Origin of the sequence: Streptomyces asoensis, from assembly GCF_013085465.1 — a bacterium.
Taxonomy (GTDB): Bacteria; Actinomycetota; Actinomycetes; order Streptomycetales; family Streptomycetaceae; genus Streptomyces; species Streptomyces cacaoi_A.
In genome coordinates, this window is the sequence record NZ_CP049838.1 from 57,041 (window position 1) to 170,411 (window position 113,371).

At 71.2% G+C, this 113,371-nt stretch carries 100 protein-coding genes and 4 pseudogenes; 35 read left to right on the plus strand and 69 right to left on the minus strand.

The window, feature by feature from the left end:
• Positions 1–242: 242 nt before the first annotated feature.
• From G9272_RS00280 to G9272_RS00290, 3 genes are all read right to left on the minus strand, one after another.
• Positions 243–1,811 (minus strand): MDR family MFS transporter, encoded by a 1,569-nt coding sequence (locus G9272_RS00280; RefSeq protein WP_437184240.1) that lies wholly within the window; start codon positions 1,809–1,811, stop codon positions 243–245.
• 56 nt (positions 1,812–1,867) lie between these two features.
• A complete protein-coding gene (locus G9272_RS00285) occupies positions 1,868–3,325 on the minus strand; it encodes a multicopper oxidase family protein (protein ID WP_171394620.1) in 1,458 nt (485 codons plus the stop codon).
• Positions 3,326–3,807: 482 nt separating this feature from the next.
• Complete coding sequence (locus G9272_RS00290) at positions 3,808–3,960, minus strand: hypothetical protein (protein WP_171394621.1); 153 nt, start codon at positions 3,958–3,960, stop codon at positions 3,808–3,810.
• Positions 3,961–4,162: 202 nt separating this feature from the next.
• Here G9272_RS00290 and G9272_RS00295 point away from each other — a divergent pair, with 202 nt between their 5' ends.
• On the plus strand, positions 4,163–4,555 hold the full coding sequence (locus tag G9272_RS00295; protein ID WP_171394622.1) for an nSTAND1 domain-containing NTPase: 393 nt from the start codon (positions 4,163–4,165) through the stop codon (positions 4,553–4,555).
• Here the strand turns inward: G9272_RS00295 and G9272_RS00300 are convergent.
• Entirely contained in the window at positions 4,525–4,635 is a 111-nt protein-coding gene (locus G9272_RS00300) for a transposase (RefSeq protein ID WP_437184356.1), read from the minus strand. The two genes, G9272_RS00295 and G9272_RS00300, sit on opposite strands and share 31 nt — an antisense overlap.
• Before the next feature lie 292 nt (positions 4,636–4,927).
• Here G9272_RS00300 and G9272_RS45855 point away from each other — a divergent pair, with 292 nt between their 5' ends.
• Together G9272_RS45855 and G9272_RS00310 are read left to right on the plus strand one after the other, a co-directional pair.
• Positions 4,928–5,539: a nuclear transport factor 2 family protein gene (locus tag G9272_RS45855; RefSeq protein ID WP_171394623.1), complete on the plus strand. Its 612-nt coding sequence runs from the start codon at positions 4,928–4,930 to the stop codon at positions 5,537–5,539.
• Positions 5,540–5,867: 328 nt separating this feature from the next.
• Complete coding sequence (locus G9272_RS00310; protein WP_171394624.1) at positions 5,868–7,091, plus strand: cytochrome P450; 1,224 nt, start codon at positions 5,868–5,870, stop codon at positions 7,089–7,091.
• 15 nt (positions 7,092–7,106) lie between these two features.
• Here the strand turns inward: G9272_RS00310 and G9272_RS00315 are convergent, their stop codons facing one another.
• Complete coding sequence (locus G9272_RS00315) at positions 7,107–8,207, minus strand: ArsR family transcriptional regulator (protein WP_171394625.1); 1,101 nt, start codon at positions 8,205–8,207, stop codon at positions 7,107–7,109.
• A 384-nt stretch (positions 8,208–8,591) separates the two neighbouring features.
• Here G9272_RS00315 and G9272_RS00320 point away from each other — a divergent pair, with 384 nt between their 5' ends.
• The 6 genes from G9272_RS00320 to G9272_RS00345 all read left to right on the plus strand — a co-directional run bounded on the left by G9272_RS00320 (position 8,592) and on the right by G9272_RS00345 (position 13,909).
• Positions 8,592–9,080: a PhzA/PhzB family protein gene (locus G9272_RS00320; protein WP_142270678.1), complete on the plus strand. Its 489-nt coding sequence runs from the start codon at positions 8,592–8,594 to the stop codon at positions 9,078–9,080.
• 19 nt (positions 9,081–9,099) lie between these two features.
• The gene (locus G9272_RS00325; protein WP_171394626.1) at positions 9,100–9,723 is read left to right on the plus strand and encodes an isochorismatase family protein; all 624 of its coding nucleotides are present in this window, start codon (positions 9,100–9,102) and stop codon (positions 9,721–9,723) included.
• Complete coding sequence (locus G9272_RS00330) at positions 9,720–11,714, plus strand: anthranilate synthase family protein (protein WP_171394627.1); 1,995 nt, start codon at positions 9,720–9,722, stop codon at positions 11,712–11,714. Before G9272_RS00325 ends, G9272_RS00330 begins: the two co-directional genes overlap by 4 nt.
• Before the next feature lie 5 nt (positions 11,715–11,719).
• Positions 11,720–12,556 carry a PhzF family phenazine biosynthesis protein gene (locus tag G9272_RS00335; RefSeq protein ID WP_171394628.1) on the plus strand — a complete coding sequence of 279 codons (837 nt, stop codon included), beginning with the start codon at positions 11,720–11,722 and terminating at the stop codon, positions 12,554–12,556.
• Positions 12,557–12,584: 28 nt separating this feature from the next.
• Positions 12,585–13,220 carry a phenazine biosynthesis FMN-dependent oxidase PhzG gene (phzG, locus tag G9272_RS00340; RefSeq protein ID WP_171394629.1) on the plus strand — a complete coding sequence of 212 codons (636 nt, stop codon included), beginning with the start codon at positions 12,585–12,587 and terminating at the stop codon, positions 13,218–13,220.
• Between the two features lie 212 nt (positions 13,221–13,432).
• Entirely contained in the window at positions 13,433–13,909 is a 477-nt protein-coding gene (locus tag G9272_RS00345) for a carboxymuconolactone decarboxylase family protein (RefSeq protein WP_171394630.1), read from the plus strand.
• Positions 13,910–14,110: 201 nt separating this feature from the next.
• On the opposite strand, the gene sigJ is transcribed toward G9272_RS00345, so the two are convergent.
• Entirely contained in the window at positions 14,111–15,040 is a 930-nt protein-coding gene (sigJ, locus tag G9272_RS00350) for an RNA polymerase sigma factor SigJ (protein ID WP_171394631.1), read from the minus strand.
• A 640-nt stretch (positions 15,041–15,680) separates the two neighbouring features.
• Here sigJ and G9272_RS00355 point away from each other — a divergent pair.
• Together G9272_RS00355 and G9272_RS00360 are read left to right on the plus strand one after the other, a co-directional pair.
• A complete protein-coding gene (locus G9272_RS00355) occupies positions 15,681–16,889 on the plus strand; it encodes a cytochrome P450 (protein ID WP_171394632.1) in 1,209 nt (402 codons plus the stop codon).
• Positions 16,890–16,898: 9 nt separating this feature from the next.
• On the plus strand, positions 16,899–17,093 hold the full coding sequence (locus G9272_RS00360) for a ferredoxin (RefSeq protein ID WP_171394633.1): 195 nt from the start codon (positions 16,899–16,901) through the stop codon (positions 17,091–17,093).
• A 249-nt stretch (positions 17,094–17,342) separates the two neighbouring features.
• On the opposite strand, the gene G9272_RS00365 is transcribed toward G9272_RS00360, so the two are convergent.
• Together G9272_RS00365 and G9272_RS00370 are read right to left on the minus strand one after the other, a co-directional pair.
• The gene (locus G9272_RS00365) at positions 17,343–18,497 is read right to left on the minus strand and encodes a ScyD/ScyE family protein (RefSeq protein WP_171394634.1); all 1,155 of its coding nucleotides are present in this window, start codon (positions 18,495–18,497) and stop codon (positions 17,343–17,345) included.
• Positions 18,498–18,793: 296 nt separating this feature from the next.
• Positions 18,794–19,948 (minus strand): ScyD/ScyE family protein, encoded by a 1,155-nt coding sequence (locus G9272_RS00370; protein WP_171394635.1) that lies wholly within the window; start codon positions 19,946–19,948, stop codon positions 18,794–18,796.
• Positions 19,949–20,412: 464 nt separating this feature from the next.
• Between G9272_RS00370 and G9272_RS00375 the strand changes: the two genes are divergently transcribed.
• Entirely contained in the window at positions 20,413–21,594 is a 1,182-nt protein-coding gene (locus G9272_RS00375; RefSeq protein ID WP_171394636.1) for a ScyD/ScyE family protein, read from the plus strand.
• Positions 21,595–21,671: 77 nt separating this feature from the next.
• Here the strand turns inward: G9272_RS00375 and G9272_RS00380 are convergent, their stop codons facing one another.
• From G9272_RS00380 to G9272_RS00405, 6 genes are all read right to left on the minus strand, one after another.
• Positions 21,672–22,538: an RNA polymerase sigma-70 factor gene (locus tag G9272_RS00380; RefSeq protein WP_171394637.1), complete on the minus strand. Its 867-nt coding sequence runs from the start codon at positions 22,536–22,538 to the stop codon at positions 21,672–21,674.
• Between the two features lie 4 nt (positions 22,539–22,542).
• Positions 22,543–23,112, minus strand: a complete 570-nt coding sequence (locus tag G9272_RS00385) for a carboxymuconolactone decarboxylase family protein (protein WP_171394638.1) — start codon at positions 23,110–23,112, stop codon at positions 22,543–22,545.
• A gap of 225 nt (positions 23,113–23,337) precedes the next feature.
• Positions 23,338–24,357, minus strand: coding sequence for a ParB/RepB/Spo0J family partition protein (locus G9272_RS00390; RefSeq protein ID WP_171394639.1), 1,020 nt, complete (start codon positions 24,355–24,357; stop codon positions 23,338–23,340).
• Between the two features lie 379 nt (positions 24,358–24,736).
• Positions 24,737–25,576, minus strand: coding sequence for a nuclear transport factor 2 family protein (locus G9272_RS00395; RefSeq protein WP_171394640.1), 840 nt, complete (start codon positions 25,574–25,576; stop codon positions 24,737–24,739).
• 114 nt (positions 25,577–25,690) lie between these two features.
• Positions 25,691–26,617 carry an aromatic prenyltransferase gene (locus G9272_RS00400; RefSeq protein ID WP_253267629.1) on the minus strand — a complete coding sequence of 309 codons (927 nt, stop codon included), beginning with the start codon at positions 26,615–26,617 and terminating at the stop codon, positions 25,691–25,693.
• A gap of 233 nt (positions 26,618–26,850) precedes the next feature.
• The gene (locus tag G9272_RS00405; RefSeq protein WP_171394641.1) at positions 26,851–27,156 is read right to left on the minus strand and encodes a hypothetical protein; all 306 of its coding nucleotides are present in this window, start codon (positions 27,154–27,156) and stop codon (positions 26,851–26,853) included.
• Positions 27,157–27,894: 738 nt separating this feature from the next.
• Between G9272_RS00405 and G9272_RS00410 the strand changes: the two genes are divergently transcribed.
• Positions 27,895–28,362 carry a hypothetical protein gene (locus tag G9272_RS00410; protein ID WP_253267630.1) on the plus strand — a complete coding sequence of 156 codons (468 nt, stop codon included), beginning with the start codon at positions 27,895–27,897 and terminating at the stop codon, positions 28,360–28,362.
• Entirely contained in the window at positions 28,359–28,541 is a 183-nt protein-coding gene (locus tag G9272_RS00415) for a hypothetical protein (RefSeq protein WP_142270695.1), read from the plus strand. The genes G9272_RS00410 and G9272_RS00415 overlap by 4 nt, the downstream gene beginning before the upstream one ends.
• 72 nt (positions 28,542–28,613) lie before the next feature.
• Here the strand turns inward: G9272_RS00415 and pcaB are convergent, their stop codons facing one another.
• The 3 genes from pcaB to G9272_RS00430 all read right to left on the minus strand — a co-directional run bounded on the left by pcaB (position 28,614) and on the right by G9272_RS00430 (position 33,264).
• The gene (pcaB, locus tag G9272_RS00420) at positions 28,614–30,056 is read right to left on the minus strand and encodes a 3-carboxy-cis,cis-muconate cycloisomerase (RefSeq protein ID WP_171394643.1); all 1,443 of its coding nucleotides are present in this window, start codon (positions 30,054–30,056) and stop codon (positions 28,614–28,616) included.
• Complete coding sequence (locus G9272_RS00425) at positions 30,046–32,004, minus strand: FAD/NAD(P)-binding protein (protein ID WP_171394644.1); 1,959 nt, start codon at positions 32,002–32,004, stop codon at positions 30,046–30,048. The genes pcaB and G9272_RS00425 overlap by 11 nt, the downstream gene beginning before the upstream one ends.
• Before the next feature lie 282 nt (positions 32,005–32,286).
• Complete coding sequence (locus G9272_RS00430; protein WP_171394645.1) at positions 32,287–33,264, minus strand: 3-oxoacyl-ACP synthase III family protein; 978 nt, start codon at positions 33,262–33,264, stop codon at positions 32,287–32,289.
• Positions 33,265–33,777: 513 nt separating this feature from the next.
• On the opposite strand from G9272_RS00430, the pseudogene G9272_RS46325 reads away from it, so the two are divergent.
• Positions 33,778–33,993: pseudogene (locus G9272_RS46325) on the plus strand (integrase core domain-containing protein); the annotation flags it as partial.
• Here G9272_RS46325 and G9272_RS00440 read toward each other — a convergent pair.
• The 31 genes from G9272_RS00440 to G9272_RS00590 form a co-directional block, all read right to left on the minus strand.
• Positions 33,990–35,165, minus strand: coding sequence for a hydroxymethylglutaryl-CoA synthase (locus tag G9272_RS00440; protein ID WP_171394646.1), 1,176 nt, complete (start codon positions 35,163–35,165; stop codon positions 33,990–33,992). The pseudogene G9272_RS46325 and the gene G9272_RS00440 overlap by 4 nt on opposite strands.
• 3 nt (positions 35,166–35,168) lie before the next feature.
• Complete coding sequence (locus G9272_RS00445; protein ID WP_171394647.1) at positions 35,169–36,230, minus strand: hydroxymethylglutaryl-CoA reductase; 1,062 nt, start codon at positions 36,228–36,230, stop codon at positions 35,169–35,171.
• Positions 36,227–37,318, minus strand: a complete 1,092-nt coding sequence (gene fni / locus G9272_RS00450; RefSeq protein WP_171394648.1) for a type 2 isopentenyl-diphosphate Delta-isomerase — start codon at positions 37,316–37,318, stop codon at positions 36,227–36,229. Before fni ends, G9272_RS00445 begins: the two co-directional genes overlap by 4 nt.
• On the minus strand, positions 37,315–38,421 hold the full coding sequence (locus G9272_RS00455) for a phosphomevalonate kinase (protein WP_171394649.1): 1,107 nt from the start codon (positions 38,419–38,421) through the stop codon (positions 37,315–37,317). The genes fni and G9272_RS00455 overlap by 4 nt, the downstream gene beginning before the upstream one ends.
• The gene (mvaD, locus tag G9272_RS00460) at positions 38,418–39,470 is read right to left on the minus strand and encodes a diphosphomevalonate decarboxylase (RefSeq protein ID WP_171394650.1); all 1,053 of its coding nucleotides are present in this window, start codon (positions 39,468–39,470) and stop codon (positions 38,418–38,420) included. The genes G9272_RS00455 and mvaD overlap by 4 nt, the downstream gene beginning before the upstream one ends.
• Positions 39,460–40,440 carry a mevalonate kinase gene (gene mvk, locus G9272_RS00465; protein WP_253267631.1) on the minus strand — a complete coding sequence of 327 codons (981 nt, stop codon included), beginning with the start codon at positions 40,438–40,440 and terminating at the stop codon, positions 39,460–39,462. Before mvk ends, mvaD begins: the two co-directional genes overlap by 11 nt.
• A gap of 327 nt (positions 40,441–40,767) precedes the next feature.
• Complete coding sequence (locus G9272_RS00470) at positions 40,768–41,970, minus strand: acyltransferase family protein (protein WP_171394652.1); 1,203 nt, start codon at positions 41,968–41,970, stop codon at positions 40,768–40,770.
• A gap of 851 nt (positions 41,971–42,821) precedes the next feature.
• Complete coding sequence (locus G9272_RS00475; RefSeq protein ID WP_171394653.1) at positions 42,822–44,351, minus strand: DHA2 family efflux MFS transporter permease subunit; 1,530 nt, start codon at positions 44,349–44,351, stop codon at positions 42,822–42,824.
• A gap of 529 nt (positions 44,352–44,880) precedes the next feature.
• A complete protein-coding gene (locus tag G9272_RS00480) occupies positions 44,881–45,360 on the minus strand; it encodes a hypothetical protein (protein ID WP_171394654.1) in 480 nt (159 codons plus the stop codon).
• Between the two features lie 212 nt (positions 45,361–45,572).
• Complete coding sequence (locus tag G9272_RS00485) at positions 45,573–46,487, minus strand: aromatic prenyltransferase (protein WP_171394655.1); 915 nt, start codon at positions 46,485–46,487, stop codon at positions 45,573–45,575.
• A gap of 85 nt (positions 46,488–46,572) precedes the next feature.
• Positions 46,573–46,911 carry a DUF6059 family protein gene (locus G9272_RS00490; RefSeq protein WP_171394656.1) on the minus strand — a complete coding sequence of 113 codons (339 nt, stop codon included), beginning with the start codon at positions 46,909–46,911 and terminating at the stop codon, positions 46,573–46,575.
• Between the two features lie 73 nt (positions 46,912–46,984).
• Positions 46,985–48,436, minus strand: a complete 1,452-nt coding sequence (gene ahcY, locus G9272_RS00495) for an adenosylhomocysteinase (RefSeq protein WP_171394657.1) — start codon at positions 48,434–48,436, stop codon at positions 46,985–46,987.
• On the minus strand, positions 48,426–49,433 hold the full coding sequence (metF, locus tag G9272_RS00500) for a methylenetetrahydrofolate reductase [NAD(P)H] (protein ID WP_171394658.1): 1,008 nt from the start codon (positions 49,431–49,433) through the stop codon (positions 48,426–48,428). Before metF ends, ahcY begins: the two co-directional genes overlap by 11 nt.
• A complete protein-coding gene (locus G9272_RS00505) occupies positions 49,430–50,410 on the minus strand; it encodes a carbohydrate kinase family protein (RefSeq protein WP_171394659.1) in 981 nt (326 codons plus the stop codon). Before G9272_RS00505 ends, metF begins: the two co-directional genes overlap by 4 nt.
• Before the next feature lie 227 nt (positions 50,411–50,637).
• The gene (gene metK, locus G9272_RS00510) at positions 50,638–51,864 is read right to left on the minus strand and encodes a methionine adenosyltransferase (RefSeq protein ID WP_171394660.1); all 1,227 of its coding nucleotides are present in this window, start codon (positions 51,862–51,864) and stop codon (positions 50,638–50,640) included.
• A 70-nt stretch (positions 51,865–51,934) separates the two neighbouring features.
• Positions 51,935–52,183 carry an acyl carrier protein gene (locus G9272_RS00515; protein WP_171394661.1) on the minus strand — a complete coding sequence of 83 codons (249 nt, stop codon included), beginning with the start codon at positions 52,181–52,183 and terminating at the stop codon, positions 51,935–51,937.
• Positions 52,184–52,214: 31 nt separating this feature from the next.
• Positions 52,215–53,228 (minus strand): beta-ketoacyl-ACP synthase III, encoded by a 1,014-nt coding sequence (locus G9272_RS00520; protein ID WP_171394662.1) that lies wholly within the window; start codon positions 53,226–53,228, stop codon positions 52,215–52,217.
• Positions 53,225–54,232 (minus strand): AvrD family protein, encoded by a 1,008-nt coding sequence (locus G9272_RS00525; protein WP_171394663.1) that lies wholly within the window; start codon positions 54,230–54,232, stop codon positions 53,225–53,227. The genes G9272_RS00520 and G9272_RS00525 overlap by 4 nt, the downstream gene beginning before the upstream one ends.
• Positions 54,233–54,295: 63 nt before the next feature.
• Entirely contained in the window at positions 54,296–54,706 is a 411-nt protein-coding gene (locus G9272_RS00530) for a nuclear transport factor 2 family protein (protein ID WP_171394664.1), read from the minus strand.
• Between the two features lie 23 nt (positions 54,707–54,729).
• Positions 54,730–55,326: a flavodoxin family protein gene (locus G9272_RS00535; RefSeq protein WP_171394665.1), complete on the minus strand. Its 597-nt coding sequence runs from the start codon at positions 55,324–55,326 to the stop codon at positions 54,730–54,732.
• Between the two features lie 26 nt (positions 55,327–55,352).
• Positions 55,353–56,063, minus strand: a complete 711-nt coding sequence (locus G9272_RS00540; protein WP_171394666.1) for an AAA family ATPase — start codon at positions 56,061–56,063, stop codon at positions 55,353–55,355.
• An 88-nt stretch (positions 56,064–56,151) separates the two neighbouring features.
• Positions 56,152–57,225 carry a methyltransferase gene (locus G9272_RS00545; protein ID WP_253267632.1) on the minus strand — a complete coding sequence of 358 codons (1,074 nt, stop codon included), beginning with the start codon at positions 57,223–57,225 and terminating at the stop codon, positions 56,152–56,154.
• A 59-nt stretch (positions 57,226–57,284) separates the two neighbouring features.
• Positions 57,285–58,871 carry a class I adenylate-forming enzyme family protein gene (locus G9272_RS00550; protein ID WP_171394667.1) on the minus strand — a complete coding sequence of 529 codons (1,587 nt, stop codon included), beginning with the start codon at positions 58,869–58,871 and terminating at the stop codon, positions 57,285–57,287.
• Between the two features lie 614 nt (positions 58,872–59,485).
• A complete protein-coding gene (gene wrbA / locus G9272_RS00555; protein WP_216377872.1) occupies positions 59,486–60,100 on the minus strand; it encodes an NAD(P)H:quinone oxidoreductase in 615 nt (204 codons plus the stop codon).
• A 37-nt stretch (positions 60,101–60,137) separates the two neighbouring features.
• Positions 60,138–61,040 carry an aromatic prenyltransferase gene (locus G9272_RS00560; RefSeq protein WP_171394669.1) on the minus strand — a complete coding sequence of 301 codons (903 nt, stop codon included), beginning with the start codon at positions 61,038–61,040 and terminating at the stop codon, positions 60,138–60,140.
• A 120-nt stretch (positions 61,041–61,160) separates the two neighbouring features.
• Positions 61,161–62,156 carry a class I SAM-dependent methyltransferase gene (locus tag G9272_RS00565; protein WP_171394670.1) on the minus strand — a complete coding sequence of 332 codons (996 nt, stop codon included), beginning with the start codon at positions 62,154–62,156 and terminating at the stop codon, positions 61,161–61,163.
• On the minus strand, positions 62,153–63,310 hold the full coding sequence (locus G9272_RS00570; protein ID WP_171394671.1) for a DegT/DnrJ/EryC1/StrS family aminotransferase: 1,158 nt from the start codon (positions 63,308–63,310) through the stop codon (positions 62,153–62,155). The genes G9272_RS00565 and G9272_RS00570 overlap by 4 nt, the downstream gene beginning before the upstream one ends.
• A gap of 16 nt (positions 63,311–63,326) precedes the next feature.
• The gene (locus tag G9272_RS00575; protein ID WP_171394672.1) at positions 63,327–63,884 is read right to left on the minus strand and encodes a cupin domain-containing protein; all 558 of its coding nucleotides are present in this window, start codon (positions 63,882–63,884) and stop codon (positions 63,327–63,329) included.
• 32 nt (positions 63,885–63,916) lie between these two features.
• Positions 63,917–64,984, minus strand: a complete 1,068-nt coding sequence (locus tag G9272_RS00580; protein WP_171394673.1) for a type III polyketide synthase — start codon at positions 64,982–64,984, stop codon at positions 63,917–63,919.
• A gap of 948 nt (positions 64,985–65,932) precedes the next feature.
• Complete coding sequence (locus G9272_RS00585; protein WP_171394674.1) at positions 65,933–67,357, minus strand: condensation domain-containing protein; 1,425 nt, start codon at positions 67,355–67,357, stop codon at positions 65,933–65,935.
• A gap of 992 nt (positions 67,358–68,349) precedes the next feature.
• On the minus strand, positions 68,350–69,375 hold the full coding sequence (locus G9272_RS00590) for a BTAD domain-containing putative transcriptional regulator (RefSeq protein WP_171394675.1): 1,026 nt from the start codon (positions 69,373–69,375) through the stop codon (positions 68,350–68,352).
• A gap of 191 nt (positions 69,376–69,566) precedes the next feature.
• On the opposite strand from G9272_RS00590, the gene G9272_RS00595 reads away from it, so the two are divergent.
• Positions 69,567–70,580, plus strand: coding sequence for an IS200/IS605 family accessory protein TnpB-related protein (locus tag G9272_RS00595; protein WP_367398530.1), 1,014 nt, complete (start codon positions 69,567–69,569; stop codon positions 70,578–70,580).
• Positions 70,581–70,898: 318 nt separating this feature from the next.
• Here the strand turns inward: G9272_RS00595 and G9272_RS00600 are convergent, their stop codons facing one another.
• Complete coding sequence (locus G9272_RS00600) at positions 70,899–71,735, minus strand: AfsR/SARP family transcriptional regulator (RefSeq protein ID WP_171401759.1); 837 nt, start codon at positions 71,733–71,735, stop codon at positions 70,899–70,901.
• Positions 71,736–72,655: 920 nt separating this feature from the next.
• Between G9272_RS00600 and G9272_RS00605 the strand changes: the two genes are divergently transcribed.
• Positions 72,656–74,134, plus strand: coding sequence for an FAD-dependent monooxygenase (locus G9272_RS00605; protein ID WP_171394676.1), 1,479 nt, complete (start codon positions 72,656–72,658; stop codon positions 74,132–74,134).
• Positions 74,135–74,911: 777 nt separating this feature from the next.
• Here the strand turns inward: G9272_RS00605 and G9272_RS46040 are convergent.
• Entirely contained in the window at positions 74,912–75,187 is a 276-nt protein-coding gene (locus G9272_RS46040; RefSeq protein WP_367398531.1) for a carboxymuconolactone decarboxylase family protein, read from the minus strand.
• Between the two features lie 711 nt (positions 75,188–75,898).
• Between G9272_RS46040 and G9272_RS00615 the strand changes: the two genes are divergently transcribed.
• Entirely contained in the window at positions 75,899–76,900 is a 1,002-nt protein-coding gene (locus G9272_RS00615; protein ID WP_171394677.1) for a ScbA/BarX family gamma-butyrolactone biosynthesis protein, read from the plus strand.
• An 88-nt stretch (positions 76,901–76,988) separates the two neighbouring features.
• On the plus strand, positions 76,989–77,603 hold the full coding sequence (locus G9272_RS46045) for a pentapeptide repeat-containing protein (RefSeq protein ID WP_367398532.1): 615 nt from the start codon (positions 76,989–76,991) through the stop codon (positions 77,601–77,603).
• Here the strand turns inward: G9272_RS46045 and G9272_RS00620 are convergent.
• Complete coding sequence (locus G9272_RS00620; RefSeq protein WP_171394678.1) at positions 77,495–78,424, minus strand: NAD(P)H-binding protein; 930 nt, start codon at positions 78,422–78,424, stop codon at positions 77,495–77,497. The genes G9272_RS46045 and G9272_RS00620 overlap by 109 nt on opposite strands.
• Before the next feature lie 251 nt (positions 78,425–78,675).
• Here G9272_RS00620 and G9272_RS00625 point away from each other — a divergent pair, with 251 nt between their 5' ends.
• Positions 78,676–79,344 (plus strand): ScbR family autoregulator-binding transcription factor, encoded by a 669-nt coding sequence (locus G9272_RS00625; protein ID WP_171394679.1) that lies wholly within the window; start codon positions 78,676–78,678, stop codon positions 79,342–79,344.
• On the opposite strand, the gene G9272_RS00630 is transcribed toward G9272_RS00625, so the two are convergent.
• Together G9272_RS00630 and G9272_RS00635 are read right to left on the minus strand one after the other, a co-directional pair.
• The gene (locus tag G9272_RS00630) at positions 79,337–81,088 is read right to left on the minus strand and encodes an FAD-dependent monooxygenase (RefSeq protein WP_171394680.1); all 1,752 of its coding nucleotides are present in this window, start codon (positions 81,086–81,088) and stop codon (positions 79,337–79,339) included. The two genes, G9272_RS00625 and G9272_RS00630, sit on opposite strands and share 8 nt — an antisense overlap.
• A gap of 739 nt (positions 81,089–81,827) precedes the next feature.
• Positions 81,828–81,986 carry a hypothetical protein gene (locus G9272_RS00635; RefSeq protein ID WP_171394681.1) on the minus strand — a complete coding sequence of 53 codons (159 nt, stop codon included), beginning with the start codon at positions 81,984–81,986 and terminating at the stop codon, positions 81,828–81,830.
• Positions 81,987–82,698: 712 nt separating this feature from the next.
• Here G9272_RS00635 and G9272_RS00640 point away from each other — a divergent pair.
• Complete coding sequence (locus G9272_RS00640; RefSeq protein ID WP_171394682.1) at positions 82,699–84,990, plus strand: (Fe-S)-binding protein; 2,292 nt, start codon at positions 82,699–82,701, stop codon at positions 84,988–84,990.
• 687 nt (positions 84,991–85,677) lie between these two features.
• Here the strand turns inward: G9272_RS00640 and G9272_RS00645 are convergent.
• Positions 85,678–86,577, minus strand: coding sequence for an alpha/beta fold hydrolase (locus tag G9272_RS00645; RefSeq protein ID WP_171394683.1), 900 nt, complete (start codon positions 86,575–86,577; stop codon positions 85,678–85,680).
• Positions 86,578–86,634: 57 nt separating this feature from the next.
• On the opposite strand from G9272_RS00645, the gene G9272_RS00650 reads away from it, so the two are divergent.
• On the plus strand, positions 86,635–87,243 hold the full coding sequence (locus G9272_RS00650; RefSeq protein ID WP_171394684.1) for a TetR/AcrR family transcriptional regulator: 609 nt from the start codon (positions 86,635–86,637) through the stop codon (positions 87,241–87,243).
• A 183-nt stretch (positions 87,244–87,426) separates the two neighbouring features.
• Here G9272_RS00650 and G9272_RS00655 read toward each other — a convergent pair whose 3' ends face one another.
• The 3 genes from G9272_RS00655 to G9272_RS00665 all read right to left on the minus strand — a co-directional run bounded on the left by G9272_RS00655 (position 87,427) and on the right by G9272_RS00665 (position 90,074).
• Complete coding sequence (locus tag G9272_RS00655; protein WP_171394685.1) at positions 87,427–87,852, minus strand: transposase; 426 nt, start codon at positions 87,850–87,852, stop codon at positions 87,427–87,429.
• A gap of 189 nt (positions 87,853–88,041) precedes the next feature.
• Complete coding sequence (locus tag G9272_RS00660; protein WP_171394686.1) at positions 88,042–89,550, minus strand: M48 family metallopeptidase; 1,509 nt, start codon at positions 89,548–89,550, stop codon at positions 88,042–88,044.
• The gene (locus tag G9272_RS00665) at positions 89,547–90,074 is read right to left on the minus strand and encodes a hypothetical protein (RefSeq protein ID WP_171394687.1); all 528 of its coding nucleotides are present in this window, start codon (positions 90,072–90,074) and stop codon (positions 89,547–89,549) included. Before G9272_RS00665 ends, G9272_RS00660 begins: the two co-directional genes overlap by 4 nt.
• Positions 90,075–90,734: 660 nt before the next feature.
• Between G9272_RS00665 and G9272_RS00670 the strand changes: the two are divergent.
• A pseudogene (locus tag G9272_RS00670) lies at positions 90,735–90,923 on the plus strand (transposase); the annotation flags it as partial.
• Here G9272_RS00670 and G9272_RS00675 read toward each other — a convergent pair.
• Positions 90,848–91,081: a hypothetical protein gene (locus tag G9272_RS00675; RefSeq protein ID WP_171394688.1), complete on the minus strand. Its 234-nt coding sequence runs from the start codon at positions 91,079–91,081 to the stop codon at positions 90,848–90,850. The pseudogene G9272_RS00670 and the gene G9272_RS00675 sit on opposite strands and share 76 nt — an antisense overlap.
• A 166-nt stretch (positions 91,082–91,247) precedes the next feature.
• Here G9272_RS00675 and G9272_RS00680 point away from each other — a divergent pair, with 166 nt between their 5' ends.
• The gene (locus G9272_RS00680; protein ID WP_171394689.1) at positions 91,248–92,027 is read left to right on the plus strand and encodes a hypothetical protein; all 780 of its coding nucleotides are present in this window, start codon (positions 91,248–91,250) and stop codon (positions 92,025–92,027) included.
• Positions 92,028–92,309: 282 nt separating this feature from the next.
• Complete coding sequence (locus tag G9272_RS00685) at positions 92,310–92,738, plus strand: VOC family protein (RefSeq protein ID WP_171394690.1); 429 nt, start codon at positions 92,310–92,312, stop codon at positions 92,736–92,738.
• Between the two features lie 69 nt (positions 92,739–92,807).
• Here the strand turns inward: G9272_RS00685 and G9272_RS00690 are convergent.
• Positions 92,808–93,524: pseudogene (locus tag G9272_RS00690) on the minus strand (transposase).
• A gap of 90 nt (positions 93,525–93,614) precedes the next feature.
• On the opposite strand from G9272_RS00690, the gene G9272_RS00695 reads away from it, so the two are divergent.
• Both G9272_RS00695 and G9272_RS00700 read left to right on the plus strand, forming a co-directional pair.
• Entirely contained in the window at positions 93,615–94,166 is a 552-nt protein-coding gene (locus G9272_RS00695) for a hypothetical protein (RefSeq protein WP_171394691.1), read from the plus strand.
• 108 nt (positions 94,167–94,274) lie between these two features.
• Entirely contained in the window at positions 94,275–95,102 is an 828-nt protein-coding gene (locus G9272_RS00700; RefSeq protein ID WP_171394692.1) for an IS5 family transposase, read from the plus strand.
• A 95-nt stretch (positions 95,103–95,197) separates the two neighbouring features.
• Here G9272_RS00700 and G9272_RS00705 read toward each other — a convergent pair whose 3' ends face one another.
• Positions 95,198–96,049, minus strand: coding sequence for an SDR family oxidoreductase (locus tag G9272_RS00705; RefSeq protein WP_171394693.1), 852 nt, complete (start codon positions 96,047–96,049; stop codon positions 95,198–95,200).
• Between the two features lie 101 nt (positions 96,050–96,150).
• Here G9272_RS00705 and G9272_RS00710 point away from each other — a divergent pair, with 101 nt between their 5' ends.
• Positions 96,151–96,726, plus strand: coding sequence for a TetR/AcrR family transcriptional regulator (locus G9272_RS00710; RefSeq protein ID WP_171394694.1), 576 nt, complete (start codon positions 96,151–96,153; stop codon positions 96,724–96,726).
• Between the two features lie 365 nt (positions 96,727–97,091).
• Here G9272_RS00710 and G9272_RS00715 read toward each other — a convergent pair.
• The 4 genes and pseudogenes from G9272_RS00715 to G9272_RS44920 form a co-directional block, all read right to left on the minus strand.
• Positions 97,092–97,274 (minus strand): annotated as a pseudogene (locus G9272_RS00715) (IS5-like element IS4811 family transposase); the annotation flags it as partial.
• 170 nt (positions 97,275–97,444) lie between these two features.
• On the minus strand, positions 97,445–97,855 hold the full coding sequence (locus tag G9272_RS00720; protein ID WP_171394696.1) for a RacP protein: 411 nt from the start codon (positions 97,853–97,855) through the stop codon (positions 97,445–97,447).
• Between the two features lie 3 nt (positions 97,856–97,858).
• Positions 97,859–98,503, minus strand: coding sequence for a DUF6192 family protein (locus tag G9272_RS44915; protein WP_253267633.1), 645 nt, complete (start codon positions 98,501–98,503; stop codon positions 97,859–97,861).
• Between the two features lie 64 nt (positions 98,504–98,567).
• The gene (locus G9272_RS44920; protein ID WP_253267634.1) at positions 98,568–98,756 is read right to left on the minus strand and encodes a hypothetical protein; all 189 of its coding nucleotides are present in this window, start codon (positions 98,754–98,756) and stop codon (positions 98,568–98,570) included.
• Positions 98,757–99,452: 696 nt separating this feature from the next.
• On the opposite strand from G9272_RS44920, the gene G9272_RS00730 reads away from it, so the two are divergent.
• A complete protein-coding gene (locus tag G9272_RS00730) occupies positions 99,453–100,571 on the plus strand; it encodes a tetratricopeptide repeat protein (protein ID WP_301272110.1) in 1,119 nt (372 codons plus the stop codon).
• Between the two features lie 32 nt (positions 100,572–100,603).
• On the opposite strand, the gene G9272_RS00735 is transcribed toward G9272_RS00730, so the two are convergent.
• On the minus strand, positions 100,604–101,890 hold the full coding sequence (locus G9272_RS00735; protein ID WP_171394698.1) for a hypothetical protein: 1,287 nt from the start codon (positions 101,888–101,890) through the stop codon (positions 100,604–100,606).
• A 471-nt stretch (positions 101,891–102,361) separates the two neighbouring features.
• Between G9272_RS00735 and G9272_RS00740 the strand changes: the two genes are divergently transcribed.
• Positions 102,362–103,375 carry a tetratricopeptide repeat protein gene (locus tag G9272_RS00740; RefSeq protein ID WP_301272111.1) on the plus strand — a complete coding sequence of 338 codons (1,014 nt, stop codon included), beginning with the start codon at positions 102,362–102,364 and terminating at the stop codon, positions 103,373–103,375.
• Positions 103,376–105,026: 1,651 nt separating this feature from the next.
• Here G9272_RS00740 and G9272_RS00745 read toward each other — a convergent pair.
• Entirely contained in the window at positions 105,027–105,377 is a 351-nt protein-coding gene (locus tag G9272_RS00745; protein ID WP_171394700.1) for a VOC family protein, read from the minus strand.
• A gap of 696 nt (positions 105,378–106,073) precedes the next feature.
• Here G9272_RS00745 and G9272_RS00750 point away from each other — a divergent pair.
• Both G9272_RS00750 and G9272_RS00755 read left to right on the plus strand, forming a co-directional pair.
• Complete coding sequence (locus G9272_RS00750) at positions 106,074–107,147, plus strand: NAD(P)H-dependent amine dehydrogenase family protein (RefSeq protein WP_171394701.1); 1,074 nt, start codon at positions 106,074–106,076, stop codon at positions 107,145–107,147.
• A 91-nt stretch (positions 107,148–107,238) separates the two neighbouring features.
• On the plus strand, positions 107,239–107,718 hold the full coding sequence (locus G9272_RS00755) for a carboxymuconolactone decarboxylase family protein (protein ID WP_171394702.1): 480 nt from the start codon (positions 107,239–107,241) through the stop codon (positions 107,716–107,718).
• Positions 107,719–107,859: 141 nt separating this feature from the next.
• Here G9272_RS00755 and G9272_RS00760 read toward each other — a convergent pair whose 3' ends face one another.
• The 3 genes from G9272_RS00760 to G9272_RS00775 all read right to left on the minus strand — a co-directional run bounded on the left by G9272_RS00760 (position 107,860) and on the right by G9272_RS00775 (position 110,941).
• The gene (locus tag G9272_RS00760) at positions 107,860–109,503 is read right to left on the minus strand and encodes a GMC oxidoreductase (RefSeq protein ID WP_171394703.1); all 1,644 of its coding nucleotides are present in this window, start codon (positions 109,501–109,503) and stop codon (positions 107,860–107,862) included.
• Positions 109,504–109,607: 104 nt separating this feature from the next.
• The gene (locus G9272_RS44635) at positions 109,608–109,913 is read right to left on the minus strand and encodes a hypothetical protein (RefSeq protein ID WP_216377789.1); all 306 of its coding nucleotides are present in this window, start codon (positions 109,911–109,913) and stop codon (positions 109,608–109,610) included.
• A gap of 344 nt (positions 109,914–110,257) precedes the next feature.
• Complete coding sequence (locus G9272_RS00775; RefSeq protein WP_171394705.1) at positions 110,258–110,941, minus strand: S1 family peptidase; 684 nt, start codon at positions 110,939–110,941, stop codon at positions 110,258–110,260.
• On the opposite strand from G9272_RS00775, the gene G9272_RS00780 reads away from it, so the two are divergent.
• The 3 genes from G9272_RS00780 (at position 110,927) to G9272_RS00790 (ending at position 113,296) form a co-directional block, all read left to right on the plus strand.
• Positions 110,927–111,391: a hypothetical protein gene (locus G9272_RS00780; RefSeq protein WP_171394706.1), complete on the plus strand. Its 465-nt coding sequence runs from the start codon at positions 110,927–110,929 to the stop codon at positions 111,389–111,391. The two genes, G9272_RS00775 and G9272_RS00780, sit on opposite strands and share 15 nt — an antisense overlap.
• Positions 111,392–111,695: 304 nt before the next feature.
• Positions 111,696–112,547 (plus strand): putative RNA methyltransferase, encoded by an 852-nt coding sequence (locus G9272_RS00785; RefSeq protein WP_171394707.1) that lies wholly within the window; start codon positions 111,696–111,698, stop codon positions 112,545–112,547.
• A 305-nt stretch (positions 112,548–112,852) separates the two neighbouring features.
• A complete protein-coding gene (locus tag G9272_RS00790) occupies positions 112,853–113,296 on the plus strand; it encodes a VOC family protein (protein WP_253267636.1) in 444 nt (147 codons plus the stop codon).
• The last annotated feature ends 75 nt before the right edge of the window (positions 113,297–113,371 follow it).

A 113,371-nucleotide genomic window follows, 5' to 3' on the forward strand; every position in this document is an offset into this window, starting at 1 on the left:
GAGCGTCCGGCCGGCCGGTGGGCCGGCTGCCTGGGCGCGTTCCGGCCGGGTCGGGCAGGGCGGCTGGTGCGGCGTCGGTACGGCGTCGGTACGTGCGCCCGCCGGCGGGGCCCGGGGCGGGGCGGCCGGGGCGGGGCGCAGTGGCGCGGCGGTGCCCCGAAGGCCGGTTGCGGGCGGGGCGGGAACCGGCGGGCGGGCCGGGCCCGGCCCCGCGTCGCAGGGGCACTCCCCGCGTACCGTGCTCACCCGCCATCGGGTGGGGCGGCCGCGGGGGTCGGTCTGTCGGAGGGGGACACGGTCTGGCGCAGCGCGGTCTCCTTGATGAAAAGCCCCGCGACGAGGACGGCCGCGCCGGCGCCGGCGGCGGCGAGGAACGCGGCGTGGGTGCCGGCGGCGGTGGCGTGCCGGTAGGCCTCGCGCACCGGTGCCTGCAGCGCGGACAGGCTCGCCGCGTCCAGCCGGGCGTGGTCGAGCGCGGGGCGGCCGGGGGCGCGCTCGGCCATCGCGTCCAGGACACGGCTGTTGAACAGGGCGCCCATGAGGGCGACGCCGATCGAGCTGCCGAGCATGCGGAAGAGGGTGACCGCGGCCGAGGCGGCCCCGATGTCGTTCCTGTCGACGCTGTTCTGCGCGATCAGCGTCACGATCTGGACCAGGCAGCCGAGGCCGGCGCCGAGGACCGTCATGCACAGCGCGGACTGCGGCCGGGAGGTGGTGGTGTCCATCTGTGACAGCAGTACCGTCCCGGCGAGCAGCAGCCCGCCGCCCGCGACGGGAAAGATTCTGTAGCGTCCGCTGCCGGTGACGACCCGGCCCGCGAACGCGCCGACCGCGGTCATCGAGACCAGCATCGGCAGCAGCAGCAGCCCGGAGCCGGTCGCGGAGGCGCCCTGTACGGCCTGCTGGTACAGGGGCAGGAAGAGCACGGCGCCGAACAGCACGAAGCCGGTCAGGAACGCGATCACCGACATCAGCGCGTAGTTGCGGCTGCGGAAGATGTGCAGCGGCACGACCGGCACGGCGGTCCTGCTCTGGCGGACGGCGAAGGCGGCCAGGCACAGGGCGCCGCCCGCGGCCGGCGCCACGAGGGTGCCCGGGTTCCCGGCGTACGGGGCGCCGGCCCGGGTGGTGAGCAGGACGATCGCGGTGATGCCGGCCATCAGGAGCACCGCGCTCAGGTAGTCGATGCGCGCCGGGGAGCGCCGGTGGGGCAGCCGCAGCACCGACGTGGTCAGGACGAGGGCGAGCGCGCCGATCGGCAGGTTGATACAGAACGCCCAGCGCCAGCCGAGGTGGTCGGTGATCGTGCCGCCGACGAGCGGGCCGCCGATCATGGCGGCCCCCATGGTGGCGGCGAGCAGGCCCTGGTAGCGGCCCTGTTCGCGCGGGGGTACGAGCTCGCCCACGATCGCGACGGCCCCGGCCATCAGGCCGCCCGCGCCGATGCCCTGGAGGGCCCGGAACGCGATCAGCTGGCCCATGTCCTGGGCCAGGCCGCACAGCGCGGAGCCGGTGAGGAAGACGGCGGTTGCGCCGAGGAAGGCGCCTTTGCGTCCGTGCAGGTCGCCGAGTTTGCCCCAGACCGGCGTGACGGCGGCCGTGGCGAGGGTGTAGGCGGTGACCACCCAGGTCTGGTGCCGCACGCCGCCGAGGTCGCCGGCGACGGTGGGCATCGCGGTGCCCACGATCATGTTGTCGAGCTGGGAGAGGAGCATCGCGAGCAGCAGCGGGATCAGGGCGCGGCGCCTGTCACGGCGCTGTGCGCGCTGCTGGTGCGCGCTGCCCGTCGCCTCACCGGCTGTGGTGGCCACCCTCGCTCTCCCTGCTCGACTCGCCTTGTTCCATGGGCAGTTGTGTGCGCTCGTGGTCAGCAGATCTTCATCGTCGCCATCATGCCCATGGCCGAGTGGTCGAGCATGTGGCAGTGGTACACGTAGGTGCCCCGGTAGCTGTCGAAGGTCATCTGCAGCTTGACCGTCTCCCCCGGCTTGAGCACGACGGTGTCCTTCAGGCCCGACTCGGCGGGCCCGGGTGCCGCCCCGGCCCGTTCGAGGACCCGGAACTGCACCAGGTGCAGATGGAAATTGTGCGAGGCCTTGGCGTTGGCGTTGGTGACCGTCCAGATCTCACTGGCGCCGAAGCGGATGCGGGCGTCGACGCGCTCGGGGTCGTAGAGCTTCTCGTCGATGTAGGCCTTCGGGTCGACGCGTCCGTCCTCGTCCATCCTGAGCACCACCGTGCGCTCGGCGGTGGGCTGGGGCAGCGGCGGCAGGGTGCGCAGCGTGGAGGGTACGGAGCTGGGGTCGTCCGCCGTGCGCACCACGTCGAAGCGCATCACCTGGCCGACTTCCTCGACCGGGCCGAAGCCCGCGGTGTTCTTCAGGACGATCTTCGTGCCGACCGGGTAGCGCGAGAAGTCGATGACGACGTCGGCGCGTTCGCCCGAGGACAGGTAGACGGTCTTGGTGGTGTACGGCTCGGGCAGCAGTCCCCCGTCCGAGGCGATCTGGATCATGTCGCTGCCGTCTTCCAGGCCCAGCTCGACGAAGCGCTGGTTGGAGGTGTTGGCGAAGCGCAGCCGGTATTTACGGGCGGCGACCTCGAAATACGGGTAGGGCGCGCCGTTGACCAGGATGGTGCTGCGGGCCCGGTCGCTCATGGTGTAGATGAGCTGGCCGGTCGTGGTGTCGAAGTGCGCGTCGCGGATGCCGATCAGCACGTCGTAGGCGTCCTTGGGCAGCGGCAGCGCCGCCTCGTCGGCGTCGCTGAGCAGGTAGCTGCCGTGCAGGCCGCGGTAGACGTTCTCGGACTCCACGTGGTGGGCGTGGTCGTGATACCAGAGCGAGGCGGGCCGCTGCCTGTTGGGGTAGGTGTAGACGCGTTCGGCGCCCGGCGCGATGACGTCCATGGGGCTGCCGTCGCTGTTCTGCGGCACCGAGGCGCCGTGCAGGTGGACGGAGGTGTCCACAGCGGTCTCGTTGCGCTGGCGGATGACGACGGGGCGGCCCCGGCGCGCCTTGATGGTGGGGCCGGGGAAGTGGCCGTCGAACGTCAGCAGGTCGGTCGTGAGACCGGGGAGTATCTCCTTGCTCGTCGCGCGCATGGTGACCTCGTAGCGGTCCACGCCGCCGCTGGTGGACACGGGTGAGAGCACGGGGACCAGGGGCATGGGGACGCTGAACGGCGTCACTACGGGGGCCGCGGCCTGCTGCGGCGCCGCCGCGGAGGCGTCGCGCGCGTTGAGTACCGGGAGAAGGGAGACCCCGGTGAACCCCGTGCCGCCGATGGCGAGTCCTGCGCCGAGCACACGGCGTCGGGCGACCATGATGTGTCCTCCTGTGGTGCGTGCCGGAAAAAAGGTGAAGTGGCGGGCTCAAGTCCAGCACCAGGAACTCGTGTCCCGCTCGCGCCGTGAGCGCGGTTCGACCCGCTGCCGAGCAGGGTTGCGGCGGGATTCGAGTGCGCCGCGCTCCTGGTACTGCAACCGTGCTCGTTCTGGGCGCCGGGCCGTTGTCGTGGGCTGTGTCCGCGTCGTGGGCAGTGACGGACGCGGGCTTGGTGTTGTCGTCCGCGGCGCCATGTCGACCAGTGCGGGAGGTGGCCGACGGGCGGGGCCGGCGGTGGGTGGGCCGGGCGCCCGGCGGCGGGCGCAACGTCCCACGCCCCGCCGGCTGTCGGGCTCTGGAGCGGGGCGGCGGACCTGCTCGGTTCCGGGCCGCCGGGGCTACGGCCTCTCGGCCCGTATGACGGCGAAGAGGTCCCCCGCCCTGCCGCCGTCGTCCTGATCCTGGTCTTCTGCCCTTTCCGTCAACCGCAGTTCGCGGGCGGCCGGATGTGCGGTGCGTAGCGGCCCCAGTCGGCATGTCCGGGCTCGAGGTCGCGGGTGCACAGCGCACGGCGTACCCGTTGCTCGTCGAGGTCCCAGAGGCGGATCGTGCCGTCGTTGGAGACGCTGGCCAACCGCTCCCCGCGCCCGCGGGGATGGCTGGGAGGACTGCGGCGGGGCGTGTGATGCCGACGGTCATCGGGACCTGATCGCCGTGGGCAGTCGCTTGCCGTGGTGCTCGGCTTCGATTCCGATGATCGGACCGTCCGGGATCGGCAAGTCCTCGCTCCTGCGCGCCGGCGTAGCCGCGGCAGTGGCCCGCGGGGCCCTGCCGGAGTGGCAGCCGGGCGCCTGCGAAGTGCTGTATCTGCGCCCACCGGGCGTCCGCTGGACGAGCTGCGCGGCCAGGCCGTGCGACGGCCGCTGGAGTCCTACGCGCTGGTGATCGTGGACCGGTTCGAGGAGCTGTTCACGCTGTGCCAGGAGCAGTCCGAACGGGAGGCGTTCATCGAGGGCCTGTGCCGCAGCGCCGCAGACGGCCTACCGGTGGTGCTCGGAGTGCGCGCGGACTTCTACGGACACTGCGTTGCCCATCCCCTGTTCTTCGCAGGGAATCCCGGCCTTCAGGCCGGGCGGGAATGCGATCCTCGGCCCGCAGGCGCGAAGCGCCGGAGTTCTCTGCGTCTTTGGGGTGACGGTCAGGTCGGCCGCTTCTGGTTGTCGATGTAGTCCTTGACGATGCTCAGTGGTGCGCTGCCGCAGGATTTCGCAAAATACGACGGGGGCCAGAAGACGGATCCCGTGCCGATCCGGTTGACAGCGTCGGAGCACCCTGGACAGCTACGTACTCCGCGCCGAGCACGCGCTGCTTGCGCAAGCTGATCACTGCGTTACGCCGCGAGGGCGCGGGCCCGGTGCGCGAAGGCCGACGCCGGAGCCTGCCCCTGGAGGACCAGGTGCTGCTGGTGACCGCTTCCGCCCGCACTCCACGGGCTCTCGATCAAGTCACAGGTGCGCTGTGGAAGCGTTGCCGCGCTCCCCCTGTACGGGCCCGGCAACGACAGCGGCACGGCAAGCCGCGCGCAGTGAACGGAGATCCCCATGACCTGGCCGACCGGACCCGACGCCGCGCCCGCACCGAGCGCGGCGCTGTACCCGGAGGTGTCGGGGTTCTACGCCCGTCAGATGCAACGCCTGGACAGCGGCGACGCACAGGGGTGGGCGGCCACCTTCACCGAGGACGCCCTCTTCCACCTGCCGACACGCCCGGAGCCGATGCGCGGCCGCGCGGCCCTGGAGAGCGGCGCCCGTACGGCGGCGGCCGCGATCGCGGCCGCCGGGGAGCGCCGCCGCCACGTCACCGGCATGTTCGTCATCGACGAACGCCCGGACGGGGCGCTGGACGTGCGCGCGTACACCGTCATCTACGCCACCCGGATCGGGGGCGCCTCCCGGGTGCACCAGGTCTGTGTCTGCGAGGACGTCCTGGTGCGCGCGCAGGGCGGGCTGCGGGTCCGCAGCCGCCGGGTCAGCCTGGACGACCAGGCCACCGGCCAGACCACCGGCCAGACCGCCGGCCAGGCGGGCGGCCAGGCGGGCGGGGCGGGCCATGCGGGGCGGGCGGGCCAGGCTGCCGAGGCCGGTCCGGGCAGGTCGGGTCCGGGCGGGTCCGGTCCGGGCGGGTCCGGGCGGCCCGGACCGGTGCGTCCCTGAGACGCCCGGCGGCCCGGGAAAACAGCCGCAGGCGCCGCGGTCCGCCCGGGAGTACGGCGCTCCGCCGGCGAAGGCCGGTCCGGGCGGGCCACGCCGGCCCGGGAGGGTGCGTCCCTGAGGCGCCCGGCGGCGCCGGAAGGCAGCCGCAGGCGCCGCGGTCCGCCGGGAGTGCGGTGTCTCCCGGGTGAAGGCCGGTCCCCGCGGGTCCGTGCCGCACACGGCGTGGGGCACCGGCCGCGGGACACGTCCTTCTCACCCTTCTCACCCTTCTCACCCTTCTCCTCTCGCTCCTCCGGCTCATCCGGCTCCTCTCGTCTGCGAGGTCTTCATGACGGAACTGACCGGCATCACCCGAGCGGCCGCGCCTGTCGCCTTCCCCCAGGACCGCGGCTGCCCCTACGAACCGCCCGCCGCCTACGCCGCCTTGCGTGACGGGCCGGCCCTGTCCCGCGTCGCCCTCTACGACGGCCGCGAGGTCTGGCTGGTCACCGGCCACGGCGCAGCCCGTGCGCTGCTGGCCGACCAGCGGCTGTCCTCGGACCGCTGCCGCCCCGGCTTCCCCCAGCTGTCGGCCCGCCTCGCGGCCATCCAGAGCGACCGCAGCCCCGCCCTGTTCGGCACCGACGACCCCGAACACCAGGTGCAGCGGCGGATGATGATCCCGTCGTTCTCCCTCAGGAGCGTGAACGCACAGCGGCCCCGCATCCAGCGGACCGTGGACACGCTGCTGGAGGCGATGATCGCGCAGGGCCCGCCCGCCGAGCTGGTCTCCGCCTTCGCGCTGCCCGTGTCGCTGACGATGATCTGCGGCCTGCTCGGCGTGCCCTACGCCGACCACGCGTTCTTCACGGCCCAGTGCCACAGGATGCTGAGCGGCCCCACGGGCGCCGACGCGCGGGACGCCCGCGGCCGGCTGGACGAGTACCTCGGTGACCTCATCGACCGCAAGGAGCGGCAGAGCGCGCCCGGCGAGGGCCTGCTGGACGACCTCGTCCGCGACCAGCTGCGCGCGGGCACCCTGGAGCGGGCCGAACTCGTCTCGCTGGCCCTGCTCATGCTCGTCGCGGGCCACGAGACGACCGCCGGAATGATCTCCCTGGGCACGCTCACCCTGCTCGCCCACCCCGAGCGGCTGGCCGAGCTGCGCGCCGATGCGGCGCTGTGGCCGGCGGCCGTCGAGGAGCTGATGCGGATGCTGTCGATCTCGGACGGACTGGCACGCCTGGCGCTGGAGGACATCGAGGTCGCCGGTGTCACGATCCGGGCCGGTGAGGGCGTCCTCTTCGCGCTGTCGGTGATCAACCGCGACGCGTCGGTGTACGACGCGCCCGACGCCCCCGACTGGCACCGCCCCGCCCGCCATCATCTGGGGTTCGGCTTCGGCATCCACCAGTGCCTGGGCCAGAATCTGGCCCGCGCGGAACTGGAGATCGCCCTGAGCAGCCTGTTCGCGCGGCTGCCCGCGCTGCGGCCGGCCGTCCCCGTGCAGGAGATCCCCTTCAAACCGGGCGACACCACGCAGGGGCTGCTGGAACTCCCCGTCACCTGGTGAGGGGCCCGGCCGGCGTCAATGCCGCACGGCTGCCTCGACGACCGAGGCGTGCGGTGAGGCCTCCACCACGCTCACCACGGCGAACCCGGCCTCGGCGAGCAGCGCTTCGTACTGCGCGCGCGTGCGGCTCTTGCCGTTGAGCACCGTCATCATGACCATGTCGATGGTCTTGCCGGGGTGCGGCTCGTTGCCCGGCGGCACCAGCGCGTTGATGACGAGCAGCCGGCCGTGCCCGGGCATCGCCCGGCGGCAGCTGCGCAGGATGCGTACGCACTCCTCGTCCGGCCAGCTGGCCAGCACGTGCTTGAGGAGGTAGACGTCGGCCCCCGGGGGGACCGATGTGAAGAAGTCCCCCGCCTCGGCGCGCCAGCGGCCCGTCAGCTCCGGGGTGTCGAGCACATGGGCGCTGACCACGGACTCCAGGTCGAACAGCGTGCCCGTCAGCTGCGGATGGCGCCGCAGGAGGGCGCGCAGCAGGCCGCCGCGGCCGCCGCCCACGTCGACGGCGCTCTTGGCGCCGTCGAGGTCGCAGGCCGCCGCGACGTCGTTGGTGAGTGTCTCCGAGAAGGCCGCCATGCTGGCGTTGAACGCCGCCCCCAGTTCGGGGTCGGCCGCCACGTAGTCGTAGAAGGGGACGCCGTACAGGCCCTCGAAGGCGGTCCGTCCGGTGCGTACCGCCTCGTGCAGCCGGGCCGCGGAGTGCCAGAAGACCTCCTCGCCGCGTACCAGGACGTAGTCGCGCAGTGAGCGCTTCGCGTCCGTGCGCAGCGGCTGGGCGAGCGGTGTGAGGTGGAAGCGGCCGGCCTCGTCCTCGCTGAAGACGCCCTTGGTGGCGAGGAAGCGCAGTACCCGGTACAGCTGCGGCCCGTCGACGCCGGCCGCGCGGGCCAGCTCCGCGGGGGTGCGCGGGCCGTCGGCCAGCAGGTCGGCGATGTCGTAGCGGGCCGCGGTGTGCAGCGCCGCCGAGTACAGGTAGCCCAGGGACAGTTCGAGCAGCTGCTCGGTCGGCTCCCCGAGGGCGCCGGCCGCGTCGGCGGGGGCGCCCGGGGAGCCGGCCGCTTCCGCGCCGGCCGGGCTGGGGAAGGTTTCCGCGGCGTCGGGGTCAACAGCTGTCATCGGGCGCTTCGCCTCTCTCCTGCCTCTCACGAGGCACATCAACCGGATCCGTTCGTGCCCCAGCCTGCGCCGCGCGCATCGCGGTCCGGTCGAAAAGCGCCTGAGCCGCAGGCGGACGCCGCCCCCGCTGCGGCGCCGGTGCGCCGGGCGGGCGGCGGCTGTCGAGCCGTCCTCGACCGGCCGCCGAGCCCTGGCCGAGTCGGGGAGGACATGCTTGCCCGCGACCCTTTGACCTTTTCGACCCCCGTCTTCCGCCTTCCGTCTTTTCGTCTTTTCGCCTTCTGGCTTTTCGTCTTCTGGCTTTTCGTCTTTTCGTCTTTTCGTCCTTCGGCCGCGGTGCCGTCCTCCGGCGCCGCGCGCACACCTACGCCGCGAGGGGATCCCATGGCCGACGCCGCACCGCACGGCTTCACCGACGCCGCCGCACTGCGCCGCAAGAACCGTGCCACCGTCGAGAAGTACCTGGCGGACACCAAGGGCGAGAGCCGCCTGCGCCGGCACGAACTGTTCGTCGAGGACGGCAGCGGCGGCCTGTGGACCAACGACACCGGCGCGCCCATCGTCATCCGGGGCCGCGACCGCCTGGCCGAGCACGGCGTCTGGTCGCTGAAGTGCTTCCCGGACTGGGAGTGGTACAACATCCAGGTTTTCGAGACGCAGGACCCCGGCTTCTTCTGGGTGGAGTGCGACGGCCACGGCAAGATCTGCTTCCCGGGCTACCCGGAGGGCTACTACGAGAACCACTTCCTGCACTCCTTCGCCCTCGACGACGGGAAGATCGTGCAGAACCGCGAGTTCATGAACCCCTTCGAGCAGCTGCGCTCGCTGGGCATCCCCGTACCGGAGATCAGGCGCGCCGGAATTCCCACCTGAGGAACTGGAGAGCCCGTCCATGACCGGCATCCCGGCCATCTCCGCCTATCCGCTTCCGACCACGGGCCAGCTGCCCGCGGGCCCCGCCCCCTGGGAATTCGACCCCGGACGCGCGGTGCTCCTCGTGCACGACATGCAGCGCTACTTCCTTGCCGCGCTGCCCGCCCCGCTGCGCCGTGAGCTGCTGGACAACGCCGTCCGGCTGCGCGAGCACTGCGCGCTGCTCGGCGTGCCCGTCGCCTACACCGCCCAGTCCGGCGGCATGAGCGCGAAGGACCGCGGCCTGCTCAAGGACTTCTGGGGTCCGGGCATGCGCACCTCCGCCGAGGACCGCGCGATCGTCGCCGGACTGGAACCGGGCCCCGCCGACCCGGTGTTCGCCAAATGGCGCTACAGCGCCTTCCACCGCTCCCGGCTGTCGGCCTGGCTGCGTGAACAGGGCCGCGACCAGCTGGTGCTGTGCGGCGTGTACGCCCACATCGGGGTCCTGGCCACCGCGGTCGACGCGTTCAGCCACGACATCGAGACGTTCCTCGTCGCCGACGCCGTGGCCGACTTCTCCGAGCGGCAGCACCGTCAGGCGCTCGAGTACGCCGCGGCGCTGTGCGCCAGGGTCGTGACGACCAAGGAGGTGGTGAGGTGAGCGCGCTGCTGGAGCGGATCCTGACGGCGCCGCCCGCCGCGTACGCTCTGCTGTACCGGCCCGAGGCCACCGGGCCCGACCGCCTCGACGTCCTGACGGGCGAGGTGTCGCGGCCCGCGACGCTGGCGGAGATCCCGCTGGCCGAGCCGCCCTTGGCCGGTTCCGGCGCCCGGCACGAGCAGCTGGTGGTCGTGCCCTACCGGCAGATCGCCGAACTGGGCTACGCCTGCCCCGACGACGGGGCGCCGCTGCTGTCGATGACGGTCACCGGGCAGGAGACGGTGTCCCTGTACGAGGCGCTGAGCCGGCTGCCGCGGGTGGCGACCCCCCTGTCGGCGGGGTCCTTCGACCAGGACGACGACGCTTACGCGCAGACGGTGCGCGACGTCGTGCGGGAGGCGATCGGCACGGGCGCCGGCGCGAACTTCGTCATCAGGCGGTCCTTCGTCGCGGACATCACCGGCTACGGGCCGCACAGTGCCCTGGCCGTCTTCCGCCGCCTCCTGGAGAGCGAGTCGGGCGCGTACTGGACCTTCGTCATCCACACCGGCGAGCGCACCTTCGTGGGGGCGTCGCCGGAGCGGCACATCAGCGTCGAGGACGGGCTGGCGGTGATGAACCCGATCAGCGGGACCTACCGCTATCCGCCGACCGGGCCCACCCTGCCCGGCGTCATGGACTTCCTGGACGATGCCAAGGAGACCGACGAGCTGTGCATGGTGGTCGACGAGGAGCTGAAGATGATGGCCCGGATCTGCGTGTCCGGCGGCCAGGTCAGGGGCCCGTACCTCAAGGAGATGGCCCGCCTGGCGCACACCGAGTACTTCATCGAGGGCCGCACCGGCCGTGACCCGCGCGAGATCCTGCGCGAGACGATGTTCGCGCCGACCGTGACCGGAAGCCCGCTGGAGAGCGCCTGCCGGATCATCGCCCGGTACGAACAGGGGGGCCGCGGCTACTACAGCGGGGTCGCCGCGCTCATCGGCCACGACGGGCGGGGCGCGCGGACGCTGGACTCGGCCATCCTCATCCGTACCGCGGAGATCGACGGCGGCGGCCGGCTGCGGATCGGCGTCGGCTCCACGCTGGTGCGCCACTCCTGGCCGCAGGCCGAGGCGGCCGAGACCCGGGCCAAGGCGGCCGGGCTGATCGCCGCTCTGGAGGCGGGCGGCGACAGCATCTCGTTCGCGCAGCATCCCGACGTGCGTGCCGCTCTGGAGCGGCGCAACGACCGGCTGGCGCCGTTCTGGCTGCACGCGGGCGGCACGGCGGTCGTCTCGCCGCCGGAACTGGCCGGGCGTACCGTCCTCGTGGTCGACATGGAGGACACCTTCACCGCGATGATCGCCCATCAGCTGCGGGCGCTGGGTCTGGTCGTGACGGTGCGGCGGTTCGACGAGGCGTACACCTTCGACGGATACGACCTGGTGGTGCTCGGTCCGGGCCCGGGTGACCCCGCCGAGCCGGGGGACCCCCGTATGGAGAGCCTGCGCGGCGCGGTGCACACCCTGCTTCAGGGGCGGCGGCCGTTCGTGGCGGTGTGTCTCAGCCATCAGATGCTCGCCCTGCGCCTGGGGTTCGCGCTGATCCGCCGGGAGCTGCCCAACCAGGGTGTGCAGAAGGAGATCGACCTCTTCGGGGAGCGGGTGCGGGTGGGCTTCTACAACACGTACGCGGCACACGGAGCAAGCGACAGCGTGCTCGTCGACGGTATCGGGCTGGTCGAGGCGGCCAGGGACCCGGCCACCGGCGAGGTGCACGCGCTGCGCGGCCCGCACTTCGCGTCGATGCAGTTCCACGCGGAGTCCGTGCTCACCCCGGACGGCCCCGGGCTGCTGGCGCAGGCCGTGCGCACGGCGCTGGGAGTCGACGCGGCCCGCCCGGTCGCCGGCTTGGCCGGTGCGAGGACGGGCCTGCACCACCGCGCGGGGGTGGCCGCGATGACCCGGCCGCAGGGACAGCACCGCGAATCCGGCACCGGGACCCGGTGAGCGGCATGCACTCGTATCTCGTCGTGGACGCTTTCACCCGTGTGCGCCTTCAGGGCAACCCCGTGGCGGTCTTCTTCGACGGCGACGACCTGTCCGCGTCGGTGATGCAGCGCATCGCGCGGGAGATGAACCTTTCGGAGACCACGTTCGTGCTGCGCCCGCGGCACGGCGGCGACGCCCGGATCCGTATCTTCACCCCGGTCAACGAGCTGCCGTTCGCCGGCCATCCGCTGCTGGGGACGGCCGCCGCGCTCGGTGAACGCACCGACGGCGACACGCTGCGCCTGGAGACGGCCATGGGCACGATCCCCTTCGAACTGCACCGCCGGGACGGCCGGGTGACCGGTGCCCGGATGCGGCAGCCGATACCGACCTGGGAGCCGTTCGAGCGGGCCGGTGAACTCCTCGGCGCGCTGGGCGTGGACAAGTCGACGCTCCCGGTGGACATCTACCGCAACGGGCCCAGGCATGTGTTCGTCGGCCTGGAGAGCACGGCCGCGCTGTCCGCGCTGCGCCCCGACCACCGCGCCCTGTCGCGCTTCGAGGACCTGGCGGCCAACTGCTTCGCCGGCTCGGGGGCCCACTGGCGCACCCGGATGTTCTCGCCCGCCTACGGGGTGGTCGAGGACGCGGCCACCGGGTCGGCCGCCGGCCCGCTGGTCATCCATCTGCTGCGGCACGGGGCCCTCACCCAGGGCCGGAGCGCCGAGATCACGCAGGGCGTCGACATGGGCCGCCCTTCCCGCATGCTCGCCCGGATCGGCGGCAGCGGCGAGGACTTCACGAGCGTCGAGGTCGGCGGTGACTGCGTGATCGTGGCCCGCGGGACCCTTCTCGTCTGAGCGGCCCGCGTGGCCGGAAAGGAAGGACATGACAGCGAGCAGGTCGGAGAGCCTCACCGGCACCCTCCAGGTGCCGTTCCCGGAGTACGAGGACCCGGTCGCGGACCCGGTCGTACTGCTGCGCGGGTGGCTGCGGGAGGCGCGGGAACTGAACGTACGGGAGCCGGCCGCGATGGCGCTCGCCACGGCCGACGCACGCGGCCGCGCGTCGGTGCGCACGGTCGTGCTGGCGCGGGTGACCGACCGCGGTCTGCTCTTCGCCAGCCACCGGGGCAGCCGCAAGGGCCGGGAGATGCGCGAGAACCCGTGGGCGTCGGGTCTTCTGTACTGGCGTGAGACCAGCCGTCAGGTCAGCGTCAGCGGGCCGGTACGGCGGGTGTCCGACGCGGCGTCGGACGCCCTGTGGGCGGCCCGGCCGGTGTTCACCCACGCCATGACGGTGGCGTCCCGGCAGAGCGAGCCGCTGGCGGACGCGGCGGAGCTGCGCGAGCGCGCGGCCCGGCTCGCCGGCTCGGCTCCGCACCCGCGTCCCGACACCTTCGTCGGTTTCGAACTGGACGCCCAGTGCCTGGAGTTCTGGTCCGACGGCACCGACCGGCTGCACGAGCGGCTCCGCTACGAACGCACGGACCAGGGGTGGTCCGTCACCCGTCTACAGCCCTGACACCGGACCCCGCCGGGAGCGGCAGGCCCCGCTCCCGGCGCCCGGGCGCCCGTCGGCCCGGCGCAGGACCGGGGGGCGAGGCGGTGGCGCGGCGGCGGCCGTGCACACCCGCGGCACCGCGGGGAGACGCGCGTCACATTCGCCGGCCTCACATTTTGCGGGGCTGTCTCGTCGTAGAGGTGTACCTGCCGACAAACATTTAGGGATGCGTCATGGAAGCCCGCTTGAACCTCTCCGCCAGCCCGCTCGCAGGCAAGGCCTTGAAGTACATCGCCTCGGCGAGCAAGGCGATCTTCGACGGCACGACGGTGCCGAAGGCAACTCAGGACCTGGTCATGCTCCGCGCCAGCCAGATCAACGGCTGCGGCTTCTGCACCGACATCCACACCAAGGACGCCGCGCACGCCGGGGAGACCACGGTGCGGGTCAACCTGGTCGCGGCCTGGCGCGAGTCCACGGTGTTCACCGACGCCGAGCGCGCCGCCCTGGAGCTGACGGAGCAGGGCACCCGCATCGCCGACGCGGCCGGCGGTGTGACGGACGAGGCCTGGTCCGATGCCTCCAAGCACTACAACGAGGAGGAGCTCGTCGCCCTGTCGACGCTCATCGCCCTCATCAACGCCACCAACCGTCTGGGCGTCATCACCCGGCAGCAGGGCGGCAGCTACCAGCCCGGCCAGCTCGGTTAACCAGCAGGAGACGGACGCCGCGTCATGCGGCGGCAAGGACGCCCCGGGCGCCGCACACCGCGGCCCGGGGCGTTTCCCGTCCCACCCGGCGATCCGCCGTGCCCCGTGCGCAGCGGACGCCGTGAGCGCACCGGGCGGCGGGCGCGGGCCGTCTCGCAGTGCGTACGGCCCGCGCCGGCTCGAGGGCACGCAGATGCTCCGTCAGAGCGTCCAGGACCGGAGCTTGTCGGGGTTGAGCACCGCCCAGATGTGCTTGATCCGGTCGCCTGCCACGTCGAACGCCAGCACCGACAGGGCGACACCGTCGCGTTGCAGCACCAGACCGGGCTGGCCGTTGACCTTGCACTCCAGGATCGTCAGGTCGGGTGCGGTGCCCGCGGAATCGATGAAGAAGCGGGCGACCTGCTCGCCGCCCTCGACGGGGTGGAGCTGAGCCCCGACCAGGCCGCCGCCGTCGGTGATCGTCGTGGCATCGGGATCGAGCAGGCCGATGAGGGCTTCGATGTCCTGGGACTCCCATGCCTGCTTGAAGTCCCTGACGATGCCCGCGCGTTGGGCTGCCGCGGTCTCGGGAGCCTGCTGCCCGCGCATACGGCGGCGGGCCGACGAGGCCAGCTTGCGGCATGCCGCCGGCGTCCGGCCGACGATCTCCGCCACTTCCGCGAACGAATAGTGGAAGACGTCGTGCAGGATGAAGGCGACGCGCTCGGCCGGGGTCATCGACTCGAGCACGATGAGGAAGGCCATGTTGACCGACTCGTCGAGGGTGACCCGGTCGGCCGGGTCGACGGCGCCGCCGGACCGCCCGCTGAACCACTCCATACGGTCGGGCAGCGGCTCCGGCACCCATTCGCCCACGTACATTTCGCGCTTGGCCCGCGCCGAGCCGAGCAGGTCGAGGCAGATGCGGCCGGCGACCCTGGTCAGCCAGCCGCCGGGAGACGCGATGTCCTCCCGCTGCCGTGGGGACATGGCGTACCAGCGGACGTACGTCTCCTGGACGACGTCCTCGGCGTCGGCCACGGAGCCGAGCAACCGGTACGCGAGATTGATCAGCTGACGCCGCTCGCTCAGGACCGCGCTCAGAGCCGGATCGAGCCGGCCGTCTCCTAAATCGGACTGCACGCTCATGGTGTCGCCGCCCCCCTCGGCCGCGCCTTTCCCCACCGGTGTGACGAGGCGTCATACCCGGGCGGCGCGTCGCCTCAGTTTACCTGGGGGGACTTGGAGATCACCTGAGGAGACAGCCCCGATTGACAGCGACCGCCGGCCGCCGTTCGAGGCACCGTCTCGCGCCGGTGGAAACGCGGTGGAGAGCCGCTGCCCGAAGCCCCTGACGGGTTCGGTTCGCGTGGACCTGCCCTCACCTGCGCACGGTGCCGCGACGGCGCCGGTTCCCGGCCGTGCGGCCGGTGTCCGAGCGCGGAGGTTCCGATGTTGCACACCGCGTCGCGGCCGACTCGCGCGTCTATGGTGGCGCCGGTTGGATTCGCCCCCGGCGGCGGAGGGCACGCCGAGTCGAGGAGCGCCATGTCGAGAGCAAACATGCCTTGGGCGGGGTCCTCCCGGCAGCGGCAGCCGTGCCCGGCGCCCTGACCCGGACCGGCCGCACGGCGGGCGCCCGCACCCCGGTCGGCACAGCGGCCGCCCGGCCGTCGGCCCGCGCGGCGCCGTCCACGTCAGCGGCGACCCGCCGAACGCCGGCGGGGGTGCCGCTGAAGTTCCGGCCGCCTGCCCCCGGTTCACCTGCTTCTACAGTTGCGAGGCATCCATGACGCAAGAAGCCGTGACGGAACCACTCGTCGCCTTCCCCCAGGACCGTACGTGTCCCTACCACCCGCCGGCCGGGTACGACCCGCTGCGTGCGGCCCGTCCGCTGTCCCGGGTCAGGCTCTACGACGGGCGCTCGGTGTGGCTCGTCACCGGGTTCGCCGCGGCCCGGGAGCTGCTCAGCGACCCGCGGCTGTCCGCCGACCAGGACAACGAGGCGTTCCCCTCGCCGACCGAGGGCTTCAAGAACCGCGTCCGCGGGCGCCGTCTCTCCCTCCTGGGCATGGACGACCCCGAGCACAAGGCGCTGCGGCGGACGGTGATTCCCAGTTTCACGGCCAAACGCATCTCCGCTCTGCGCCCGCGCGTCCAGGAGATCGTCGACCGGCTCATCGACGACATCATCGCCCAGGGGCCGCAGGCCGAGCTGGTGAGCGCCTTCGCGCTGCCGGTGTCGTCCCAGGTGATGTGCCTCCTGCTCGGTGTGCCGTACGCCGATCACGAGTTCTTCGAGGAGCAGTCGCGGCGGTTGCTGGCCGGCCCGACGGTCGCGGACACGCAGCAGGCCGGGGAGCGGCTCGACGCCTACCTGGGCGCGTTGATCGAGCACAAGCAGCGCGAGCCCGGTGACGGACTGCTCGACGAGCTGATCCACGAGCAGCTCGCCGAAGGGGTCATCAAGCGCGACGAGTTGATGGCGCTGGCGGCCCTGCTGGTCGTCGCGGGGCACGAGACCACCACGAACATGATCTCTCTTGGGACGTTCACGCTGCTGGAACATCCCGACCGGCTCGCCGAGCTTCGCGCGGACCCGGAGCTGATGCCCGCGGCCGTCGAGGAGCTGCTGCGTTTCCTGTCCGTCGCCGAGGGCGGGATGCGGGTGGCGACGCAGGACATCGACTTCGGCGGGCAGACGATCCGCGCCAACGACGGCGTCATGATGTCGACGTCCCTGATCAACCGTGACACCGCGGTCCACAGCGAGCCCGACGAGCTGGACTGGCACCGCCCGGACCGCCACCACCTCGCGTTCGGTTTCGGCATGCACCAGTGCCTGGGGCAGAACCTGGCCCGGGCCGAGATCGAGATCGCGCTGCGCACCCTGTTCGAGCGGCTGCCCGGTCTGAAGCTCGCGGTGCCCGCGCGGGAGATCCCCTTCAAACCGGGGACCACTCTGCAGGGCATGATCGAACTCCCGGCCACCTGGTAGGTGATGAGCGTGCGGATCCACATCGACAAGGACCGGTGCATGGGCGCGGGCATGTGCGCGCTCACCGTCCCGGGCGTCTTCACGCAGGACGACGACGGTCTCAGCGAGATCCTGCCCGGGCGTGAGGACGGCGCGGGTGAGCCGCTGGTGCGCGAGGCCGTACGGGCCTGTCCGGTGCAGGCCATCGCCGTCGAGGGAGAGTGAGGCAGCGGCCGCCGGGCCGGACGGGTTGCTGATGTCCGGCCGGGGCGGGTGAGAGGCCGCGGGCGAGGTGCGCCCGCGGCCTTCCGGGCGTACAGGGCGCTGCGCTGCGCGCTCGGCGGCCGGCCGTTCGGTGTGCTTCTTCCCCGTCACGGGGCGCCCGACCGGCGGTGTGGTGTGCCGGTACGGGCGCCGCAGGAGGCTGCACCGCGGTGCAGCCTCCTGCGGCGATTCCCGGGTGGGTGAACCGGGTCAGCGGGCCGGGAACTTCAGGAGTTCGCCGCTGGTGCCGAGTGCGTTGTTGGTGACGTAGATGTCACCGCGCGGGCCGACAGCCACGCCCAGCGGCACGGTCAGGCGGTTGCCGGTGTCGATCGGGGTGAGGGCGCCCGTCCTCTTGTTGATCCGGGTCAGCGCGCCGGGCAGCGGGGCGGTCGAGGTTCCGGTGTTGTAGGACAGGGCGATCAGGTCGCCGTCGGGGGCCAGGGCGAGGTCGATGACGTCGGTCAGGCCGGTGGCGAAGACGGTCGGCGTACTGCCGGGGACATAGCGCCAGACACGGCCGAGGCCCTGCCGCAGGGCGCTCATGTCGGAAATGTAGAAGGCGCCGTCGCGGCCGCGCACGATGCCGGTCGGCACCGCCTGGGCCTGTCCGGCCGGGGTCAGCGGCTGGACGGCCGGGGAGGCGGCGGGCAGCACGTTGTTGGGGAAGACGAACTCGGTCGTGGTGGTGCCGTCGGGGTGGACCCGGATCAGGTCGTTGGCGCCGGCGTCGGTGACCAGGAAGTCGCGGCCGTCCCTGGCGAAGTCGGCCGGGTTGGAGAAGACCTCGTTGTTGCCGGTCACGGAGTCCGGGTCGTGCCGGGCCTCGTGCCCGGCCAGGTCCCCCAGCACCTTGCCCCGGGCCGTGCTCAGCGTGCCCAGCGGCCCGCTGCCCGCGCCGAGCGCCGCACGGTCCGCGGGCAGGCCGCTGAGGCCGTAGACCACCCGGTAGGCGCCGTTGCGGCCGGCTTCGGACCGGAGTGCTCCGGTGACCAGGCTGGAGCCGTCGGTGCGGTAGATCAGCTGGGAGGGCAGGCCGGTGACGACACGGCTCTGCCGGGAGCCCTTGACCCGGTAGAGGGAGCCGGTGAAGCCCAGGCACCGGGTGATGGCGCCGGGCGACGCCGTGCAGGGGGTGGCCGGGCCGCTGCCGGCCTCCGCGACCAGGACCGAGCCGTCGGGCTGCACCGTGACGCCCCGCGGGTTGTGCAGGCCGCTCGCCACCACCACGGGCGCGGCCTTGGGCGGGTGGGCGGCGGACGCGGCCCGGGTCCCGGCCTGGGCCGGGATCACCGTCGCCGTGAGGCTGCCCACGACCGCCGCCGCCAGGAAGGCCCCCGCCCAGGACTTGCTTGCTTTCGACATGTCACTCCTCAACTCGGCACGCCCCCACAAGAAGTGGGTGAATTCAACCGGCGGTCACCATAGGCGCAGGAGTTGACCGGAACGCACTGTGCAACATCGGAAAGGGGGGTGTGGGCGCACCGGCCGCACGGGCAGGAATCGGTAACCGTCCGGCGCCGTGCGCCGGGTGAGGGCGGAGTGCGGACGAACGGATTCCGTGCGTGGTCCGGGGAGCGGCTCCCCCGCCTTGCGCGGCGTGGCCGCCGGTGTATTGCGCGGTGGGTGCCGTGGTGGCGGGGAAAGGGCAGCTGTACCGGTCAGCGGGCCGGGAATTTCAGGAGCTGGCCGCTGGTGCCGAGTGCGTTGTTGGTGACGTAGATGTCACCGTTGCGGCTGACGGTCACGCCCGCGGGCATGTTCAGGCGGTTGCCGGTGTCGATCGGGGTGAGGGCGCCCGTCCTCTTGTTGATCCGGGTCAGCGCGCCGGGGCCCGGGTCGGCCGGCGGGAGCGAGGTCCTGGTGCCGTAGGACAGGGCGATCAGGTCGCCGTCGGGGGCCAGGGCGAGGTCGGTGACGTCGGTCAGGCCGGTGGCGAAGACGGTCGGCCGGCTGCCGGGAACGTAGCGCCAGACACGGCTGAGGCCCTCGTGCATGCCGCCCATGGTGGCGAGGTAGAAGGCGCCGTCGCGGCCGCGCACGATGCCGGTCGGCACCGCCTCGGTCTGGCCGGCCGGTGCCAGCGGCTGACCGGCCGGGGAGGCGGCGGGCAGGATGCTGTTGGGGAAGACGAACTCGGTCGTGGTGGTGCCGTCGGGGTGGACCCGGATCAGGGTGTTGGCGGCGGCGTCGGTGACCAGGAAGTCGCGGCCGTCCCTGGCGAAGTTGTGCGGGTTGGAGAAGACCTCGTTGTTGCCGAGCACGGAGTCGGGGTCGAGCCGGCCCTCGTGGTCGGCGAGGTCCCCCAGGGCCCTGCCGCCCGCGATGCTCAGTGTGCCCAGCGGCGCCGCGTCCGGGCCGAGGGCCGCACGGATGGCGGGGGTGCCGTTCAGGCCGTAGACCACACGGTAGGTGCCCTTCGCGGTGGCCTCGGCCTGGATCGCCCCGTTGACCGCGGTGCTGCCGTCGGCCCGGACGCCCATCTCGGAGGGCAGGCCGGTGACGACACGGCCCTGCCGGGAGCCCTTCACCCGGTAGAGGGAGCCGGTGAGGCCCAGGCACCGGGTGCCCGGCGTCGTGCAGGGGCCTCCCGAGCCGTTGCCGGCCTCCGTCACCAGGACCGAGCCGTCGGCCTGGACCCGGACCGCGCGCGGGTTGTGCAGGCCGCTCGCCACCACCACGGGCGCGGCCTTGGGCGGGTGGGCGGCGGGCGCGGCCCGGGTCCCGGCCTGGGCCGGGATCGCCGTCGCCGTGAGGCCGGCCGCAACGGCCGCCGCGAGGAAGGCCCCCGCCCAGGACTTGGATGCTTTCGACATGTCACTCCTCAACTTGGCACGCCCTCCGCGAGTCAGGGGCGAATCCAACCGGCGGTCACCATAGACGCAGGAGTTCACCGGAACGCAGTGTGCGACACCGGACATTCCGCGGTTGAACACTGGCCACCGAGGCTGAAATCAGCAACCCTTCAACTCCGAGCAGCAACTCGCCTCCTTTCACGCGAAAGGCGGCGCCCCGTGCGGCAACGTGCGCGGTAATCCGCCGGCTTGTGTGTCTGTGCAAGGCGGAGAGTTGTTCACCCGAGCCGCTCCGGAATCCTGTCGTCCGCGCTGTGTCCTTGTCTGCGCACGGCGCAGAAGGGCCACTGGTTCTTCATCTCCGTGGCCGCAGGTAATCGCGGAATCCGCGATGTTGCACACCGCGTTCCGGCAGAACTCTCGTATTTGTGGTGTCGCCGGTTGGATTCGTCCCTGACTGCGGGGGCGTCAAGTTGAGGAGTGTCATGTCGAAAGCATCCAAGTCCTGGGCGGGGGCCTTCCTGGCGGCGACGGTCGTGGCCGGCCTCACGGCGACGGTGGTCCCGGCCCAGGCCGCGGCCGGCTCGCAGGCGCCCAGGGCCGCGGCCGCCCCCGTGGTCCTGGCGAGCGGTCTGCACAACCCGCGGGGCGTGCGGGTCCAGGCCGACGGCTCGGTCGTGGTGACCGAGGTCGGCAGCGGCTCGGGGGCCCCCTGCGCGGCACCGCCGGTCGGTGCCCCCCTGGCCCGGTGCCTGGGCTTCACCGGCTCCCTCTACCAGGTGAAGGGCTCCACGCAGAGCCGTATCGTCACCGGTCTGCCCTCCGAGCAGATCGTCCGCAGCGACGGCCTCACCCGCGTCAACGGGGCGATCCAGAGCGAGGCGACCGCGAAGGGCGCCTACCGTGTGGTCTACGGCCTCAGCGGCGTCCCCGCGGACCGTGCGGCGCTCGGCGCGGACGCGGCGCCGCTGGGCACGCTGAGCATCGCGGGCGGCAGGGTGCTGGGGGACCTGGCCGACCACGAGGGCCGGCTCGACCCGGACTCCGTGCTCGGCAACAACGACGTCTTCTCCAACCCGCACGACTTCGCCCGGGACGGCAAGGACTTCCTGGTCACCGACGCCGCCGGCAACACCCTGATCCGGGTCCACCCCGACGGCACCACCACGACCGAGTTCGTCTTCCCCAACAACGTGCTGCCGGCCGCCGCTTCGGCCTCCGGTGCGCAGTCGTCCGCCGACGCCACGGTGCTGGCGGCGCCGGCCGGCCAGACCGAGGCGGTGCCGACCGGCATCGTGCGCGGCCGCGACGGGGCGTTCTACATCTCCACCATGAGCGGCATGAACAAGGACCTCACCCGTATCTGGCGCTATGTGCCCGGCAGTGCGCCGACCGTCTTCGTCACCGGCCTGACCGACGTCATCGACCTCGCCCTGGCCCCCAACGGCGACCTGATCGCCCTGTCCTACGGCACCGGCCCGGCGTCCGCCCTGGGTCCCGGTGCGCTGACCCGGATCAACAAGAAGACGGGCGCCCTCACCCCGATCGACACCGGCAGCCGGCTGAAGGTGCCCTTCGGGCTGGACGTCAGCGCGAACGGTGACGTCTACGTCACCAACGACATCGACACCACCGGCGAGCTGCTGAAGTTCCCGGCCGCCGTCTGACCCGGCCGCCGGTGGACCGCCCGCTGCTCTTGCGGCGGGCGGTCCGCTGCCGTGGGCCGGCCGGGTACGGGCGGCGGCTACCGGGCGAGTTCGGCCAGTTCGTCGATCCGCGTCAGCTTCCGCGGGTTGCGCACCACGTAGACCCGGGTGACCCGCCCGTTCTCCACCTCGAGGCTCACCGCGGCCGGCTCGCCGTCGAACTCGATGCGGCCCGCCGGCGCGCCGTTGAGCCATACGGCCGTCGTCTCGAACGCGGCCACCACCCGGTTCGCGCGTGCGAGGAGTTCCGCCACCGGCTGGGCGCCGTGGACCGGGGCCAGAACGGCGGCGACCAGCCCGCCGCCATCGGCGACCAGGACCACGTCCGGCGCCATGACCTCCAGCAGTTCCTGTAGTTTCCCGGTGCGCAGCGCGGCCAGGAACCGCTCGACCACGGCCTGCCGCTCGGACTGGCTCACCTGCACCCGTGGCCGCTTGGCCGCCACGTGTTCGCGTGCCCGCCGGGCGATCTGCCGTACCGTGGCCGCGGATTTCCCGATGGCCTCGGCGATCTCGCCGTAGGGCATGTCGAAGACCTCGCGGAGTACGAACACCGCCCGCTCCGTCGGCCCGAGCGTCTCGAGCACGGTCAGCATGGCGATGGAGACGCTCTCCGCGAGTTCGACGTCCTCGGCGACGTCGGGGCTGGTCAGCAGCGGTTCCGGCAGCCACTCGCCCACGTATTCCTCACGGCTGCGTGACAGTGTCCGCAGCCGGTTGAGCGCTTGCCGCGTGACGACGCGGACGAGGTACGCCCGCGGGTCACGCACCTGTAAGGGGTCGACGTCGGCCCATCGCAGCCAGGATTCCTGGAGCACGTCCTCCGCGTCGGCCGCCGACCCGAGCATCTCGTAGGCGACGGTGAACAGCAGGCTGCGATGGACGACGAACGGATCATCGGTCATGGCGTCATGCTACGGCGGGGCTCTGCGCACGCTGGGCCAGCGGAATCTCGCACACCTCGGAGTAGCCCTGCGAGGTGATCCCGTGCGCCGTGTTGATCCTGGTGGCCAGGTTGGCGTAGCCGATGAACACGGTGAGCTCGACCAGCGCCGCCGCGCCGAGCCGCTCCAGCAGGCTCGCCGACAGCTCGTCGGTGACGGTCGGCGGCGTGTTCGTCATGGCCTCGGCGTATTCCATCACGTCCCGCTCGAGCGGCGTGAACACGTCCGAGTCCCGCCAGCGCGGGACCTGGCTCGCCTTGGTCATGTCGAGGCTCTGGTGCAGTGCCGCGAAGTAGTTGATGTCGAGGCACCAGCTGCAGCCGACCTGCGCCGCGACGGCCATGTGGGCGAATGTCTTCAGGCCCGCGTCGGCGTAGTCCCACTGGGCCACCTTGGCCGAGAACTCCTGGTTGGACGTGGCGACGTCGGGGGCGTTGTACACCACCTCGACGGGCTCGGGCACGGCGCCGAGCTGCTTGAGCAGGCTTTCCCTCAGCTCGGTGGGGAGCTCTACCTTGGGGATACGCAGTGTCATGGTGTTCTCCTTAATCGGTGGCCTGTCGGCCTGTGCAACATGAAGACACCGCCGGGCCCGCGAATGTGACATCCGCGGCCGGTCAGCCGATCCCCGCCGGCCGCAGCAGCGGCTTCACCCGGGGCGTGAGCACAGCGGGACGGGGCGGGTGCGGCGGACGCGGCGGCGGTGTGTCCGCTGCCCGGCCGGTGCGTGTGCGGTGTGCCGGTGCGGTGTGCGCGGGGGCTATTCGGCGCGCTGCTGGAGCTGTGCCGCCAGTTCGCTCCAGGCGGCCGCGCAGCTGCGGGCCAGGTCGGCGACCTCGGGAGCCCAGTGGCAGGGCAGTCCCTGCTCGAGGGTCTCGATGCTGTCGCCGTCGACGGAGTAGTGGTGCAGCCAGCGCAGCGCGCGCCGGCCGGCTTCGTTGAGCCGCAGCGAGGGGTCCTCGCTGAGCTTGGCGAGCAGCTTCTGCCGGTCCACCGGGGCGACTTCGCGGTCGGCGGGGGCGGCGGGCGGGCGCGGGCGGTTCGTGGCGGGCCGGGTGTCGCGGACGCTGCGGTAGCGGCCCGGGACGGGGTCTTCGCCGCGGTCGATGCGCTGGCGCACGTCGCGCACGGTGGCCGGGGAGAGCCCGGTGGCGCGGGCGACCTCGCGCAGACCGGCGTCGGGCCGGTCGAGGAAGATCGCTGCGGCTCGGCGGCGGCCCTGGCCGCTGTCGACGGGGCGCATCCGGCCGTCCCGGCCGAGTCTGGTGCCGGACTGCCCGCTCTGTTCTGCGGAGGACTGCGAACGGATGCGGGAGACGGTCTTGTCGGAGATCCCGGTGGCGGCGGCGACCGCGCGGTCCGACCACCGCGGGTGGGTCAGGATGATGCGTGCCGCCGCGGCCGCCCGGTCGGCCCGCGACAGCGGCAGACCGTGGGTGACGTTGGCCTTCACGGACAGGACGAAGGCGGCGGCCTCGTCGCAGTCCAGCAGCCGGGCGGCGATCCCGCCCCGGCCGTTGAGCAGGGCCGCGCGCACCCGGTGGGCGCCGTCGATGACGCGCAGGGTGGGGCGGTGCACGGTGATGGGGGGCAGGGCGTCCCCGGCCTCGGCGAGCATCCGTACGTGGTCCTGGTCCTCTCCGTCCAGACGGGGAGAGTCCTCGAAGACGAGCGAGCCGATCCGTACGCGGGTGATCGGGTGCGATTCGATCCAGATCGCCGACGACTCGATCTCGTCGAGATCGGCAGTCGGATATGTCAACTGCTCGGTCAGAGACAACTTGCACCTCCTGACAGCAATGCGGAAGCGGAGCCCATTTCCGGTGGCTAGGTTATTCGGATCCATGCTGGAGGGTGCAGGCCCTGACATGTTCAGTGAATACGGCTGTCATGCGTGTTCCGTTCCCCCGTTGTTGCGCAGATCCCCCGTTGTGTGCCCATACGTGACTCGGGGCACTGGGAGATTTCCACGGGCGATCGGGGGTGTCAACGTTCTTTCTACCGGAGCGAGAGCAATCGTCTAGCAGTGTGTGAGTTTCTCTTTCACCGTCAGAAACCGCTGAAGGGGAGCTTGAGATTCCGTCAAGGATCCGGCTTGCGGCGGCTGAGAGGTGTCCCTCGCGTAAACAGGCGGGAACGGTGCCGCCGCAGAGCCGGTTTCACCCGAGGGCGTCGAGGACGTCCTGGAAGCGGCGCGGGTCGAAGTAGTCGTGGCAGGCGCTGATCAGCCCGTCCTGGAACCGGAAGACCGCGATGCTGTCGTTGGTGTACACCGCTCCGCCGGCGAGTGTCGCGCGGACCCTGTACTGCACGCAGATCGCGTCGGAGCCCACGGCGGGGTGGACACCGGTCAGTTCGGTGCCGAACGTCTCGTACACCGCGAACAGTTCCTGGTACGCCGCGACGATCTTGTCCTTGCCCTCGGTCGGGGACGGGCTCCCCTGGGGGGAGTACGGCACGGTGAGCACACCTTGGTCGTGCCACAGCTCGCCCCACGCGTCGAGGTCCTTGGCGTTCAGCAGCTCGAAGAACCGGTGCGCCGTGCCGACCTTGGCGGCGAAGACGCCCAGGAACGCGGCGGTGTCGACGTACTCGGTGAACTCGGCGATCCGGTTGTGCTCCAGCCGGAAGATCGACGCCCCCCGGTTGCGGTAGGTGCCTCCGCCGAGCAGTTCGATCTCCAGCGTCCAGGTGGCCAGCACCCGCCGGGGATCGGCCATCGGTTCGGCGTCCCAGGTGAACCGTGTCGTGCCGAAGAGGGCGAAGAACTGGCGGAGCCCGGCCACGATGGCGTCCCGCCCGGCGAACTCCCCGGGAACGCCGTACGGGGTGACGGGAACCCGGTACACGGCGTCCGCCGTCCACAGTTCCGCGAACGCGTCGAGGTCCTTGGCCTCCAGGGCGCCGTAGAAGGCGTGCACGACGCGAACGGCATGCCGGCGCTGCTCGTCCGGGTCCGCCGCCTGCGGCAGGTCTGTGTCATCACTCTGATCAGTCATGGGCCCGATGATTTCCTTGCTGTGGGAAGGGTCTGACGGTCCGAGGGCCTCGCGCCCCTCGGTTTCCGCGGCGTCCGGGCGGCCCGGCGCCGCCATGGGAGTGCGCGCCGGCTGTCACCTGAGGATTTTCCGCAGAACCTCCCACTGCAACGGACCGAATTGATAGTACGATCCGACGTTGAACCATTCACCGTCAGGCGACCACTTGACGATCGAAATGCTGAAACGCTCCCCCTCGTACGTGTACGGGGTGCCTGTCACGAACCGCTTGATCTCCGGCTCGACCCGGGCCTGGATCACCGGCAGGTCCAGGCTTCGGGCAAAGCTGATCCGCTCGATCTTCGAAGAATCCCAGCCGAGGGTGACGTAGACCCTGAACGTTTTGCCGGCGGACTCCAGCAGCTCCTGCTCCGGTTCCGGCAGACCCAGCTCCTGGAGCATCGAAAGAATGACCTTCGGTTCGATGCCGGGGACCTGGAAGTACAGATTCGTCGTCCTGTTCCGGTAGTCGATCGCGATCATCGCGACGTCGTCCAGGCCGTGCCGGGCGAAAAACCCGGCGTTCTCGGCCAGAGCGGGCGGAATGGACGGGACGGCGGCGAGCTGTGACACCGACTGCACGTCACGGGGGAAGTGCACATAGACCTTGTTGAACCCGCCGACGACTCCGAAGTCGATGAGGTACTCGTCGATGGAGCACCGCTCATGGAGGTCCGAGAGCAGGGAGCCGACGGGATGGTCGGTCTTCTCGAGAAAGCCGTTCGCCAGAGCATGGGCGTAGGGATCAGCGATCCGTCGGGGCACCTGGATGGTGAGGTCGAGGTCTCCCGCGTGGCGCTCGCCCGCCGATGCGCTGAAGATGACCCCGCCCTCGAACGGCGCGAACGCGGTCAGGATCGGCCCGACCGTGTCACGTGAGCAGGGCACGTTCAGCAGTGCGGCCGCTTCCTCGATGGCCGCGTAGACCTCTTCCACCCCGGCAGTTCCGGGCATTTGTCCTCCAGGTGTCGGCATGAACGCTTGCTTGAACAGGGATTTCACGATCCGTCCTCCCGGGAGAGGGGACGGGTGACGAGGACCCGGGGGCCGGGGACCCGGGGAGGGATGCCGCGGCCGCCCCCGGGGGGCGCGCACGTCGGTACGCCCGCCCGCCCTCGGGGGATGGAGGCGGGCGGGCGCGCTGGGGGGTTTGCAGGCTTCACCCTAGGGACGGCTGATCCACAAGCCCCTTACGCGCTGCGGAACTTCGAGCTCACCTGCAGCGATGCTCCGGCTCACGCCGCCGCACCGAGGCCCTGGACGCCCTGCCGCTCCTGCCGCTCCTGCCGCTCCTGCTCGGCTGCGTACACCGCGAGGAAGGCGGCGAGCCCTCGCACCCCGTCGCCGCCCGCCGCGAACACGGTGACCGGGACGCTCCGCCCGGTCCCCGCCGACAGCGTGCTGTGCGCCCGCAGCGCAGCGGCCGCCAGTGCGCCCGGCAGGTGGTGGACGTCCGGGCCGGCGCCGGCCATGGCGAGGGCCTCGGCCCGGGCCCGGGAGGCGAACTCGGCCTTGCGCGCGGGCGGCTGCGGGATCGGCATGGCGGCGCTCCTCGGCGTGTTCGGGGGCGGGTGCGGCGTTCTCCCGGTGCGGGTGCGGGTGCGGGTGCGGGTGCGGGTGCGGGGGTGACGTCGCCGGCGTCGCGGTGGTGACGGCCCGACCAGGGCATTCCACAAGATCGCGGCACGGGCTCCGGGCGGCGATCAGTGACGAAAAGGGAAATTTACAACTGCTAGATTATCGCTCTCGTCCTGGTGGGGTGAACGTTGACACCCCTGAGCGCCCATGGAACTCTCCCAGTAATCCCAGAGATTCGCATGGACAAGCATCGGAGGGGGCTGCGCAGTATCGGGGGAACGGAACGCGCAGAGCAGTCCTGCCCGCGGAACGCGTCTGGGCCTGCGCCCGCCAGGAATGATCAGGACCCTTTCCGGGATTCTCTGGACGGGCCCGTTTCATTTACATCCGCGATGTCTTCCAGCGACCTCGGCGTGCGGATCAAGAAATACCGCCCACTCCCCCGGGGCTCCGATAATGCATTGATTGCGCAGCAATCCGTATGGGATACGTGCGATCCATGACGATTGCGGGGCGAGCCATCTCATGAAGGAGATTCAATGGAGTTTCACTCATGCCCCAGGGGCCATGCCCAGGAAATCCGTGCCGCCGCCGGATCCTTCCTCTGCGCCCCTTGCATCAGGCAGGTGGAACGTAACCTGCGCGCACTTCCCGGGCTCCATCAGGAATGTCTGCACCACATAGCATCGACATCCAGGCGGATGAACAATCCGACGAAAGTGTCGGGGAGCCGCAGGCGAGATCATCTGAATGTTTCCGCACTCGACACCCGGCACAACATTCTCGCCATCCTGGAGTCATGGTCGGAAATCATCGTGGAGGAGCTCGAAACCGTTTTTCCGACTCGCTCCGTTCCGCATCTCGCGCGCTTTCTGATACTCAACCTTGAATGGCTTGCCGCCCAGCCTCCGGCGGCAGACTTCGCGGACGAGGTCGAGAGTCTCCACGTTGAGCTGCTGCGCACCATCGACCCTGAGCCGGGCAACCTCCGTGCCCTGATCAGGGAGTGCGTCATGGACAACTGCCCGGGGATCATCAACGCCTCACCGCAGAGCGGCGGGAGTGCGGGAAAGAGCAGCATCAGCTGTTCTTCGGGACATTCATGGGAGATGCACGAGTGGCTTGCCCTGCGTCATCTCATGAATCGGCAGCGAAAGGATGCCGCATGAACAGACCGCCACGCCACAGGCTCGTGCCGACGAATGTGGCCGCCCTCGCCGCGGGCGTGTCCGAGGCGACCATCCGGAAGTGGGTGAGCCGGGGGAAGATCACCCGCTACGGCACGCCGGGGCGCTCGGAGTTCGACATAGAGGAGCTCACGGAGATCGCGCTGCAGCGTCGGCACTGACCCGGCCGGGTTCCCGGCCGGGCTCTCCGTTTCCGTGCGCCGGCCGGCGGGGCCGACCCGGCCCGGTCTGGTCTATTTCGTGCTTTGCGGGGGCAGTGACCGGGACAGCGCGCGCTCCGTCAGCGGGCCGGCGGCCCCGGTGTACGCCTGCGCCGCGAACAGGTCGGTGAGCGAGGCGCCCGACAGGACGGCCGACGCCCGGTCGTCCTGGCCGAGGATCTCGGCCAGCGGCTCGCCGGTGCGCGCCGAGCGGGCGGATGCCTCGTTCAGCAGTTCCCGCGCCCGCGCCTTTCCGAGCAGCGGCGCGAGGACGGCGGCGATCCTCTCGGAGACGATCTGTCCCCCGGTGATCTGGGTGTTGGCACGCATGCGTGCCGTGTCCACCGACAGCTGGGAGACGAGGTCCGCCGCCTGGTGCGCCGCTCCTCCGGTCAGCCGCAGAAGGGCGCGCAGCGGCTCCCATTCGGCGTGCCAGGCGCCGGCGGAGCGCTCGTCCTCGCTCAGCAGGCAGCCCAGTACGGTCGCCGCGAGCTGCGGTGTCTGTAGCGCGGCGGATCTGATCGCCGTCGCCAGGACGGGGTTGCGCTTGTGCGGCATGGCCGAGGACGCGCCGCGGCCCGGGGGCGCCGGCTCGTGCACCTCGGCGACCTCGGTGCGGGTCAGTGACAGCACATCGACGGCGATCTTGCCCAGGGCGCCGCAGGTGAACGCCGCGGCGGTGGCCACGTCCACCACGGGTGTGCGCAGGGTGTGCCACGGGATGAGGGGGGCGGACAGCCCCAGTTCGGCCGCGAACGCCTCGGTGAGGTCCTGGACGTAGGCGGCGGGTTCGGCGCCCTGGGCGTGCTGGAGGTATCCGGCCAGGGTTCCGGCGGCTCCGCCGAGCTGGACGGGGAGGTCCCGGCCGGTGAGGCGGTCCAGTTTCTGTGCCGCGTCCAGGACGAGGTGGCGCCAGCCTGCGGCCTTGCAGCCGAAGGTCGTCGGCACCGCGTGCAGGGCCAGGGTGCGGCCTGCCATGAGGGTGTCGCGGTGTTCGCGGGCGAGTGCGGCCAGCGCCTGCTCGATGCGTTCCAGGTCGGTGCGGATCAGCCGCAGGGCCCGGCGGGCCACCAGGACGGTCGCCGTGTCGAGGATGTCCTGGCTGGTGGACCCGCGGTGCACGTACGCGGCCGCGTCGGCGTCCCGGGCCGCCACCAGCGCGGTGAACTCCCGTACCAGCGCCACCACGGGGTTGGCGGACTGGCGTGCCTGCCGGGCCAGGGACATCAGGTCCAGGCGGTCGGCCCGTGCCGACTGTGTGATCACCCGTGCGGCTGTCTCGGGCACCGTGCCCAGGCGGGCCTGCGCCCGGCTCAGTGCCGCCTCGGCGTCCAGCATGGCCTGCAACCAGGCGCTGTCGGACACCGCGGCCGCGATGGGTGCGTCCGCCCAGACCGGCGAGAGCAGGCCGCAGTCCGGCTGCGCCGCGGCCGGGCCGGCGGCCGGGTCCGCGGTGAGGGTGGTGTCACTGGGCATGTGCGAGTCCTTGTCCGGTGGGAGCGTCCTGTCCGTGTGCGGTGTCGCAGCCGAGTGCCGCGCGGGCGATGGCATCGGCGTCGGTGAGTGTCACCGAGTTGACGCCGGGCCGGATGCCGGCGGCCGTCACCCAGTGCACCGACTCGGTGGGCACCCCGAAGGCGAAGCGGCGCGGATGTGCGCGTCCGCTCGCGTCGATCAGGCGGAACGGCCGCTCGGTGACGGCCATGCCCTCGGTCTGGTAGGTGTCTCCGGAGCGGGTGCGGATGCGGTAGGCGGTGCACTGTCCGGTGTCCAGCAGATGGCGCAGGAGTGTGTCATCGGTGCGGTTCAGCGTGATCACGGGCAGGCGTGCCTCGACGAGGGCGTCGACCCGGACCGCCGAATGGGGCACGAGCGGTGAACTGGCGGTGTATCCGGTGCGGTCGACGGCCACCTGGATGTCCGGCCCGACGATCCGCAGCGTGTCGGCCTCGATGAGCGCCGCCATCTCCTCGATGCGCCGGGCCGGCGGGCCGATCGACAGGTGTGCGTTGAGCGGGGTGTACCAGCCGTCCAGGTCGGTGCGGTAGGAGTCGCCGTGCAGGCCGCCGTGGTCGACCGCCAGGCGGATCTCGTTGCGCAGGTCCCGCAGGACGTCGAGGGCCGCCTTGAGCGGGCCGCTGACGTTGCCGGACTTCGCTTCCGCGGCGTCCTGGCGCAGGTAGTCCAGGAGCCAGCCGGTGAAGTCCTGCGGGCCGGTGAACTCCCGGTTGCGGTAGGGCTTGGCGAGCAGTTCCCAGTCCCAGCGGTCCTTGTCGCCGATGCCGTACGCGTCGAGGACGGCGTCGGTGTGCCGCTGTCCCCAGCCGGCTCCCAGGTAGTCGGCCTGGAACCGCTGTGCGTGGAGGGTGTCTCCGCGTGACCTGAGCAGCGTCGCGTAGTAGACGGCTTCGACCTCGCGGGAGATCAGCGGCCACAGGTCGTCCTTGAAGTCGGCTCCGGAGCCGTCGTGGGTACGGCGCAGCTGTGCGATGCGATCGAGGGTGAGCAGGAGCGGCTCGTGGCGGCCGTGGGGGCCCTTCTCGTTCTCGCCCCGGGCCTGGTAGGGGATGCCGCGCCGGGAGCCCGCGTGGATCAGCGGCTCCTGTCCGGAGGCGTGGTAGGTGAGCCGGCCGCTGACCTGGGTGAAGGAGCCGCCGCGGCCGACGGTGAGCTGGGCGAGGTAGTCGAAGAAGTTCAGTCCGAGTCCGCGCAGCAGCACCTTCGTGCCGGGGGCCAGGACGTCCAGGTCGACGTCGGCGGGGTTGGCCGGAGGGATGTGGCACAGCCCCCGCCGGCGTACCTGGGAGAGCAGTTCCTGTTCGGCGGTGTCCGGGCGGGCCGGCAGGTGTCCCTGGCACAGGATCACGGCGTCGAGATCCTCCAGCAGGGTTCCGTCGGCGAGCGTCACCCGCTGGCGGGGGCCGTGCGGGCCGTCGGGGGCGTCGTCCAGGGCCACGGCGCGGCAGCGGTGGGAGGTGACGGTGAGGCCGGCGGGCGCGCCGTCGACGATGCGCCGGTAGGCCCATCGCAGGTAGCGGCCGTAGAACGCGCGGGTGGGGTAGGTGTCGGGGCCCAGGGCGCGGGCCTCTTCGAGGACGTGTGCCGGGTGGTCGTCGCCGCTCTCGCCCGCGGTGAGCGCCACGGCCCACTCGTGCAGGCTCGGTCCGGGTTCCAGGGGGCCGCGCATGTCGACGCTGGCGTCGGTGAACACCGATATCTGTCCGGCGACGGTGTTCATGAGCAGGTGAGGGGACTGGTCGGTGCGCCATACCCTGCCGGGTCCCGGCGGGTAGGGGTCGACCACATGGACGTGGACGGTGCTGCCCTGGGGTATCGAGCGGGCGTTGGCGGACAGCCGCTCGAGCACGCAGAGCCCGCGCGGTCCGGCACCTATCACGCACACCGTGCGATGTCTCGCTGTCATGTCTACCGTTTCTGCCGATGTCGGGCAACAGAGCGAGGGCCGCGCCCGGCGGGCCGCCGCTTGCGCGCCGCTGCCGCGGTGCGGGGCGGCGGTGCCGCCCCATCTGCCCGGGTCACGGGGGGCGGTGTGGAGAGGAGCTGCGGACGGTGCTGCTCGTCTCTCCCGCCCCGGTGGTCCTGAAAGGCCCTCAACCGGGCGGATGCCCAGGCCCGTTCTGTCACGGCGCGCGCGGTTGCGTCTCCGCGAACAGTGCGGGGGGCGCGGCGGGAGGCAGGGCTCTTCTCACCACTCGACCAGTGCGAATCCCGCTGCCATGCCGCCGCCGAAGCCGGCCAGGAGGATCAGGTCGCCCTGGTGGAAGGCGCCCGTGCGGGCGGCCTCGTCCAGGGTGATCGGGACGGAGGCGGCTCCGGTGTTGCCGTAGCGCGTCAGTGTCAGGTGCATGGTGGCGTGGGGAAGGGCCAGGTCGGCGAAGACCGTGCCGAGCATGACGCCGTTGGCCTGGTGCGGGATGAAGTGGCTGATGTCGTCGGGTACGACACCGGCCTCGTGCAGGAACTGCTTGGTCAGCTGCGGCACGCGGTCCTCGACGAAGCGGCGCACTGCGCGCCCGTCCATCGTGAAGTAGTGCAGGCCCGCTTCGATGGCGGCGGGGTCGCAGGGCAGCCGGCTGCCGCCTGCGGGCACCTGGATCAGGTCCGCCAGTTCGCCGTAGGTGTGCAGCTGGAGGTGGCGGATGCGGGCGCCCCGGCCGTCCGCGCCCAGGACCATGGCGCCGGCGCCGTCGCCGAACAGCACGACCGTCCTGCGGTCGAGCGGGTTCAGGATGCGCGAGTACAGGTCCGCGCCGATGACCAGTGCGTAGCCGCCCCGGCGGGCGAGCACGCTCTCGGCCGCGGACAGCGCGAACACCTCGCCGGAGCACACGGCGTTGATGTCGAATGCTGCCGCGCCGGCCGCGCCGAGGTTGTGCTGCACGTAGGCGGCTGTGGGCGGCTGCGGCCGGTCCGGCGTGGAGGTGGCGACCACGATCGCCGACAGCTGGTCGGCGGTGATGCCGGCCGATGCCAGCGCGGCGCGTCCGGCGGCCGTGGCCAGATCCGAGGTGGCCTGGTCGGGGGCGGCCCAGCGGCGTTGGCGGATGTCGGTCTTGCGGATGATCCAGGTGTCGTCGACCCCTGCTGCCGCGCTGACTTCGTCGTTGGAGACGACTCGGTCCGGCACATAGGCGCCCGTTCCCAGGATCCCGATGTCGGTCATGCGCCTGTCCTCTTTTCCAGGGGACTTCAGTTGGCTGGGGGAAAGGCCGTCAGGTGGGCGGCCACGGCTCGTCCGCGGTGGGCGGCCGTGGCCGGCTGCCCGGGTGCGGGCGGGTGACGGCGGCGCTAGCTGTATTGATCACGAGCGTTGTTGACACTCGCCGGTGCTTGATCATGGCGAAGACCTCCGGTGTGGTGGAGCTGTCTGGGACTGCACCGCACGGAGGTCTTCGTGTCCCACCGTGATGCCCGGCTGACCGTTCACGGCAGGCGGCGGCCACATGGTCCTGGGCCGACAGGCCGGCGGCGCCGCCCGCAGCAGCGTGGGCTTCGGCTACGTCCGCTCCGCCGCCGACGACCACAGCCGCCTCGCCTACAGCGAGATCCACGGTGACGAGAAGGTTGCAACCTGCGCGGGCTTCCTCACCCGCACGGCATCAACGCCTGGGCCTACCGCAAGGGCCTGGCCTGGAAACAGGCCCTCGCCGAGATGGGTGCGACAGGAAGACCGGCCCGCGCCTACCGACCCCAGACGAACGGCAAGGTCGAACGCTTCAACCGCACCCTGCCCGACGAATGGGCCTACCAGCGGCCCTACACCAGCAACGACGAACGCACCGCCGCCCTGGGCGACTTCCTTCTCGCCTGCAACTGCCATCGCTGCCACACCGCACACGCAGGCCGGCCACCGATCAGCCGCGTGAACAACCCTGCGGGTCAATACAGTTAGCGCCTTTCGTAGATGCGCTTGTGGCCGCGCAGCGCCGCGAGCCGGAAGGGGCCGGTGGTCTGCGCCGGGGTGGGGTGGTCGCCGCCGTCGGTGGGGAAGGACCACTCGTGCAGCTCGCGGTAGGCGGCGTAGTCGAGCAGCCGGCGTCCCTCGATCGCCTCGCGGTGCGCCTCGGTGCGCAGGTGTGCGCGGTAGCCGGGCACGACGGTGCCGGCGAAGAACTCGGCGACGCTGCCGGAGCCGTAGCTGAGGAAGCCGACGGGCCGGCCGCTCAGGTCGTCCGCGTGGTCGAGCAGCGCGGCGAGTGCGAGGTAGACGGATGCGGTGTAGCTGTTGCCGACGACCGTGTTGCAGGCTGTGGTCTGGCCGATGGCGCGCTTGATGTCGCTCTCGTCGGTGTCGTAGCCGCAGGTGTTCAGCAGGTGGCGGTGTGCCTTGTGGGCCATCTTCGTGAACGGCTGGTGGTAGCAGAACGCGCTGAACTCCTCGAGTGAGCGGCCGCCCTGTTCCTGGTAGTCCTTCCAGGTGCCCTCGACCGCTTGCAGATAGGCGGTGATGGACTCCTGTCCGTCGACGAGTGCGGCGTCGCGGTAGTTGGGCCGCCAGAAGTCCATGACGTCGGCGGTGAACAGGCCCGAGGGTTCCTCGATGCGTACCAGCGCGGGGTCGGCGGTGACCAGCATGGCTACGGCGGCCGCGCCCTGGGTGGCCTCGCCGGGGCTGTCGAGTTCGTACTTGGAGATGTCGCTCGCGATCACCAGGACCCGTTGCGCGGGGTCGCGGTGGACGAGGCCGATGGCGAACTGCAGGGCCGCCGTCGCTCCGTAGCAGGCCTGCTTCAGTTCGACGACCCTGGTGGCCGACGGCAGCCCGAGCAGGGAGTGCACGTACACGCCGGCCGACTTCGCCTGGTCGATCGACGACTCCGTCGCGAAGACGAGTGTGCGGATCTGGTCGGCGCCGTGCCGGGAGATGATGGGCGCGGCGGCGGCGGCGCCCATGGTCACGATGTCCTCGTCGGCGCCGGCCACGCTCATCGAGTGCTGGCCGATGCCCACATGGTATTTGCCGATGTCGGTGCCGTTGTGTTCGGCGAGCGCGGTGTGCGGCAGGACGAACCCGGTGGTCGCGAACGACAGATCGTGAATGCCTATGGCGGAATCGCTGGCCATGCCCTAAACACCAACCTTTGCGGTCTTGTTGTCGCGTTCCAGCTGGACGTGTGCGCGCATGAGTTCGCCCGGGTTGGTCTGGGCCGCGAGGAGGGAGAGTTCGCCGCACAGCACGGTCGCCGCGGCGATGACGGCGAGGCGGCGGGCGTTCTCCCCGGGGGCGCGTTCGGCCCGGCAGCCGAGCCGGGCCAGGTTGGTGTCCACGAAGCCGAGCCCCTTGCCGTTGCCCACCGTGCCGACGATCAGGTTGGGCAGGGTGCAGGCGAAGTAGAGGTCGCCGTCGCGGTCCTCGGCCAGGACGACGCCCTGCGATCCTTCGACGATGTTGGCGGCGTCCTGGCCGGTCGCCAGGTAGAACCCGAGGAGCATGTTCGCGAAGTGGGCGTTGGCCGAGCGGATTCCGCCGGCGAGCAGGGTGCCGAGCAGGTTCTTGCGGATGTTCAGCTCGGTGATCCTGGCGGCCGTGGTGTGCAGGACGCGTTCGACCACGTCACGCGGCACGAGCAGTTCGGTGACCACGTTCTTGCCGCGGCCGAGGATGCCGTTGATCGCGGTCGCTTTCTTGTCCGTGCAGTAGTTCCCGGAGATCGATCCGTAGGAGATGCCCGGGATCGTCTTCAGCAGATGTCCCAGGAGCACGTCGGAGGCGAGGGTGGCCATGTTGTGGCCGGAGGCGTCGCCGGTGGAGAACTCGAAGCGGATGAACAGCAGGTTGGCGTTGATCTCGTGGCGGATGCCGATCAGTTCGGCGAACCTGCTGGAGGTGCGTACCAGTTCGCTCAGTTCGCCGATGCGGGCGTCGATGGTCCGTGCGGCGGTGAGTGCGGTCTGTGCGTCGGCTGCCTCGACGAGCACCGAGCGGGTCATCCGCTCGTCGACGAGGGTGGCGACGATGCCCTGTTCGGCCAGCATGGAGACTTTCGCGCCGCGGCCCACGGAGGGCCACAGCGGCGACTCGTAGGTGGCCAGGGGGACCTGGGTCTCGGTGGTGGCGACGTTCCCCGAGATGCGTACGGGTCCCACCCAGCGCATGGGGACCCCGGCGATCGCGTGCGCCTCAGTCATCGTGTGCTTCCCGTCATCTCGTGGAGGGCGGCCGGGCTGCCGGAGCGCCGGGCCAGCGGCCGGGTGTCGATGCCCCGGTCGGCGCAGAAGGACCGCAGGTCGCCGTGGAGGAGCACGTCGCAGCGCGTCAGGTCGGCCGGGGTGCGCGCGCCGAGCATCGTCTGCAGCGCCGCCAGCTGGTCGAGCCAGGTGGCGAGCTGCGCGATCAGCGCGGACACGCCGCCGTCGAGGAGGGTGCGCAGGAATCCCCCGGACGCGCCGACGCCGGCGGCGCCGAGCGCCAGGGCGCGGGCGACGTCGAGCGGGTTGCGCACGCCGCCGGAGGCGAGGACGGGCAGGAGGCAGCCCTGGGCGTCCAGGAGGCAGGCGGCGGTGGACTGTCCCCAGCCGTGGAGGTAGGCGTAGTCGGCGAGTTGGCGCCGGCCGTTCTCGATGCGGGCGAAGTCCGTGCCGCCGCGGCCGCCGAGGTCGGCGACCCGCACGCCCAGGTTCTTCAGCGTCGCGACGGTCTCCCGGCTCAGCCCGAATCCGACCTCCTTGACGATCACGGGAACCTCGACGGCGGCGGCGATCTTCTCGATCTGTCCGGCCCAGGAGGCGAAGGAGCGGTCTCCTTCGGGCATCACCGTTTCCTGCACGGTGTTGACGTGGATCTGCAGGGCGTCGGCCCGCAGCAGGCCGACGGCGCGCTGTGCGTTGTCGGCGGAGGCCGTGGCGTTGATGTTGGCCATGACGAACCCGTCGGGGTTCTCCTCGCGCAGCACGCTGAAGGTGCCGGCGCAGGAGGGGTCCTTGAAGTAGGCGCTCATGGATCCCGACGCGATGGGCACGCCGGTCTCGCGGGCGGCGATGGCCAGGTCCCGGTTGATGAGGCCGGTGTTCTCGCTGCCGCCGGTCATCGCGTTGATGTAGAGCGGTACCGGCCAGGAGATGCCGGCGAAGGTCGTGGCCAGGGAGACGTCCGGCCGGTCGATGCCGGCCAGGGCGTGGTGGACGAACGACACTTCGTCGAACTGGTTGTGTCCGCTGTGCTCGCGCTGCTGGTCGGCGGCGAGCCGGACGTGGTCGTCCTTGCGTTGTGCGATCATTCCTCGTTCCCTTCCGCGGCGGGACGGACCGGCAGGGGCAGCACCCCGGCCGTGGCCCACCGTTCCCGCACTTGATCGATGTCCCGCGGGGCTTCGGCGTCCAGCAGGGCGATGCCGCAGTCGCCGCCGCCGGCCCCGGAGGGCTTGGCCGCGCCGCCGGCGGCTTCGGCGGCGTCGCACAGCGCTGTCAGGGGGGGCGTGAAGATGCCCAGGCCGACCTCGTCGTCCAGTCGGGCCAGCTCGCGGCGGGCCCGCCGGATCTGTTCCAGCAGGCTTCGGCGGTCTCCTTGTTCGAGTGCGGCGGCGCAGGCGTGCACGCAGTCGGTGGTGGTCTCGACGAACGTGCGGTGGGAGGCGCTGCCGCGCCAGGTCCGCCGGTCCAGGTCGGAGACGAGGGCGGCGGTGGAGGCGGGTGTCCCGGTCCAGCCGACCTGCAACGACAGTCCTGCGGGCGCCGGCAGCCGGCGCGCCGCGAAGTGCGGCCAGGGTGCGCGCAGGGCCTCCTGGACGCCGTGGCGGCGGGCCAGGTCGCGCACGGCGGCCCGGTCGGGTGCCTGGTAGGCGATCCAGCCGCCCCATGTGCTGGCGGCGAGGTCGCCTCCGGAGGCGCGGGGGTCGATCTCGGCGGTGGCGAGCAGGGCCAGCCGGAAGCGGTCCTCGGGCGGGAGCTGTAGGCCGCAGAAGGCGGCGACGGCGGCGACGGCGGCGACGGTCACCGCGCCGCTGGAGCCCAGCCCGTACTTGGTGCCGTTGTCGTGCAGGCCGCTTTCGACGCGGAGGCCGAATCCCGGTACGGGCAGGCCGCGTTCGGTCAGCAGCCGGGCCACCGTCTCGGTCGCCGAGACCACGTGGGCCAGGCCGGCGGGCGCGCCGGGCCCGTCGTGCGTGCCGAGCCGGGCGCCGTGCCATCGCAGGCGTACCGCTCGCGGGCCGAGGTCGGAGGTGAACTCGATGCCGGTGCCGGGCAGGCCGGTGACGGTGACGGTGACGTAGCGGTCGACCGCAACCAGGATCGCCGGGTTGCCGGGGTCGACGACCGCGTACTCGCCCGCGACGAACAGCTTGCCCGGCGCGCGCCGGACGACCGTTCCCCCAGGGGTCATTGTGTGTCCTCGGGCAGCAGGCGGGCGCCCCGGCCCGGCCCGGCGACGAGGACCGGGCCGCCCGGGGCGGCGCCGCGCAGCGTGTGGGCCACCCGGTCGGCGTCCGCGCGGTGGCAGAGCACCTTGACGTTCGGCCCGGCGTCCATGGTCGCGTAGGCGCTGACGCCGTCGCGGCGCAGCTGGAGCACGCTGTCGAGGACGGTGAGCGTGGCCGGTGCCAGGTAGCGCACCGCCGGGCGGGCGGCCAGCATCGTCGCGTGCATGCCGAGCGCGTTGCGTTCCGCGATCTCCCCCACCGCGTCGAGGTCGGCCCGCGCCAGCGCCGCGCGCATCTCGCTCAGGTCGTCCCTGCTGGAGAGCGCCCACGGTTCGTACAGCGGGGAGGTGTCGACGGTGCGCCGCATGGCTTCACGGCTGGAGACGGCCTTGGGGCCCGCGTTGACGACGGCGATGACCAGGGCGGGGTCGAGGCCGGGGGCGGGCACCGGTTCCGCGTAGGAGCCGAGGTCGGCCTGTGCCGGGGTGGCGGTGGGTGGGCCGGCGTGCCACAGCGCGAAGCCTGCGAAGATCGACCGGGATGCCGAGCCGGATCCGCGCCGGGCCAGGCGCGAGTGCGCGGTGGCGTCCAGGTCGAGGCCGTACGCGGCGGCGGCGGCGACGGCCAGGGCGGCGAAGCCGCTCGCGGAGGACGCCAGGCCCGCCCCGGTGGGGACGGTGTTGTGGCTGTCCACGACGGCGCGCAGCGGCCGGCCGGCCCGGGCCCGTACCAGGTCGAGGAAGGAGACGACGCGGCGCAGCGCCTCGCCTTCGGCGGGTACGCCGCCGAGTGTGACGTGGTCGTGGTCCGCGTCGGGGGCGAGGCGGACGCGGGTGGTCGTGGGGTAGATGTCCAGGGTCATCGACAGGCTGTCGACCCGTGGCAGGACCAGCTGCTCGTCGCGTTTGCCCCAGTACTTGACGAGGGCGATGTTGGGATGCGCGACGGCGGTGGCGTCTCCCGGGCCGCTCTGCGGCGGCGGGGCGGTCGTGGTGCGGTGTTCAGCGCGCATGGTCGGCAAGCCCTCTCAGCGGTACGACCCAGGTCTGTACGGCGCCGGCTTCGTGCAGCTGCCGGGTGACCTCTCTTGCCTGTACCGGCTGGGTCAGGGCGATCACGCAGCCGCCCAGGCCGCCTCCGGTGATCTTGGCGCCGAGGCTGCCCGCGGTGAGCGCGGCCTCGACCAGGGCGTCGATCCTCTTGGTGCTGAGGCCGGCCGCGCGCAGCAGGTCGTGGTAGTCGGTCAGCCGTGCGCCCAGCCGTTCCGGCCGGCCGCCGGCGAGGGCGTGTCTGGCCTCGTCGGTCAGCCGCGAGGCGCGGCGCACGAAACGCTCCTGGGCTCCGGCGTGCTGCTGGAATCCCTCGCGCAGCAGCTCGACGGCGTCCTTGGTCCTGCCCACGACGCCGCTGTCGGCGATGATGAACAAGCCGTCGCAGCCGATGCTGAGTTCCTCGCTGCGGCCCGCCTGGAACAGCAGCGGGGCCAGCGCGCCGACGGCCCGCGCGTCGACGCCGCTGGAGCGGCCGTGGGCCACGTTCTCGGCCGTCTGCACCAGGTCGTAGGCGGCGGCCTCGGTCAGGTCGCGGCCGAAGAGGTCGGCGAGGGCGAAGACGACCGCGCGGGCGCAGGCCGCGCTGGAGCCCAGGCCCCGGCCGTGCGGGATCGCGCCGTCGATGATCACGTCGAGGTGCGGGCTGCCGGCCACGTCCATGGCCGCCTTGAACTCGGTGGTCAGCCGGCGCAGGCTGTCGGAGGCCTGGGTCATCATCGGCCGCGACGGGGAGCCGGTCATCGTGAAGGAGACATCGCCCGGATCGTCGCCGGCGTGGGAGGACCAGCCGGCGCTCGCCGTGACCGTCAGCTGCGGTACCGGCAGCGCGAGCGCCGGCGCCCCGTACACGACCGCGTGCTCTCCCAGCAGAATGGCCTTGGCGTGGGCGCGGCCGATGCCGACCGAGCGAGCCCGGTGGTTTTCTGACACCCCCTCCGCTGAGGTCGGTAGGGTCAACGCGCTCAGCTCCCCTGGTCGGTTCTGCATGGAGATCGCGGTATCCAGTTCTGGAAAGGAATGAAGCACGACGTCAGGTCCGGGAGTGCCGGGCGCAGGCCGTCCGCGCCGGGTCCCGCGTCGCTGCGCGCGCCGCGGAGCAGGAGGGCGTGGCCCCTCGTGCGGCGGTGGGGGGCGCGGCGGGAGCGTTCAGCGGTGGCCGGCGCCGCGCGGGAGGCGGCAGCGGCAGCGGCCGTGCGTCGTGCCCGCGGGCGCCGCGGCGTGCCGGTGCCCGAGGTGTGCCGGCACGCCGGGCGCGGTTCAGACGGATCCGCCGGCCGGCACGGATTCGGTGCTGCGGGGTGCGACCGGCGCGGGCCGCTTCCTGCTGCGGCTCCAGCGGCGCATCACCGGCTGTTCCACCAGGCTGAACAGCAGCCATGCGGCCAGCAGGTTCGCCGCGAACAGCACGCTCAGCATGCCGAGGGCCGGCAGGGTGTCGTAGGTACGCGCTCCGAACACCTCGGGCCGGCCGTAGAAGATCACCAGTCCCTGGACGAGGTAGAAGGCGAAGGAGACGCTTCCCAGCCAGACCATGGTCCGGCTGCTGAGCCAGCCGTTCCTGCCCCGCAGGTCCGATGTGGCCGCGGCGCAGATGATCATGCCGACCGGGACGATCGTGGCGAGGCTGAAGTTGTAGGGGCTCGGGACGACGAGCGCGACCCAGTATCCGCCGGCGAAGAGGGCCGCCGAGGGCAGCAGGCCGATCCGCGGCCACAGGTCCGCGGCGACGATGCGCGCCAGGATCATCCCCAGCACGAACTCGAACAGGCGCGGCGGCGGGAACCCGTAGCTGAACCACAGCTGGTTGGTCGTCAGGCCGTATCCCGGCACCGGGACACCGCCGGGGATGAACCGCGTCACCAGCGTCACGCCGGCCACGCCGGCGACCATCGCGGCGGCCCACAGCCACAGCCTGCGCTGCGCGATCCGCCGCACCAGGATGATGAACAGCGGGAACAGGGCGTAGAAGAGCACTTCCGAACACAGTGACCAGGCCGGGAGGTTGACGCTGGACACGGTCTCGGGCCGGTTGCTGAAGTTGTGCACCAGCAGGAGGTTCGGCAGCCAGGCGTGCACCGGGCTGGAGGAGGCGAACAGCCACATCGCCAGCGCCCAGGTGACGATGTGGTTGGGGTAGATCTTCAGTACCCTGCGCCGCCAGAACCCCGTGACCGGGTCCCCCTGGGTCGCCGACCAGGTGAGGACGAAGCCGCTGAGGACGAAGAAGAAGGACACGCCGATGGGGCCGGCGAACTGGAAGAAGTCGGCCAGCGGCTTGGCGATGTCCTGGTCGTTGAAGAAGCTGATCGGGGCGGTCGGCCGCAGGGGGCCTGCGAGCAGCGTGGCGTGGGTGAGGAACACGAGCATGGCGGCCAGGAACCTGAGGCCGGTGAGCGAGGGGAGCGATTCCCTGCGCTGTGGTGGGCCGCTGACGGTCGATGCGGCGGTTCGGTCTGCCATCGGCGTACTGCCTTTCGGTCAAAGAGGCGCCTGCTGAGCGGTCGGCGTGCGGCGCGTTCGCGCAGAAGGCGCGCCGCGCGGTCGGTCGTGTCGGGGTGGCTGCCGGGCAGGCGCCGGTCGGGGACGTGTGCTGCGTGGCCAGGGCACTGTTGCGGGCCCGCCGCGGTGAACTCCGTGTCCGCGCAGGCCTGTTGCACGGGCGCCGGGCGGTGGGGGCGTGGCGGGCGGGGCGGCGCCCGGGGGGACCTGGTGGGCGGTCCCGCGGTGCCGGGGCACCGAAGGCGGGTGGCCCGGACGGGTGACCGGATACGGGTGACCGGATACGGGTGACCGGATACGGGTGACCGGATACGGGTGACCGGATACGGGTGCGGGTGCGGGTGCGGGTGCGGGTGCGGAAGGCCGCGGGGTCGCACGGCAGGGCCAGGGCGTGCCCGGCCCCCGCACGGCCGCTCAGGGCATCAGGGCACGCCCCCGCTCCCGGGGACGGCGGCACAGAGAGCACCACGGCATGCGGGGAGGAAAGGGGAGGAAATCCGGTGCCGTACGGGCATGGACTCGGTCTCGCCTACAGCGACCGGCCGGTACGGTGCTCAGCCCGCCGGCTTGGAGCGGTCTCCAGGCAGGGCTGACGTACGGGAATAGTGACACGGGTGGCGGCCCCGCGCCAAGGGCCCCTGAAAGTGACGCGGGTCACTCCCCCGCGGTGCCGCGGCGGGCGGGCGCAGCGCGGACGCGGCGCACGCCGCCTGGCGTGCGCCGCGTCCGGCTCCGGCTGTGCGTGGGGTGCTATGCGCACCGCTGCGGCGGCCGGGCGGGGGCGGGGCGCCGTGCCCCGGCCCGCGTGCGGCTCACCTGGCGGCGCCGGTGGCGGTGGGCTCGGCCGCCGCCTGGCCGGTGGCCGCTTCGGCGGCTTCGGCGATCGGGTCGCGCATCTCGGCGTCCACCTTCTCCAGCAGCGCCAGGATGAACAGCGCTCCGGCGGCCAGTACGCCGGCGCCGATGCGGAACGCCAGCGCGTATCCGTCGGTCTGCGCGACCTGCGGGAGTGTTCCGTCCTCGATGTGGTCGCCGGCGTAGCGGAAGGCGAAGGGGACCAGGGTGGCCAGGCCGAGCGCCGCTCCGACCTGCTGCATGGCGGTCTGGACGCCGGAGGCCAGACCGGAGTCCTGGCCGGTGACCTCGTGCAGCGCTCCGTTGATCAGGGCCGGGTAGGCGAGGCCGTTGCAGAAGCCGAACAGGAGCAGCCCGGGCATGAACCCGCTGACGAAGGAGGCGTCGGGGGCGAAGCCGGCGGCGGCGACGAACAGGGCCACGGCGCCGCCGAGGAACGCGGTGGCCATCACCGCCTTCACGCCGACGCGGGGCATCAGCACGGTGGACACGCCCGCGCCGACGAGCGCCGTGACGGTCAGCGGGATGTAGGCCAGCCCGGTCTTCATCGGGGAATAGTCGTGCACCTGCTGGACGTACAGGGTGAACAGGAACATGTAGGTGAAGAACGCGGCGAAAATGGCCACGGTCACGACGTTGGTCGTCACCCGGGTGCGGTTGCCGAAGAACCGCAGGGGGATCATCGGGTCCTCGGTACGGGCCTCCCACACGACCATGAAGACCAGCAGGGCGATCCCGCCCAGCAGCGGCAGCAGCACGCGCCCGGAGCCCCACGGATGGTCGGCGGCCTGCAGCAGGCCGTACACCACCGCGGCCAGGCCGGTGGTGGCGGTGACCGCTCCGACCGCGTCGAGCCGGCGGCCGTCGCGGGCCACCGCCTTCTCCGACATCACGCGGCCCACCATGATCAGCGCGGCCACCGCGATGGGGACGTTGATGAAGAAGATCCACCGCCAGCTCACCAGGTCGGTCACGGCTCCGCCGACGACCGAGCCGACCGACCCGGCCACCGCCGACAGGCCGCCCCAGATGCCCAGGGCCCGCATCCGCTCCTTGCGGTCGGAGAACAGCACGGGGATCAGGCCGAGCGCCGCCGGGCCGGCCAGCGCCTCGCCCAGGCCCTGGACGAAGCGGCTGGCGACCAGCATCCAGGACTCGGTGGCGGCGCCGCAGACGGCCGACGACACGCCGAACACCAGCACGCCGACCATGAACATCCGCCGGCGGCCGAACATGTCGGCCAGCCGCCCGCCCAGCAGCAGGAACCCGCCGGCCACCAGCACATAAGCATTGACCACCCAGGCGAGTCCCCCGTGGGAGAAGCCCAGGTCGCTCTGGATGTCGGGGAGGGCGACGTTCACCACGGTGATGTCCATGACGAGCATGAACTGCATGGCCGCCAGTACGGTCAGCGCCAGCCAACGCCGGGGGTCGGCACCGGCGGGGCTGCCGGCCCCGCCTTGTGATTCTTTGCCCACGGTAGTCACTGCCTTGCGTCTCCTCGAATGATCAGCGGCCGAAAGGGGGGCCGCCGGGTGGACGTTGCCGACCGCCGTGCCGGTGCGCGCGCCGGCAGGGGTCTGTACTACGACGACGCTGCGCCCCGGAATGTGAGGCCCCGCGCCGATCCGGTGGCCGGTGCGCCGCCCGGGACGGCCGCAGAAGGCCCCTGGCACGGGCCCTCTTCCCGCTCTGCGCGGGCGGCGCGCACCAGGTCCGGGGCCGGAAGGCCGGGCCGGCGGTCCACCCCGCCGGCCCGGCGCCTGAGACATGCTGCGAAAGGCCGCGCCGGGAGCATCCGCGGTGCACGGCCGAGGTGTTGCGGGTCGGGCGGGTAAGGGGGAAGGGCGTTCACCGGGCTGCGGGCCGGGCCGTCCGGGCGGCTGCCGCGGACAGGCGGGCGGACAGGCGGGCAGGCAGGCAGGCGGGCGGGCGGTGAACGCGGGGGCGAGGAGGGGCGGGCGGGGGCGCCGGGGGCCGTTTCCGGCTCCGCGGCGCCGGGCCCGGCGCCGCCTCCTAGCCGACCAGGTAGCGCTGGATCGTGGGGGCGAAGACGTCGACGATGTCGTCCGCCGTCGCCGACGCGACCGGCTCGAGTTCCACGATGTAGCGCAGGACGACCAGGCCCCACACCTGTGCCTGTGCCGCGTTGATGTTCAGCGCCGGCACCTCGAGGAGTTCCGCGACCTGGTTGATGTCCATCGCCTGGGACACCCCGAGCGCCTTGCCCAGCTGGGTGAAGATCTGGGAGGACTGGGAGGACATGAAGTCGCGCATCTGGGCCGCGCCCGCCTCGCTGGTCAGCGCGGCGAGCAGGCCCTCGAGCAGCCGCGGCCTGATCTGCGGGTCCTCCCACTGCTTCAGGGAGGCCCGCAGGAGTCCCTCGGCCATCCGCTCGCGCTGCCCGGTGAGTGACGCCGCCCCGGCCTGCGCGAGTGCGCCCCCCAGCGCGGTCAGGGCGGCCGACCCCGCGTCGATCTCAGTGGTTTCGGACACAGTTCCCTCCAGTGTCATGTCGACAGGAGCCTCGTACACAAAAGGACTTCCGCAACGCCGCCGATCGTGGGGGCGTGGAACACCATCGTCACGCATGCCCGCTTGCCGTCTGCTTGACCTGCGCTTGACTTGCGCTTGGGGTTCCTGCGGTGGTGGCGCCGGGGCGGTGCGGCGGGCGGGACGGGCTGCGGGAACTCACCGGCGGGCGGTGCTCACACGGGCTGCCCGGTGAGCTGCTGCAGCAGCTTGCGCATCAGGGGCGAGAGCCGGCAGTACGGCCCGAGGTTCAGGTACTGCCCGTCGGCGGTCCATTTGACGGCCGCGATGACGATGGGCGGGCCCGCGTACGTGCGCCGGGAACCGTTCACGAACTTCTCGACCTCCGGCTCGACGGGGACCGGCAGGTGCGAGGGGTCCCAGCCGCGCACCGGTGAAGGGGCGTAGCAGATCCGCTCGATCCGGGAGGAGTCCCAGCCGAGGGTGACGTAGACGCGGAAGGACTTTTGGGCGAACTCCAGCATCTTCCCGCTCGGTTCCGGCAGGCCGAGCTCGCGGTGCAGTTCCAAGATGTTCTGCGCGGTGCGGAATTCCTCGGGAAGGTGGGCGAAGTAGAGGTTGACCGTCTTGCGCTGGTAGTCGATCCCGATCATCGCCACGTCGGTGAGGTGGTGGCGGGCGAAGAGGTCTGTGTTGTCGGCCAGCGCCGGCGGCATGGAGGGGATGTCCGCGAGCTGCGACAGCCCCAGCAGGTCGAAGGGGAAGTGCGCGTAGATCTTGCTGAAGCCGCTGACGACTCCGCAGTCGATGAGGTGCTCGGTGACGGGGACCCGGGCCTGGATGTCCGCGAGCAGGGTGCCGGCGGGGTGGTCGGTGTCCGTGACGAAGCCGTTCGCCACGGCGACGGCGTAGGGGTCGACGGTCCCGGAAGGCACCGTGATGGTGTAGTCGAGATCTGCGGGAGGGTGCTCGACGGTCGACACGCTGAGCACGATCCCGGCCTGCGGGAGAGCCTTCTCGTACGCGCTCAGGACCGGCCAGACCGTCTCTCGTGAGCAGGGCGTTCCCGCCAGCCGAGCCGATTCCTCGATGGCCGCGTACACGTCTTCGGCCACAGTGGCTTTGGACATTCATCCTCCAAGTGCCCATGGGTTGCTGTTTGCAGCAGGGGTCCCGCGGGGGGCGGGGTCTGTGAGGGGGCGGGTGCCCGGTCGCTCATCCCCGCCGGCCGTCCGTTCGACGCCTGCCGGCGCCGGGGCTGCGCCAGGCCGCGAGGCGCGCCCGCGCCGAGGAGCGTGCCGGCCACACTTCCCGGGCGTGCCGGCGTTCCTCCTCGGACAGCGGGATGTCCGCGCGCAGGCGTTCGGGGTGGGCGGGCGGCGGCCCGGCGCGTGTCCCGGCCGCGCGTGCGGGAAGGCGCTGCGCGGGTGCGGGAGTCGCGTACTGGTGGGCGAGGGGGCCGACGTAGAGGGCCCCGAAGACCGTCAGGCAGTGCAGGAGCGTGCGCAGGCAGTGGGCCGGTGTCCACCGGACTCCGTGCCGCCGCGGTGTCATGTCCGCCCTCCTCGTCGGGTGGGGCGAGCCGTGGCGGCGGGACGCGGGGCGGCGCGTCCCGCCGGCGGTCGGCTCAGTAGCGGTAGTGGTCCGGCTTGTAGGGGCCTTCGGCGTCGATGCCGAGGTAGGCGGCCTGCTCGGGACGGAGGGTGGTCAGCTTGACGCCGAGTGCGTCCAGGTGGAGGCGGGCGACCTTCTCGTCGAGGTGCTTGGGCAGCACGTAGACGTCGGTCGGGTACTCCTCGGGCTTGGTGAACAGCTCGATCTGGGCCAGCGTCTGGTCGGCGAAGGAGTTGGACATCACGAACGACGGGTGGCCGGTGGCGTTGCCCAGGTTCAGCAGGCGGCCCTCGGACAGCACGATGAGGACCTTGCCGTCGGGGAACTTCCAGGTGTGGACCTGCGGCTTGACCTCGTCCTTGACGATGCCGTCGATCTTCGCCAGGCCGGCCATGTCGATCTCGTTGTCGAAGTGGCCGATGTTCCCCACGATCGCCTGGTGCTTCATCCTGGCCATGTCGGCGGCCATGATGATGTCCTTGTTGCCGGTCGTGGTGACGAAGATGTCGGCCGTCTCGACGACCTCGTCGAGCGTGGTCACCTGGTAGCCGTCCATCGCCGCCTGGAGCGCGCAGATCGGGTCGATCTCCGTGACGATCACCCGGGCGCCCTGGCCGCGCAGCGACTCCGCACAGCCCTTGCCCACATCGCCGTAACCGAAGACGACCGCGGTCTTGCCGCCGATCAGGACATCGGTGGCACGGTTGATGCCGTCGATCAGGGAATGCCGACAGCCGTACTTGTTGTCGAACTTCGACTTGGTGACCGCGTCGTTGACGTTGATCGCCGGGAACAGCAGGCTCCCGTCACGGTGCATCTCGTACAGCCGGTGCACACCCGTCGTGGTCTCCTCGGTCACGCCGCGGATCTCCGAGGCCAGCTGCGTCCACTTCTGCGAGCCGTCACTGATGGTGCGGTGCAGGAGCTCGAGGACGACCCGGTGCTCGTCGTTGTCCGCCGTGTCGACGGCCGGGACCTTGCCGTCCTTCTCGTACTCGACGCCCTTGTGGACCAGGAGGGTGGCGTCACCGCCGTCGTCCAGGATCATGTTCGGGCCGCCGGTAGGGCTGTTCGGCCAGGTCAGGGCCTGCTCCGTGCACCACCAGTACTCCTCCAGCGTCTCGCCCTTCCAGGCGAAGACCGGGACGCCCTGCGGGTTCTCGGGCGTGCCGTTCGGGCCCACCGCGATCGCGGCGGCCGCGTGGTCCTGGGTGGAGAAGATGTTGCAGGACACCCAGCGGACCTCGGCGCCCAGGGCGACCAGGGTCTCGATCAGGACGGCGGTCTGCACGGTCATGTGCAGCGAGCCCATGATCCGGGCGCCGGCCAGCGGCTGGGTGGCGGCGTACTCCTTGCGGATCGACATCAGGCCGGGCATCTCGTGCTCGGCCAGGGTGATCTCCTTGCGGCCGAACGCGGCCAGGGAGAGGTCGGCGACCTTGAAGTCGGTGGGCTCAGCAGGCATGGAGGATCCTTGCGCTCGGCGAACTCAGGACGTTGCGGTGGATGTCCAGTGCCGCCGTGGACTTGTTGAGGGTGATGTAGTGCAGGCCGGGTGCGCCCTCGGCGAGAAGGCGTTCGGCCATGGCGGTGGCGTACTCGACGCCGATGCGGTGCGCGTCTCGCGGGTCGTCGCGGGCCGCGTGCAGGCGGGCGGCGAGGTCCTCGGGGAAGGCCGCGTCGCAGAGTTCGGCGAAGCGGGCGATCTGCCGGTGGTCGGTGGCCGGCATGATCTCCGGGATGATCGGGATGTCGCAGCCGGCGGCCGCGACCCGGTCGCGCAGCCGCAGGTAGTCCTCCACGTGGAAGAACATCTGCGTGATCGCGTAGTCGGCGCCCGCCCGGCACTTGGCGACGAAGTGCCGGATGTCGGACTCCCAGTCGCGCGAGCGGGGGTGGCGCTCGGGGAACGCGGCCACCCCGATCCTGAAGTCGCCCAGCGAGCGGACCAGTTCGACCAGTTGACTGGCGTAGGCGAAGCCCTGCGGGTGCGCCGTCCAGGCGCCCTTGGGGTCGCCCGGCGGGTCGCCGCGCAGCACCAGGACGTCGCGGATGCCGGCGTCCGCGTAGCGGCCGATGATGTGGCGCAGTTCGGCGACCGGGTGGCCGACGGCGGTCAGGTGGGCGACGGGGCGCAGGGTCGTCTCGGCGGCGATGCGCCGGGTGACGGCCACCGTGCGGTCCCGGGAGGAGCCGCCGGCGCCGTAGGTCACGGACACGAAGTCCGGGCGCAGCGGCTCGATCCGGCGGATCGCCTTCCACAGGGTCTGCTCCCCGGCGGCCGTCTTCGGCGGGAAGAACTCGAAGGAGAACGTCGTCGCGGGCGGCCTTGCGCCGCCGGGGCGGTCCGGCTGCGGGGCGGCCGGCTGCGGCAGGTGCCGTGGCGCGGGGGCCTGTTCCCGGACGCCCGTGCCCCTCGCGCCTCTCGCGCCTGCGGCGGGGCGGGGCCGGCCGGGGGTCATGACACGCCTGCCAGGCGGGGTTCGGCGGCGCGGGCGGCGTCGTCTCCGTAGGTGCGGCCGATGCGGTCGATCAGGTCGGCGGCGAGGAGTTTGTACTCCTGGGTGCCGACCGATTCCAGCACGGTGGTGGCCAGGGCGCAGCCGAGCCGGGCGGCCTGCTCGGGCGGCCACTGCCAGGCCAGTCCGGCCAGGAATCCGGCCCGGAAGGCGTCGCCGGCGCCGGTGGGGTCGGCGATCTTCTCGGCGGGCACGGCCGGTATGTGCAGGCGGGGGGTGCCGGAGCGGGCCAGGGTCACCCCGTCGGCGCCCAGGGTGGTGATCCAGGTGCCGGCCCGCTCGAGGAGGTCCTCCTCGCTCCAGCCGGTGCGTTCCCTCAGCAGGGCGGCCTCGTAGGCGTTGGTGAACAGCCAGGTCGCTCCCTCGACCAGCCGGCGGGCCTGTTCGCGGTCGAGGCGGGCCAGTTGCTGGGAGGGGTCGGCGGCGACGGGGATGCCCAGGCGGTGGGCGGTGGCGGTGTGCCGCAGCATGGCCGCGGGGTCGTCGGCGCCGACGAGGACGAGTGCCAGGCCGGTGCGGCGGGCGGTGTCGGCCAGGTCGATGTCCGCGGCCTCGGCCATGGCGCCGGCGTAGAAGGTGGCGATCTGGTTCTGGTCGGCGTCGGTGGTGCACACGAAACGCGCGGTGTGCAGGGTGTCGCTGACCCGCACCGCGGAGGTGTCGACTCCGGCGGCCCGCAGCCAGGCGCCGTACTCGGCGAAGTCCGTGCCCGCCGCGCCGACCAGGAGCGGGTCGCAGCCCAGCAGGCCGAGGCCGAAGGCGATGTTGGCGGCGACGCCGCCGCGGTGCACCTCCAGCCGGTCGGCGAGGAAGGACAGGGAGACCCGCTCCAGTTGATCCTTGATCAGCTGTTCGGTGAAGCGTCCGGGAAACACCATCAGGTGGTCGGTCGCGATCGATCCGGTCACGGCGATACGCACGGCACGTGCTCCTTGGGCTCCTGGCGGGGCGGTCCGGCCGGTGTCCGGGGCGGCGAGTGGGCCGGCGGGCAGAGAAAGCGGGAGCGGAGAAAAACGGGAACGGAGAAACGGGAAGGGGAAAGCGGGAGTGGAGGAAGCGGGAGTGGAGGAAGCGGGGAGCGGTGGGACGGGGGGTGCCACCGCTCCCCGCCGGTCTGGGCGCCGCGGTGTTCCGCGGGGCTGTCCGGTCAGCCGGCGGCGACCGCCGCGCGCAGGGCGTCGGCTCGGTCGGTGCGCTCCCAGGTGAAATCCGCCAGCTCGCGGCCGAAGTGGCCGTAGGCGGCGGTCTGGGCGTAGATCGGGCGCAGCAGGTCGAGGTCGCGGATGATCGCGGCGGGGCGCAGGTCGAAGACGGCCGTGATGGCGTCCTCGATCTTCCGGGCGGCGACCGTGCTGGTGTTGAAGGTCTCCACGAACAGGCCGACCGGTTCGGCCTTGCCGATCGCGTACGCCACCTGTACCTCGCAGCGCGTGGCGAGGCCGGCGGCGACGACGTTCTTGGCGACCCAGCGCATCGCGTAGGCGGCGCTGCGGTCGACCTTGGAGGGGTCCTTGCCGGAGAAGGCGCCGCCGCCGTGGCGGGCCATGCCGCCGTAGGTGTCGATGATGATCTTGCGGCCGGTGAGGCCGGCGTCGCCCATCGGGCCGCCGATCTCGAAGCGGCCGGTGGGGTTGACCAGGAGGCGGTAGTCGTCGGTCTCGAGTTTGATGCCGTCGTCGGCGAGGCGGGCCAGGACGGGTTCGACGACGTGGGTGCGGATGTCGGGGGTGAGCAGGGCGTCGAGGTCGATGTCGCTCGCGTGCTGGGAGGAGACCACGACGGTGTCCAGGCGGACCGGGCGGGCGCCCTCGTACTCGACGGTGACCTGGGTCTTGCCGTCCGGGCGCAGGTAGGGGACGGTGCCGTCCTTGCGGACCTCGGTCAGGCGGCGGGCCAGGCGGTGGGCCAGCTCGATCGGCAGCGGCATCAGGGTGGGGGTCTCGTCGCTGGCGTAGCCGAACATCAGGCCCTGGTCGCCGGCGCCCTGGCGGTCCAGGTCGTCCTCGTCGTGCTCGGTGCGGCCGGTGTCGACGCGGACCTCGTAGGCGGTGTCGACGCCCTGGGCGATGTCGGCCGACTGGGCGCCGATGGAGACCGAGACGCCGCAGGAGGCGCCGTCGAATCCCTTGGCCGAGGAGTCGTAGCCGATGTCGAGGATCTTCTGGCGGACCAGGGTGGCGATGTCGGCGTAGGCGGAGGTCGTCACCTCGCCGGCGATGTGCACCTGGCCGGTGGTGATCAGGGTTTCGACCGCGACGCGGGAGGCGGGGTCCTGGCGCAGCAGTGCGTCCAGGACGGTGTCGCTGATCTGGTCGGCGATCTTGTCGGGGTGTCCCTCGGTCACGGATTCCGAGGTGAACAGGCGGCGGGACATGACAGCTCCAAGAGACTGGGGTGGTGGACACACGCCGGTGACGGGCACGCGCAGCCGTCGGGGTGCCGGATCAGGTGTGTGCGCCCTTGGCCGACAGCAGTCCGGCGACCTCGGCCGCCGTGCCGGCGGCGGCCAGTTCGTCCGCGGCCACGTCGATGTCGTACTGCTTCGCCAGGATGACCGCGAACTCGATGAGGACCAGGGAATCCAGGTCGAGACTCTCGAAATCGGTGTCGGCCGTCGTTTCGGGGGGGACGTCGAAGTGCGTCTTCAGAACGTCGAGTACGGGCTCGGGCTGTATGCCGGTCCGTATCGTCATGGGATTTCCTTTCCAGGCGTCGTCGGTGCTGTCAGGCGGGGGTGATCGGCGGCCAGGTCAGGGCGATGGAGCCCCATGCCAGGCCGGCGCCGAAGGCGGTCAGCAGCAGCCGGTCGTGGGGCCGGAACCGGTTGCGGGCGGCGGCGTCGGCCAGGGCGAGCGGGATGGAGGCGGCCGCGGTGTTGCCCGCTTCTTCGATGTGGGAGACCACGCGCTGTCTGTCCACGCCCAGTTGCTGCGCCAGGCTGTGCAGGATGCGCAGGTTCGCCTGGTGGCCGACCACATGGTCGATCTGGCCGACGTTCCAGCCCGCTTTGTCCAGGGCCGCGGCCGAGGACCGTTCCATCCCGTGGACGGCCTGGACGAAGATCTCCTTGCCGCGCATGTGGATGTAGTGGCCGTCCGGGTGCGGTTCGCGGCCGGTGGCGCGCTGGCGGGAGCCGCCGTCCGGGATGGTGGCCAGGTCCCTGCCGGTGCCGTCGGCGCCCAGGTCGACGGCCAGGACGGCGCCGGGCTCGTCGGTGGTTCCGGCGCGCAGGACGACGGCGCCGGCGCCGTCGCCGAAGATGACGGCGGTGCCGCGGTCGGCGGGGTTGAGGACGGTGGAGAAGACCTCGGCGCCGATGACGAGGACGCGTTCGGCGTGCCCGGCGACGAGCGCGGCGGTCGCGGTGGCGAGCGCGTAGACGAATCCCGAGCATCCGGCTGCCATGTCGAAGGCGGCGGCCGGGCCGAGGCCGAGGCGGGCCGCGACGTCCGGCGCGGTGGCGGGCAGCGGGTGGTCGGGGGTCGAGGTGGCCATGATCACCATGTCGACGGTGTCCGCCGTGCCGAGGCCGGCCGACTTCAGTGCCCGGTGGCCCGCTTCGACGGCGAGGTCGCCGGTGCTCACTCCGGGGTCGGCTACGTGCCGCCGGCGGATACCGGTCCGCCGGCGGATCCATTCGTCGCTGGTGTCGATCCGGGCGGACAGTTCTTCGTTGGTGACCGTGCGGGGCGGCAGATAGCCGCCCAGTCCGCTCAGGACGGCGGCGCGTGCGGTCATCGGCTGCTCCTTCCCGAGGGGGCGCTGGTCAGGGAGGGTTCCGGCAGCAGGTGGCCGACGCCGGCCCGGGCCTGGACGCCGTGCAGGCTGCCGACCACCTCGGCCGTCCGCCAGGTGCCGGCCGGGGAGGGCAGGAGCCTGGTCCGCTCCAGTGCGGCGCTCACCTCGTCGGCGGGCCGCGGGGACGGGGTGCCGGCCGTGACGCGGGTGCGCCGCATCCACAGGTTGTTGCTGTGTGCGCGGTCGATGTCGTCCAGCGCGTACAGCAGGACCTGGCCGAGCTGCAGGGCGGCGACGAAGGCGTCGATCATGGTGGCCGGGGCGTCCGGCGGGACGGCATGTGCGGGGTCGGAGGCCAGCGTGACGCGGGCGCGGGCCCGCAGGTCGTCCGGGCCGTCCGCGGTGACGCGCACTCCGGTGAGCAGTTGCCGGCGGGCGCGGTGCGAGATGCCGTACGGCGTGTTGTTCCAGGGGCCGGCCAGTTCCTGCTCGCAGGCGTAGACGCGGTCGGCGCCGGACGGGGTGCGGCCCGGGCTGTGCCGGGCGTGCACCCTGGCCGTCAGTGAGCCGATCCGGCAGTCGAGTGTGGTGGACCACTCCTCGCCGTTGCGCTGCGCGGCCACGAGCCGGCCGCTCACCGGCAGCGCCGCCAGGTCGTCCTCGTCGGGGCGCGAGCCGGCTTTCAGGTCGACGCGCTGCACGGTGAAGCGGGAGTCGGGGGTGAGCCCGAGGGTGTGGGCCGCGTACAGGCCGGTGAGCTGGGCGCCGAAGAGCATGGCGTCGATGGTGCTCAGATGGGGTTTGGGGCTCTGTTCTCCTTTGCGCGACCAAAGGCCCGGTATGGCGATACGGGCGGTGGCTCGGATCCCTCCGACGCCTTCGTCTCCCGGCGATACGGTGAGATCGCTCAGGGAGTGCTCGACACGCTTGAAACCCTCGCCGAGGAACCGGCTGTCTCGCGGGCCGAGGAAGTCGTCTATGGAGGCAAGTTCCAGGGATGGCACAGGCGCTCCTTGTCTCGCCGAAGAGCCGCTGTCCGCCCCGTGCCGCTCAGCGCACGGTGCGGGTCATTCGGTGAAGGCTTCGGCGATGGCGTAGCTGTCTTCGTACATGTGGTAGCGGGTGATCCGTGCGTTCTCGACGCGCACGTGCAGGGCGTAGCTGTTGGTGAAGCTCTTTGCGGTGGCCAGGACACCGAAGACGGAGTCGGCCGTCACCACCGCGTCCTGCCCGTCGACGATGCGCGCGGTGAGGGTGAAGCTCTGCGGGCCCGTCAGCACCTTGGGGAAGATCTGGAAGAATTCGGAGATCTCCGCCTTGGTGGTGCGGGTGCCCGTCCACGGCACGCGGGGGCTTCCCTGGACGCGGAAGTCCACGTGGTCGGCGAACAGTTCCAGCAGGCCCGGCAGGTCGCCGGCCCCGAACTTCTCGAAGAACGAGTCCAGGACCGCCTGGGTGGACCGCTGCTGTGTCGTCATGTCGCTGTCTCTCTGCTCGTGCGCTACCGGTGGGTCAGTGCCGCGCGTCCGGTGAGGAATGCCGCCGTCTGCTCGGCGACGCGCCGGCCCAGGTGCTCGGCCGTGGCGATGTCCGCCTTGTGCACGGCGTCGGGGGGCAGGTCTCCGGGCAGGGTTGCGGCGGCGCCGTTGAAGTACCCGAGCCGGTTCAGGTCGTTCTCGCTCTCGTGGCTGAGGTGCCAGCCCGGGAGCAGGCCGAGGCTGACCCAGATCATTCCGTGCTGGGCGCCCAGGGTCGCGAAGTAGCCGAGGCTGGAGTCCTTGTCGCCCGCCTTGCAGGCGCTGATGGTGAACCCCGAGCCGAGTTTGTCCTTCCAGGCCTGGCGTGCCCAGCGCTTGTTGGTCGATTCGGCGAAGGCGTGGAACTTCCCCGACGCCGACCCCATGTAGGTGGGCGCCCCGAACACGATCGCGTCGGCCGTGTCGAGGATCTCCCACTTGGCGTCGTCCATGGCGTCGACGATCACCATGGTCGTCTCGGCGCCCGCGGCCTGCGCGCCGGTCCGGACGGCCTGCGCCAGTACCTCGGTGTGGCCTCTGCCGGAGTGGTAGGCAACGGCGATTCTGGGCGGCTTGTGCATCGGTGTTCTCCTCGATGGCAGGGGGCTCACGCCCGGGCGGAAATCCGCTCGGTCTCCATGCGGAAGTCCTGCCGGCCGTACTCCTGGCGGGCCAGTTCGATGGCTTCCGCCGTGCTCATGACCGGCTTCAGGTCGAAGATCCCCGCGATGGTCTCCAGGCGCTGCGCCATCGCGCCGCCGACCACGTGGTAGGGGATCTCCAGTTCGTCGAGCGTGGCCAGCAGCATCGTGTCGATGGTCGCGCGGAACTCGTTGTTCATCGGCCGGTGGCCGTCCGCCGCGATCGGCAGTTCGTGGCGCAGGTGGACGTAGGCGTCGTAGGTGCTTTTGACGTGCTGTTTGAACGCCTGTCCGTACTGTTCGACGACCTGCGCGAAGAAGGCCATCTCCTCGGAGTCGTGTGCCGTTCGGCGGTCCTGGCCGTCCGCGGTGGCGTTCGGGTTCATGCCGTACCTGACCCGGGCCGCCCCGTACAGCCATTCCTGCAGGGAGGAGCCGTCGGAGATGAAGTTGTCCCCCAGCAGCGCTTCCTGCACGGCGCGGCCGGTGTGCCGGCGGAGGGTGAGCTGAAGGAACTGGGGCGGCGTCACGTCCGCGAGTTTCAGGCCGGGGAGGGCCTCGGGCATGATCCCGCGGATCGTCCGGGCCAGGCTGCGCGGAACGCCGGTGTAGTGCGACAAGGCCATCACCGTGGAGGTCTTGCCCGAAGAGTAGGTGCCGGATACGGATATCTTCACGAGTGCTCCCAGTGGTGACGGGTCCTCAAGCGGCGGCCCGGACCGGTCCGGGCCGCCGTCTTCGCCAGGGGGCCGGCGGTTCGGCCGGTCAGGCGACCTTCGTCGCGGACAGGATGGCCTGGACCGGGATGACGTCCGGCGGGATCTCGGAGGGGGCCTTGGTGACGGCCTTCGTCACCTTGAACCCGCACTCCTCCAGCCAGCTCTGGTAGACCGACAGCTGCTGCGGGCCGCCCTGGCCCATGGCGCAGCCGATGAAGAAGGCCGGGAAGAAGTCGACGTTGTAGTTGTCGGTGTCGGTGATGTCCTCCGGGTACACCGGCACCATGATGTTGACCTGGCCGCCGACCTCCAGGGACGCGTTGACCCCCTTGAGGATCCTGAAGACGTCGTCCTTGTCGAACATGTCCAGGAAGTGCTTGATCAGGACGATGTCGAAGCCCTCGGGGACGCCGTCGAAGACGTCGCCGCCGATGAACGAGCAGTGCTCCGCCACCCCGTGGGTCCTGAAGTTCTCCAGGGCCTCGTTCTCCTTCTCCGGCAGGTCGAAGGTGGTGACGTGAAGACCGGGCGAGGCCTTGTGCCGGTAGGTGTGGATCGCGCCGAGCCCGGTGTTGCCGGCAAGGTCGAGCACCTTCGCCCCGGCCGGGATGTCGACGTTGGCGAAGAACCAGGGGTCGATGTTGGCGGTGACCGTGTTCATCAGGTTCGCCCAGGCGTCCCGCAGGTCCGCGTGGTCGGCGACCGCACCGTACAGGGTGCCCTCGTCCACCCCGTACAGCTCCTTGAGTCCGACGATGGTGCCGGTGCGGGTGCTCTCGGTGAGGTAGAAGAGCTGGCGCAGCGCCACCACTTTGATCATGTTCATGTAGGCGAGGGCGCGCCGCAGGTCGCTCTCGGCGACGCCGGCGAGGGCGTCGAGGCGGTAGGTGCCCAGTTCCTCGTCCCGGGCGACGAAGCCCTCCTTGACCAGGAGGTGCAGAAGCTGCTGCACGGCGTCCGGCTTGGCGCCGACGGTGTCGCCGAGCTCGGTGGCCGTCAGGCCGGGCCTGTCCCGCAGCGCGTCGACGATCCCCAGCTCGAAGCAGGACAGCACGGTCATGAACCGCGAGGGGCCCACCATGTATTCACGCAGTCGTGCGAGTGTGGCTTCCGGTGTCATTGCACTCGTCTCTTTCGCGTTGGTTGTCTGCACCGCAGGGGCGGTCTGCCGGCCGCGGGTCACGTCCGGTCCTCGAGCTGGTCCTGGAGCCGGCTGGCCAGTGCGAGCCGCTGCACCTTCAGCGTGGCGGTGCGCGGCAGTTCGGCCTGCGGGATCTGGATCGGGTCGGCCAGCTGGGGGAAGGCGGCGACGGCCGCGCGCCAGCGGTCGCGGTCCAGGGGCCGGTCGTCGTGGGTGCAGATCACCGGGACCGGCTCGGCGTTGGGGCCCTGGATCACGACGAGTTCGCTCAGCTCGTCGAGCCGGCCGAGCACGAGGTCCTCGACTTCGAGGGAGCTGCGCACCCCGGCGATCATGTCGACCTCGCGGTCGAGCATGTGCAGGCAGCCGAACCTGGTGCGGTAGCCGACGTCGCCGGTCCGCCACCAGTCGCCGTCGCGGTTGCTGTCGTAGCGCTCCTGCTCGGCGAAGTAGGTCTTGGCCAGGCCGGGCCAGGCAACCTCGATGAAGCCGGGGTTCTTCTCGGACGGTGGTCTGCCGTCCCGGCCGACCACCCGCACCTTCGCCGCGCCCCGGGGCATCTGCCAGCCGACGCAGCGCCCGTCGACCTTGTGGGCGGAGCCGCGGAAGTAGGCGCGGCCGACGGCGGGGCCGACCTCGCTCTGCCCGTAGATCTGGAAGAACAGGGCCCCGCGCCGCTCGGAGGACTTCAGCAGCCGGCTCATCGTGCGGGGGTGGATGGCGTCGAAGGTGCTGCTGAAGTACTTCACCGAGGCGAACGGCCTGCGGGCGTCCTCGGTCAGGCCCTCCCAGTCCATCAGCGAGTTGGGCAGTGCCTCGATGAGCCCGGGCCGGTGGGTGAGGAACAGCTCGGCGACCGTGGCGGGGTCCGACTCGTTCATGAGCAGCACCGGCATCTCCCGCAGGAGTGCCAGGGCCATCGCCGCGACCATCCGGGAGTGCACGAAGGAGATGTGGATCGCGGCCGTCTCCTTCTTGCGCATCAGGGACAGCAGCCGCCACTGCGGTTTGAGGCGGATGCCCTGGGTGCGGGGCGTGTGCACGACCAGCTTGGGCAGTCCGGTGGTGCCGGAGGTGTGGGTGATCACGGCGGCCTCGTCGATCGGCCGCACCACCGGCTTCACCCGCGGCGCCCCGGCGAACTCGCCGAGCGAGTGCGCCCCGGGCCGCGCACCGCCGACGGTGAGCACCCGCCGGGTCAGCTCTGCCAGCGGCACCTCGGCCAGCGCGTCCAGCTTGTGCCCGTCGGTGAGCAGGCTGGGCCGCTCGACCCGCTCGAGCAGGGCGGCGACGGTCGCCGGGTCCAGGCCGGGCGACAGCATCACGGGCACCGCGCCGATCCGGGACGCGGCGCAGGCCAGCACCCACACATCGGCGTTGGCCCGCTTGTGGACCACGATGTGCTCGTCGGGGCGCACCCCGGCCGCCCACAGACGGGCCGCCAGGTCGTCCACCAGGTCGGCGAGCCGGGAGACCGTCAGGTGGCGGCCCGCCTCGGGCAGGACGTCGAGATCATGGTCGAGGGTGATCGGCGTCGACCCGTTGACGGCCGCGGCCAACGCCGGCAGCAGGCCGATGTGAAGGCCGCGCTTCTGTATCGATTGATAGGCCACAGAGCCCTTCATCGGGACTGTCTCCTTTGCGGTGGGCGATGGACATGCGGGCTGTCGCGGCCCGGTGCGGGATGCACGGACCCGTACGGCGGGGCCGTACCGGGCGCGGCACGGCGGGTGTCCGGCACGGCGGGTGTCCGGCACGGCGGGTGTCCGGCACGGCGGGTGTCCGGCGCGCCGCGGGCCGCCGGGTCCGCGGCGCGCCGGCGGTGACGCGGGACCGGGAGCCGGGGGCGAAGCGGGGCCGGGGGCGAAGCGGGGCCGGGGGGCGGCGACGGCGGGCGGGCCCGCGGCCGCCGCGTTCGCCGGCTCTCGTGACGGCACCCGGGGGTGGTCCCTGCACCGGTGGCCGGCGGCGCCGTTGCCGGCACGGGTGCGGGTGGGGTGCCGGGTGCTTGAGCGCCGCGGGCAGGGCCGGCCTCTGACCGGGCAGGGATCCCGGGGGCGTCGGCGGCCCTTGCCGGTGCCGGCGCGGACGTCCTGCGCCCCTGGCTCCGGCCGCGGGCGGCCCGTTCGTGCCGGGGCCGCGGCCTGCGGCGGGCGGTGTTCCTGAGGGCCGCCCTGGAGTGCCCGGCCGCGGGCGCGGGCGCCGAGACCGCCGCCGCCGCTGCTGTTGTGGCGGCGGGTCAGGAGGCTGCGCGGCCGGCCTTGAGCGCCGCCGCGGTGTCCACGACGCGCCGGGCCTGGTGGCGGGCGGCCTGGAGCACCTCGTCGCCGGGCGCGCCGGCCCCGGCCACATGGGAGGTGCCGTAGGGGTTGCCCGTCCGGAACTGGATCGGGTCGGTGTAGCCGGGCGGCACGATGATGCCTCCCCAGTGGTAGAAGGTGTTGCTCAGCGCCAGCAGGGTGGACTCCTGGCCGCCGTGGGCGGTGCCGCTGGAGGTGAAGGCCGAGCACACCTTGCCGGCGAGCCTGCCCTGCTGCCACAGGGGGCCGGCGGTGTCGATGAACGCTTTGAGCTGGCTGGCCGCGTTGCCGAAGCGGGTGGGGGTGCCGAACAGCACCGCGTCCGCCCAGCCCAGGTCGTCGAGGGTGGCCTCGGCGACGCCGGCGCTGTCTTTCAGGTGCTGGGCCCAGGCCGGGTTGGCCTCGACCGCCTCCGGCGGAGCCAGTTCGCGGACCTTGCGCAGGCGCACGCCGGCGCCGGCCTTCTGCGCGCCCTCGACGATGGCCTGCGCCAGGGCGTGCACGGTTCCGGTGGAGCTGTAGTAGATGACGGCGACGTTGACGGGTTCCACAATCGGTTCCTTCTCTCGGCTGTCCGCCGGGTGGGGGCCGCTACTGGTGGTCGGAGACCAGCAGGATGTTCTCGACCCGGGGCTGCCACCGGTAGTACGACTGGAGCTTGTGGTACTCGCCCTTGGGTGACGACGTGATCGCGTAGACGAACTGGCGGTCGTCGGTGCTGTAGGGCGCGTTCTTCACGAAGTGCTCGATCTTCGGTTCGATGCGCACCGGAAGTGTCGTGGGGTCCGGTGTCATGGCGGCGATGGTGATCCGCTCGACCTTCGCCGATTCCCAGCTCAGGGTGGCGTAGATGCCGAAGGCCTGCGCGCCGAGCCGCAGGAGCCGCTCGCTGGGCTCGCCCAGTTGGGCGTCGCGCAGGATGGAGGTGATTCCCTCGGGCCGGAAGACGTCGGCGGGCGCCGCGCCGAAGTACAGGTTCAGCGACCGGTTGGGGTAGTCGATCCCGACCAGGCTCACCCGGTCGGCCAGTGCGTACCGGGTGAAGAAGTCGAGGTTGGCGGCCACGCTGTCCGGCAGCGAGGGCAGTTCGGCCAGCCTGGACAGTGACTGCAGGTCGTCGGTCGGGAAGAACGACCAGGTCTTCTTGAAGCCGCCGACGACGCCGAAGTCGATGCCGCTGCTCTGGACGGGGAATTCCCGGTGCAGTTCTTGCAGCAGGCTCCCGACGGGGTGTGCCGTCTTGGGGGTCAGGCCGTTCGACAGGGCGACCGCGTAGGGGTCGAGGTCCTTGGGGAGCATGGTGAAGCGGCAGTCGAAGTCTCCTGCGTTGCGCTCCCCCGTCGCCACCCTGAAGGCCACGACGGCCTGGGCGAGGGTGTCTGCGTACGCGGTCAGGATCGGCCAGACCGTGTCACGCGAGCAGGTGACGCCCGCCAGCCGGGACGATTCTTCGATGACTGCGTAGAGACCTGCCAGCTCGGTGTTTTCCGACATACATCCCCACATTCGGTTACGGGCACGGTGTGCATCGGGGCGCGCGGCGAGGCGTTCAGGCTGAGCGCGCCGGTTGCGCGCGCCGTGGCGGTCCCGGCGGGTGCCGGAGCCGGATTGCTGTTACCGGGCGACGACCAGGGTGGCGGGCGGCGCGGAGTGGAACGAGACGTCCGTGAAGCCGGCCTTGATGAGCCAGTCGCGGTAGTCGGCCTGGCGCCAGGTGCCTCCCTGCTTGCTCTTGAGGAGCATCTCCGAGGCGAAGATCAGCGGGAAGGCGGGGCCGCTGCGGTCGTCGTCGACGACGTAGTCGCAGACCACCAGGGCGCCGCCGGGCCTGAGGGCCTGCCGCAGCCGGGCGAAGACCGCGACGTTGTCCTCGGGGCCCTCCTGGTGGGCGATGTGGGAGTACAGCGCGATGTCGTAGGCGGCGGTGCCGAAGTCGGTGGTGTGGAAGTCGCCGTCGATGCAGGTGAACCGGTCGGCCACGCCGCGTTCGGCCAGCAGCCGGCGGGCGATGGCGTTGATCGGCTCCCAGTCGAGCTGGGTCGAGCGGGCGGCCGGGTTGGCCTGGAGCCAGACGCCGGAGTAGATGCCCGAGCCTCCGCCCACGTCGAGGATGGAGATCTCGCCGGCCCCGGCCAGCCCGAGCACCTCGGCGGCGACCGTGGCGGCGGGCACCGACTGTGCGGCGATGGCGGGGACGACCTCCTCCCAGTGCGGGTTGTCGGCCACCTCGGTGGCCGGGTCGCTGACCGGTCCCCCGGCGCGGACCACGTCGGCCAGGTGGCGCAGGCTGCCCATGTGCTTCAGCTTGAGCTGGGCGAAGCTGCTCAGCGAGGCGGGTTTGCCCTCGACCAGGTAGGCGGACGCCTCGGGGGTGTTGCGGTAGCGGCCCGCGTGCAGCTCGACGAGGCCCATGCCGACGAGCCCGTCGAGGAGGGTCTGCGCGCCCCGTTCGGAGATCTCGGCGCGGGCGGCGAGCAGGGCGGCCGTGTCCGCGCCGGTCTCGAGGTGGGTGAAGAGCAAGTGGGAGGCCGCGGCGCCCAGGACGCCGGTGGCCCAGTATCCGTTGATGAGCCGCAGGACGTTGTCCGGTGACGGTGCGCTGTCGGTCATGCTGCCCCTCCTAGGGCCTTGGAGGAGGCCGAGTGGGTGCGGACCGCGCTGCGCAGGGCGGTCACGACCCGTTCGACCTGGTCCGCGGAGAGTTCCGCGTGCATGGGGATGGCGAGATTGCGGCGGAAGAGGTCCGCCGAGACCGGGCAGGTCTGCTTCGACTCGAACACGGGCTGTACGTGGGTGGCCCAGGTGCCGTGTCCGCAGCCGATGCCCTGGGCGCGCAGTTCGGCGGCGACCGCGGCGCGGTCCACGCCCGCGTCCAGCGTGACCATGTAGGACTGCCAGGCGTGGGTGCGGTCCTCGGGCACGTGCGGGACCGTCAGGAGGTCCTCACCGGCGAGGAGTTCGCCGTAGCGGGCGGCGACGGCGGTGCGGCGGGCCAGGAGTTCACCGATGCGGCCCAGCTGGACCTGGAGGATCGCGGCGGCGATGTCGGACAGTTTGAAGTTGTAGCCGATCTCGGTGAATTCGGGGATGGGCAGGCCGACGACCTCGCTGATGTCGAAGATGCTGCCGATGCCGAAGGAGGAGCGCAGCCGCGCGTCCGCCCCGATCTTCGCGTCGGCGGCGAGCAGGGCGCCGCCCTCGCCGCTGGTGGCGCCCTTGCGGCCGTGGAAGGACAGGCAGCCCACCTCGGCGAGGGCGCCCGCCTCGCGGCCCTGGTAGGTCGCGCCGACCGCGCAGGCGGCGTCCTCGACGACGAACAGGCCGTGGCGGTCGGCGATCTGCTGGAGCTGCGTGTAGTCGGCGGGGAGGCCGACGGTGTCGACGGCGATCATGCCGACGGTGCGGGCGGTGACCAGGTCGGCGACCGCCTGCGGGTCGATGGTGCCGGTGTCGGGGCGTACGTCGGCGAAGACCGGGACCGCGTCGAGGTAGCGCACGGCCTGTGCGGGTGCGGGGAAGGTGTAGTCGGCGACGATCACCTCGTCGCCGGGTTTGACGCCGAGGGCGAGCAGGGCCAGGTGCAGTGCGGCGCCGCAGTTGCTCACCGCGACGGCGTCGCCGACGCCGTACTTCTGCGTGAGCTGGGCTTCCAGGGCTTTGCCGCGGGGGCCCTGGCCGGCCGGCCAGCCGGAGGCGAACACCTCCGCGACGGCGGCCAGTTCCTGTTCTCCCAGACTCGCGTGGACCAGGGGAATCGATTCCATCGTCGGTCGTCTCCCGTCAGGCGCCGGGCTCTGCGGCCGGTTCGGCGGCCAGGAGCGTGGGGGGTGTGTAGCGAAGCGGTGTGATCTGGCTGACGTCGTAGCGCTTGCGCATCTCTTCCACGGCCGCGGGGTCCACCGAGGTGCCGCGCGACCAGATCTGCGCGATCTCCTCGAAGTACAGCTCGTGGTCGGGCGAGGGGTAGCTCTGGAAGAGCATCCGGGCCGGTCTGTCGGTGGCGTTGCGGAAGGCGTGCGGGGTGCCGGGGGGCACGAACATGCAGGCGCCCTCGCCCGCGCGGACGACGCGGTCGCCGCCGGGGGACTCCCAGTCGTGCCAGCTGTCCCCGGTGCGCCGGGCCGGTTCGAAGGCCAGCAGGTCCAGCTCTCCCTCCAGGACGTAGAAGAACTCCTGGGAGTGGCTGTGCACGTGCGCCCCGACGTCGAATCCGGGCGGCACGACCACCTCGAAGATCGATATGGAGGAGCCCTTGGCCTCGGTGGCCTTGAAGGTGACTTCCTGCGCCGGGGTGATCAGCTTGCGCCCCGCACCCGGGGGAACGATGAGGTCGGTCATACGGTTCGCTTCCTTGGGTCCGTGCCGGGGGGTCAGTCGGCGCTCTGCGGGCTGTCGTCGGCCCAGGTGCCCAGCGCCATCTCGGCGGTGATACCGGGACCGAAACCCGCGATCAGACCGGTCGCGCCGGGCAGCGGGGTGTCCTCCTCGAACAGCCGGCGGGCGGCGTCGAGCACGACGGCGCTGGCGATGTTGCCGTATTCGGTCAGGGTCGCCCAGCTGTGCCGGAACACCTTGCGGTCGACTTCGAGGAACTTGGCGAGGTCGTCGAGGATGCGCGGGCCGCCGGCGTGGACGATGTAGAAGTCGAGGCTGCCGGCCTCCCAGCTGTGGTCCTTGGCCAGTTCGCGCAGGACCGGGGCGAGGGGTTCCATCGTCCCGGGCACCCGGCGGTCCAGCTGGAAGTGGAAGCCGGTGTCGCGTACGGCGTAGGAGATCCAGTCCTCGGTGTTGGGGATGAGGTAGGAGGCGTTGCGTTCCAGCTCGATGCCGGTGCCGCCCAGGCCCCGCACGACGGCGGCGGCGACCGCGTCGCCGAACAGGCCGTCGGACAGCAGCGATCCGATGTCGTCCGCGCTGGGCTGGTAGCACAGTGAGCACAGTTCGCAGGAGACGATCAGTACGTTGCTGCCGGGGTGGGCCAGGCAGAAGTCGTGGGCCCGGTTGATCGCCGCTCCGCCCGCCGCGCAGCCCAGCTGCGCGATGGGGATCTGCCGGGTGTCGAAGCGCAGGCCCATCTTGTTGATCAGCCATGCCGTCAGGGACGGCATCAGGAACCCGGTGCACGACACGTAGATGATCGCGTCGATGTCACGGGCCGTCAGCTCGGCGTTGGCCAGGGCCTGCTCGATGACCTCGGGGCAGCGCTTCTTCGACTCGATCTCGTAGATCCGGTTGCGCTCTTCGAAGCCCGGGTGGTGGAGCGTCTTCTCGATGGGCTGGACGATGTGCCGCTTCCTCACACCCGTGTTGCGGATCAGGCGCAGTGCCAAGGGAAGCTGCGGCTTGCCGGCATGCGCCTTTTCGGCAAATTCCAGAGTCTCTTCCACTGTGATGACATGTTCCGGCGCGCTCATCGCCGGTTTGCATAGCCTCGCCATATCTGGAATCCACTTCTTTCGGAGTCTCGGCAGCAGGGGCAGGAGGACGGTGAGCTGGCCCCGGTCCGTCAGCGAGGCTTGTGGCCGCTGACGGGCTCGGGCGGTGCGCCCGCGGTGTCCCCTCCGGTCGGGGGGCGGGCCGTCGCGTCACGCCGCGGGTGCGCCGGGCCCACGGGCCCAGAAACGGGGGGATGCTCCTTTCCGGGGCCTCGTCAGGGCGGGCGCAGGCGGCAGGCGTGTACCGGCCGCGTGCCGGCCGGTACGCGGCAGCGGCGGCGGGCGTGGTGAGCGGGCAGCGGCGGACCGGCGTCCGGTGCGCGGGTGTGCGGGTGTGCGGTGCGCCGGCGGGGCCGTCCGGGCATGCGGGATGAGCAGCCGGCTGCCGGACAGGTGCCCGGCGGGTGGTGCCCGGCGCTCTTCGGCAGCGCCGGGTGGCGGGTGGTGGGTGCGTTCACGCCCCTGCCGGGCGGCGTCCACCGCCGGCGGACGGTGTCCGCACGGTGTCCGCACGGGGGGGGCGGGCGGCGGGCGGGCGGTCGCGGGAGGGCAGCCGGTCTGTCCGCCTCGATCGTGCGGGAGGGGGCGCCGGCCGCCGGGGATGCCGCCGGCGGCGTGGGTCGGAAAAAAAAAGGGGGGGCTCGCTCCGCCCGTACGGGCGGGGCGGGCACGGCGCCCAATTCCCTGCCGTGCGACTGTTTTTGGGCAGGAAAGGCGTGCGGAAATCGTGACACGGGTGAAGCCCCCACGCCAGGAACATCGCTAGTGACGCGGGTCACATATCAGGTGGACTTTCCGTCGTCAAACACGGCGAAGCGCCCCGGGGTGCCCGGGGACGGGCGCCGCCGGGCACCCCGGGGCGCTGCCGGGCAGGGGGCGCCCCGCCCGGGAGTGCGGCGTCCCCTGCCCGGGCGGGGCGGGTGTGCGGGCGGCGGTCCGCGCGCGGGTCCGTCAGTGCCCGGCGGCGCGGCGGGCCGGGGCGGCCCGGGGCAGTTCGTCCTCGCCGAGCAGCTCCAGCACCTCGGCGACGGTCTCGGCGCCGTCGAGGGTGGGCAGATGGCGCAGCAGCCGGGCGCACTGGCCGGCCAGCAGGGCCGCGTCGGCGTCGCAGACGCGGGCCCGGTCGTGGACGACGGTGAGAAGCCGTGAGCCGTCGGCGCCCTCCCGCACGAGCAGGGCGAGGGGCAGCAGGGAGTGCGAGCCGCGGGCGTGGCGGTGCCCGAAGCGGATGCCGGCGTCGGCGAGCCGGGCCTGCAGGGCGGGCAGCGGGCGGGGGGCGGGCTCCAGGCAGACCAGGCTCTCCAGCTGGCGGGCCGGGCGGCCGGTCCACTCCTGGATCTGCCCGGCGCACACCCATTCGTAGGCGGCCATGTCCAGCGCCCGGTCGCGCAGGGCCGCCAGCAGCCGGCCGATCGGCCGGCCGGCCTCGACCGGGACGGTCATCGGCAGGCAGCCGCGCATCGGTCCCACCAGCCGCTCGGCGCAGTCCAGGGGGATGCCGCGCCCGGAGACGGTGATGCCGAAGCCCACCGGGACGGGTCCGCTCTCCTGCGCCGCGCGGTACAGCAGCAGTGCCCACGCGGCGTGCAGCACGCTGGAGTCCGGCAGGCCCCGGCCGGCCGCCCACCGGTGCAGCCGGGCGGCCTCGGCGGCGGCCAGCCGGGCCTCGGCGCGGCCGTGGCCGTGCTGGCGGGTGGGCGGGCCGGGCAGCGCGGGCAGCACGGCGGGGGGGTCCGCGGGCAGGGCCCGGCGGAAGAAGTCCTGTGCCGCGGTGGCGTCCTGGCACTCCAGCCAGTGCATCCAGTCGCGCACGTCCGGCCGGCGTTCACCGCCGGGCAGCACGCCGCCCCCGAGGTAGGCGCGGCTGAACTCGTTCTGCAGGACGGACACGCTCAGGGCGTCCAGCAGCCCGTGGTGGAAGGTGAGCAGGACCCGGGTGATGCCGGGGGTGCCGGTGTCGACGAGGGTGACGCGCAGCGGGCCGGGCCGGCTCAGGTCGAAGCCGTGCAGCCGGTCCTGCTCCAGCAGTTCGTCCCAGTCGACGGTGCCCGCGCGGTGCCGTACGACCTCGGCGCGTGCGTGCAGGTGGAAGACGACGCGTGGCTTCGGGGCGTATTCGAAGGCGGCACGGAGAATCGTTTCTCTGTCCATGACGGACTGCCAGGCGGCGGTGAACCGCTCGGTGTCCAGCGGCCCGTACCAGCGCCACCAGGCCTGCTCCACGTGGCGTCCGGTGGACCGGTTCACGACGGAGTCCAGCAGCGCGTCGCACTGGTGCCGGGCCGCCGGCGCGGGCGGCCGTGCCGTGCGGGCGAGCGCTGTGGGGCGGCGGTCGGTACGGATCCATGCACGGCGCCGGCGGCTCGACCTCGCCATGTCTCGTCCTCCTCGCAGTCACTGCCGCACCCGGGCCAGGACCGCAGGTCACAGGGTTCCCGGAAAGCGGCATACCCGGGTGTGGCACTCCCGGGCGCATCATGCAGGACTCCCCCGTCAGCGCCCTGACGGCACGGCGACACGGCTCGAGGACCACTCGTGAACGCCTTGCGGACGGCTGGAGCCGGACGGCGAGGGCGTCCCGGCGGGCCCTGCCGCGCCCGCGCCGCCCGGGGCGGCGGCCTCCCCGCCGCCCCGCCGCGCCCGCCGCGCCCGCCGGGCTGGTGGGCTGGTGGGCTGGTGGGCTGGTGGGCTGGTGGGCTGGTGGGCTGGTGTACCCGGGTTGGTGTGTCGCGCAGGTGCCGGGCGCCGGTTCCAGGCCGCCGCTGCGGGCCGGGCGCGGGTGAGGCGCTGTGCCCGCGCCCGGAGCGGCGGGCGCGTGGCCGGCCGGCGGCGAACCGGCCGGCCCGAGCAGCCCATCTGCTCCTGGCCCCGGGGCCAGGAGCCGGGGCCGGGGCGAGGGCCCGGAGGCCGGGAGCCAGGGGCCAGGGGGCCGGAGGGGGCAGGGGCCGGAGGGGGCGGAGGCCGGGAGCCAGGGGCCGGAGGGGGCGGAGGCCGGGAGCCAGGGGCCAGGGCCCGGAGGGGGCGGAGGCCGGAGGGGGCGGAGGCCGGGAGCCGGGGGCCAGGGGCCGGAGGGGCCAGGGGCCGGAGGGGCCAGGGGCCGGAGGGGCCAGGGGCCGGAGGGGGCGGAGGCCGGAGGGGGCGGAGGCCGGGAGCCGGGGGCCAGGGACCGGAGGGGCCAGGGGCCGGAGGGGCCAGGGGCCGGAGGGGCCAGGGGCCGGAGGGGCCAGGGGCCGGAGGGGGCGGAGGCCGGGAGCCAGGGGCCAGGGCCCGGAGGGGGCGGAGGCCGGAGGGGGCGGAGGCCGGGAGCCGGGGGCGGGTCTTGTGCCGGAGCGTCACGCGTCCGCCGGGCCGGTGCAGGTGGCGGAGGGTCAGGTCAGGCCGGACGCCTCGCGCAGCATGAGGCGGTCGAGGCGGCCGAGCAGGTCCTGCTGCTCCTGGGCGAGCCGCTCGACGCGCCGGCGCAGCCAGGCGATCTCCTCCCGCAGCAGCGTCACGTCACTGTCGTCGCCCGGGGCGCGGCCCGGCACGCCGCCGGCAGGGCCGGTTGCCGGCTCCGGCCGCACCGGCAGGCCGAGGCTGCCGCCGGGGCCGGGGTGGGGGCCGGGGCCGTCAAGGTCGAGGCTGCCGTCGGGGTCGTGGTGGTGCAGGATGGCCTGCATCCGGTGGCGCAGCGTGGGTCCCGGCTGGATGCCCAGGTCGTGGACGAGCGTGCGGCGCGCCCGTTCGTAGGTGAGCAGGGCCTCCGCCTGCCGGCCGCACCGTTGCAGCGCGGTCATCAGCAGCTCGTAGAACCGTTCGCGCAGCGGGTGGGCGATCGTCAGTTCCTCCAGCTCGCCGGTGATCTCGCGTCCGTGCCCCGCGCGCAGGCACGCGTCGTACAGGGCTTCCAGGGCGACGAGTCTGCTCTCCTCCAGCAGGGCGGCTTCCGCCGAGCAGATGGCGCCGCGGCCGCTGCCCTGAAGGGCCGCGCCCCGCCACAGGGCGAGGGCCTCGCGCAGCAGGCGGGCCGAGCGGGCGGGGTCGGCGGCGAGCAGCGCCCGGCCCTCGGCGGCCAGGCGGGTGAAGCGGCGTGCGTCGGTGTCGGTGCCGCCCAGCCGCAGGACGTATCCGGTGGGGCGGGTCACCAGCCCCTCGTGGCGCCGTGTGCCCGGGCCGGGCGCGGGGACCGGCAGCAGCCGGCGCAGCCGGGCCACATGGGCGTGCAGGGCGTTGGCCGCGTTCGCCGGCGGGTGCTCGCCCCACAGCTCGTCGACGAGGCGCTCGCAGGGCACGACCTGGCCGGCCTTCGCCACCAGGGCGCCGAGCAGGGCGCGTTGCTTGGCGCCCACGGGCACGATCCGCTGGCCGGTGCGGGCGTCGCAGACCTGCACGGAACCCAGAATCCCAAACTCCATGCCGTCCTCGCACCGCAACGTCCGACGAGATTCCCGGCAGGGTAGTCGGCGCGCCGGGCGAATACAGGAGCGGGCGGCGGGCCGCGGGCCCGCGTGGACCGATTCTCCAGCAGATCTCGACTCCGGCTGCCCGGCGGCCGGTTGGGGCGGACCCGCCTGCCGGACCGGGCGAGGCCTCATTCCCGTAACCCGTGGCGCGTGGCAAGCACTACGGCAACGAGACGATCCGTATCAGCCCCGACGGCGAGGTGAGCATCAGACTGCCCGCGCCGCTGGCGTATCTGGCGAACGCTCCGCACGGCCGTTACGTCCTGGCGTGCCGGGTCGTGTTCGCGCACCGGGGCGTGGAGTGGGCGGACCGCGTCGCGGCCGGCCGGGCGGTCGCCTACCGCATTCACTTGGATACGGGCCGGGAGCGCTGGTATCTGACCGCGTCCTGGCAGATCCCGCCCACCCCGGCCATCCCGATCGAGGCCGCCCTCGCCCATGGCGTGATCGGTGTCGACATGAACGCCGATCACCTGGCCGCCTGGCGCCTGGACGTGCACGGCAACCCGACCGGCAGCCCGCGCCGCTTCTTCTACGACCTGACCGGCACCGCCCACCACCGTGACGCCCAGATCCGCCACGCCCTGACCCGCCTGCTGCACTGGAGCAGAGTCTGTGGTGTGAAGGCGGTCGCGGTGGAGGACCTGGACTTCACCACCGAGAAGACCCGGGAGAAACACGGCCGCAGGAAACGCTTCCGCCGGCTGATCTCCGGTATGCCCACCGCCAAGCTTCGTGCCCGGCTGGCCTCGATGGCGGATCAGACGGGGATCGCGGTCATCGCCGTGGACCCGGCCTACACCAGCCGGTGGGGCGCCCAGCACTGGCAGAAACCCCTCACCAGCACCACCCGCACAACCACCCGCCACGATGCTGCCGCCGTGGCGATCGGAAGGCGCGCCCAGGGACACCCGATCCGGCGACGGACGACACCGCCCCCACAGCACCGGAGTGATGCGGTGGGGCATCGGACCGTCCGGGCCGGACCAGGATTCCTTGGGCGTGAGGGAACCCGCCCCCGCATCCCCGGACCACGGACACGATCCGTCGGCGCCGGACGCGGAACGAACGCGGGCAACCAGAACGCCCAACACCGTCCGGGGCGTTCGGCTGAACATGAATCCTGGAAACAGGACTCACTCCCGCTCAGTCCCTAGGAACGGTTGCCGGTCCTGCCGCGGCGGGCGGCCGGATTCCCGCGGGCCTCGCGCTCTTGCGGAGGCCTTTCCCGGGACGGCACCGGGGCGCCGTCCGCTGCGCTGCGGACCGGACCGGGCTGGACCGGTTCCACGCGGGCGGCCGCGCGAACGCCCGGCGCTCCGGGCCCGGCAGGCCGGCAGCCGCACAGCGCGGTGCGCGGGAGGCGTGAGCGGAAAGGCGGCGGGCTGCGCGCGGCGCCGGGGTGTCGCGGGGCGCTCCGGGGTGTCGCGGGGGTACGGCCGGGCCGGGGTGTCCCGGTCCGGCCGTAGCGCGGGTCAGTGGGGGCGGGCGACCAGCCGGCGGTCCGCGGCCTCCGCCGCCGCCCCCGTCGGTGCGGGGGTCTCGGCGCGTGCCATGAGGATCGAACGCTGAAGCCGGCTCAGTGCCGCCGACGGCTCCAGACCCAGTTCGGACACCAGCGTCGCCCGCAGCCGCTGATAGACGTCCAGTGCCTCGCTGCGCCGCCCCGAGCGGTGCAGCGCCAGCATGAACTGGCCGTGCACGCTCTCATGCATCCGGTACTGATTGACCATCACCGTCAGTTCCGGCAGCAGTTCACGATGGCGGCCCAGCCGCAGATCCGCCTCGATCCGCTGGTCCAGCGCGCACAGCCGCGCCTCCTCCAGCCGCCGCCCCTCCATCTCGGTGCGCGCGCCCGCCTGCACATCCGCCAGCGCGGGCCCCCGGAACAGCGACAGCGCCTCGGCCAGCAACCGCGCCCCGGCCCGGTAGTCCTCACCGTCCATCGCCCGGTACCCCGCACCCGCACGCCGTTCGAACTCCCGGAAGTCCACCCTGCCCGACCGGGTCACCAGCCGGTACCCGCCGGGAACCGTCACCAGCACGTCCTTGGCCGAACACCGTTCGTCCCCGCCGCGTGCCAGCGCCACCCCGATCAGCTCCCGCAGTTGCAGCACATACGTCTGCAACGTCGTGCGCGCACTGCGCGGCGGGAGCACCCCCCACAACTCCTCCACCAGGGCCGACACCGGAACCACCTGATCGGCGTTCAGGGCCAGCAGCGCCAGAACCTGTCTCGGTTTGGGTGCCGTCGGCACGACCGACACCCCGTTCTCCTGTACCGACAATGCACCCAGTACTTCGATGTCCACGGTCTCCCCCATGAGTCCAGGCCCGACACCTCCATCTCCGGCCGGCTCACAACCCGCCACCCGAAGACCCGGTGCTCTGCATGCCACTCGAACCCCCAGATAAAAAAACAGCACAGTCGGTTTGTCAATGCGATACGACTGTCGCCCCCCTGTGGCGACGCTATCCAGCCAGCCGCATATCAAACTGACGTTCACCTCACCTTGCCCCCGCCAGGAGAAACCGCAGGGTGAGGCTCTAGTTCCGCTTGTGCGGTGCACCCAGCAGCGAAAACAAGGAGCCACCGGAAGTCCAAAACGGTGCGGCTGGAAACATGCGCCTTCTTTTCCCGCCGCAGGCCCGCCGCAGACCGTGCCGTCCGCGCCGGCACGTCCGGATCCGGCCAGGACGCGGCCCCGCCGGCCCGGGGCAATATACGTGGCCGTCCGCGGCGCGAGAGCGCCGGGAGGTGTCCGCGCGCCCGCTCCCGCCGGCCTCGTGCGGCCGCCCCTGCTGCGCCTGTTGCACCTGGTGGGCCTGCTGCGCCCGCCCCCGCCCCGCCCCCGCCCCGCCCGCCGCCGCCCGGGCGGGGCGGGGTGTCCCGGCGCAAGCCCCGTCCCTCCCGCGCCGGGAAGGGGGCACGGGCGGCGCGGGGCGCAACTGCGGCCCCTCCAGGCGGACCTGAGCCCTTTTCGAGCCCCGGGGCGGATCATGGGGCAGGGTGTGGCGGGACCGCGGACGCCGAAGGCCTCCTCCCCCACCCCGGCTCACCCCGGCCCGGCCCCCGCGGCACCGGGCCGGGCGCCCGTATCCGCCGCACCGGGACCGCCCGCGGCCCGCCCCGCCTCCCGTGAGGTCACCGGCCCCTCTGCGACCGTCCGAAGACGACACCGACCAACCGACGTGACAACGCCGTGCCGCAGCGCACGAGGAGAGGACTCACATGGACACCACGCTTGACGCGGACGTCATCGTCGTCGGAGGCGGTCCCACCGGCCTGATGCTGGCCGGGGAACTGCGCCTGGGCGGGGCGGGCGTCATCGTCGCCGAGGCCCTGGAGCAGCCCACCGGCCAGTCGCGGGCCCTGGGCTTCACCACCCGGGCGCTGGAGTCGTTCGACCAGCGCGGTCTCGTGCCGCGCTTCGGCGGCCTGGAGACCAGCCCGATGGGGCACTTCGGCGGGATCCCCTTCGACTACACCGTCCTCGAGGACGCCGACTTCGGGGCCCGCGGCATCCCGCAGTCCCAGACCGAGGCGGTGTTGCAGGAGTGGGCCCGCGAGCTGGGCGCCGACATCCGCCGCGGCCTGGAGTTCCTCGCCCTGGAACAGGACGCGGACGGCGTCACCGTCACCGTGGCCACCCCCTCCGGCGAGCAGCGCCGGCTGCGCGGGGCGTTCCTGGTGGGCGCCGACGGCGCACGCAGCACGGTGCGCAGGGCCGCGGGGATCGACTTCCCCGGCGCCGCGGGCAGCCAGCTCATGCACCTCGCCGACGTGGCCGGCTCCGGGGTGCGTCCGCGTCCCTTCGGCGAGCGGCTGCCGGGCGGCCTGGTGCAGGTCTTCCCGATGGCCGAGGGGGTGGCCCGCATCATCCTGTCCGAGTACGGCGCGTCGCCGGACGCCCACGGCGGGGCCCCCGGATTCGCCGAGGTCGCCGCGGCGTGGCAGCGGGTGACCGGCGAGGACATCTCAGCCGGCGAAGCCCTGTGGGTCAGCTCCTTCACCGACGCCACCCGCCAGGCCGCCCACTACCGGCAGGGCCGGGTCCTGCTCGCCGGGGACGCCGCGCACATCCACCTGCCGGTGGGCGGCCAGGGCATGAGCACCGGCGTGCAGGACGCGGTCAACCTGGGCTGGAAACTCGCCGCCACCGTCCGCGGCACCGCGCCCGGGGACCTGCTGGACACCTACCACGGCGAACGCCACCCGGTCGGCGCCCGCCTGCTGGCCAACACCCGCGCCCAGGGAATGGCCATCTTCGGCGGCGAGGAGTCCCAGGCACTGCGCGACCTGTATGCCGAACTCCTCACCCTCGACGAGGTCCAGCGGCATCTGGCGGGCGCGGTCAGCCACATCGACATCCGCTACGACCTCGGCGAGGACGCCCACCCGCTCGCCGGCCGCCGGCTGCCGCCGCGCACACTGACCACCGGGGGCGGCCCGGTGCGCACCCCCGAACTGCTGCACCCGGCACTCGGAGTCCTGCTCGACCTGGACGGCACGCCCGCCCTGCGGACGGCCGCGGCCGGCTGGAAGGACCGGGTCACCTCCGTCACCGCCACCCCCGAATCCCCCGAGACCTTCGGCAAGGCCGCGGCACTGCTGGTACGCCCCGACGGCTACATCGCCTGGGCCGGCGACGACCCGGACACCCTCACCGCCGCCCTGCACCGCTGGTTCGGCTCCCCCGACCGCCCCTAGGCACCCAGCACGGTTGAGTCCTGCCGCCAGGACTCAACCGCTCAGCCCGACAGCCCGAACGCCCCGAACGCCCCGAACGCCCCGAACGGCAGCGGGCGTTCTGGCGGCACGCGCCCGCTCCGCGGCCCGGCGGCCCGCAGCGTGCGCGGGGTCCGCACAGGCGGGGCCGGGGCCCCCGCACACCCGGGGGCGCCCGGCCCGGCCCGAAACGCTCCGATGCCCCTGCACATCGCTCCGGCAGGCAAGGGGCGGTGCCGTCCGCCGCCGACACCGGGCGCCCCCGGGCGCGCCGCCCGATCACCGCAGCACCAGCGTTTCGTGGCAGGCCGCGGCCGGATACGCGCCCCGCACGGCCGGTACGTGCCTGCCTGCCTGCCGGGCGCGGTTCTCCCACCGGGGGCCAGGAGCGGGCGCACCGGGCAAAGACGGACCGGGCCGTCGCCCGCCGCATCACGCGACGGGCGAACTCCCCTGCCCGTCCCGGAGGAACAGCACCCGGCCCCCGCCCGCCCGGCGTGCACTCACCACCTGCACGCCGCCACCCGCCCGCCCCCGGGCCGGACCCCGCCCCGCCCCCGGCCCCGCACGAACCGGGCCCCCACGTGCCGGGCCCCCACGTGCCGGGAACGGCCTGCGGGCCCCACCCGGGGCGCGGGCGGCAGGCGGCGGGTGCGACGGGCGCGGGGAGCTCCGGCCCGGGGGCGGCGGGCCGGGGGCGGCGGGGGGCCGGGGGCAGCGGTTCGGGGCCCGGGCAGGGGTTCGGGGCCCGGGCGGGGGTCAGGGCCACTGACCGGCCGCTCCCGCGCCGGGTACCGGCTTGCCGATGAGGGCGAACGCCCCCCAGAAACCGGCCTGTCCGATGACGAGGGCCAGCGTGGCGATCGCCTTGTCGCCGTAGTGCCGGGCGACTTCCGTGTACAGCTCGTCGGAGACCCGCTCGCCCCAGGTGCTCGGCTGGAGCACCGCCTCCGCCAGCTCCAGTGCAACCCGCTCGGCATCGGTGAAGTACGGCGCGTCCCACCAGGTGGCCACGGCCGCGATCCGCTCCGGCAACTCCCCCGCGCAGGGCGGCCGCGTCGCGCAGCGCCGCGTAGGTGCTGCCCAGGAGCCGGCCGGTGCGCAGGCGGATCAGGCCGATCGTGGCCTGCGGCACCGAACCGTTCGCACCGGCCCGGCACAACGCGCCCGCCACCTCTGCCAGTTCGGGGACGAGGGTAACGGGGTCGGGCATGCGTGATCCCACGGGTTCCTCCTCGGCACGGAGCGTGATCCGCTCTTCGGTGTGTCCTCATGCGTCCTCACCTCCCTGACGGATCACGGCCCCCGTGGTGACCGCCCGGGGCGAAATGCCTCATCCCCGGGCCCGCGCCCGAAGTGCCCGCCCGGGGACGAGGAGTCCGGGCCCGGCCGGTGTTTGACGCGATCTTCCCTTTCCTTTCTCCCGCCCCCGGGGGCGGGCGCACCGCCCCGCTCAAGAACGGCTCCGGGATCGCTCGAGATTGCGGCACCCGGCGGGACCCCTCATCCGGCGGCCGGCCACGGGCGGGCCTCGGGCCATGGAGAACACGGCCGCCGAGACCCGCAGCTCCCGGACCCTCACGGCCTGGCAGATGATCACTTGAAAATCCGGGAATACATCACTCCATTTATCGTGCGGGCGGAGCCGCGCCTTCCCGGTGGAAAGTAAACCGGCTGGTATGTATCTTCGTTTTTCCGAGGGGGCTGCCCCTCGGAATTCAAGGCCGAGGCGGCTCAGGGGGAGCTATGTCTGCGAGCGCGTTCCGCATACACCGCGCGATATCCGGCGCAGCACACACACAGGCCGGCGCGGCCGTGCCCATGGGGGCCGGTGACACCCTCCCGCCGTCCCTGACCACCACCGTGCCCAAGGAGTTCGTCCACCGCGCCAGCGTCGCCGAGGTCCTGCTCACCGACTGGGCGCGGGTGGACGAGTCCCGCTTCACCGTCGCCGCCCAGTGGCCCCGCGGGCACAGCTTCTTCGCCGCCGTGGACGGCTGCCACGATCCGCTGATCGCCGCCGAGACGATCCGGCAGACCGGAATCCTGCTCGCGCACGCCGAGTTCGGTGTGCCGCTGGGCCATCACCTCCTGGTGGAGGACCTGGACGTGCAGGTGCGGCCCCCGCACGTGCGGGTCGGCCTGGCGCCGGCCTCGCTGGACGTCGACGTGACGTGCTCGCAGGTGAAACGGCGCCGCGGCGGCGCCCTGACCGGCTGCCGCATCACGGTGGAGATCTACCGTGAGGGCCACCTCGCCGCGACCGGGGGCGGCTCGTTCACCTGTGTCGCGCCGGCCGTCTACCGGCGGCTGCGCGCCGCCCGGCTCGCGGCGGGCGGGCGGCCCCGGGTGCTGGCCCTGACCGCGCCGGAACCCCCGCAGAGCGTCGGCCGGATGTCACCGGTGGACGTCGTCCTGTCCCCCGCCGGCCGGCCCGGGAGCTGGCAGCTGCGGGTGGACACCCGCCATCCCGTGCTTTTCGACCACCCCGTCGACCACGTGCCCGGCATGGTGCTGCTCGAAGCCGCCCGCCAGGCCACGGCCGCGACACTGGGCCGCGCCTGCCTGCCGCTCGGCATCACCAGCGAGTTCCTGCGCTACGTCGAGCTGGACACGCCCTGCACCGTCGAGGCCCACCGCACCGCGCCGCCGCGCCCCGAACACGAGGAGAGCGTCCTGGTGACCGCCCAGCAGGACGGCACCCCGGTGTTCCGGTCCACCGTGACCATGGCGCCGCCCGCCGAATGACCCCCCGCGGCCCGCGCCCCGCACAGCACCACCCCGGCACACCGCACCCCGCCGGACGGCGCCCGGCCGGACGGCGCTCCGGCAGACGGTGTTCCGCAGGGCGGCGCTCCGCAGGGCGGCGCTCCGGCAGACAGTGTTCCGGCAGACGGTGTTCCGCAGGGCGGTGTTCCGGGGAGCACCCCCCCCGGCAGACGGCGCTCCAACAGGCCGTGCCCCGGGGGACCGTGCCCCGGCGGGCCGCTCCGGCGGGCAGCACCCCGCGGGGTGCTGCTGCGGCGGACGGCGTCACGGCGGGCGGTGTTCCGCGGGACGGTGTTCCGGCGGACGGTGCCCCCGCAGAGGGTGCTCCAACAGGCCGTGCTCCGGCAGGCCGTGCTCCGGCGGGCAGCACCCCGCGGGGTGCTGCTGCGGCGGACGGCGTCACGGCGGGCGGTGTTCCGCGGGACGGTGTTCCGGCGGACGGTGCCCCCGCAGAGGGTGCTCCAACAGGCCGTGCCCCGGCGGGCCGTGCCCCGGCGGGCCGTGCCCCGGCAGACGCTGCCCCGGGAGAGGGGATCCGGTGTGCCGGGCGTGTCCTGCGGGGCCGGTGCCGTGTCACGCCGTGCCGGGGCTGCCGGGGCGTACCGGGCGTGCGAGGCGGTCCCCGGCGGGCGCGGCGGGCGCCGCGGGCTGCTGCCCGGCCGGGGCGAAGGCCTCCAGATGATCTTCGGCCCACTGTGCGAAGGTGCGGGGCGGACGGCCCGTCACCGCGCGGACGGTGTCCTCCACCTGGGCCTTGGCGCCCGCCCGCTGCCGTTCGGCGCTGTGCAGGAGCGCGTCGGCGACCGGCTCCGGATAGCGTGCGGCCCAGGCGGCGCGGGCCTGGGCGGGGCTCAGTTCCACCAGCCGCAGGGGGACCCCGAGGAGACGGCCGAGCTGCTCGCACTGCCCGGCCGCGGTGAGCGTCTGAGGCCCGGTCAGGGTGTAGGCGCGTCCGGCGTGTCCCTCCTCGGTCAGGGCCCGCACGGCGACCTCCGCGACGTCACGGGGATCCACACAGGCGTTGGGCGAGGCCGGGTAGAGGGCGCGCACGGTGCGCTCGCCGCGCACGGAGGCCGCCCAGCCCAGGGCGTTGGACATGAACGCGCGCGGACGCAGCAGGGTCCACTCCAGGCCGCAGCCGCGCAGCTGTTCCTCGCCCGCACGCTGCCAGCGGGTGATGAAATCGTCGGCCCCCGGGTCCAGGACCGCCGCCGCGGAGAGCTTCACCAGCCGCCGCACACCGGCCCGCCGCGCGGCGGCCGCGAACGCCGCGTCGTCGCCGCCGCCGGCGCGGGTGGTCACCAGGAACGCGGCGTGCACCCCCGTCAGGGCCCGGGCCAGCGAGAGCGGGTCCCCGTAATCGCCGGCGACGATCTCGGCCGCAGCCGGCGCGCCCGTGACCTTCGCGGGGTCCCGGGCCATCAGACGCAGACGCACCCCGGCGGGAAACCGGCGCACCACCTGCCCTCCCACCGTCCCGGTGGCACCCGTCACCAGGATCATCCCGCCCACCCCGCCCCCGCCGCCCACAGCACCCGCAGCCCCTGCCGCGCCCCCGCCGCCCGCAGCGCCTGCGGCGCCTGTGCCCCGTCGTCCCGCACGCCCGGTCCTCCCCGCTCCCGCCGCGATCTCTGCGCGGTTCCATTGAATCCAGTACATCCGGGGGTGCTGTTCGAAACACACCCCCTGTAATGTACGAACTGGACGGTTTTTTATTGGGTCTCCGGGCTCATCGACGAGAAGGAGGCCGGGAATTGGTGAAGCAGGACCGGGCGATCCGCACCCGGCAGACGATCCTGACGGCGGCGGCCAAGGTCTTCGAGGAGCGCGGCTACCAGGCCGCGACGATCAGCGAGATCCTCCTCACCGCCGGGGTGACCAAGGGCGCCCTGTACTTCCACTTCCCCTCCAAGGAGGACCTGGCCGAAGGGGTGATCCACGAGCAGGACCACGACCTGCCCATCCCGCTGCGCGCCTGCAAGGTCCAGCAGCTGGTGGACACGGTGGTCCTGCACGCCTACCGCCTGCGCACCGACCCCCTGGTGCGGGCCGGTGTCCGCCTCGCGCTCGACCAGCAGACCCAGGGACTGGACCGCAGCGGCCCGTTCCTGCGCTGGAGCGATGTCGGTATCGCCCTGCTGGAGCAGGCGCAGGCGCAGGGCGAGCTGATGCCGCACATCGTGCCCGCCGAGACCGCCGACGTCCTGGTGGGGGCGTTCGCCGGCGTGCAGGCCATGTCCCAGGCCATGTCCAACTACCAGGACCTGCCGCACCGGGTCACCGCCCTGCTGCGGCACGTGCTGCCCAGCGTCGTGGTGCCCTCGGTACTCGCCGCGGTGGACATCACCGAGGGCAGAGGAGCCTTCGTCCACGCCGAACTCGACAGCCTGCGCACCCCGCAGCACCCGGCGCCCGTCAGCTGACCGCGCCCGCCGCCGCATCCCCCACCTGCCCGCCGCCCGCCGCGCCTGCCACCTGCCCGCCGGCCGCCGGATCACCCCCGGCCTGCCCGCAGTCCGCAGCACCCCCGGACGCCGCACCCCCGGACGCCGCGTCCCCGGGTGCCGTGTCCCCGGACGCCGTGTCCCCGGGGGGCGGGGTGCCCGGGCCGCAGTACGCCCGCAGGGCGGGGGCCAGCGCGCCGCCCCCCGCCGCCCAGCCGGCATACCCGTCGGGGCGCACCAGCAGCGCCTCGCAGTCCAGCGCGGGCACCGGGGCGGCCCGCACCACCCGCACCAGCTGTGCCCACGGCCGCGCCTGGCGCGCATAGCGGCCGGCCCGCTCGCCGAAGAGCAGCAGCAGCGGCAGGCCCGCGGCCAGCAGGCCCGTCACATCGGTGCGGCCCTGCGGCGTGCTCAGCGCGGCGTTGGGCACGAAACGCCCCTCCCAGGGCGAGGAGCCGGCGCCGCGCGCGGGCAGCACCGTGTCCTGGGCGCTGACCATGGACGCCAGGACCGTGCCCTCCGCGCCGCCGCGGGCCATCAGCTCGCCGAACAGCGCGCGCAGCGGGTCGAGTCCGGGATCCGGCCGCATCAGGGCCAGCTGGGCGCGCGTGTGGTCGATGACCCGCTGCGCGGCGGGCCGGCGCTCCGCGCCATAGGTGTCCAGCAGGTCCTCGCCCGCCCTGCCGCGCACCGTGAACGCCAGCTTCCAGCCCAGGCCCAGCGCGTCCAGCAGACCCGTGCTCAAGCCCTGGCCGCCGATGGGGAAATGCACGTGCGCCGCGTCCCCCGCCAGCAGGATCCGCCCCCTGCGGTAGGAGGAGACCAGCCGGGAGAAGTCACTGAACCGGCTCAGCCACCGCGGGCCGTCCATCGCGATGTCACGCCCCGCGATGAAGGACACCTCCCGGCGCAGCTCCTCCAGATCCAGCGGCGCATGCCGGGCCGGGTGCGCGCCCGAGCAGTTCAGCGTGCGCAGGCGCATCACACCGCCGCCCGCGTCCTTGGCCAGGATCCAGCCGCGCCCGCTGCGGTGCCAGCCCGGCCGCAGCGCGTCCGCCTGCCCCAGCCGGACATCCCCCGCCATCGCCGACACCGTCGCCGGATACGTCCGCGCGCCGAAACCCGCCAGCTCACGCACCACACTGCGCGCACCGTCCGCCCCCACCGCATACCCGGCAACGAAACACACCGGCCCGTGCGGCCCCTGCGCCTCGACCCGCACCCCCTGCGGCCCCTGCCACACCCCGCTCACCCGGTACCCACGCCGCACCTCCGCACCCGCAGCCCTGGCCCGCTCCTCCAAAGACCGCTCCAGATCCTCCTGCGCACACTTCACCACCGCCCGCGGCTCCCCCGCCGGCGCCCCGATCACCAGCCCCCCGATCCCCGCAAAATGAAAAGAACTCCCCCCCGACACCCCACCCGCACCCGCACCCGCACCCGCACCTACAGTCACGCCCGCGGCCTCCCCCGGCCCCGGCCCCTCCCCCGCCTCCGCGCCCACATCCGCGCCCGCATCCGCGAGCACACCGAGATGACCGCGCCGGGCAAGACACTGCACGGTCCGCGCATGCAGCGTGGTCGCCTTCGGCTGCCCGCTCACCGCCCCCCGCGCCTCGACCACCACCGTCCGCACCCCGTACCCGGCCAGCTCACACGCCAGGAGCAGCCCGACCGGCCCCCCACCCACCACCACCACCTGCGCCCGCACATCCCCCGCCATACCCCGGACCCCCTCCTTCGTCCCCGGCCCACGCCGGGAGCCAGTATCACCGACCGGACAGCAGCCGGAGAGCAGAAAAACACCACCCACCACCAGGGACTGCCCGGCCGTGGAGGCAGGACGCACCGGATGATCCGGACGGGGCCGGATACCCCGCCACCACCACACCCGGCACACCCCCACGCCACCGCCAGGCCGCCAGGCCGCCAGGCCGGCAGGCCCTGGACCGGCGGACCGGCGGACCGGCGGCGGAGCAAAGCGCCTGCCCAGGCCGCCAGCCCCCCAGCCGCGGGCCAGGCCGGCGCTCCCGCAGCCGCGGGCCAGGCCGGCGGACCCGCAGCCGCTCCCAGGCCGCCCGGGCCCCCGCCCGGCCCGCACGAGCTTCCCGCCCCACCGACCGGGCCGCCCACGGCACACGAACAGGACAGAAAATATACGGGACGGACGGTTCACTACCACCCCTGCCCCACAGCCGCCCGGAGCACATCAGGGACCCCACCGGCCATCCCGCCCGCGCCTCCCACCGCCGGTCCCGGCCGCCTCGGCCCGGACCGGCAACAGCCCCGGCAAGCGGGCACCGCCGGCACCCACACCGTCGCCTCCGGCCTTGACCTGCACACCTCCTGCGGCCCGGCGGACCGCGTCGCGGGCGGCACCACCCGCGCCCGCCGACGGCTTCGTTTCAACAGCTCAGACGGTCCGGCACGAGGTCCGCACAGCACGCACGATGATGATTCCGTCATGCACGGTGGCAGGCATGACGGAACAGGACATCTACCACCACCTGCGTGAGTTCCGTGAGCCCTTCGACAAGCCCGCCCCCCTGGCCTGGCCCGAAATCAGCCGAGGCCAGCTGCTTGGTGATGAGCCGGAAAAGCAGCACCAGCCCGTCGCGCACCGGCTGCGCACCCGGCTGGAGCCTCAGCTGGCGGCGGATCTGGTCCTCATGCTGGAGACCGACGCGGAGGACGCCGCACTGGGAGTCCTCAGGGTCCCGGACCTCATCGTGACCGACGAGGAGGAAGCAGCAGCCGCCGGTGACGCGATCGACCCCCGCCGTTCCCCTCTCGTGATCGAGATCGTCTCGCGGCCCAACCCCAGCAGGGCCGGGACGGCATGCCGGGCGGGCCGGAGGCACGGGGCCGGAGGCACAGACACAGGCACGGGGCCGGAGGCACGGGCAGGCGCAGACCGGCAGGACACAGGCGGAGCCGGAAGGGCGGGCGTAGGCACCGGCCGGGCCGAAGGCACGTACAGCCGTACAGGCATGCGGGCATGCGGGCATGCGGGCATGCGGGCACGGATACAGGGCCGGCGAGGCGGACAGGGGGCGGGGCCCGGCGCGCGCTTCAAATCTGCTCCACAGCCGCTCGAGCCACCCCGGCGCACGGACCCCGCCGCATACCGGCGCCCGCCCGGCCACGATCCGCCAACTCCCCAGCCGCACAAGCCCCGTTACCGGGCCGCGACGGCGGGCGGGACAAGCCGTTCAGCGACGCAGATCACCCTGCCCCCCGGCTACAGCACGGCCCGGGAAATGGGTAGTCTCGGACCGACCACATATGTTACCGCTCGGTAGTCCCGTTTTCGCAGGTTCGAGGAGTCCGCCCATGCAACTCGCCGCGATCATCGTGTCGCTGGTCCTCATCGTGGTCGGTGTCGCACTGTTCGGCCGGGCCGTCCTGGCGATCTACCGCTTCATCACGCTCGGCCAGCCGGCCGCCGCCCGGACCCGCACCGACCGCCCCCTCACACGCACCCTCACCGTCGTCCGCGAGTTCGCCGGCCACAGCCGCATGAACCGCTGGGGCGTCATCGCGGTGGCGCACTGGTTCGTGGCGGTCGGCTTCTACACACTGCTGCTGACCATCGTCAACGCCGCCGGCCAGCTCTTCCGGCCCGACTGGCTCCTGCCCGTCATCGGCGACTGGACCCCCTACAACGTCTTCGTCGAGTTCCTCGGCACGATGACGGCACTGGGCATCATCACCCTGATCACCGTCCGCCAGCTGAACCGGGCCGGCCGCCCGGACGGCAAGTCACGCTTCGCCGGCTCCAAGACCGGCCAGGCCTACTTCGTCGAAGCCGTCATCCTCACCGTCGGCATCTGCATCGTGGTCCTGCACGCCCTCGAAGGCGCCCAGCACCACATCCCCCGCTACCAGGCCTCGTTCTTCATCTCCTACCCCCTGCTCACCCGCCTCGAAGAGCTCGACACCTCCACCCTGCACACCCTCACCTACTTCTTCGCCGGCCTGAAGATCGCCGCCTCGTTCATCTGGATGATCGTCGTCGCCCTCAACACCAACATGGGCGTCGCCTGGCACCGGTTCCTGGCCTTCCCCAACATCTGGTTCAAACGCAACCCGGACGGCGCCACCGCCCTGGGCGCCCTGCTGCCGATGACATCGGGCGGCACACGAATCGACTTCACCGACCCCCGCGACGACGACGTCTTCGGCGTCTCCCAGGTCGAGCAGTTCTCCTGGAAAGGCCTGCTGGACTTCTCCACCTGCACCGAGTGCGGCCGCTGCCAGTCCCAGTGCCCCGCCTGGAACACCGGCAAGCCCCTCTCCCCCAAGCTGCTGATCATGTCGCTGCGCGACCACGCGCACGCCAAAGCCCCCTACCTCCTCGCCGGCGGCGGCAAGAACATGGAGGGCGAGGAGAAGGCGACCGCCGAGCAGCTCGCGGACGTGCCCGCCGCGGCACTGGCCGAGGCCGAACGCCCGCTGATCGGCACCGCCGAGGAGAACGGCGTCATCGACCCGGACGTGCTGTGGTCCTGCACCACCTGCGGCGCCTGCGTCGAGCAGTGCCCCGTCGACATCGAACACATCGACCACATCGTCGACATGCGCCGCTACCAGGTCATGATCGAGTCCGCGTTCCCGTCCGAGGCGGGCACCATGCTCAAGAACCTGGAGAAGAAGGGCAACCCCTGGGGGCTGGCGAAGAAACAGCGCCTGGAGTGGCTCAAGGAGGTCGACTTCGACATCCCCGTCGTCGGCCGCGACATCGAAGACCTCACCGACGTCGACTACCTGTACTGGGTCGGCTGCGCCGGCGCCCTCGAAGACCGCGCCAAGAAAACCACCAAAGCCTTCGCCGAACTCCTCCACATCGCCGGCGTCACGTTCGCGATCATGGGCGGCGACGAGAAGTGCACCGGCGACTCCGCCCGCCGCCTCGGCAACGAGCCCCTCTTCCAGGAACTCGGCATGGAGAACGTCATGGCGCTGAACACGGCGTTCGGCGAGGAGACCGGCGACGACGGCAAGGTGACCGAGGCCTCGCGCAAGCCGAAATCGGCGAAAAGAATCGTCGCGACCTGCCCGCACTGCCTCAACACCATCGGCAACGAATACCCCCAACTCGGCGGCGACTACGAGGTCATCCACCACACCCAGCTGCTCCAGCACCTCATCGACGACGGCAAACTCACCCCCGTCACCCCGGTCGAGGGCCTCATCACCTACCACGACCCCTGCTACCTCGGCCGCCACAACAAGATCTACACGCCTCCGCGCGAGATCATCGCCAATGTCCCGGGTCTGCGGAACGAGGAGATGCACCGCCACAAAGAACGCGGCTTCTGCTGCGGCGCCGGCGGCGCACGCATGTGGATGGAAGAACGCATCGGCAAACGCATCAACAACGAACGCACCGACGAAGCCCTCTCCCTCAACCCCGACATCATCTCCACCGCCTGCCCCTTCTGCCTCGTCATGCTCACCGACTCGGTCAACGGCAAGAAGAACGAGGGCAAGGCCAAGGAGTCCATCCAGGTCGTGGACGTCTCCCAGCTGCTGCTGGAGTCGGTCAAGACCCCGGTCGACGACGAGCCCCCGGCGGGCGAGGCGCAGACCGAGAACACACCCCAACCACAACCCACCACATAAACGGCAGACCACCAACACACCACCCACCACACACCACCCACCACACACCAACCACCCGACGCGATAAAAAAGGCCCAGAACCTCCCCGAACCGACCACCACAACCACTTCACTCAGACCGTTACTCAGCTGGTGATCGCGGACGGGAAAGGCGAAGCAGGCCAGGACACCGGGACACTTCAGCAACTCGCCGCTGGAAACCGGGGTGTTGCTGACAACGTGAAAGTCACCCTTCGCGCCGACCACCACACCCCTCAGCGTGTGCACACCGGCAGCGGGCCGGGCCATCGCCACAGCCTGTCTGCACCTGGCCCGCGGCAACACCCGGGCCGCCCTCGGACGACCCGGCGCGACCTTGCCAAGTCATGTCCTCGCTCTTGGCCCTGTATGAGAGGGGTTCTCGGCGCCCATGGTCAGGGCCGAGAACCGCCGTAGGTCAAACCGTCACCAGAGGCCCCGTAAGCCCTAAGAGCTCGTAACAGGATCATGGGTGGGCGTTTTTGAGGCGTCGCCAGCAGATGAGGCTGAATGCCAGGGAGACGAAGGCCTCGTGGAGTTCGAGGCGTCGTTCCCATCGGATGGCGTGGCGTTTGAACTGGTGGAGGAGGGCGAAGGCCTGCTCGGCGACGTAGCGGAGTTTGTGAAGCTCCGCCTGTCGTTCGCGAAGTTCAGCCGTGTGGCGTGCCTGCTACCGGTTGGCCGCGAGGAAGTCCTCCAGGATCTCGACAAACCGCGCCGGCTGCTCCTCGGCCGGGTAGTGGCCGCAGTCGTCGAGGACGACCCCCGTGACGTCGTCGGCCGCCAGCCGCATCGTCTGGGCGGCATTCGCGCCGCTCCACAGCGCGCCGCCGACGGCGAGCACCGGCAGCGTCAGCCGGGTTTTGCTGCGCTGCTCGTTCTGCGCGATCGTCTCGTCCAGCGCCCGGTAGTACGCGAAGCTCGCCCGCAGCGCGCGAGGATCCGCGGCGATCGCATCGACGTAGACGTCGACGGCGTACGCGGGGATCGCGTCCGGGGTGGCTGCCTTCTTGGCGAACTGCCAGCCGAAGAAGAGCCGCTCCCGTCCCCGGACCAGTTCCTCGTTGAGGTCGGTGAGCCGGTTGAAGCCGAACTGCCAGAGCTTCAGGTTGACCGCGGCCGGGCCGAAGAACGGCGGGGACGGCGTGAGACCGGGGATCACTGCTTCGAGGATGGCGAGCCGGCCCACCCGCTCGGGGTGATCGGCGGCGAGGGCGTATCCGGTCCACGTACCGATGTCGTGGCCGACCACGTCGAACCGGTCGTGCCCGAGCGCGGCCATCAACGCGACCAGATCGGCGGCCAGCGTGCCGGCGTCGTACCCGTCGTCGGGCTTGTCGGAGAGCCCGGCGCCGCGCGAGTCGACGGCGACGACGGTGTGCTGGCGGGCGAGCGCGGGCATCACCTCCCGCCAGGCGTACCAGGTCTGGGGCCACCCGCCGATCAGCAGCAGCGCCGGGCCGTTTCCACCGGTGACCGCGTGCAGCCGCAGCCCGTTCACCTCCACGAGCCGGCTGGTGAATAAGTCGAGGAATCCGTCAGGCAGTTGCAGCGAACGCAAGCTTGTCATGCCGGCGACCATACCCATCTTTGAATGATCGGTACAAGATGTGTAGGCTGACGGACCATGGCAGGCCGCAAGCAATTCGACGTGGACGAGGCGCTACGACGTGCGATGCACGTCTTCTGGCGCTGGGGCTATTCGGAGGCCTCGATCGATCGCCTGACCGAGGGCACGGGCCTGGGCCGGGGCTCGCTCTACGGCACCTTCGGCGACAAGAGCGCCCTCTTCCGGAAAAGCCTCCAGCGGTACGCGCAGACCTACCACCCGCTGTACGAGCAGGCGCTGTCCGGGCCCCACCCGAGCCCGAGCGCCGTTGTGGCCGCCTTCCTACAGGTCGCCCTGAACCGTATCGCCGACCCGACGGTCCCGGACGGCTGTCTGCTCACGGTGTCGGCAACGCAGTTCCCGGCCCTTGACGCGGAGGGCCGGGCGATGGTCCGCGCCATGATCGACGGTTTGCGGGCGAGGCTGGAGCAGGCGTTGCTGGCGACGGGGGCTGGTGAGCAGGAGGCGGCAGAGCTGGCGTTGTGCACGCTGGCGACGAACAAATCTCTGGCGGTGCTGAGCCGCGCCGGCTTCTCGGGCGAAGACCTGGCAACCGTCGCGGCAGCCGCCGCCAAGAATGCCAAGGCTCTGCCGAATCGACCGGCCGAACCGTCGGGGCCGCGATAGGCGGGAACGACTCCGTCGCCAATGGAGCTACAGAGACCTTGGGGCAGCCGGCGGCTCGGCAGGAAGTGACTCGGCACAGCCCTACTGGGGGCTGAGCCGACCCGGGCGACTCGATCGCCCCACCGGGGGAAGGAGCTGACCTGAGCCGCCTCGGTCTTCGGGCTCTTGGAGCTCGTAAAAGGGTCATGGTGGGCCTTCTTGAGGCGTCGCCAGCAGATGAAGCTGCAAGCCAGGGAGACGAAGGCGTCGTGGAGTTCGAGGCGTCGTTCCCATCGCCGGTCGCGTCTCCCCTTCCTTGGCGCGGCCGTGGGTGCCGTCCACGCACGCGCGGGTCCAGTCGAGTTCGCCGGCCGCGTTCAGTTCCGCGAGCAGGATGCGGTCCAACCTGTCGAAGACGCCTGCCTGCTGCCAGCGGTCCAGGCGCCGCCGGCAGGTCTGCCCCGAGCCGAACCCCGGCTCCAGGGGCAGGAGCTGCCAAGCGACGTCCTGGTGCAGGACATACAGAATGCCCTCCAGACACAGCCGGTCCGCCACCGGCTTCGGCCCCGGAGACCGCTCGGGCCAAGGCGGCAGCAACGGCTCGATCAGCGCCCACAAGTCGTCGTCCACGATCCACGGCCGAGTCGTCACACCCACCCGAACGATCAGACCGTCACAACAGTCACGCCCGACCAGGACCGTTCAACAAGATCGGGTTACGAGCTCTAAGGATTGCCGAGGGGGTTCGACAGCACGTGTGGGGCCGATCTCGGTGCACTGTACGCAGAACAGCTGACCGGCTGACGACAGCCGGGTCGGTCAGGGGAACAACCCCTCGGTGACGGCCGGCACGGCGGGGAATGTCATCTCGAGCAACGGCAGGAAGTAGAACACGGCGAAACCCGCCGTAGCGGCCGTCAGCGTCAGCGGCCACCAGAACAGCCATCCGGCCGGACCCGCTTGGGGACGGATGAGGCGCAAAACCCGTGCGGCCAGATGCGGCCAGCCCACGAGTGTGATGCAGCCACACAACAGTGCTCCCAACGACCAGGGCAGAACGGGCTCCAGAGTAAGAGTCGCCTCGTTGTACACCCTGCCGTAGGGAGTCAGTGGCGTCAGCCGGCTGCCGACAATGACGCCTAGGGCCAAGAGCATCACCCTTGCGGCCGCGTCGGCCAATGAGCGCGCAAACGAACTGTTACCGTGCCGCTCCTGCCGCCAGACGCCGACCGCCATGAAGCTTCCAAGCGGGGCTCCGACCAGTAGATTCATGAAAAAGAAGGTCGGCTTCTCGGACGGGTCGATGTGCAGCCTGTTACTCATCGAAGCCGCGACGGTGACACACGAGACCCCTGCCAAGACACCTCCGAGGAGGACGTAGAGCCAGGGAAGACGCAATAACCCACCCGGCTCGGCCAGCAGACGCAGCCGGGCCCGAACGGGGGGATGACACTTCCACCAAGCGGTCAAAACCACCCGACCCAGGCGTCGGGGCGCGACGTGGCTCCGTTTCCGCTCGGCGAGTCGAAGCGCCAGTTCGAGCTCTTGCGGTCGCGTCCGGGCAGCACGCAGATCGGCGTAGTTCTCCCGGCAGCGCAGCATCTCCCTGATGATGAGCTCGATGAGGAGTGCGAACAGCGTCAGCGTCAGCGCACCGAACAGCAGGCCAGTGTGGCCTTGGCCGGCCGTGTCGAGCGCCAGCAGACAGGTGAAGAGAAGGGCGCTCACCAGATTGCCGCATCTGAGTCCCGCCAACAGGTGGAGCAGCATGACATCTCGATTGCGCAGGTGGGCGAGTTCGTGGCTGACGACCGCCGTAAAGATCTGGCACGCGGTGTCATCCCTTCTGTCGCCCAGAGCGAGCAGGCCCGGCCCCACGACGAGGTAGGGCCGCCAGACGGGCATCCAGGTGCTGCCGCCTACGAAGGCCTGGTCACCGATCCTCGGCACCAAGAACACTCTCGGGCGCCGTTTGAGTCCCACCTCCGACGCCAACGCGTCGATGCGCTGGGCGGCCAGAGGGTGCCGGACCAGGTCGAGCGGCCGGCGCCCCCTGTTACGCACCACTCTCCAGCTCATCTCCGTACCGAAGAGCACCAGCCACCAGACCCCATACGCGACGGCATAGGGAATGTGGGTATTCGGGATGACACGCTCGTCGCTCCCTCCCGGGAACTGCTGCTCGGCGTAACCGACGGCGGTCTCCATATACACGCAGACCGCGATAAAGAGAAGGAGGAAGAGCAGGAGGGTGTTGCGCGGGTGGGCAAACACATCAGTCCGGCGGTCCCGAACTACGCGCGCAGCCGGCCGGTCCGTCGCAGTCACGTGCCCTCCTCCACAACCAGGCAGGTCACGACAGCGTCCGCAACCGCTTTGGCGTGCTCGTAGGGCAGCATCCGCTGCGCCTCGGCGAGGGCCTTAACATGAATCGCCGTGAGCTGCTCAGCCGAAAAGCTGCCGGAACGAATCACGGCTTCCGCCTCGGTCGGCCGCCGCAGGAGCCTGCTCAACAGCCGCGTCACGGAACGACCGGTGGCGTCGGCAAGCGGTTTCGTGACGCCTTCCGTCAGTGCCTGCCCGAGTGCCACGCAGACGAAGACGACGGCAGGAGCCATCACATCGACCAGGCCGATGCCGCTCCCACAGGCAATGTCACGCTCACGCCCACGGTCTTCCCGGCGCAGTTGTGCCCGGGCCCGCCTCAGATGGTCAGGCATGTCGGCCTCGAAAGCGGCGACTTCGTCCGGGGCCACCTGCCGCAGCACGCGGAGCGCGAACTCCGCGAGGCCGATCTCGCTACGCCCTGCGGCCTCTTCTCCTCCGACCGCCCCACCCCGGCTCGTCTCCATGAGGATCCCCCTTGCAGCGACCATGTCGTATTGAGCTCGTCAGCCGAGCAGAAGGAGATCTTCCTGCAATCCAGCGGCGTCGTGGGTGCAGTCACTTCGTTTGATCGGAAGACGTCGAAAAACTCTCACTGCGGAAATTCCCGCGCATAAAATCGCAAGGTGCTCTCGGGCAAAGTGTTCCCGCCTCGACGTAGAGATCACAACCGATCGCTGTCACCTGACGCTTGTCGGGCAGCCGCCAAACCTCCGCTTTCCGCCGTCAGGAAGTACCCGGCCCAAAGTCCCGCGTGCCGGCCGGGGAGGACGGACGCCACCGCGGCGACGCATCTGCCGCATGGCCCGAGGATGATGCCACCCGCTCCGGAGACACTGACAGACCGCTGACCAGGAGGCTTCACAAACGGGGCCGCGCCGTCGGCCGCCCCGAGTCGCAAGCGCTGCGACAGCCGGTCGCCGACATCCTGGGGGGACGGCCCGGTCCAGTCGAGCGCCCGGGCTCTGGACAGCGGTCCAACTCGGCCTGCCGGTCACCCGCCCCCAGCCCCACAGCAGTTACGGCGCGCCCTCGCATGTTCTCCGCTTCTCCCGGCGTGACAGGCACGCCTGGATAGCCCTGCCCGACCTGGACGCCGTAAAGATCGCCAGGCGTACGAGATACCTACCGAACGGATTAGCGACAAGGGAGTGGAGTCCTCGCAACGACTGGGCCGCCACCGCTGGACCGTAGAGCGCACCATGGCCTGGCTCGCCGGCTGCCGCCGCCTCCATCGACGCTACGAACGCAAAGCCGACCACTTCCTCGCCTTCACCTGCATCGCCTGCACCCTCATCTGCTGCCGCAGGCTCTGCGGGGCACGTTCAAGTGCTCCCCACGGGCGTGGAACGCCTTCGCCGCCCCGCAGGTTGGCCGCCCACTTGTCGTCCTGCGTGCGCTTCACCGGCCGCTTCTCCTCGGCGGCAGGGGCTAGGGAGAACGGGTACAGCCGGACGGGGGACGCAGGTGCCACGGTACGAGGGCGTGCGGGAGGTGGCTCATCATCGGCCCGGCCGTCGGGATGTGCCCGTCAGGCCCTTGACCGGGTGCCGCTTCGACGGAGGATGGGGGAAGAGAGCGGGTCTGCGTGGTGAAGTGTGGGCCTCTGACAACTCCGACAGCAGGGAGCGTTTCTTCCGATGACCGCACAGCCCGCACGTCCTGAGCGCAGCGGTCCCGTGACCGCCTCGGTCATGGATGTCTCGCCGTTCAAGCCTTCTCTCGTCAAAGCGGTGTTCAGGGACGTGACCCCGATGCACGTCTCTCGGTCGGCCGCGTGGGCCGCCTCGTCGGTGACGCGGACAGTGCTGACGGAGATCATCGACGGCGCGAGGAGAGCGGCGGCGGCGGAGGCACGGAAGAAGCTGATTCCTGGGGACCTTCTCTCGGCGATCGACCGGAACGTCGAGCTCGAGGTGGGAGCCAAGTGGTACGACCACAGCCCGACGTTTCAAGGCCTGACCGGTGTCCTGTACGACGCCGAGGGTGTCATCGTGCCTTCTCGTAAGCGCAGCAGGTCGCGCAAACCGAGTGCTGTGGTCGGCGCCCACAGGTTCGAGGCCGGGGTCAAGAAGCTGCTGTGGAGCCAGGGGGCGACGGCCGTCCCGGCGATGGTCCGCGACCTGGACGGAATCGCGAGCGTGTTCCTGACGGACCTCGCCCGGGACGCGGCCATGGTCGTCCGCGAGGGCGGGGTCAAACGTTTCGGTACGGTCACCCTAGTGATGGCGGGCGAACCGGCCCCACCCCCGTTCCTCAAGGATTCCCTCCGGGCCCCGTACGCCCGCAGGGGGGACGGGCGGACCATCGGCAGGGATGACATCCTGGCCGCCACCACGATGCAGTTGTTCGGCGGCAACCTCAGGCAGCGAGCCCTCACCGAGGCACGCGAGGCGACACAGAACACTTCGGCCGGCTGAGCGGGTGCGACCAACATCGCTGCCTGCACCCTCATCTGCTACCGCAGACTCGCCAAATGAGATGGCCTCTGAGAGCTGTCCCGTAAGTGATCTTTGGCATGAGAGTGGTTGGCCAGGACTGGATCGTGGGGCTCCGGTGGGCTCCACCGCCACGGCCGTATCGTTCTCGCGGACTGTCCGGTCTGATCACTTGGCGTCCGAGGCGACCCAGGGTGCGATGGATGGCGGGCGGATCTGCCCGGGGGGAGATGAACGGCAGAGTCCGCCTGCTACGGTGCGCCGATGTCAGCGATCAAGAAGTTCCAAGTCACCTTTGACTGCGCAGAACCTGAGCGTCTTGCTCGTTTCTGGTGCCAGGTGTTGGGCTACGTCATACCGCCGCCACCAGAGGGGTTTGCCACTTGGGGCGATTTCAAGCGTTCACAGCCCCCTGAGCAGCGGGATTCGTGGTTCGCCTGTATCGATCCCTCAGGTGTGGGCCCGCGACTGTACTTCCAGCGCGTTCCCGAGGGGAAGGCCGTCAAGAACCGGGTGCATCTTGATGTTCGGGTCGGCACCGGACTCGTGGGTAAGGAGCGCCTCGCCGCACTTGAGGCCGAATGCGCGCGATTGGTCCCTCTCGGTGCGGTACACGTGCAAACGCTGTATGACGGCAACGATGCGTGCATCCCGATGCTGGACATCGAGGGCAACGAGTTCTGTATCGACTGAGCATTCCCCGAGCCGGGGTGGCGGGGAGCCACCTTTCTTGGGTCTCTCCGGCCTCGTACGGAGCGGGAGTCACCCCGCGAGGGCGAGGTTGTGCAGCCGGGCGATGCCGAGCAAGGCCGTGTGAACGCCGGCGCCCTTCAGACGGCAGACACGAAGGATCTCCCAGGTCTTCATCCGGGCGAACACGTGCTCGACACGGGCGCGGACCTGCTTGTGGGACCGGTTGTGTTCCTCTTTCCAGTCCGGGAGTTCTTCGCCCTTGCGGCGACGCTGCGGAATGGCCAGTCCGGTGCCCAGACAGCCCCCGTCGGCGATGGTCATCGTGTTGCCGACTGCGGCCGTGGCACCGGACTCTTCCCAGCCGCGGGAGTCGTGCCGGTTGCCCGGCCTGGGCCGGGCCGGCCACCACGACCAAGCCGGTGTCAGCGCCGATGACGACCTGGTGGGCCGTGGAGTAACGGTAGTTCTTCGACTGCTCGGCAACGGTGGAATCCCCGGAGTACCAGCGTGCCGACGACGAGGATGGTGTCCTTACGGAATCGCCTGCGTGGCTGCACGGCGAGCATCGGCCCGAAAATGGTCGGCGGCCGACTTGGAGATCCCGAAGAGCGGTGCCAGCTGGCGCATCGCCAAGTCCGTACGCCAGCACGCCGCGACCAACGGAATACGGTCCTCCAGCGACAGGCTCCACGGCCGCCCGCGATGCACGTCGGCCGCCTGCTCGCGCTGTACAGCGGTCACCAACTTACCGAAGCAACGCGGGCTCAACCCGGCGAACGAGGCTATCCAGACACCTCAGGGTCCCAACTCGTCAAGCCGTGGCCGTCATCCCGCTGTGTAGCCTGTCGATCTGTTCTATCGGGATGCGGGTGGCACGTGCAGACGTTGGTGGAGGAGGATGTCGCGGAGGCGCTTCGTGACGGGGGCGGCGAGGCGATTCGCCTGTACGTCTCCGCCTGCACCGAACGTATGGCGCCACTGTTCGTGGGCCTGCGGGCGGGCGTGCCGGGGCGGGAAGCCGAGCTGGACTTCTCTGCGGAGTCCGTGCGCGATCTTTGGTTTGTCGAGCGACCGCTCGTCGACGCCGCCGAGCGCGTATGCCTGCTGGAGCGGTTCCCGGAGCTTCAGCTGGACGAGGAGGGGATCACCCATGTCGCCGACACTTACGCCTTCTTCGCTGTCCTCTGCCTGCGATATGCCCCGCTAGCGCACGGGTCAGGAAGCGCTGATGAGGCGGTGTCCTGCGGCCATGCGGCGCTCACCGCGATGGGGATGCTGGACCAGAACGTGGCGGGTGCCAGCCTTCTCGCCGAGGAGCAACGGCTCCAGTCCCTCTCGCTGAGCGGTGACGCCTCAGGCCTGTGGAACGCGAGCGTCACGGCAGGGCGGGAGAGGTTGCATGCTGTGCTGGACCGCCTGCCCGGCTAGGCATGCTCCTGATCGCTGCCGGTCAGATACGGCCTCTTCTTGGAACTCCTAACGAATGATCTTCGAGCTGGTTGGATCGCTCCGGGGCTGACGACCTGGGAGTGTGCGGTGGCGCGGCCGAAGCCGTGGGAAGTCGAAGACGAGCTGTGGGCGGTGATCGAGCCGTTGCTGCCCAAGGTGGAGCGTCGGACGCGGCATCCGGGACGCAAACGGCATCCTGGCCGGTTGGTCTTGCAGGGCGTCCTGTTCGTGCTGTGCACCGGGATCGCCTGGGAACATCTGCCGCAGGAACTCGGCTTCGGGCCGGGAATGACCTGCTGGCGCCGCCTGGTCGAGTGGACCGAGGCGGGTGTATGGCCCCGGCTGCACGGGGTCCTCCTCGCCGAACTCCGCAGCGCGAATGCCCTCGATTTCTCCCGTGCAGCCGTCGACGGCTCCCACATCCGGGCGTTGAAGGGAGGCGCCAAGACTGGACGAAGCCCGGTGGACCGCGGGAGGACGGGCAGCAAACACCACCTGATCACCGACACCACCGGCATCCCGCTCGCCGCCACCCTGACTGGGGGCAACCGCAACGATGTCACCCAGCTGATCCCGCTCCTCCACGCCGTGTCGCCCGTACGCGGCAAGCGCGGCAGGCCCCGACGCCGCCCCGACGTGGTGCTGGCCGACCGCGGCTACGACGACGACAAGTACCGCCGACTGGTCTGGACCCACGGGGTGAAGCCGCCGATCGCCCGCCGTGGCACCGAGCACGGCTCCGGACTGGGCACCCAACGCCGGGTCGTGGAGCGCGTGTTCGCCCATTTGCATTGGTTCCGCCGCTTGCGAATCCGCTGGGAGATACGCGACGACATCCACGAAGCGTTCCTCACTCTCGGTTGCGCACTCATCTGCTGGCGACGCCTGATGCGATCGCGTAGGGGTGCTGGGTGAGACGACGTGCCGGACTTCCTGACGTCGCAGTTGCGGAGATGCGTAAGGCCGTAGTGGCGGCGAGGTTTTCTGACGGGACGTGCCGGTGGGGCGGATCAGTGGGTGAAGGCGACAGATTCAGCGAGATCCTTCTGAGTCTCGAGCGCGGTGAGACGTTCGGTGAGTGCCGCGTGGATTGCGCTGTAGGTGTCGGAGCCGAGAGTCAGGCGCAGTGGCGGGCTCGGGTGGCGGGTGGTGTCGTAGATGGCGGCGGCGAGCTTGGCCGGGTCGCCGGTGAAGACGCTCTCGTCTGCGGTTTCCAGGTAGTGCCGGGTCTGGCCGACGGCATTGTCGCGGTAGACGGTCGTTTCGGTGGTGTATTGCAGGGCCGAAGCGAAGCCGGTGCGGGTGGCGCCGGGCTCGACCAGAGTGAGGTGAATGTTGAAGTCGCAGACCTCGCGGCTGACGCTCTCGGTGAAGCCCTCCAGCCCCCACTTGCCCGCGTGATAGGAGCTGTGAGTGGGGATACCGACCTGGCCGCCCACGCTGGAGATCTGGATGATCCGGCCACCGCCCTGCTCACGCATCGGCGGCAGGAAGGCACGGGTGATCACCATCGGCGCGAGCAGGAGGACCTCGATCTGGTCGCGAATCTGCTCGACGGTCATTTCCTCGGCGGCGCCCACAACCGCGTATCCGGCATTGTTGACCACAATGTCCACCGGCCCGGACCGGAGAGTCCTGCCGACCACCTTGTCCACGTCGGCCGGCCGCGTGAGGTCGAGGATCTCGACAGTCAGCCGGTCGCCGTACGTCTCGCGCAGGTCTTCCAGGGCTGCCGGGCGGCGGACCGTCGCCGTAACGCGGTCGCCGTTCCGGAGGGCGTGCTCGGTGAGATGACGGCCCAGCCCACCGGAGGCTCCGGTGACGAACCAGTGACGTAAGGCCTTTTCGGAGGGAGCGGGCATGGGGGTCTCCTGAAGTAGAGTGATACCGGAATCCATTCCGTTTAAAGTTAAGCGGAACGGATTCCGGAAAGCAACCGGAGACCGACACCGAAGGAACCCGCATGCCCGCCACGCCCCGCCGCACCAGGAGCGACGCGCTTCAGAACCGCGAGCGCCTGCTGGAGGTCGCCGCGCAGGCCTTCTCCGAGCAGGGGCTGGACACCGCGCCTGCCGCCATCGCCAAGCAGGCGGGCGTCGGTGTCGGCACGCTCTACCGGCACTTCCCGACTCGGGAAGTCCTCATCGACGCCGCCTACCGGCGCCAACTCACCCAGGTGTGCGAGAAGGTGAACGACCTTCTCACCCAGCATCCGGCCGCCGAGGCCACCCGGATGTGGATGGAACACTTCATCCACTACGCCACGGCAAAGAGCGGAATGTCCGAAGCCCTCAACGCGGTCATCGCCTCCGGCATCGATCCATACTCCGACAGTCGCGCACTCCTTACCGACGCCGTCGCCACCCTCCTCACGGCCGGCGCCCGAGACGGAAGCCTGCGAACGGACGTCGCCCCGGACAATGTCCTACTCCTCATGGGTGGCATCGCCTATTCCGTGCAGCACGGCACCAAAGAGCAAGCCCGTCCGCTCGTCGACCTCTTCATGGACGCGCTGACCAAGAACTCGACCGCGAGCTGAGCCCAAACTCCCGGACCGGCACGCCAACGCGAGTGCAGCCACGGTCAATTCATCGAGTGGCTGTGTCGGCATACTGACCTTGAATGCGTGATGTCGTCTGTCCGGTGACATCGAAGTTGGTCGGTTGCGGCGCCTTGACCTGCGGCAAACAAGGTCGAGGACACAACTTCCCAGCGTCCGCGCTGGGCCGCAGTGTTAGAAGCTGAGTCACATCTCCTTTCAGCAGGTCACAGCGCCATGAAGCCCGGTCGTGATCTGGTTTGGCGTTCGGTCGGGCGTCGATGGGCGGGCAGCCGAACGGCACGGAGGTACCTTCAGGCGGCTGCCGCGAGAGTGGCCGGGACCGCCTTGGTGCGGCGGAGCTGCCGGGCCAGGCGGCGGGACATCAGGGTGATGAAGGCCCACTGAATGTGGGCTTCGGCATGGGACATATTGCGTTCGTAGTCCCTTGCGTTGCGCCGGGCCCGCCTCGTCCACGAATTCGACCGTTCCACCACCCACCGCTTCGGTAGCACGACAAAGCCGTCGGCGTCCTTGGGGCGGGGAACTCCTCGCCGCCGTAGGCGTTGTCGGGAGAAGGCGTTCGAGCAGGGTCCATTCGAGGTCGCTGGTGTCGGAGGGGTAGTGGTAGCGGGGCAGCAGCATGACGGTGCCGGGCCACGGCCTGTGGAGGGAGCCAACTGCGGGGCGGTCGCGGCCCGTTGCCTGTCTTTCCGGTTCACTCCAGGTTGGACAGCACCTGGAGGGTGAACTCGATCGCGCCCATCTCGGCCATGACGGTGCGGATATAGGGGTCGTCGGGGGTCTTGGTCTGGTGCGGGAGGAGGATTCCGGCGATGAAGTTCTCGACGCGGTGGTGGACGGTGTCGAAGAAGGCCCGTTCGTAACCGATCCACACCTCCGGCGCGTCGTCCAGCAGCTGGTATCCCCACTTTCTGTCCCAGGTCACGGGCGGCAGACCGCGCGCGGCGGCGACCTTGCGCAGGTGCGCGAGCCCGGTGTGGATCTGCGCGCGGGTGCGTTCGGTGGCGGCCATGAGCTGGGTGATGGTCAGTCCGGCGGGGCGGGCCTCCTGCCGGGCGCTGAGGATCGCTTCGGCGTGAACGTGAGCGGTGACTCCCCGCCCCATCGCCTACTCACCCGAGCCATTCAGCAGCTTCTGGAGCTGCTCGTCCAGGTCGATCTCGCCGCGGGTGACGGCGTTCTCGATCCAGTCTGCGGCGACGCGTACCCGCGAAAGTCCTCGGCCGATGGTGTCTCGTTCGGCGTCGTCGTAGTGTTCGCCGCGCAGGTTGGGAACGATCCTGCCGGCCGTGGTGACGAATTGCGCGCAGGCTGCGACCAGGTCCATGAACTGGGCACTGTGCTCCATGTGTAGTTGCGGGGCTGCCTCCTGGTGCACGAACTGGGCCTGCTGGCGGAACCGGTCGAACTGGGCTTCGTTGACTGCATGCCGGGCGGTGTCGTCGGCCATGGCCTTGTTGGCGACCGCCGGACGGCGCAGGAAGTCAGTGGTCACCGCCGCCGCGACCGCGTCGTCGGTGGCCAGGTCGTGGATCGCTTCGGCCTTCTCCTGGACGCTCTCCGGGGAGTCGACCTTCCAGCCCACCATGCGTTTCGCGCTGTCGTGCGTCCACCGGGCCTGGCCGCCGCGCGGGCTGGGCGGGGGGGTGACCGCCTCGAAACGTTCCTGCTCATCGGGGATGCCGGCCAGGATCTTGTGGATGGTGTGTGAGACGTCCGCCCGTCGGCTCTCCTTCGGCCAGCGCGAGGACACTCACCGGTAACTGCGGACCGTCGTATAGGCCAGTCCCACGTCTTCGGCGAACATCCGGATGGCCTCACTGGCGGTGAACAGGTCTTCCTTCCCGGACGGATTCGCGCCCCCCATACGAGCGCATCGGCTCGATCTCCACAGCCGCGTCCCCGAGCCGCCACTGAGCGCCACTCAGCGTGGCCACCCAGTCCCGCCCCAGCTTGACCAGCTCGTCGTAGCGTTCCCGGGTCACACTGCCGATCATCGCGGGCATCCGGACATCACCCCCGGCGGACCCGGGTGCGGCACCCATTTCATGCCGTCAACTCGCCCCGGCAGACCGTCGCATCGCACGATCCGACCGGCACCAAGGCCCCGCCAGGGCACACGCCCTCGCAGCGAAGCACGATGCCAGCCGCCGAATGCGCGGTCTCACAACCGGGCGTCCCTCGCGCGCCGCTTGTGCCAGGCCCGTTTGCGGCAAGCGGGAGAGCAGTACCTTGTCGAGGCAGGATGCTCGACCCCGACCGTCCACCACGCGCCGCACTCCGGGCAACTGGACGTCACGCAGGCCTGGACCGCCTCGGTCCTCGCCCGCGCCCGCCCGCCGCATCCGCCGCCGGTGCCGCGACCGGCAGGCCGACGAACAGAACACTGCTGTCACCTTCGCCGACGGCATCAGCGGACCACCGCACCCACGGCACAACCGCGGCCCCGCATCGTCGTCCGTGACCACGCCCAGCCGCAGCCGGGGCACGCCGTCCCTGCCCATGCAGTCACCGTACGACCAGCCGCATGGCGCCCGAGGGAACAGGGCCTCGGTGCCTCGAGGCGGGTCCGCGGCGCTCACGCAGATCTGCAGCAAGAACTTTCCTGGTTGGGCCTATGACGAAGCTGACAGGACGGCACAATGCTGCTGCTTGCGTGAGCGTACGGCTACGCAGAGGGATCAGCATGCTCGGAGGGCAGTATGACGGGGGCGGACGATGGGTCGTTGTACGAACGGGCGAGCGATCGGCATCGGCGGGGGCGGCCGGAGGAAGCCGTGCCCCTGCTGCAAGAACTCCTCCGGCAGGAGCCCGAGCACGTTGCCGCGCGGTACGCGTACGGGATTTGTCTGACCGACACCGGCAGGCATGGCGAAGCGCAAGTGCAGTTCCGGCGCCTCCTGGACGGCGATCCGCGGCACTACGAGGCTGCCTACCGCCTGGGCCGGCTCCTCCAGGCAGACGCCGATCCGCAAGGGGCGGCGGAGGCGTACCGCAAAGTCCTGGAGGCTGCCCGGCAAGTGCTCGGGGTAGCCGAGTTCCGCGACACAGCAGCCAGGCTGCGAGCCTGCCAGGACACTCCCGGAACCACCGTCCCCGTGTCTCCCCCCGCCCCCGCCGGGCTACCTGTCACCGGCAGGCCCATCACCCCGGGCCCACCGACCCTGCGCGCCCAGTCCGACACCCACCGCGTCGCCGACCGGGGCGCACCGGGGAAGAAGGTCCGCCTGATGCCCCGCCATCTCATCCCCGCCATGGTGGGGAAGGCGTTTCTCGCCGTTGTTGCAGCCCTTGCTGCGGCCCAGGTTCTGGTGGCCAACGAGGTCGCACTGCTGCTCCTGGCCATCACCTTCTTTCTCCTGCCATGGGTTGTCAGCCTGCTCGTCGGTGCTGCCGCCGTCGTGGGCACGCTCACGGGAGTCTTGGGGGGCGAGAGCCTGCTGGAGTATCTGTCGTTTGTGCCGATGACCGTGGTACTAACCGTTGCGGCCGGGGTCCCGGTGGCCCTGGTGAGGTCGCGCACCTGGAGTGCCGATTTTTACGAATACGGAGTCGACGTAAAGTCCGGCTTCATCCGCCGCAAGGTCCAGTTCGTCTGGTACTACCAGATCGTCGAGTCACCCAGCTATGTACGCACCTTCGGCACGTACTTCACCAACACGGCGTCACTCGGCCTCCGCTACAACGAGGCGGGCGCTTACTCGACTGCCTACGTGGAGCTGCCGGGTATCGGCACTCCGAACCAGGTGAAGGAGATCGGCCGGTACGTCGAGTCACGGATCTTCCCCGAGCGTTATGACGTCCGGAAGTTCGTGACGTGACCCCGCCCCGACCCAACGGGCGGCCGCAGGAATCACTCCATGGTGCCCGGCGGGTCGATGGCGAAGAAGCTTTCATGACCGCACGCACTGGCGTCCCCGTCTGGGCAGACCTCCCCGTCCCCTTCCGTACCCGTCACTGGGCCGTCGGGCAGCCCACCGTCGAATTCGAACCCGGTCGCTCCGAAGTCCTCCCCGGGAAGATGCTGTTCGGTATCCCCGGCCGACCCGCCGCCCGGGACCGAGGGCTGCTCCTGCCCGCCTTCCTGCCCAGACGAGTCGCCCGACACAGGAGACTGCTGAGGCTGGCCCGGTCCGCCGCCCTGCGCTGCATAAAGTGCGTCAGTGACCGCGTCTTGTCCCTGGGGCTGTCCGGTGTCGGCTGTCGGACCAGCAGAGCTGAGGCCCGGCATCGGCACAACAGAGGTCGCATCTTCCGTCGAAGCATCCAGAACAGCTGCGGGAGCAGCGCCGCCGGTGCTGACGGCGACCTCAGTGACCTGTGCGGGGGCCGGAGCGTCGGCCGTGGGGCCGGGACATTCGTCGCCCGTCGGCAAGGCAGTTGACGATACGGCCTGTTCCGCTTGATGCAGGGGCTGCTCGACTTGGTGGTCCGGTGCCTGTTGACCCACTGGATCCTGGTCGGCATGAGTGTGCGCGTGCGTCGCCATCGGTGGAAGCCCGGCGTTGACTGCGGAGCCTGGCACGGCATGCGGGTGCGAGGAGTCGATTGGCTCCTTGCCGGGGGTCGCATGCGGTGCTTTCTCGTCCCAGTCAGCGGAATGCTCGGCCACCTTCGCCGGTTGGGTTCCCGTCTGCGACAAGCCGCCGCCTACGCTGGGCGAGCAGCTGAAACACGTGACAGGTGCGTCGGGGGACGGTTCTGCGCACGCTGTGGTCTCGGGTACGCCGGCTACGACGCCACCGTCCTGGTACCCGTACGGCAACGATGTGTCCGGGTGAGCGACGTCTGCGGTGGCGTCTGGTGAATCCTGCTGCTGCAGCCGCAGCAAATCGGCTTCCGCGTCCCGCACGCCGGCAAGTCCCCAGGCCAGCTGATCCGGACCACCAGGACTCACTGGCCCATCTCCCGAGCGGAGCCATTGGCCCAGACCCGTCCGCTTCACGATTTCTTGCGTGACAACAAGGAAACGCATGTATGTCGCGTTCCCGTCGTCGAAGACGTGCTGGTAGCTGTAGAGGTAGTGCTCAGCGGCGGCCAGGTCTTGATCCCTCCAGTAGCGAGGGATGTCATCGCGATGGTGCTTCGCCAGTCCCCAGGCGTTCAAAGCGCGCTCTTGGGGACTGCTGCCAGAGGCCATGCCTCGAAAATGAGCTATCCAGTGGCTCACACGGTCCGCGTTCACGGCCGCCGACGGAGTGCCCCGCCCGACCATCGCCCCTCCGTCACGGTTCGTGGGGGTTGATGGGCGTGGGTGTTGTGATCACGCCCTAAAGGTCTCCTGATCAGTTTGCGCTCCGGACATGCCCGAGATACAGGCATGTGTCCACTCTGCTGAGAGCAGCCGGCCCGTCCCGCGCCCAGGCCCGTGCGTGTCCGCACCCGGAAGCCGGGCGCAATCCGGCTGTCCCTGGCCCCACTGCGCTGAGCACCCACTCTTCGACATCCCGAGCACATACTGGCGGCGCGTCGAGGCTTCGGAGACGTCCGGGAGTAATTCCGCGGCGAATTTTCCTGGTTGGGCCTATGGCGAAGCTGACAGGACGGCACAATGCTGCTGCTTGCGTGAGCGTACGGCTACGCAGAGGGATCAGCATGCTCGGAGGGCAGTATGACGGGGGCGGACGATGGGTCGTTGTACGAACGGGCGAGCGATCGGCATCGGCGGGGGCGGCCGGAGGAAGCCGTGCCCCTGCTGCAAGAACTCCTCCGGCAGGAGCCCGAGCACGTTGCCGCGCGGTACGCGTACGGGATTTGTCTCACCGACACCGGCAGGCATGGCGAAGCGCAAGTGCAGTTCCGGCGCCTCCTGGACGACGATCCGCGGCACTACGAGGCTGCCTACCGCCTGGGCCGGCTCCTCCAGGCAGACGCCGATCCGCAAGGGGCGGCGGAGGCGTACCGCAAAGTCCTGGAGGCTGCCCGGCAAGTGCTCGGGGTAGCCGAGTTCCGCGACACAGCAGCCAGGCTGCGAGCCTGCCAGGACACTCCCGGAACCACCGTCCCCGTGTCTCCCCCCGCCCCCGCCGGGCTACCTGTCACCGGCAGGCCCATCACCCCGGGCCCACCGACCCTGCGCGCCCAGTCCGACACCCACCACGTCGCCGACCGGGGCGCACTGAGATTTTCGGTGAAGCTCAAGGCACGGCACCTGCTGTCCGTGATCGCGAAGCGCTTCCTGATCGCCGTCGCGCTGACCTTGGCCGGCTACGTCCTCGCGGAGCTGGGCATCGGTCTGGGAATGCGTGCGTACAGCCTGGTCCCCGCGCTAGTGGCGTGGATCTACTTCCTCTCCTCCTTCGTTCTCCTGCTGGTGAAGCCACGGACCAACGGCGCCGACTTCTACGAATACGGAGTCGACGTAAAGTCCGGGTTCATCCGTCGCAAGGTCCAGTTCGTCTGGTACTACCAGATCGTCGAGTCACCCAGCTATGTACGCACCTTCGGCACGTACTTCACCAACACGGCGTCACTCGGCCTCCGCTACAACGAGGCGGGCGCCTACTCGACTGCCTACGTGGAGGTGCCCGGTATCGGCACCCCGAACCGGGTGATGGAGATCGTCCGGTACGTGGAATCGAGGGCCTTCCCCGAGCGTTACGACGTCCGGAAGATCATGACCTGATCCAGAGTCTCCGGGGCGGCCTACGCCATCATCCCGGGCGGGGCGAAGGAAGCGAGGCTCTCGAAGCCGCCTGCTCCGGCATCCCCGTCATGGGCCCCGGCACCGTCCACGCCGGGGCTGTCCGCGCCGGCATCCGTCACGGGGCCATCGGGCAGTCCCCCGTCGAAGTCGAACGAAATCGCCCCAAAATCTGCCCCCGGAAGGTGATGCCCGGCCTGCGCGCCGTTGCTGGATGCGGAGGGCTGCTGTTGCCCGCCCTCCTGCCCCGAGTCTCCCGAGGCAGAAGACGGCTGCAACTGACCGGCCTCGTCGCTCTGCCCTGTCGGAGGAGTGGCCGTGACCGACTCCTGGAGCGCCTCCGCCGACAGGGGTGCCCCCGTCGGCGGCCCGCTGACGGGGATCCCGTCCACCGAGTTTTCGGGACCTTGAGGCTGCCCAGCGTCGGCAGGCGGCCCGGCGGGGTTGGAGCCGGGCGCCACCGTCTCGGTGCTCGCGTGATCAACCGGGGTGGCTGGCCCGGCTGCGAAGGCTGTCCCCTCGTCGGAGCCAACCCCAAAGACCTGCGCGGGAGTAGGGCTGGAAACTCCGGGGACGACAGGATGCCCATCGCCCGTCGGAGAACCACCAGGCGAGAAGGCGTGTATCCCGCCATACGCAGACCCGGCATGGTCCGTGGACCCCGGCGCCATCGGATCCTTGCCAGCATGTGCGGGATGCGCCGCTCCTGGCAGAGATCCAGGATCCGCAGCAGAACCAGGCACTGCGTGTGGGTGTGATGCATCCAGGGTCCCCTTGCCCGGGACCGCGTGCGGCGCCTTGTCGGACCAGTCCGCCAAATGATGTGGCTGTTCCTTGCCGGGAGCCGCGTGCGTTACTTTCCCGTCCCAGCCGGCCCAATGCTGATCGTTGGCCGACGGCGCTTCGTGATGACCCGCAGGCCCCGCACCGACGTCCGGGCCAGGTACGCCCGAGTCATGGGGAGGAGGCGAGGCAGGAGGTGAAGGGATCCGGTGTTGCTCCGCGCTGGCGTCCGGAGCAGACGCACCTGCGTCACTGGGCGGGGGCGGACCGTTTGTATGCGTGGGGGGCCTGTGCCAGCTGTCTTCGGGAGCGGTTCGACCTTGGTCTTCGCCGTCTCCCTCACCACCGATCGCGGCTGGGTTCTGCCCAGTCGCAGGCCCAGGGCCCTTGGGTGATGGGGGCGGATTGCCTTGCCCCGTGACCTGGCCCCGCCCCCACCAGCGGCGGCCAGACCACTCTTGGCTTCGCTGGGCACCTCCCCCTTCGCCGTCGCCGCTTCCGGTACGCCGACGGCGGCGCCCTGTGCTCCGCGGCCCGCCTCGGCCGTTATGTCCACCCATTGAGCCACCCCCGATGACACGCATCTCCACCTGCTTACCCCAATGTCGCAAATGCGGCCCGAATTATCATCAAGTCGCCCAGATTGATGGGCAGTTTGGCGACAAACAGGAGCGTGCCGGCGCTGGCTCCCGCTCGCTGCGTAATGCCGTGAGCTGCGGAAAGAGGATGTGACACAGCTTCTTACGAACCGCTACGAACGCGATTTCCCATGCGGAGGGTCTCCCTGTGGTGGCCCCACTGACGCTCCGCGGACACCCTGAGATCCGTCACGCTGAGCCAAGTGCCGGTGTCACAGGCTGTGGGCGATGGGGTGCAGCGGTTCGTACAGCGGTAGTTCGGCGCCGCTGGGGAGCCGGATCGCGGTCAGTCTGCCCCAGCGCTGTTCGCTGACCGGGCGGGTGATCTCGACGCCCTGTGCGCGGAACTCGGCGAGCTGGGCATCAAGGTCGTCGCACATCAGGAAGAACTCGTGCTGGGGCGGGCCGTCGGTCGGGTGCACGGCCACCTCGGCCGGGGGCAGCTTGAAGATGAGCCAGCCGCCGCCCGCGTCGACGCCGGGAAAGTCGAGGACGTCTCGGAGGAAGGCACGGTCCGCCTCGGCGTCCTGGCTGTAGAGGATGACATGTGCACCGCTGATCATGGCTTGCTCCTGCCTCTTCGACGTGCGCGCGGTCGTGACCTCGGCATCTTGGCACGCTCAGGTGGAACAACAGCCGGCCGCGAGTCGGCCAGGACGCATGCGGCCCCGTGAGCGGCGTCAGCGCTCGCGGATCCTTGACCACCACCAACCGCCCACCGTAGGTCTGTTCACCCGGCCCAGGGTTCGGCGGAGTGCGGCCTCGAACTCATCGTGGATGCGAGCAAGTAGCCGACCGAGGTCACGCCGGGCACCGCGAGGGAGGTGAAGCATCACCTGGCAGGTGGAGGCCGATGTTCATCTCGGCAGTCGGGCCGTTGCCGTCCGCGGCCCATGCGCCGCCGATGGTTTGCCGGACGGTCTCGCCGACGTAGGTGCCCAGGGCGAACAATGCCGCCCCCTGCTGGTGGCGTACTTTTCCGGTCACAGCACGAGCACGGAACCGATCGCTGTCGTGAAGGCGCAGGCGCTCGACGACAGGAGCAGCGAGGAGCGCGCCGCCTGCCCAGGGCCCCGGATCCCGTCGATGATGTTCCACGCACATCCCCCACCCCCACCTCCGCCCGGGCCTTGCGATGCCGCCGTCTCAAGTCGCCTTTACGTGCGCACACTTGAGTCGCTCCCCGGTCCACGAAGCAGGCCGCTGAGGTAGGTGCAAGGGTATGGAAACTGACGGTCCGTCAGGTTACGCTCCTGCGCATGATTTCCACGGTGGTCTGGGGTACCGGCAACGTCGGCCGTGCGGCGATCCGTGCGGTCGAGGCGCATCCGGCGCTCGATCTCACGGCCGTGCTCGTTCACAACCCCGAGAAGGTCGGGCGCGACGCGGGCGAACTCGGCGGCCTCGGGCGGGGCCTGGGCATCTCGGCGACCGACGACATCGACGCCGTGCTGAGCGAGGGCCCCCGGGCGGTGGTGTACGCGGCGTCGGGCGACATCCGGCCCGACGAGGCGCTCGCCGACATCGGCGCCGCGATCCGGGCGGGTGCCGTGGTCGTCACTCCGGCGCTGTACCCGCTCTACGACCAGCGCAACGCCCCACCCGAGTTCCGGGACCCGGTGCTCGCCGCGATAGCCGACGGCGGAGGGTCGCTGTTCGTGTCCGGCGTAGACCCGGGCTGGGGCAATGACGTACTGCCCCTGCTGATGAGCGGCCTGGGCACCGTCGTCGACGCCGTCCGCTGCCAGGAGATCTTCGACTACTCCACGTACGAGCAGGAGGAGTCGGTGAGGTATCTGGTCGGGATGGGCCAGCCGATGGACTACGAGCCGCTCATGCTCGCCCCGTCGATCCCGACCATGGTGTGGGGCGGGCAGATTCGGCTGATGGCCAGGGCCCTCGGTGTCGAACTCGACGAGATTCGCGAGACCTTGCAGCGCCGCGCGCTCGACGCGACGGTGAGCACCCGGACCATGGGCGAGTTCGAGACAGGCACCCAGGGCGCGGTGCGGTTCGAGGTGCAGGGCTTCGTGAAGGGGGAACCCCGCCTCGTCATCGAGCACATCACCCGGATCCACCCGTCCTGCGCCCCGGAGTGGCCGTCGCCGCCCAACGGCGACGGGGCGCACCGCGTGATCATCGAGGGCCGTCCACGCATCGAGGTCACCGTCGAGGCGACCGACGAGGGCGAGAACCGTTCCGCGGGCGGGAACGCCACCGCGGTCGGCCGGCTGGTCGGCGCGATCGACTGGCTCGTGGACGCGGAGCCCGGACTGTACGACGCGCTCGATGTCCCGCTGCGGCCGGCGGTAGGAAGGCTCGGCGGGAAGTGACACCGACGCACCCTTCCGTATCCCTCCGACACCACCAGGACGAGCCTCCTGTCGCCGGCCGGGGCCAGGGGCGTACACGAAGGAGTCCCGGATGAACGTCGACATCCCCGAAGGCAAGAACCCGATCGAGTACGTGTGGGGCGACATGGTCCCCGGCATCGGGCTCGCCGCCGCGAACTTCTCGCTGTCCGTCTATGCCCATACGACCCTGGGACTCCGCGAGTTCGAGGCGGCGCGGCTCCGGATCGCGCAGATCAACGGCTGTCTCTTCTGCCTCGACTGGCGGACCGAGCGGGACGAGCAGAAGGTCGAGGAGGAGTTCGCCGACGCGGTGGCCGAGTGGCGCACGACCGACGCCTTCGACGAGCGCACCCGCCTGGCCGCCGAGTACGCGGAGAGATACGCCCTGGATCACCACGGCCTCGACGATGAGTTCTGGGACCGGATGACCGCGCACTACAGCCAGACCCAGATCGTGGAGCTGACCATGAGCCTCGGCTCGTGGCTGGCGTTCGGGCGGCTCAACCGTGTGCTGGGGCTCGACGCCATGTGTGTGCTGCCGGGACATTGAGCCGGTCCGGGGCCGTCCGGTGTCCGGGCGGCCCTGGTTCGTTCCATTCCAAGTCCCTATCGTTCCTCGCTCGTTCCCCTCTCATGCCTCTTTCCGGACGGGGTCCCGTTCAGTTCCGGCCAGCACGTGCTCGGGTCGCCGCTACAGGTCCGCGGCGATGATCGCTTCTATGTTTCGTTCGGCGAGTGCTGTGATGGTGACGAACGGATTGACGCTGGTGTTGCCCGGGATGAGCGCGCCGTCGATGACGTACAGACCGGGATGTCCGTGCAGGCGGCCGTAGTTGTCCGTAGCCTTGTTGAGCACGGCGCCACCGAGGGGGTGGTACGTGAGATGGTCGCCCCAGATCTTGTAGGCGCCGAAGAGGTCGGTCCGGTAGATCGTCCCCTCCTTGGCGTTGATCTTGTCGAAGATCGTCTTGGCCATGTCGATGGACGGCTGCTTCCAGGCGGTCTGCCAGTTGAGGTCGACTGTTCCGGCCGCCGCGTTCCACGAGAACTGGGCACGGTTGGGGTTCTTGGTGATCGACAAGTAGAACGAGGCGTAGGTCTCGATGCCGGTGGGAAGTGGGGCCACCTCGGCGAATGCGCCGCCTGCGGCCCAGTTGTCGATGCCGGAGCACGGGATGGACGACTGGAGGGCGCCGGTGGGGTCCCACAGGTGGTTGGCGCGGCCGCACATCACATTGCCGTTGTCGCCCCAGCCCTTGCCCACCTCGCTGTTGAGGCCCGGCAGCGCGCCGGTCGCCTTGAGCTTGACCAGGAGCTTGCTGGTGCCGACGCTGCCGGCCGCGAAGAACACCCGGTCCGCGGTGACGGTCTTGGTCGCGGTGGTGTTGCCGCCGGTGTCGAGTCGGTCGATGACGACCGTGTAGCCGCCTCCTGTTGCCGGGGAGACCGAAGTGACCTTGTGCAGCGGTGAGATGGAGACCCGTCCGGTCGCCTGCGCCTGGGCGAGGTAGGTCTTCTGTAGGGACTTCTTGCCATAGTTGTTGCCATAGAGGATCTCGCCCGCGAGCGCGGACTTGGGTACGGTCCCGGCAGCCTCCTGCTCCATGTAGTCCCAGTCGTACACGTCGGGCACGAAGACGAACGGGAAGCCCGAACGCTGGGCGTGCTTACGGCCGACCCGCGCGTACTGGTAGCAGTCGGCGGTCTCGAACCACGTCGGGTCGACCGTGGCGACGCCGAGACCCGCGTTGGCGCGCGGGTAGTAGACGGAGTACATCTCGTCGGCGTCGACCGACGGCAGGACGGCGCCGAAGTTCTCCCGCTTGGGAGTGACCGCCATACCGCCGTTGACCAGTGAACCGCCGCCGACGCCCCGGCCCTGGTAGACGATGATGCCGCCCATCTCCTCGGCGTCCAGGATTCCGGTGTAGCGCGGGACGTCCTTGTCGATGGGGAAGCCGAGGAAGTTGCTGAGCGGCTGCTTCGTCCTGGTGCGCAGCCAGAAGGACCGGTAGTCGGGGCTCGTCGTGTTGGCGAAGATCTTGCCGTCCGACCCGGGGGTGTCCCAGGCCATGCCCATCTCGATCATGTGGACGTCGACACCCGCCTGGGCCAGGCGCAGAGCGGCCACGGAGCCGCCGTATCCGGTGCCGACCACGAGGACGGGCACGTGCGCGCCCGGTTCGATCACCGCGGCTGCGGCTGTGGTGGCGGCATGGGCCGGGACTACTTGCCCGGCGAGCGCGGCCGACCCGAGAAGAGAACCAGTTCCAGCGATGAATCTTCGTCGGGATACGCCTCTCAGGCGCCTCCCACGTGGGAAATCGTCGTTCATGCGCGGCTCCTCACTCTTCATAGAGTGCAACGGGTTCTACTGGCACCCAGATGAGAAGTCACGCCATACCCTGAGGTAACTTTCAAAAGATCACATATTGGGCATCACAGGGGATCGGTGCGCAGCAACTGCCAGGACTGCTGGACGATGCTGCCCATGCCCTGTTCCCGGAAATGCCAGTCCCAGCGCACGATGCCGTGGTCGGCTCCGCCGACGACGAAGGCGAACACGGTGCCCGGAGCCCGCACCACGTCGGAGCGGGTGACCCATTCGCGCCCGCCCCGGCGGTTGCGGCGAGCACGTTGAAGTGGCTCAGACCCAGTTCGCCGATCAGCGTCCACCGCCGGCACCGCCGGGTCGTCGACCAGGGAGCCGTCCGGGTCGAGGGTGAGGATGGGTATCTTCGCCACCCGCTACCGGATCGCGGCCGAGGGACTGGCCGCAGGACTCCGGCGCGCCCTCGCCGCCGGCCGGCTCAAGCCGGAAGCCGGCCCCGACCAGGTCGCCCGCGAGATCCTCGCCGTCTCCGACGGTCTCCAGATCCAGTGGGCCATCGCGCAGGGCCGCCTCGACTTCGTCGCGGAATACCGCGCCTACCTCGACCGCCTCGCCCGCACCCTGACCACCGACGGCCGCGCACTGGACCGACCGCAGCACCGGCGAAGCCCCGCGGCCGCCTCGCTCCCGTCGTGGAGTCCTCGACTACGAACGGTCCGAAGGGCCCACAGCCCGAGCAGGTCCGCGGAGGGGGTGGTCAGTACAGAGTCAGGCCGAAGAGCGAGAGGACCTCCGCGACGGGCTGGTAGTAGGTGACGCCACCGGACGCGCAGTTGCCCGAGGAGCCCACCGCGAATCCGAGGGCGACCGACCCGGAGTAGGCCGGCGCCCCGGTGTCGCCCGGTTCCGAGCACGCGGTGGAGCGGAACAGACCGTAAACCGTGCCGTCGGCGTGGTTGACCGTGACGTTGACCGCGGTCACCGTCCCGCAGTGGACGCCGCTGGTCCGTCCGACGTGGCAGACGGACTGCCCGATCGCCGGGTTCGCGGCTGCGGTCACGTCCTGGTAGACGCCCCCGCCCAGCGCGATGTCACCAGGGAGGACCAGCGCGCTCGTGGTGTAGCGGACCACGCCGTAGTCGTCGATCGGGTAGGAGGCGCCCGCGGTAACGCCGACCGGCAGGGTGTGGGCCGCGTCCGCGTACCAGGTGGTGGAGTGGGTGCCGGAACAGTGGCCGACCATCACGGCGTAGCGGTTGACCCCGCTCACCGCGTTGAAGCCGACGACACACTGCGCGCCGGTGGCTGCGTACAGCAGGGTGCCCCCGCGGATCGTGGGCACCTGGACGGCTGTGGCGCCCGTACCGGTGCCGAACAGCAGGGCGACCGCCGCTGTCACGACCGCGGTGAACATCGTCAGGCGTGTGTGCGGACGTCTCACGGCCCCTCCAGGGGAGTCGGTCGTTCTCGTACCGGGCAGTGCCTCCATCGTGCGGGAGGCGACGTCCACGGCGACAGACGCGGTCCGGCCGTACAGCCGTCCTCACCCCCGTCCGGTCCGGACCGACCGCCCCGGTGGGCTCCGGTCGACGGCAACAGCGACTCGAACTTCGATGTCAGCGACATCGCGAACACGCTGATCACCCATCTGCTGCCCCTCCAGGACCAGTTCGGCGGCGCCGCCGACGGCGCCCACGCGAGTCGTCCCCTCGCTCACGACTTGGCCGACCTGTACCGCCTGGTCGACGAGGAACAGGCCGCGGCCGACTCCTACCCGCGCGCCGAACAGGTAGCCCGTGCCTGGCACGCGGCACACCACGTGGACACCGCCCGCCGGGCCGCCGCAGCACTGCCGCCTCCGGGAGCCCGGCACCGAACGTTCGCCCCGTAGAGCGACGCCTGGCCCGTTGCTTCACCGGCAGCCACCCGACGTAGGCCGTTTCTCCCAACTCCCGTGCGGGGTTGTGGGCTTCGCCGATGCTCGTAGTCTCATGACGTGGCATTCATGAGCACCCCGCACTGCTGCTTCCTGTGACCGGAAGGCGCTGAGGGCGATGCCGAACGGCGTCGCCCTCCTTGGTGTGCCTGCCGAGTGACCCACGATCCCGACACTGCCCGTTTCTTCCTGATGCAGTGACGTTCTGAGCGCGCGTGCAGGCACGGTCTCTTCCCTTCGCCCTTGCCAGGAGTGCCTCGTGCCCGTGTCGCTTTCCCCTGCCCTCGAACTGTCCCTCGACCTGCTGTGCTGCCCGGCCTGCCGCACACGCCACCTGCACCCCGTCCGCGGCGCACTGCGCTGTCCGGTGGGCCACACCTTCGACATCGCCCGCCACGGCTACGCCGGCCTGCTGACGGGCACCCGCGCCACCAGCGGCGACGACGCAGCCATGGTCCGTGCCCGAAGCCGGTTCCTGTCCACAGGCGCCTACGCGCCCATCCGCGAAGTCGGGGCCCGCCTGGCGGTCGACACCGCGCCTGAGCAGGCCACGGTCGTGGACGTGGGATGCAGCACGGGCTACTACCTGGCCGGCGTACTCGACCGGCTGCCCGACGCCCGCGGTCTGGGTCTGGACACATCGGTGCGCGCGCTGCGCTCGGCAGCCCGTGCCCACGACCGGGGCGCCGCGGTGGCCTGGGACGTCTTCCGTCCCTTCCCGCTGGCCGACGGGGTGGCCAATGTCGTGCTGAACGTGTTCGCCCCGCGCAATCCGGCCGAGTTCCGCCGCGTGCTGCGCCCGACCGGCCGACTGATCGTGGTCTGTCACACCGCTCGGCACCTGGCCGAGCTGCGCGACCGGTTGCCTGCGATGGTCACGATCGACCCTGTCAAGGAACGGCGCCTACACCGGGCGCTGGACCTCTTCTTCGAGGCCGCGGCCACCGAAGAGGTGGAATACTCCGCAGCCCTGACCAGGCTGGATGCCCTGGACCTGGTGGCCATGACGCCGAGCGCACGCCACGTGAGCCGTGCAGACCTGAACAATGACGGCTTCCTGCCCGATCAGGTCACCGTCTCCGTGCTGGCCACCGCCTACCGGCCTCGGTGACCGAGAGCGGGCGCGTGCGCCTGAGTTCGGTCCCTGGCAGAAGGTGTGGAAGCGCCATCGCAGGCCGGCGGCTGACGGCACCTGGGACACGGTTCCGACGCAACTGAAGCCCAGGCGGCCTCCATCGACGACTGGAGGGCAACTGGACGCGGTGGCGAAGAGTGTCCAAGCGCTCGCGTCTGCTGTTCGGGCAGCCGGCGAAGATCTACCGATGAGTTCCGCCGGCCGGGCCGGTCTACCAAAACGTACGCCATCGAGACGCCGACTGGAGACCCACCATGACCAATCCCGCACACCCCGGCCGCATGCTGTTCGTGAACATCCCCGTAGCGGATCTCGAACGCAGCAAGGCGTTCTTCGCTGCTCTCGGGTTCAGTTTCAACCCGAAGTTCACCGACGAGACCGCCGCCTGCATGCTGGTCGGCGAGCACGCCTCCGTCATGCTGCTCAGCCGTGAGAAGTTCGCGCAGTTCGCGAAACTGCCGATGGCCGATCCCACCACGCACACGCTGGCGCTGTACTGCTTCAGCGTGTCATCCCGTGCTGAGGTCGATACGGTCAGCGCCGCTGCACTCGCGGCGGGCGGCTCCGAGGCGGATGGCGCCGAGGACTACGGCTTCATGTACTCACGCAGCTTCTTCGACCTCGACGGCCACGGCTGGCAGGTCATGTGGATGGACCCGGCGGCCGCAGAGCAGGGCCCCGAGGCGTTCGCGGCCTCCACTCAGGACGCCGTCACCCCGGCCTGACCCACCACCACGCAAGCCACGTGGTGTGCTGTGGCGATCGAGGCGGGGCGGGGGCATACACCTGCGTTCATGGAC

Excerpts from the sequence above, each read along its gene's own strand:
- G9272_RS00285 (WP_171394620.1), bottom strand. The coding sequence starts at position 3,325 with ATGGTCGCCCGACGCCGTGTGCTCGGCGCAGGACTCGCCATCGGCGGC.
- G9272_RS45855 (WP_171394623.1), top strand. The coding sequence starts at position 4,928 with ATGACCTGGCCGACCGGACCCGACGCCGCGCCCGCACCGAGCGCGGCG.
- G9272_RS00310 (WP_171394624.1), top strand. The coding sequence starts at position 5,868 with ATGACGGAACTGACCGGCATCACCCGAGCGGCCGCGCCTGTCGCCTTC.
- G9272_RS00315 (WP_171394625.1), bottom strand. The coding sequence starts at position 8,207 with ATGACAGCTGTTGACCCCGACGCCGCGGAAACCTTCCCCAGCCCGGCC.
- G9272_RS00320 (WP_142270678.1), top strand. The coding sequence starts at position 8,592 with ATGGCCGACGCCGCACCGCACGGCTTCACCGACGCCGCCGCACTGCGC.
- G9272_RS00325 (WP_171394626.1), top strand. The coding sequence starts at position 9,100 with ATGACCGGCATCCCGGCCATCTCCGCCTATCCGCTTCCGACCACGGGC.
- G9272_RS00335 (WP_171394628.1), top strand. The coding sequence starts at position 11,720 with ATGCACTCGTATCTCGTCGTGGACGCTTTCACCCGTGTGCGCCTTCAG.
- phzG (WP_171394629.1), top strand. The coding sequence starts at position 12,585 with ATGACAGCGAGCAGGTCGGAGAGCCTCACCGGCACCCTCCAGGTGCCG.
- G9272_RS00345 (WP_171394630.1), top strand. The coding sequence starts at position 13,433 with ATGGAAGCCCGCTTGAACCTCTCCGCCAGCCCGCTCGCAGGCAAGGCC.
- sigJ (WP_171394631.1), bottom strand. The coding sequence starts at position 15,040 with ATGAGCGTGCAGTCCGATTTAGGAGACGGCCGGCTCGATCCGGCTCTG.
- G9272_RS00355 (WP_171394632.1), top strand. The coding sequence starts at position 15,681 with ATGACGCAAGAAGCCGTGACGGAACCACTCGTCGCCTTCCCCCAGGAC.
- G9272_RS00365 (WP_171394634.1), bottom strand. The coding sequence starts at position 18,497 with ATGTCGAAAGCAAGCAAGTCCTGGGCGGGGGCCTTCCTGGCGGCGGCG.
- G9272_RS00370 (WP_171394635.1), bottom strand. The coding sequence starts at position 19,948 with ATGTCGAAAGCATCCAAGTCCTGGGCGGGGGCCTTCCTCGCGGCGGCC.
- G9272_RS00375 (WP_171394636.1), top strand. The coding sequence starts at position 20,413 with ATGTCGAAAGCATCCAAGTCCTGGGCGGGGGCCTTCCTGGCGGCGACG.
- G9272_RS00380 (WP_171394637.1), bottom strand. The coding sequence starts at position 22,538 with ATGACCGATGATCCGTTCGTCGTCCATCGCAGCCTGCTGTTCACCGTC.
- G9272_RS00385 (WP_171394638.1), bottom strand. The coding sequence starts at position 23,112 with ATGACACTGCGTATCCCCAAGGTAGAGCTCCCCACCGAGCTGAGGGAA.
- G9272_RS00395 (WP_171394640.1), bottom strand. The coding sequence starts at position 25,576 with ATGACTGATCAGAGTGATGACACAGACCTGCCGCAGGCGGCGGACCCG.
- G9272_RS00405 (WP_171394641.1), bottom strand. The coding sequence starts at position 27,156 with ATGCCGATCCCGCAGCCGCCCGCGCGCAAGGCCGAGTTCGCCTCCCGG.
- G9272_RS00410 (WP_253267630.1), top strand. The coding sequence starts at position 27,895 with ATGAACAATCCGACGAAAGTGTCGGGGAGCCGCAGGCGAGATCATCTG.
- G9272_RS00415 (WP_142270695.1), top strand. The coding sequence starts at position 28,359 with ATGAACAGACCGCCACGCCACAGGCTCGTGCCGACGAATGTGGCCGCC.
- pcaB (WP_171394643.1), bottom strand. The coding sequence starts at position 30,056 with ATGCCCAGTGACACCACCCTCACCGCGGACCCGGCCGCCGGCCCGGCC.
- G9272_RS00425 (WP_171394644.1), bottom strand. The coding sequence starts at position 32,004 with ATGACAGCGAGACATCGCACGGTGTGCGTGATAGGTGCCGGACCGCGC.
- G9272_RS00430 (WP_171394645.1), bottom strand. The coding sequence starts at position 33,264 with ATGACCGACATCGGGATCCTGGGAACGGGCGCCTATGTGCCGGACCGA.
- G9272_RS00440 (WP_171394646.1), bottom strand. The coding sequence starts at position 35,165 with ATGGCCAGCGATTCCGCCATAGGCATTCACGATCTGTCGTTCGCGACC.
- G9272_RS00445 (WP_171394647.1), bottom strand. The coding sequence starts at position 36,230 with ATGACTGAGGCGCACGCGATCGCCGGGGTCCCCATGCGCTGGGTGGGA.
- fni (WP_171394648.1), bottom strand. The coding sequence starts at position 37,318 with ATGATCGCACAACGCAAGGACGACCACGTCCGGCTCGCCGCCGACCAG.
- G9272_RS00455 (WP_171394649.1), bottom strand. The coding sequence starts at position 38,421 with ATGACCCCTGGGGGAACGGTCGTCCGGCGCGCGCCGGGCAAGCTGTTC.
- mvaD (WP_171394650.1), bottom strand. The coding sequence starts at position 39,470 with ATGCGCGCTGAACACCGCACCACGACCGCCCCGCCGCCGCAGAGCGGC.
- G9272_RS00470 (WP_171394652.1), bottom strand. The coding sequence starts at position 41,970 with ATGGCAGACCGAACCGCCGCATCGACCGTCAGCGGCCCACCACAGCGC.
- G9272_RS00485 (WP_171394655.1), bottom strand. The coding sequence starts at position 46,487 with ATGTCCAAAGCCACTGTGGCCGAAGACGTGTACGCGGCCATCGAGGAA.
- G9272_RS00490 (WP_171394656.1), bottom strand. The coding sequence starts at position 46,911 with ATGACACCGCGGCGGCACGGAGTCCGGTGGACACCGGCCCACTGCCTG.
- ahcY (WP_171394657.1), bottom strand. The coding sequence starts at position 48,436 with ATGCCTGCTGAGCCCACCGACTTCAAGGTCGCCGACCTCTCCCTGGCC.
- metF (WP_171394658.1), bottom strand. The coding sequence starts at position 49,433 with ATGACCCCCGGCCGGCCCCGCCCCGCCGCAGGCGCGAGAGGCGCGAGG.
- metK (WP_171394660.1), bottom strand. The coding sequence starts at position 51,864 with ATGTCCCGCCGCCTGTTCACCTCGGAATCCGTGACCGAGGGACACCCC.
- G9272_RS00515 (WP_171394661.1), bottom strand. The coding sequence starts at position 52,183 with ATGACGATACGGACCGGCATACAGCCCGAGCCCGTACTCGACGTTCTG.
- G9272_RS00520 (WP_171394662.1), bottom strand. The coding sequence starts at position 53,228 with ATGACCGCACGCGCCGCCGTCCTGAGCGGACTGGGCGGCTATCTGCCG.
- G9272_RS00530 (WP_171394664.1), bottom strand. The coding sequence starts at position 54,706 with ATGACGACACAGCAGCGGTCCACCCAGGCGGTCCTGGACTCGTTCTTC.
- G9272_RS00535 (WP_171394665.1), bottom strand. The coding sequence starts at position 55,326 with ATGCACAAGCCGCCCAGAATCGCCGTTGCCTACCACTCCGGCAGAGGC.
- G9272_RS00545 (WP_253267632.1), bottom strand. The coding sequence starts at position 57,225 with ATGACACCGGAAGCCACACTCGCACGACTGCGTGAATACATGGTGGGC.
- G9272_RS00550 (WP_171394667.1), bottom strand. The coding sequence starts at position 58,871 with ATGAAGGGCTCTGTGGCCTATCAATCGATACAGAAGCGCGGCCTTCAC.
- G9272_RS00560 (WP_171394669.1), bottom strand. The coding sequence starts at position 61,040 with ATGTCGGAAAACACCGAGCTGGCAGGTCTCTACGCAGTCATCGAAGAA.
- G9272_RS00565 (WP_171394670.1), bottom strand. The coding sequence starts at position 62,156 with ATGACCGACAGCGCACCGTCACCGGACAACGTCCTGCGGCTCATCAAC.
- G9272_RS00570 (WP_171394671.1), bottom strand. The coding sequence starts at position 63,310 with ATGGAATCGATTCCCCTGGTCCACGCGAGTCTGGGAGAACAGGAACTG.
- G9272_RS00575 (WP_171394672.1), bottom strand. The coding sequence starts at position 63,884 with ATGACCGACCTCATCGTTCCCCCGGGTGCGGGGCGCAAGCTGATCACC.
- G9272_RS00580 (WP_171394673.1), bottom strand. The coding sequence starts at position 64,984 with ATGGCGAGGCTATGCAAACCGGCGATGAGCGCGCCGGAACATGTCATC.
- G9272_RS00585 (WP_171394674.1), bottom strand. The coding sequence starts at position 67,357 with ATGGCGAGGTCGAGCCGCCGGCGCCGTGCATGGATCCGTACCGACCGC.
- G9272_RS00590 (WP_171394675.1), bottom strand. The coding sequence starts at position 69,375 with ATGGAGTTTGGGATTCTGGGTTCCGTGCAGGTCTGCGACGCCCGCACC.
- G9272_RS00605 (WP_171394676.1), top strand. The coding sequence starts at position 72,656 with ATGGACACCACGCTTGACGCGGACGTCATCGTCGTCGGAGGCGGTCCC.
- G9272_RS00615 (WP_171394677.1), top strand. The coding sequence starts at position 75,899 with ATGTCTGCGAGCGCGTTCCGCATACACCGCGCGATATCCGGCGCAGCA.
- G9272_RS00620 (WP_171394678.1), bottom strand. The coding sequence starts at position 78,424 with ATGATCCTGGTGACGGGTGCCACCGGGACGGTGGGAGGGCAGGTGGTG.
- G9272_RS00630 (WP_171394680.1), bottom strand. The coding sequence starts at position 81,088 with ATGGCGGGGGATGTGCGGGCGCAGGTGGTGGTGGTGGGTGGGGGGCCG.
- G9272_RS00640 (WP_171394682.1), top strand. The coding sequence starts at position 82,699 with ATGCAACTCGCCGCGATCATCGTGTCGCTGGTCCTCATCGTGGTCGGT.
- G9272_RS00645 (WP_171394683.1), bottom strand. The coding sequence starts at position 86,577 with ATGACAAGCTTGCGTTCGCTGCAACTGCCTGACGGATTCCTCGACTTA.
- G9272_RS00650 (WP_171394684.1), top strand. The coding sequence starts at position 86,635 with ATGGCAGGCCGCAAGCAATTCGACGTGGACGAGGCGCTACGACGTGCG.
- G9272_RS00665 (WP_171394687.1), bottom strand. The coding sequence starts at position 90,074 with ATGGAGACGAGCCGGGGTGGGGCGGTCGGAGGAGAAGAGGCCGCAGGG.
- G9272_RS00680 (WP_171394689.1), top strand. The coding sequence starts at position 91,248 with ATGACCGCACAGCCCGCACGTCCTGAGCGCAGCGGTCCCGTGACCGCC.
- G9272_RS00685 (WP_171394690.1), top strand. The coding sequence starts at position 92,310 with ATGTCAGCGATCAAGAAGTTCCAAGTCACCTTTGACTGCGCAGAACCT.
- G9272_RS00705 (WP_171394693.1), bottom strand. The coding sequence starts at position 96,049 with ATGCCCGCTCCCTCCGAAAAGGCCTTACGTCACTGGTTCGTCACCGGA.
- G9272_RS00710 (WP_171394694.1), top strand. The coding sequence starts at position 96,151 with ATGCCCGCCACGCCCCGCCGCACCAGGAGCGACGCGCTTCAGAACCGC.
- G9272_RS00720 (WP_171394696.1), bottom strand. The coding sequence starts at position 97,855 with ATGGGGCGGGGAGTCACCGCTCACGTTCACGCCGAAGCGATCCTCAGC.
- G9272_RS44920 (WP_253267634.1), bottom strand. The coding sequence starts at position 98,756 with ATGCCCGCGATGATCGGCAGTGTGACCCGGGAACGCTACGACGAGCTG.
- G9272_RS00730 (WP_301272110.1), top strand. The coding sequence starts at position 99,453 with ATGACGGGGGCGGACGATGGGTCGTTGTACGAACGGGCGAGCGATCGG.
- G9272_RS00735 (WP_171394698.1), bottom strand. The coding sequence starts at position 101,890 with ATGGCCTCTGGCAGCAGTCCCCAAGAGCGCGCTTTGAACGCCTGGGGA.
- G9272_RS00740 (WP_301272111.1), top strand. The coding sequence starts at position 102,362 with ATGACGGGGGCGGACGATGGGTCGTTGTACGAACGGGCGAGCGATCGG.
- G9272_RS00745 (WP_171394700.1), bottom strand. The coding sequence starts at position 105,377 with ATGATCAGCGGTGCACATGTCATCCTCTACAGCCAGGACGCCGAGGCG.
- G9272_RS00750 (WP_171394701.1), top strand. The coding sequence starts at position 106,074 with ATGATTTCCACGGTGGTCTGGGGTACCGGCAACGTCGGCCGTGCGGCG.
- G9272_RS00755 (WP_171394702.1), top strand. The coding sequence starts at position 107,239 with ATGAACGTCGACATCCCCGAAGGCAAGAACCCGATCGAGTACGTGTGG.
- G9272_RS00760 (WP_171394703.1), bottom strand. The coding sequence starts at position 109,503 with ATGAACGACGATTTCCCACGTGGGAGGCGCCTGAGAGGCGTATCCCGA.
- G9272_RS00790 (WP_253267636.1), top strand. The coding sequence starts at position 112,853 with ATGCTGTTCGTGAACATCCCCGTAGCGGATCTCGAACGCAGCAAGGCG.